We start from the raw sequence: 113509 nt of genomic DNA, 5'->3' as shown, positions 1-113509 counted from the left end.
CGGGAGTGTCGTCACTGAACTCTTCCCGATAGCGAAACGAAACCCCCACCCGCTGCGGCGTCAGCTCCGTGTCATCGGCTTCGTCCACAGCCGCCATCCCCGCCGTAGCCTCAGCCGACGCCCAGGGCGCGACCTCGTCGTCGCCCCCACCGCAGCCACCCACCAGCGCCACCGAAGCCATCAGCCCCACCAACGCAAGCCCCCGCGCTACTGAAGCTTCCAGCCCCGCCGACACAAGCATCGGCGCCCCATCTTCCAAATCCGGAAATTTCGGCATTTGCCGAACGTAAGCCCGGGCGGTCGTTGAGCCGGGCGGAACGCGGCGACATCCCCTTTCCGATACTTTTCGAGAGTGCAAACCCTCCAGGGCGCGCGGGTCCGCCTGCGGCCCGCCACTCAGGACGATGTCCCGGCGCTGTCCGAGATCCGCGCCACGCCCGAGGTCTACGAGCGCTGGGGTCCCGGCGACGTCCTCGACGACGACGCGCCGACCTTCGTCATCCTCCACGAGGATCGGATCGTCGGGGCCATCCAGTTCAGCGAGGAGGAGGACCCCGGCTACCGGCACGCCGGCATCGACATCTACCTCTCCCCCGCGGTTCACGGTCAAGGACTGGGGACCGATGCCGTACGGACCCTCGCCCGCCACCTCATCGACGACCGCGGACATCACCGCCTGGTGATCGACCCCGCCGCCGACAACCACGCCGCGATCCGCTGCTACACCAAGGCCGGCTTCCGCCCCGTCGGCGTCATGCGCCGCTACGAGCGCGCCCCCGACGGCACCTGGCACGACGGCCTGCTGATGGACCTGCTGGCCGGCGAGCTCACGTGACCCCGAAGGCCCGCACCACACCCGGAGCCGCCAGGTCCCGGCCGTCGAGCCAGCAACCGATCGCGTGGGCGACCGCCTGAGGGTGGCTGTAGTTCATCGCGTGCGCCGCCCCTTCGACGACCGCGACCGTCAGGTGCGGTGGCGCCAGGTGGATCAGTTCCCGCACGCGCCGATCCGGCGGCATCAACGGGTCGCGCTCACCGAGCAGCGCGAGCGTCGGCACCGGCGTGCGCAGCAGGCGTTCGAGCGAAGGGAACCGGGTCAGCTCGCCGAACAGGTGCACCGCGTTGACCGGCCCGAACCGCAGATAGTCGGGCAGCGCCACCCGGACCATCCGCGCCGACTCCCGCGGCACATCGCGCCCGAGTTGCACCAGCGCCCGGAGCAGCGGCTGGTTGTGCACGCCCCCGGCCGGCGAGGCCAGCACCACGCCGGCCACGCGTTCCGGCGCGCTGTGCGCCACCTCCAGCGACACCGGCCCGCCCATCGAGTTGCCGACCAGCACCACCTTGTCCAGTTCGAGCGCGTCCAGGATCTCCAGCAGGGCCCAGGCCAGCGACGAGATCCCCAGCGTCGGCCCCCAGGGCTTGCTGCGCCCGTATCCCGGCAGATCCGGCACGAACGCCGTCGCCCGGTGGGCCAGCGCCCGGGCCGTAGGCACCATGTAGCTGCCCGAGATCCCGAAGCCGTGCACGTGCACGATCGGCGGCGCCCCCGCGACCCGCGGTCCCCGGCGCACGAAGACACGCCGCCCCCGCACGACGACCCAGCTCATGCCACGGGTTCCGAAACGGAAGAGGCGAAGAGGGTCAGGCCCAGCCGTACGGACAGGAAGCGCGCCGCCAGCTGACCCCGCACACTGTTGCCGTACACATCGAGCGGCGGGGCGAACGTGGCCAGCGCCCCCTTGCCCGGCGAGACCACGACGATCCCACCGCCGATCCCGCTCTTCCCGGGCACCCCCACGTCGTACAGCCAATCGCCCGAGGTCTCGTAGAGACCGGCCGTCGCCATCACGGCCAGGGTGAAGTGGCAGATCGTCGCGTCCACGACGCGTTCGCGGGTGAGCGGGTTGACCCCGCCGTCGGCCAGTGTGGCGCCCATCGCGGCCAGCTCCGTGGTGGTCACCCGCAAGCAGCTCTGCCGGGTGTAGAGGTCGACCGCCTCCATCGGGTCACAGCCGAGCAGGCCGTACGTCTGCAGCAGGTCGGCCAGAGCGCGGTTGCGGTGGTTCGTGGCCGACGCCGAGGCGTACACCTCCTCGTCGATCTCCAGCGGATGGCCCGCGAAGCGGGACAGGCCGTCCTGGAGGAACCGCCACTTCTGCTCGAAGGTCTCCCCCGGCACGAGGCTGGCCGTGGCGATGGCCCCCGGATTGACCATGGGATTGGTGCGGCCGCCGGGCCCGCGCTCGACCGCCGAGAGCGAGTTGAACGGCAGCCCCGTCGCGTTGACCCCGAGCCGCCGCCGCATGACCTCCGGTCCGAGGCTCGCGCACACCAGCGCGAACACGAACGGCTTGGCCACGCTCATGATGGTGAACCCGTGTTCGGCGTCCCCGGCCGCGTGCCGGCCGCCGCGCGCACCGACCGCGCAGATGCCGAACAGGTCGACCGGCACCCGGGCCAGCGCCGGGTAGACGTGCGAGGGCTCCCCCTCGGTCTCGGTGCGGAATTTCCCGTACGCCTCGTCGATCGCCGCCCGCACCTCGTCCGGCGAGGGCAGGTGACCGGTGGACACATAGGCCGGCGTCGTGCTCACGATCCGCACGCTAACCGGGCCGCCCGGCCGCCGACTCACCCCCGGCGGATGGTCGGCCTTGTCAGCCCTTCACAGATTGCATACTGTACTCCACATAATGCATACACAATCGCAGGCGGAAGGGAGTCGCCCATGCGTGTCGCGGTGCTCGGAGCCGGCGCCATCGGCGCCTATGTCGGCGCCTCGCTGTGCCGGTCCGGAGTGGACGTCCATCTGATCGCCCGCGGGGCGCACCTGGCCGCGTTGCAGGCACACGGCGTACGGGTGCTCAGCCCCCGGGGCGACTTCGCGGCCCAGCCCCACGCCACCGACGATCCGGCCGAGATCGGACCGGTGGACTACGTCTTCCTCGGCCTCAAAGCACATTCGTACGCCACCGCCGGTCCCCTACTCGCTCCCCTGCTGGGCGACGGCACCGCCCTCGTGGCCGGGCAGAACGGCATCCCGTGGTGGTATTTCCACAAGCTCCCGGGACCGTACGAGGACCGCCGCATCGAGACGGTGGACCCGAACGGCGAGACCTCGGCCGTGATGGCGCCGTCGCGGGCCATCGGCTGCGTGGTCTACCCGGCCACCGTCATCGCCTCCCCCGGCGTGATCCAGCATCTGGAGGGCACCCGGTTCTCCATCGGCGAGCCGGACGGCACGGTGTCGCGGCGGTGTCTCGAGTTCAGCGAGGCGATGGTCGCCGGCGGTCTGAAGTGCCCGGTCGAGCCACGGCTGCGCGACGACATCTGGATCAAATTGATGGGCAACGTCTCGTTCAACCCGATCAGCGCGCTCACCCGGGCCACCATGGCCGAGATCTGCGAGAGCGCGGGCACCCGGCGGGTGGTCGAGCAGATGATGGAGGAGACGCTCGACATCGCCGCCCGGGTCGGAAGCACCCCGGAGATCTCCATCCAGAAGCGGCTCGACGGCGCCCAGCGGGTCGGGCACCACAAGACCTCGATGCTCCAGGACCTCGAGGCCGGCAAGGAGATGGAGCTCGACGCCGTCGTCGCGGCGGTGGTCGAGATGGCCGACATCACCGGCGCCCCCGCTCCCACGCTGCGCACCGTCCACGCCGCGACCGACCTGCTGGCCAAGAAGATGAGAGGTTGACCCATGGCCAAGATCCCCTGCATGGACGCGGTCGTCGCGGTGCTCGCGTCGGAGGGCGTGGACATCGCCTTCGGCTGTCCGGGCGCCGCCATCCTTCCGCTCTACGCGGCGCTGCGGCGCGGCGAGATCAGGCACCTGATCGTCCGGCACGAGGAGGGCGCCACCCACATGGCGGACGGCTGGGCCCGGACCAACGGCCGGGTCGGCGTGGCCATCGGCACGTCCGGTCCGGCCGGCACCAACATGATCACCGGGCTCTACACCGCGCACGCCGACTCCATCCCGATGGTCTGCGTCACCGGTCAGGCGCCCACCGGCAAGCTGCACCAGGAGGCTTTCCAGGCGGTGGACATCGTCGAGATCGCCAAGCCGGTCACGAAGTGGGCGGTGCAGGTGAAGGAGGCGGCCCAGGCGCCCTGGATCTTCCGGGAGGCGTTCCGGATCGCGCGCTCCGGGCGGCCGGGCCCGGTGCTGATCGACCTGCCGGTCGACGTGGCGCGGCAGGAGATCGAGTGGGACCCCTCGATCGACGCGCCGCTGCCGGTGCCGGTGGTCGAGCCGCACCCGCCCCGGGTCGAACGGGCCCTCGACATGCTGCTGGCCGCCGAGCGCCCGCTGATCCTGGCCGGCGGCGGGGTGATCATCGGCGAGGCCACCGGCCTGCTGCGGGAGGTCGCCGAGACCCTGGACGTCCCGGTCCAGGTGACCCTGATGGGCAAGGGCGCGATCCCGGAGGACCACGATCTGTTCGCCGGGATGACCGGCATCCAGACCACCCAGCGCTGGGGCAACGCGTCCTTCCTGGAGTCCGACCTGGTCCTCGCGATCGGCGCGCGCTTCGGTGATCGGCACACCGGCGACCTGGAGACGTACCGCGGCGACCGGAAGTTCGTCCACGTCGACATCGAGCCGACCCAGCTCGGCAAGGTGTTCGGCCCCGACCTCGGTGTGGTCTCCGGCGCCGGACCGTTCCTCGCGGCGCTGCTGGCCGCCGCGAGACAACGGGGTGTTCGGAAGGATCGCGGCCAATGGATCTCGCGCGTGAGAACGCTGCGCGCGACACTGCCCCGGCGGGACGACTTCGACACGGTCCCGATCAAGGCGCCCCGGGTGTTCAAGGAGATCAACGAGTTCTACGGCCCGGACACCTACTTCGTCACCGCCATCGGCCTCTACCAGATCTGGTCGGGGCAGTTCCAGAACGTCTTCAAGCCCCGGCACTACCAGGTCTGCGGCCAGGCCGGCCCGCTGGGCTGGGAGATCCCGGCCGCGATCGGGGTCAAGTCGGCCCGGCCCGGCGCCGAGGTGGTGGGCGTGGTCGGCGACTACTCGTTCCAGTTCCTGGTCGAGGAGCTCGCCGTCGCCGCGCAGTACGACATCCCGTTCGTGCTGATCATGTTGAACAACGAATATCTCGGCCTGATCCGCCAGGCCGAGATCGGCTACGACATGAACTATGAGGTGGACATCCACTACGACGAGCACGGGACGGACAACGTCAAGATCATGGAGGCGTACGGCTGTGCGGGGCGCCGCGTGCACGATCCCGGTGACATCGCCGACGCGCTGGCCTGGGCCAGTAAGGAGGCGCGGCGCACCAGCCGCCCGGTGCTGGTCGAGGTGATGATCGAGCGCGAGGCGAACACCGCGCACGGACTGTCCATCGCCGCGGTCAAGGAGTTCGAGCCGGCGCCGCAGATCTGAGGGGTCCGGGTGAGGGTGGGCGGCGCGGCCGCCCGCCCTCTTCATTGCATCTCGGCGACTGTATGCTATAGCCCACGATCGCTTCTCGCAGCCCGGAGGTATCCCATGACCGATCGGAGAGGTCCCCGGGCCGCGCGCCAGCCTCTGGAACGGCCCGCGCCCCTGCGCCAGGCGGTCTACGACGCCCTGGCCGAGATGATCATCAACCGTGAGCTCCAGCCCGGCGAGCACCTGGTCGAGAACGAGCTCGCCGCCCACCTCGGCGTGAGCCGTCAGCCCGTCCGCGAGGCCCTGCAGAGGCTGCACAACGAGGGCTGGGTCGACCTGCGTCCCGCCCTCGGCGCCTTCGTGCACGTGCCCACCGAGGAGGAGGCCGACCAGCTGCTGGCCACCCGGACCCTGCTCGAGACCGAGTCCGCGCGGCTGGCCGCCAAGCACGCCACGCCCGAGCAGATCGAGCGGCTCAAGGAACTCCAGGCGGCCGGCGAGGCCGCGCTCAGCGAGGACAGCCAGGTGGCCCTGGTCGAGGCGAACGCGGCCCTGCACGCCCACATCGTCGACATGTCCGGCAACAAGGTGCTGGCTCAGCTCATCGCCATGGTCGACCGCCGCGTGCGGTGGTACTACTCACCCATCGCGCGCACCCGCGGCCGCGAGGCGTGGGACGAGCACGCGGCCCTGATCGACATGATCGCCACCGGGAACAGCCGGCGTGCCGGCGAGCTGATGCGCCGGCACACCGAGCGCACGCGCGAGTCCTACCACCAGCGCCGCAAGGACGAGCTCTAAAGGCGGATGGACTTGCGGTTCATGAACTCCTCGATGCCGGCCGGGCCCAGCTCCCGGCCCAGGCCGGAGCGTTTGATCCCGCCGAACGGCAGGTCGGCCTGCGAGCCGCCGGCGCTGTTGAGATAGACCATGCCCGACTCGATCTGACCGGCGACGCGGCGCAACCGGTCCGGGTCGGTGCCCCAGACGCTGGCGCCGAGCCCGAACGGGGAGTCGTTCGCGATCGCGATCGCCTCCTGTTCGGTCTCCGCCCGGAAGACCAGCACGACCGGGCCGAAGACCTCTTCGTAATAGACGTCCATGTCCGGAGTCACGTCCGTGAGCACGGTGGCCTCCAGATAGGCGCCGGGCCGGTCGACACGGTGCCCACCGGTGCGCAGCGTCGCGCCCTGCCGGACCGCCTTCTCGACCTGGCCGGCCACCTCGTCGGCCGCCGCGACCGACGCCAGCGGCGGCAGCTTCGTCGCGGGATCGCCCGGATCGCCCGGCACGAACGTCTCGGCCACATAGGCGGTCAGCCGCTCGACGAACTCGTCGTAGACGCCGGCGAGCACGATCATCCGCTTCGGGGCGTTGCACGACTGGCCGCAGTTGCGCATGCGCGCGGTCGCGGTGGCCCTCACCGTCCGGTCCATGTCGTCGGTGTCCAGCACGATCAGCGGGTCGGATCCGCCGAGCTCCAGGACGGCCTTCTTGAGGTTCCGCCCGGCCTCGGCCGCGACCGAGATGCCCGCCCGTTCGCTGCCGGTCAGGGAGACCCCCTGGATGCGGGGGTCGGCCAGCATCTGCGGGATCTGGGCGCTGGAGGCGAAGATATTGATGTACGCGTCCTCGGGCACCCCGGCGTCGTGCAGGATCCGCTCGATGGCGACGGCCGAACGCGGGCAGATCGAGGCGTGCTTCAGCAGGATCGTGTTGCCGAGCACCAGGTTCGGCGCCACGAACCGGGCCACCTGATAGCAGGGGAAGTTCCACGGCATGATGCCGAGCAGCGGCCCGATGGGGTTCCTGGTGATGACGGCCCGGCCACCCTTGATCTCGAGCGGCTCGTCGGCCAGCAGCGCGGCCGCGTTGCCGGCGTAGTAGCGGAAGATGTCGACGACCACGCCGATCTCACCGCGGCCCTCGTTGATCCTCTTGCCCATCTCCTGGGTCATCGTCGCCGCCAGCTCGTCCGCGCGCTCGGCGAACAGATCGGCCGCGCGGGCCACGATCTCGGCCCGCTCGGCGAGCGGCCGGCGCCGCCACGACCGATATCCGCGGTCGACACGGTCGATGGCGTCCCGGATCTCCTCCTCGGTCGAGTTCTCGATCTTCTCGATCAGTTCACCCGTCGCGGGATCGGTGACTGTGTACATGGGATCTGAGCCTCCGTCTTCACCAACTGGGCGGCCCGCGTCCGCGGGCCGCCCATGCTCATGCCAGTCGTTCTCAGCGCTGGACCGTGATGCCCTTCGGGTTGAGGTGGGCGATGTTGCCGCTCTCGGTTCCGTCGGCCGGGTCGATGACGCAGTCGATGAGCGCCGGCCGGCCCAGGGCCAGGGCCTCGCGGAGGGCGTCGGCGACCTCCCGCGGCGTCGTGGCCCGATATCCCTTGCCACCGAAGGCGGCGATCATCAGGTCGTGCCGGGCCTGCAGGGCGGTCGGGGCCGGGTCACCGGACGAGGCGGACGCGGCGTCGCCTCGGTAGACGCCGCTGTTGTTCAGCACGACCGTGACGATGGGCAGGTCGTACCGGCAGATCGTCTCGAGCTCCATGCCGCTGAACCCGAACGCGCTGTCGCCCTCGATGGCGACGACCGGGTCGCCGCTCTCGACCGCGGCCGCGATCGCGAACCCGAGGCCGATGCCCATCACGCCCCAGGTGCCGCTGTCGAGCCGGTGCCGCGGCACCTGCATCCCGATCGTGTTGCGGGCCAGGTCGAGCGCGTTCGCGCCCTCGTTGACCACGTACGCCCGGGGGTTCTCCCGCAGCACGTCACGAATGACCTGCAAGGCGCCCAGGAACTTCATCGGATGCGCGTTCTCGGCCGCCTCGAGACGCTTGGCCATCTTGCCGACGTTCTGCGCGGACCGGGCCGACAGCTCGTCCCGCCAGGCGGCCGGTACCGCGATCTGGCCGGGCTTGGTCCGCTCGATGAGCGCCCGCATCACCGATCCGACGTCGCCGACCAGCGGCGCCGCGATGGGCTGGTTGCTGTCCAGCTCGGTGCTGGCGATGTCGACCTGGATGAACTTCGCGTCGGGGTTCCACTGCGGCGCGTCGCCGTGCCCGAGCAGCCAGTTGAGCCGGGCGCCGACGAGCATCACCACGTCGGCCCGGCGCAGGGCCAGTGACCTGGTGCTGGCCACCGACTGCGGATGGTCGTCGGGCAGCAGGCCCTTCGCCATCGACATGGGCAGGTAGGGCGCGCCGGTGAGCTCGACGAACTGCCGGATCTCGTCGTCCGCCTGCGCGTACGCGGCGCCCTTGCCGAGCACGACGAGCGGCCGCTCAGCGTTCGCGAGCAGCTCGATGGCGCGGTCCAGGGCCGCCGTCTCGGGCACCTGCCGCGGTGCCGGGTCGACCACCCGCCACAGCGACGCCTCACCCTCGGCCGCGTCGATGACCTCGCCCAGGACCGCGGCCGGGATGTCGAGGTAGACCCCGCCCGGCCGCCCGGACACGGCGGTGCGGATCGCGCGGGCCACCCCGCGGCCGATGTCCTCGGCCCGGTGCACCCGGTACGCCGCCTTGGCGAACTGCCGGGCCGCGGCCAGCTGGTCCATCTCCTCGTAGTCGCCCCGCTGGAGGTCGACGAGGTGCCGCTCGCTGGATCCGGAGATCTGCACCATCGGGAAGCAGTTCACCGTGGCGTTGGCCAGGGCCACCAGTCCGTTGAGGAAGCCCGGGGCCGACACCGTCAGGCAGATGCCCGGTTTCCGGGTCAGGAATCCGGCCGCCGCCGCCGCGTGTCCGGCCGCGCTCTCGTGCCGGAAGCCGACGTAGCGGATGCCGGACGCCTGGGCCAGGCGGGCCAGGTCGGTGATGGGGATGCCGACGACGCCGTAGATGGCGTCGACCTCGTTGAGCTTGAGCGCGTCGACGACCAGATGGATGCCGTCGGTGAGCTTCGCGCTGGTGGCGTCGTCAGCGTCTGATGCGCGGAGTGAAGCGATGGTCATGTCCGAGCCCTCCATGGTCGCGCGACCGCCCGCCGGTCGCAGATTGCATACCGTATGGGGTAGGCAATAATCGTGGACCATGCGACGGTCACGTGTCTAGGGGTGGCTTTGGTCACTGGATCGTCTTTTGTATACCGAAGCCTGTATCCTGGGAAAGGCGAACCGACGAGGTTTGCGACAGCACGGCAGCGGGTAGGCGCGGGCAATCCCCGCCGGCCGCCACGCGCCGCGGCGAGCTCCGGCGACTCGGGTGAGCCCGGGCCCACCAGGCCCACCCGAGTGTCCTGCCGGACCACCGTCCCGGACGGTCTCTTTTCGCCCGGTCCGGTGCGCACGGTCCCGGGAAGCGTCGTTTCCCGGGAAGACCGACAAGCAGGAGTGATGTTGTCATGACCACCTGGCGGAAGTTCTCCCGTTCCCTGACCCGCCTCACCGAACGGCTGGCCCTGCCGTCCGGCTCACCGGCCGACGGCCGCTCCCTCGGGCTCGGCCTGGCGGCCGCGCTGGAGAACCAGCGCCGGGCCGCCCGGCCGAGCGACGACGAGATCGCCCGCTTCTTTCGCGGATCCACACCGGACGACGACCTGATCAAGGCCTGACGCCCGGTCAGGCCCCGTCCTGGTCCGCCGTCACGCTCTCGCGGACACCTTCCGTGGCGGCGGGCTCGCGACGGGACTTCATCAGGCTGGCCACGGTGGTGATCGCCAGCGTGCCGACGATGACACCGAGCGAGACGGTGATCGGCACCGCCGGCGCCCAGGACACGCCGTCGTGGTGCAGCGCCTCCATCACGAGCTTGACGCCGATGAAGGCCAGGATGAAGGCCAGGCCCTTGCTGAGGTAGACCAGCCGGTCGAGCAGCCCGCCCAGCAGGAAGTAGAGCTGCCGCAGGCCCATCAGCGCGAAGGTGTTCGCGGTGAAGACCAGGTACGGCTCCTGGGTCAGCCCGAAGATGGCCGGGATCGAGTCGAGCGCGAAGAGCAGGTCGGTCGTGCCGATCGCGACCATCACGATCAGCATCGGCGTGACCATGCGCCGTCCGTTCACCCGCACCAGCACCGAGGCGCCCTGGTACGACTCCGTGGTCGGCAGGATCCGCTTCGCCGTACGGAGGGCGAAGTTCTCCGAGAACTCGTCCTCCTGCTGCGGGCCGACCAGCTTGACCGCGGTGTAGATCAGGAACGCGCCGAAGATGTAGAACAGCCAGTCGAACCGCGCGACCGCCGAGGCGCCGGCCGCGATGAAGATCCCCCGCATCAGCAGCGCCAGCACGATGCCGATCAGCAGCACCTTCTGCCGGTACTTCGGCGGCACCGCGAACCGGCTCATGATGATGATGAAGACGAACAGGTTGTCCACGCTGAGCGAGTATTCGGTGAGCCAGCCGGCGAAGAACTGGCCCCCGTAGGTCACCCCGGCCGTGCCCATCAGCAGGAACCCGAAGGCGACCGCGGCCAGCACGTAGAAGCTCACCCAGGCGACGCACTCCCGGAACGACGGCTCGTGCGGGTTCCGGGCGACCAGGTAGAAGTCGAAGGCGATCATCACGGCGAAGCCGATGATCGTCACGGCCCACACCCAGAGGGGCAGATTCATGAGGCTCCCTTCGCCGCCGCCCGGGCCCGCCGGCGGCTCTCTCGCGCCTTCCACTGGGCCTCGGCGTGCTGCAGATAGAACTGGTACAGGCGTTCGGCCCGCGGGTTGCCGTGCCGGATGCGGCGCAGCCAGCCCGGCGCCACCCGCTCGTAGAGCCAGCTGAAGCCGATCGCGAAACCGATGCTGACGATCGCCTGGTACGCCAGGAAGCCGAGCACATCCGGCGGCAGGGTGGGCCGGCCCGCCAGGAACAGGCCCACCAGCACCTCATGAACAAGACGGGCCAGCGGGAACCCGGCGAGCCAGAAGAGCGCCGTCGGGGCGAACACCCCAGGCGAGATCTTTCCGGCCGCCATCAGCAGCCCGAACCCGCCGCCGAGCAGCATCAGTGGCAGCCCGAGGGCCAACCCGGTTGCCAGCGCCCAGTCCAGCGGCTGGCCCGCGACCACGGCCAGGCCGAGGGCGGCCGGGCCGGCGAGCGCTCCGATGGCGGCGCCGGGTAACGCGAGCTGCACGAGGTTCCGTTTGGTCATAGCAGGCTCCTCATCAGATGACCACGCCGAACCGGGCCAGGCTGTAGATCAGCATGCCCAGGTAGAAGACGGCGCCGAACCCGATCACCACGTTCTGCACGATGCCGGGGCGGATCGGTTTGGGCAGCATCCGGTTGTTCACCAGCAGCAGGACGACGCAGTAGGCGCCCATGGCGAAGGTGGACAGGAAGGCCAGCACGTCGAGGATGGCGCCCGGTCCGTCGGCCGGCCCGAAGTTCAGGATCAGGATGCCGAACGTGATGACGCCCCAGAGGAAGCCGGCGTACAGCTTGGACATGCTGAACCGCTTGGCTCCGGGCCAGAAGTGGTACGTCATGTCGGACTGGCCGCGGGAGAACGAGTCGAACAGGCCGAGTGTGGCGTTGAGGCCGATCAGGGCGATGAACCCGAGGAACACGCCGTGCAGCACCGGAGCGCCGGCCGACGCGAAGGCGTCCGCCATGGCGGTCAGCGCGACCTCGCGGTCGCCTTCCCGGATCAGGTCACCGACGTTCGGGCTCTCCCGGACGGCGGTCTGGGCCAGCACGGTGAACGAGACCGTGACCAGCATGGTGATGCCCCAGAAGAGCAGGAGGGCGTCGAAGGTCACCCAGCGCCGCCAGCCCTTCCACTTCTTCATCTCCTCGGGGTTGTCGGTGTCGAACATGAAGCCCCGCGAGGGCATCTCCTCCTGCTCGTTCGCGTGCCGCAGTCCGCGGATCTTCGGGATGTGCGCGCCCATGCCGGCGCCGGAGTCCCGCAGGTGCAGCGTGTACCACATCTGCTGCATGCCGGACGGCCCGGCGAAGGCGATGGCGCCGACGATGACCGGGAACCAGGCGGCCGACATCGCCTCGTCGGGCAGATAGCCGAAGTGGAACATGCCGCCGAGGGTCGAGGTGACGTCGCTCCACCGGCCGACCAGCGAGGCGACGACCGAGGTGCCGACCACGAGCACGCCGATCAGGATGCCCAGCAGGCTCTCGAGCAGCGGGTAGATCACCTTGGCCAGGCTGAACACGATGCCGACCAGGATCAACCCGACGCAGGCCGTGACCGTCCAGGGTATGCCGGTCACCTCCTCGAAGGCGGCGGCGCCGGTGGAGAGGTGTCCCGGCCAGATGTAGACCAGGATCGCCACGCTGAAGAAGAACCACATCAAGGGTTTGAAGACCCGGGCGGCGCCGAAGAAGATGCTCTCGCCGGTCGCCATCGCGTACCGCGCCATCTCCAGCATGACGAAGGCCTGGAGGGTGACGCCGATCAGGAAGAGCCACCTGATCTCCGGCCCGAAGATCAGGACCAGGCGGGGCCACATGTACGACTCGCCCATGCCGACGCCGAGGGCGACGAGGAAGACGGTCGGGCCGAGCAGGTGGACCGAGGGCGGCGCCTTCGGCAGTTCCCGGATCGGCATGGGTTCGAGCCGGCCGGCCCGCCATACCCGGTCGTCGTGGGCGGGCGCGGTGGCGGTGGCGGTGGGTGGTGACGTGCTGCTCGTGGGTTCGTTGGGCGAGGGGTTGCTGGAAGCGTCCACGCTGGACCTCCTGGAGTCCGACGCCGTACGGGACGGTGGACGCCCCGTACGGTGTCTCTGTCCTCTGACCCTGGCCGCGGAGCGGTCGCTGTGTCGCTAGTGGCCCCTCCACCTGCCCGGTGTGGAACTGTTCGCCACTCAGCGGCCGTCCGGTTGGCCGTCGAGCAGACCGGCGGAGCGGGCCCACCGGTACTTCGCACCGAGCACGGCGACGGGCTTCTCCGTGGTGTACGGATAGGCGACGATGCCATGCCGGTACAGGTGTTCGCTGGCCTCCTCGACCTCGACGTCTCCGGCGAGCGAGGCGACCACGGGCTTGTCGATGCCCTTCGCCCGGAACTCCTCGACCACGTCCACCACCAGTTCGGCGAAGACCATCGGCGGGGTGACGATGGTGTGCCAGTAGCCGAGGATCAGCGAGTGGATGCGCGGGTCGGAGAGGCCGAGCGCGATCGTGTTGCGATAGGTCGACGGCGGTTCGCCGCCGGTGATGTCGATCGGGTTGCCGGCGGCCCCGAACGGCGGGATGAACTTGCGGAACGCCTCGTCGAGGTCGTCCGGAATCTCCATCAGCGTGAGCTGGTTGTCCACGCACGCGTCGGAGAGCAGCACCCCGGAGCCGCCGGCGCCGGTGATGATGACGACGTTCTCGCCCTTCGGAGCCGGCAGCAGCGGGATGCCGCGGGCGTACTCCAGAAGGTCGTTGAGGCCGGGGGCGCGGATCACGCCGCTCTGCCGCAGGATGTCGTCGTAGACCTTGTCGTTGCCGGCCAGCGCGCCGGTGTGCGAGCTGGCCGCCCTGGCCCCCTGGTCGGTGCGGCCGGCCTTGAGCACGAGCACCGGCTTGGTGGCCGACACCCGCTTGGCGGCCCGGGCGAACGACCGCCCGTCCTTGAGGTCCTCCAGGTGCATGGCGATGAGCTGGGTGTTCGGGTCGTGCTCGAAGAACGTCAGCAGGTCGTCCTCGTCGATGTCGGCCTTGTTGCCGACCCCGACGATCGCCGACACACCCATCCGGGCCGACCGGCTGAAGCCGAGGATGGCCATCCCGATGCCGCCGCTCTGCGAGGAGAGCGCCACTCCGCCCTTGACGTCGTACGGGGTGCAGAACGTCGCGGACATGCTCTCCGGGGTGTAGTAGTAGCCGTAGATGTTCGGCCCGAGGATGCGCACGCCGTGCCGGCGGGCGATCCCGAGCACCTCGGCCTGGAGCTCGTGGTTGCCGATCTCCCCGAAACCGGACGGGATCATGATGGCGCCGGCCACGCCCTTGGCGCCGGCCTCCTCCAGCGCGGCCGGCACGAACTTGGCCGGGATCGCGAAGATCGCGACGTCGACCGGGCCGGGCACGTCGGAGATGCTCTTGAACGCCTTACGGTCCAGAATCTCCGAGGCCTTGGGGTTGATCGGGTAGATCTCCCCCTGGTAGCCGCCGTTCACCAGGTTCTTCATCACCGAGTTGCCGATCTTGCCGGCTTCGGCCGACGCGCCGATCACAGCGATCGAGGCGGGCCGCATGATCCGGTTCATGCTGGCCAGGATCTCCTCGTCGGTGAACTGCTCGGGCCGCTCGGCCGCCTTGGGGTCGACCAGGATCCGTACGTCGACCGCCGTTGCCCCGCTCGAGGTGGCCAGCACCGGGTTGAGGTCGACCTCGGCCAGCTCCGGGAAGTCGGTGACCAGGTCCGAGAGCCGGACGATGAGGTCGGCCAAAATCTCCCGGTCGGCCGCTTCGGCGCCGCGCACGCCGCGCAGGATCTCGGCCGACGCGATGCCGTCGATCATCGACAGCGCCGTGGCGGTGTCGGTGGGCGCGAGCCGGAAGGTGACGTCCTTGAGCACCTCGACCAGGACCCCGCCGAGACCGAAGGCGACGATCTTGCCGAACGTCGGGTCGGTCACCGTGCCCACGATGACCTCGTGACCGGCGGTGAGCTGCTGCTGCACCTGGACCCCGACGATCTTCGCGTCGGCCTCGTACGCCCGCGCGTTCGCGATGATCGTGTCGTAGCCGGCCGCGACCTCGGCCGCCGTTCCCAGCCCGACCAGCACGCCGCCGGCCTCGGTCTTGTGCAGGATGTCCGGTGAGACGATCTTCAGGACCACCGGCAGGCCGATCTTCTCGGCCAGCGCCACCGCCTCGCCAGCGCTGCCGGCCAGGCCCTCGCCCGGAGTGCCTATTCCGTACGCCTCGACCACCAGCCGCCCCTCCGGAGCGGTCAGCGAACTGCGTCCCTCGGCGCCGGCCTGGTCGAGCACCCGGCGCACGGTTTCACGGTCGTAATTCGACATGTCGTCTCCTCAGCTCGTCAGACGGCGCCGGCGGCACGCAGCTCGCCGATGCCCTGCTCGGTGTAGCCGAGCTCGCCGAGCACCTGCTCGGTGTGCTCGCCGAGCAGCGGCGACCGCTCGATGGCGACCTGCGAGTCGGACAGCTTGATCGGGTTGCCGACCGTCTTGAACGGCCCCCGCTCGGGATGGTCGACCTCGACCACCGAGCCCAGCGCGGCCAGCGTCTCGTCCTCGATCAGCTCCCGGGTCGACAGCACCGGTCCGCACGGGACGTTGTGCGCGTTGAGCAGCCCCATGACCTCCCGCTTGGTGTGCCGCTCGGTCCACTCCTCGATCAGCGCGAACGCCTTGTCGAGCTTGGTCAGGCGAGCCTGCGGGGTGCTCCAGGCGGGATCGTCGGCCAGCTCCGGCCGGCCGATCAGCTCGCAGATCGGCTTCCAGCCGACCGGCTGGATGATCACGTAGATGTAGTCGTTCGGCCCGCCCGGCGCGCAGCGCACGGCCCAGCCGGGCTGGCCGCCGCCGGAGGCGTTGCCGGAGCGGGGCACCTCGTCGCCGAAGTTCTCGTTGGGGTACTCCCCCAACGGCCCATGGGCCAGCCGCTGCTGGTCGCGCAGCTTGACCCGGCACAGGTTGAGCACCGCGTCCTGCATGGCGACCTGGACCCGCTGGCCGCGGCCGGTGCTGGTGCGCTGATAGAGCGCGGCCAGGATGCCGGCGACCAGGTGGATGCCGGTGCCGGAGTCGCCGATCTGCGCCCCGGTCGCGGTCGGCGGCCCGTCCTCGAAACCGGTGGTGCTCATGGCCCCGCCCATCGCCTGCGCGATCACCTCGTACGCCTTGAACTCGGCGTAGCGGCCCGGCCCGAAGCCCTTGATGGAGGCGTAGACCAGGCCGGGGTTGATCTCCTGCAGCTTCTCCCAGGGGAAGCCGAAGCGCTCGACCACGCCGGGGCCGAAGTTCTCCACCAGGATGTCCACTCCGGACACCAGCTTGGTGAAGACCTCCTTGCCCTGCGGATGCTTCATGTTGAGGGTGATGCTGCGCTTGTTGGCGTTCAGCATCGTGAAGTAGAGGCTGTCCACGTCGGGGATGTCGCGGAGCTGCGAGCGGGTGATGTCACCGTGACCCGGCGCCTCCAGTTTGATGACGTCCGCGCCCAGCCACGCGAGCAGCTGCGTGGACGAGGGACCGGACTGAACATGTGTCATGTCGAGGACCCGAACGCCCTCCAGTGCCTTACCCATGAGCGAACCTCCCGTTTCCGCCGCTGGCTCTGAGCCCTCCGCCAGCTTCAGGGATTGCATACCGTATGGGGTAGGCAATATCGTGACCCATGTAACAGCGAGGTGTCCAGGGGTTCGCGGAACGTTTTCGCCCGGGCCCTCACCTAGATCGGCATCGATTCCCTCATGGACGGTCCGGGCCGCGCCATCGCGCCCACCGAAGGTCAACAGAAGGGAGGCCCGGTGGATCTTCTGGAGCACCAGGCACAGGAGCTCTTCGCCAAACACGGCTTACCGGTCAGCCGCAGCCGTGTCGCCGGAACCCCCGACGAGGCTCGGGCGGCCGCCGCCGAGATCGGCGGGCGCGTCGTGATCAAGGCCCAGGTCAAGACCGGCGGCCGCGGCAAGGCCGGCGGGGTCAGACTGGCCGAGGGCCCGGACGCGGCGCGCGAGGCCGCGGACGCCGTCCTGGGCATGGACATCAAGGGCCACACCGTGCACAGGGTGCTGGTCACCGAGGCGAGCGACATCGTCGAGGAGTACTACGTGGCGCTGCTGCTCGACCGGTCCAACCGGTCGTTCCTGGCGCTCGCCTCCCGCGAGGGCGGCGTCGAGATCGAGCAGGTGGCGGCCGAGAACCCGGCCGCGCTGGCCCGGCTCCAGGTCGATCCGGGGGCCGGGCTCGGCTGGGACGAGGCGCTGCGGCTGACCGCCGAGGCGGGCCTTCCGGCCGACGTGCGCGACCAGGTCGCCGGCGTCCTGGTCCGCCTCGGCAACGTGTTCCACGGCGAGGACGCGACCCTGGTCGAGATCAACCCGCTGGCCCGGACGGCCGACGGGTCCGTGCTCGCGCTCGACGGCAAGGTGACCCTGGACGACAACGCCCGGTTCCGCCAGCCCGGCCACCCTCAGTACGCCGACGTCAGCGCCACCGACCCGCTCGAGGTGCGGGCGGCCGCGCGGAACCTGAACTACGTCAAGCTCGACGGCTCCGTCGGCGTCATCGGCAACGGCGCCGGCCTCGTGATGAGCACCCTGGACGTGGTCGCCTACGCGGGCGAGCAGTACGGCGGGGTGCGGCCGGCGAACTTCCTCGACATCGGCGGCGGCGCCTCGGCCCAGGTGATGGCGAGCGGCCTGGAGATCGTCCTGGGCGATCCCGACGTCCGCTGCGTGCTCGTCAACGTCTTCGGCGGGATCACCGCGTGCGACGCGGTCGCCGACGGCATCGTCCACGCGATCGGCATGCTCACCGGCCTGGGCGGCGCGATCGGCAAACCGGTGGTCGTACGGCTCGACGGCAACAACGCCGAGCAGGGCCGGAAGATCCTCGCCGAGGCGGCGCTGCCCGGCGTGATCAGCTCGGACACGATGGACGGCGCGGCGCGGCTCGCGGCCGGGCTCGCCGCCGAACTCGCCGGCAAGGGGGCATGACCGCATGGCAATCTTCCTCACCGACAAGAGCCGCGTGATGGTCCAGGGCATCACCGGCACCGAGGGCACCCGGCACACGCGGCGGATGGTCGCCGCCGGAACGACCGTCGTGGCCGGGGTCACCCCCGGCAAGGGCGGCCAGGACGTCGACGGCATCCCGGTCTTCGACAGCGCGGCCGAGGCGGCCAAGGAAACCGGCGCCGACACGACGGTGGTCTTCGTGCCGCCCCGCTTCGCCAAGGACGCGGTCATCGAGGCCATCGACGCCGAGCTGGGCCTGGCCGTGGTGCTGACCGAGGGCATACCCGTGCACGACACCGCGGCTTTCTGGGCGCACGCCCAGAAAGCCGGCAACGCGACCCGGATCATCGGGCCGAACTGCCCCGGCCTGATCAGCCCCGGGCAGTCCAACGCCGGCATCATCCCGGCCGACATCACCGAGCGGGGCCGGATCGGACTGGTCAGCAAGAGCGGCACGCTGACCTACCAGATGATGTACGAACTGCGCGACCTCGGCTTCTCCACCTGTGTCGGCATCGGCGGCGACCCGATCATCGGCACCACACACATCGACTGCCTCCAGGCGTTCCAGGACGATCCCGAGACCGACGCGATCGTCATGATCGGCGAGATCGGCGGGGACGCGGAGGAACGCGCGGCCGACTACATCAGGGAGCACATCAGCAAGCCGGTGGTCGGCTACGTGGCCGGCTTCACCGCGCCCGAGGGCAAGACGATGGGGCACGCCGGCGCGATCGTCTCCGGATCGTCCGGCACCGCCGCGGCCAAGCAGAAGGCCCTCGAGGCGGCCGGGGTCCGGGTCGGCCGGACGCCTTCGGAGGCCGCCGCCCTGATGCGCGAGACATTACCGGCACGCTGACCGCAGGCGATCCCGGCCGGCCCACCCTCCGGCCGGCCGTGCCCCGCCGGCGGCAGCGTCGGTCCGGGCGGAGCGCCCGCCTCCGCCCGGACCTCGCGCTCAGCCGCGCGCGGCCTTCTCCCGCCGCACCACGCGATGGGCCCCGGCGTACACGTTCATCGACGTGCCGCGCAGAAATCCGATCAGGGTGAGCCCGGCGTCGGCGGCCAGATCGGCGGCCAGCGAGGACGGGGCCGAGACCGCCGCGAGCGCCGGGATGCCGGCCATCACCGCCTTCTGCACCAGCTCGAACGACGCCCGCCCGCTGACCATCAGGACGGTGTCGCGCAACGGCAGACGGCCATCGCGCAGGGCCCAGCCCACGGCCTTGTCGACGGCGTTGTGCCGGCCGACGTCCTCGCGCAGGCAGTGCAGCCGCCCGTCGCTGGAGAACAGCCCGGCCGCGTGCAGCCCGCCGGTGCGGTCGAAGACCCGCTGGGCGGCGCGCAGAGTGCCGGGCAGGGCGCTGACCACAGCGGGGTCGAGCCGGAGCTGATCGTCGCGCACCGACCAGGCCGCGACCGTGCGCACCGCGTCCAGGCTCGCCTTGCCGCAGAGCCCGCAGGACGAGGTGGTGTAGAAGTTGCGCTCCAGCGACGGGTCCGGTGGCGCCACCCCCGCGGCCAGGACCACGTCGACCACGTTGTAGGTGTTGCCCCCGTCGGCCGTCGCGCCCGCGCAGTACCGGATGCCGGCGATCTGCCGGGCCGCGCGCACCACGCCCTCGCTGACCAGGAAGCCGGCCGCCAGGTCGAAGTCGTCGCCCGGGGTACGCATCGTCACCACCAGGGACTTCCCGTTGACTCGGATCTCCAGCGGCTCCTCCGCGGCCAGGGTGTCGATCGGTTCGCTGTCCACTCCGTCGACCATCCGCACGACCCGGCGCCGACTCGTCACCCGTCCCATCCGCACTCCTTGTTCGTCAGAGCCGCTCGACCGGCAGGGTCGACGGCAGTCGCCAGGCCATCCCGGGCTGGTGCATCCAGCGGGTCAGCGCCGCGCCGATCAGGCCCAGGCAGCCGGCCACCACGAACGGCACGACGGAGTCCGGCGTCGTCACCACCAGCCCCGCGAGCACGACCCCGGCCACTCCCCCGACCGCCTTGCCGCTGTAGACGATCCCGTAGTTGGGCACCGTCGCGTCGTCACCGAACCAGTCGCGGACCAGGCTGACCAGCAGCGAGTAGCCCGCGCCGGTGCCGGCGCCGGCCAGCGCCGCGAAGCACACCAGCGCGACCGGATGGTTGTCGTTCTCGGCCGCCGCGAGCAGCCCGAACTGGGCCACCCCGCCGGCCAGCAGGGACAGGCCGAGCGTCCCCCGCCGGCCGATCCGGTCGGACAGCGAGCTGGTCACCGCCCGCCCGACGCCGTTCGAGGCGGCCAGCGCGGCCATGGCGGCGACCAGGGTCGAGACCGGCAGCCCGCGGGTGTACGCGGCGCCGGCCACGTACGCGATGTCGAACAGGGCCATGGCCGCGGTGAGCGCCACGACCACGAACATCAGCGGCAGCATGCCGCTGCGCATCGCGGCCATCGGCGGATAGGGCCGGGCGGCGGGCCGGTTGTGCGGGAAGCCGCGGTTGAGCCGCCGGTCGAGGGCCCAGCGCCGCGGGTCGATGTGCGCCGGCCACCAGTTCCGCGGCGGCTTGCGCATCATCATCCCGCAGACCGCCACCACGCCGAAGACGATCACGGCGGCGCCGGCCAGCATGGGCGTCCGGTTGGCCGGATCGAGCCCGTAGCCGGCGACGACGACGAACGGGATCGCGCCGTAGCCGAACGCCGCCCCCACCATGGCCACCCGGGACGCGAGCCGCTCGGGGAACCACTCGGCGACCGTGGCGACACAGGTCATGTAGACCAGGCCGGCGCCGAGGCCGCCCAGCACCGAATAGCCCAGCAGGACGGCGATCAGGTCACTGCTGTGGGCCAGGGTGGTCAGCGCGGCCAGGCAGCAGGCCGCTCCCGCGACCATCGGCACGGCGGGCCAGAGCCGCCGGTAGAGCCACCCGCCCAGCGGCGAGCCGGTCGCCTGGAAGACCACCCAGACGGCGAGCACGGCGAACGCCTGCCCCACGCTCCAGCCGTTCGCCTCGACGAGGGTGGGCAGGGCGGCGCCGTAGCCGTACTGGAAAAGGCTGATCGCCAGCATCGCGGCCATCGGCAGCCCGAGCATCCACGCTCGCGATCGTCCCAACAGGACCCGGTCGGTCTCACCGACCCGGTAGCGACGGCCGTAGAAGTCCCTGACCTCGCGCACTGTCGTGTGGTTGCGGGAATCCGTCATCTGGCACCTCCGAGTGACCGCAGGATCGTATACAGTATGGAGGATGCAGACCATGAACGCCACCGGCTGGCATCAGGCTCGGCAGCACGCCCGGGAGGCGGGCCACCCTCTCCTCCCGATCGAGGTGCCGCTCGGCCAGGCGGCCGGCTTCGCGCTCGCGAAACCGTTGGTGGCGCTCTCCCCGCTGCCGGCGTACGACGCAGCCGCCATGGACGGGTACGCCGTCGCGGGCACCGGGCCGTGGCGGATCGCCGGACGGGTTCTGGCCGGTGACCCCGGCCGGCCCGCGCCGCTGGCACCGGGCACCGCGATGGAGATCGGCACCGGAGCGCTGGTGCCATCCGGAGCCGACGCCGTGCTGCCGTACGAGCGGTCGACCCGAACGGGCCACACGATTTCCGGCGAGCTCTTCCCCGGGCGGCACATCCGCCGGCGGGGTGAGGACTGCCCGGCCGGTCAGGAGGTGCTGCCCGCCGGTGTGGTGGCCAACCCGGTCGTGCTCGGGCTGGCGGCCAGCCTCGGGCACGACGCGCTGGCCGTTCACCGCCGCCCCCGCGTCGGGATCGTGGTCACCGGGACCGAACTGCGCCGGTCCGGGATCCCGGGGGCGGGCCAGGTCCGCGACGCCATCGGGCCGATGCTGCCCGGCCTCATCCGGGCCGCCGGGGGCGAGCCGGCCTGGGAGGCGCGAGTCACCGACGACCCGGCCGCGCTGGCCGGAGCGCTGCTGCGCCCGGACGTCGATGTGCTGGCGGTCTGCGGAGCCACCTCGGCCGGAGCCGCCGACCATCTGCGCCGGACCCTCGACACGCTGGGCGCGCGGATACTGATCCACGGTGTCGCCTGCCGTCCCGGCCATCCGCAGCTGTTCGCGGAACTGCCGGACGGCCGCTTCGCCGTCGGCCTGCCCGGCAACCCGTTCGCGGCCCTGGTCGCCGCCCTGACCCTGCTCTCGCCGCTCCTCGGCCGCCTGGCCGGCCGCCCCGAACCGCCGATGCCGACCGCTACCCTGACCGGGCCCATGACACCGCGCGCCCGGGACACCCGGCCGATGCCGGTCACGCCGCACGCCCGGGACACCCGGCTGGTGCCGGTGACCCGGATCGGCGCGCTGGCCCGTCCCGTCGGGCACGACCGTCCCGGATCGCTCTGGGGCGCCGCCGGAGCCGACGCGCTCGCGGTCGTGCCGCCGGACTGGACCGGCGGCGAGACCGAGCTGATTCCGCTGCCCGAGGCCTCGCGGCCGGCCGCCGGGGTGTCACTGTGAAGGGACGGAAGGGCGGCCGGAAAGCTGCTCGACCAGCTTCAGCAGGGCACTGTGGTCGAGGCCGCCGTCGCCCTGCGCCTTCAGCGCGGCGATCAGCTGCGCCACCGCCGAGCCGAGCGGGATGACCACGCCGGCCTCCCGGGCGGCCGACGTGACGATGCCCATGTCCTTGTGGTGCAGGTCGATCCGGAAGCCGGGCTCGAAGCGCCGGGCCAGCATCCCGGCCGCCTTGCGGTCCAGGATCCGGTTGCCGGCCAGGCCGCCGGCCAGCACCCGGACCGCCGCCTCGGTGTCCACCCCGTACGCCTCGAGGAAGACGATCGCCTCGGCCACGAGCTCGATGGTCCCGGCCACGATGAGCTGGTTGGCCGCCTTCACCGTCTGGCCGGCGCCGTGCGGGCCGACGTGGACCACCGTCGCGCCGACCACCTCCAGGATCGGCCGGGCCGCCTCGAAGTCCGCCGCCTCGCCACCGGCCATGATGGACAGGCTGCCCTCGATCGCGCCGGGTTCGCCGCCGCTGACCGGGGCGTCCAGAACCCGTACACCCGAGGCCTTTGCCCTCTCGGCGACCTCGCGGGAGGTCGTCGGGGAAATGCTGCTCATGTCGATGTAGAGCACGCCGGCCCGGGCGTTGGCCAGGATGCCGCCCTCGCCGAGGGCGACCGCCTCGACGTCGGCCGAGTCGCGGACCATCGTGACGACCACGTCCGCCTTCTGCACCGCCTCGGCGATACCGGCCGCGGTACGGCCACCGGCCTCGACCAGGAGATCGTTGCGGGCCGGGGTGACGTCGTAGCCGATGACGTCGTAGCCGGCCTTGACCAGGTTGACGGCCATCGGGCCGCCCATGATGCCGAGTCCGATGAAACCGACGGTCGTCATGTCAGCCTTCCGTTTCGCAGGTCGCGGGGCAGCCAGTCGAAGCTCAGCGCGCTCGCCCCGGTCGGTACGTACTCCAGGCCGACCCAGCCCCGATATCCGGCCTGATCGAGCTGGCTCAGATGGCCGTCGATGTCGATGACGCCGGTGCCCGGCTCGTGCCGTCCCGGCGCGTCGGCGATCTGGACGTGCCCGATCCGCTCGGCGTGCTCCTTGAGGACCTTGGACACGTCGTCGCCGTTCACGCTCAGGTGGTAGAGGTCGGCGAGGAACGCCAGGTTGGCCGAACCGCGCTCGGCCCGCACCCGGTCCAGCACCGCGACCACGTCGGCCGCGGTGCGCAACGGATAGGGATGTGGGCCGCTCACCGCCTCGACCAGCACCGTGCCGTCGATGCGGGCCACCGCCGCCGCCGCGAAGGCCAGGTTGGCCACCGCCGTCTCCTCCTGGAGCTCACGGTCGAGATGGGGGATCCGGTTGCCGTACAGGGCGTTGAAGGACCGGCACCCGGTGGCGGCGCCGATCCCGGTGACCAGCTCGACGTTGTCGCGGAACTCGGCCGAGCGGGCCGGCCAGGACACCAGACCCCGGTCGCCGCCGGGCATGTCGCCGGCGAAGAAGTTGAGGCCGGCGAGCTGGACGCCGGCGTCGAGGATGGCGTCGAGGAATGCGTCCACCTCGGACGCCGTCGGGACCGCCTCGGCGAACGGCCACCAGAACTCGACCGCGTCGAATCCGGCCGCTTTCGCCGCCGCCGGCCGTTGCAGGAGAGGAAGCTCGGTGAACAGGATCGAGCAGTTGACGTCGAAGCGCACGGGCCCTCCTAAGCTTTCGTCAGTAGCCGGGCGGCGGCGAGGGCGAGCGGGTCCAGCGTCTGCGGCTCGGATTCGAGTCGCCGCGCCAGCTCGGTGCGCATCCGCGGGTCCCAGAAGGCCCGGATGTGTTCCGCGATGGCCACCGCGGCCGCCTCGGGCGCCTGGTGCCGGAACTGGACGGCGATGTCGTTGATCATGCGGACCTGAGGTGACATCAGCCTCGACCGACCTGGACCGCGGTCACCTTGTATTCCGGGCAGTTGGTGGCCCAGTCGGAGTTCTCCGTGGTGACGACGTTCGCGCCGGTCACCGGATGGTGGAACGTCGTGTAGACCACGCCGACCGGCATCCGGTCGGCCAGAACCGCGCGCAGGGTGGTGGCGCCGACCCGGCTGGTCAACGAGACCTCGTCACCGTCGTTGATGCCACGGACCTCCGCGTCGTGCGGATGGATCTCGAGGACATCCTCCGGATGCCAGGAGACATTTGCCGTACGCCGGGTCTGCGCACCGACGTTGTACTGGCTCAGGATCCGCCCGGTGGTCAGGATCAGCGGGTACTTCCGGGTGCTGCGCTCGCGCGTCGGCACGAACGGGGTCGCCACGAACCGGCCCTTGCCCCGGACGAAGCCGTCCCGGTGCATGATCGGGGTGCCCTCGGGGGCGTTCTCGTTGCACGGCCACTGCACGCTGCCCAGCTTGTCGAGCGTGGCGAAGGAGACCCCGGCGAACGTCGGCGTGAGGGCGGCGATCTCGTCCATGATTTCGCTCGGGTCGTCGTAGCGCATCGGGTAACCCATGGCCTCGGCGATCTCGGCGACGATCTGCCACTCGTGCTTGCCGGTCTTGGGCGCCATCACCGGGCGTACCCGGTTGATCCGCCGTTCGGCGTTGGTGAAGGTGCCGTCCTTCTCCAGGAAGGACGTGCCGGGCAGGAAGACGTGGGCGAACTTGGCCGTCTCGTTGAGGAACAGGTCCTGGACGACGACCAGTTCGAGCGCGGCGAGGGCCGCGTGCACGTGCTTGATGTTCGGGTCGGACTGCGCGATGTCCTCGCCCTGCACGTAGAGCGCCCGGAAACTGCCCTCGATGGCGGCGTCGAACATGTTGGGGATCCGCAGGCCGGGCTCGGCCTGCAGGGTGCTCCCCCACATGTTCTCGAACACCCCGCGCACGGCGTCGTCGGAGACGTGCCGATATCCGGGCAGCTCGTGCGGGAACGAACCCATGTCGCAGGAGCCCTGCACGTTGTTCTGCCCGCGCAGCGGGTTGACCCCGACGCCCTCGCGGCCGATGTTGCCGGTGGCCATGGCCAGGTTGGCCATGCCCATCACCATGGTCGAGCCCTGGCTGTGCTCGGTGACGCCGAGGCCGTAGTAGATGGCGCCGTTGCCGCCGGTGGCGAACAGCCGCGCCGCCCGCCGGACCTCCTCGGCCGGCACCCCGGTGAGCTCCTCGACCGCCTCCGGGCTGTTCTCGGGCCGGGCGATGAACGCGGCCCAGTCGTCGAAGTCCTCGCACCGCTCGTCGATGAACGACCGGTCGGCCAGCCCCTCGGTCAGCACGACGTGGGCCATCGCGTTCACCATGGCCACGTTGGTGCCGGGCGCGAGCTGAAGGTGGTGCTGGGCCTCGATGTGCGGCGACCGGACCAGGTCGATCCGGCGCGGGTCGACCACGATCAGCTTGGCCCCCTCGCGGAGCCGTCGCTTCATCCGGGACGCGAAGACGGGGTGCCCGTCGGTCGGGTTGGCGCCGATCACCATGATCACGTCGGACTGGGCGACCGACCGGAAGTCCTGGGTGCCGGCCGAGGTGCCGAAGGTCTGCTTGAGGCCGTATCCGGTCGGTGAGTGACAGACCCGGGCGCAGGTGTCCACATTGTTGTTGCCGAACGCGGCCCGGATCATCTTCTGCACCACGTACACCTCCTCGTTGGTGGTGCGCGAGGAGGTGATGCCGCCGATCGCCCCGACGCCGTGCCGTGACTGGATGTCACGCAGCCGGGCCGCCGTGAAATTGATGACGGTGTCCCAGTCGACCGGCTGCCACTCGTCGGTGATCCGCTCGCGAATCATCGGGGTGAGCACCCGGTCGGGGTGCGTGGCGTAGCCGAAGGCAAAGCGCCCTTTGACACACGAGTGTCCCTCGTTGGCGCCGCCGTCCTTGTAGGGCACCATCCGGACCAGCTCGGCCCCGCGCAGCTCGGCCTTGAACGAGCAGCCGACCCCGCAGTACGCGCAGGTGGTGATCACGCTGCGGCTCGGCATGCCGAGCTGGATCACCGACTTCTCCTGCAACGTCGCCGTCGGGCAGGCCTGCACGCAGGCGCCGCAGGAGACGCACTCGGAGCTCATGAAGTCGGTGCCACCGGCCGAGACCTTCGACTCGAAACCGCGCCCCTCGATGGTCAGCGCGAACGTGCCCTGCACCTCGCCGCAGGCCCGCACGCACCGGGAGCAGGAGATGCACTTGGAGGCGTCGAAGTCGAAGTACGGGTTGCTGGAGTCGGTCTTCTCGTCGAGATGGTTGGCGCCGTCGTACCCGTAACGGACCTGCCGCAGGCCGACCGCGCCGGACATGTCCTGCAATTCGCAGTCGCCGTTGGCCGAGCAGGTGAGGCAGTCGAGCGGGTGGTCGGAGATGTAGAGCTCCATCACGCCCTGCCGGAGCTTCTCGAGCTTCGGCGTCTGGGTGCTCACCCGCATGCCCTCGGCGACCGGCGTGGTGCAGGAGGCCGGGGTGCCGCGACGGCCGTCGATCTCCACGAGGCAGAGCCGGCACGAGCCGAACGCCTCGAGGCTGTCGGTGGCGCAGAGCTTCGGGACGTCGATCCCGGTCAGCGCGGCCGCCCGCATCACCGAGGTGCCCTCGGGCACGGTCACCGGCAGGCCGTCCACCTCGATCGAGACGGTGACCGGGCCGGGCCGGGCGGGAGTGCCGAGGTCGGGTTCCTTCAGCAGGCTCATGAATGTCCTCCTCGGGGGCCGAAGTCGTCGGCGAAGTGCAGCAGGGCGCTGCGTACGGGCATCGGGGTCAGGCCGCCCATGGCGCACAGCGACCCGTCGGTCATCAGTTCGCAGAGATCGCCGAGCAGGGCCAGGTTGTCGTCCGGGTCCTGCCCGGCGACGATCTTGTCGATCACTTCCACGCCCCGCACCGCGCCGACCCGGCAGGGCGTGCACTTGCCGCAGGACTCCTCGGCGCAGAACTCCATGGCGAACCGCGCCATCGACGCCATGTCCACGGTGTCGTCGAAGACCACGACGCCGCCGTGTCCCAGCATCGCGCCGGCCGCGGCGAACGCCTCGTACTCCATCGGCAGCTCCAGGCCGTCCGCCGGCAGGTACGCCCCGAGCGGGCCCCCGACCTGCACCGCGCGCACCGGCCGGCCGGTCCGTGTGCCGCCGCCGTAGGTGTGGACGAGCTCGTGCAGGGTCATGCCGAACGCGGTCTCGAACACGCCGCCGCGCGCGACGTTGCCGGCCAGCTGGAACACCTGGGTGCCGCGCGACCTCTCGGCCCCGAGCGCCTGGTACGCCGCCGCGCCGCCGGCCAGCACGGCCGGGACCGAGGCCAGCGTCAGCACGTTGTTCACCACTGTCGGCTTGCCGAACAGGCCGGTGATGGCCGGGATGGGCGGCTTCGCGCGGACCATGCCCCGCTTGCCTTCCAGGCTCTCCAGCATCGCGGTTTCCTCACCGCAGATGTACGCCCCCGCGCCGACCCGCACGAACAGCTCGAACCGCAGCCCTTGGCCGAGGATGTCCTCGCCGAGCCAGCCCTGCTCGCGGGCCACGGCGATGGCCGCCCGCATGGTGTTCACGGCGTCCGGATATTCGGAGCGGATGTAGATGTAGCCCTCGGTGGCGCCCACGGCGTACGCCGCAATCGTCATTCCCTCGATGAGGGTGAACGGATCACCCTCCATCAGCATCCGGTCGGCGAAGGTCCCGCTGTCACCCTCGTCGGCGTTGCAGCAGACGAACTTCAGCGGCCCGGGAGTGCCGGCCACGGTCTTCCACTTGATGCCGGCCGGGAAGCCGGCGCCGCCGCGGCCGCGCAGCCCCGAGTCGGTGACCTCGGCGACCACGTCGGCCGTGGGCATACCGAGCGCCCGCCGCAGACCGGTCAGCCCGCCATGGGCCACGTAGTCCTCGGGCGACAGCGGATCGGTCACGCCGACCCGGGCGAAACAGAGCCGGGTCTGGTCGCGCATCCACGGCAGCTCGGCCACCACGCCCTGGCACAGCTCGTGGTCGGCCCCGTCGAACAGGCCGGCGGCGACCAGATCACGGACCGCGCCCGGCTCGACCGGGCCGTAGCCGACCCGGCCGCGTTCGGTGACCACCTCCACCAGCGGCTCCAGCCAGAGCATGCCGTGCGAGCCGTTCCGGACGACCCGGATCGGGCGGTCGGCCGCCCTTTCCAGCTCGGCCGCGACCTCGTCGGCGCCGAGGGACAGCGCGGCCGAGTCGCGGGGCACGTAGACCGTCGTGGTCATCGGCTCACCGTTTCCGTGAGAAGGGCGTCCAGCCGGGCCGGGCTGAGCCGTCCCCGCACCTTTTCGTTCACCTGACCGGCCGGGCCGAGAGCGCAGTTGCCGAGGCAGAAGACCTGTTCCAAGGTGACCGAACCGTCCGGGGTGGTCTGACCGGCCTTGACGCCCAGGACCCGCTCGGCGTGCGCGATCAGCTGCTCCGCGCCCACCGACTGGCAGGCTTCGGCCCGGCACAGCTTGAGCACGGTCCGGCCCGCGGGTTCGGACCGGAAGTCGGAATAGAAGGTGATCACACCGTGCACGTCGGCGCGGGAGATGTTCAGCTCGGCCGCCAGCAGCGGCACGACGTCGGCGTCGACATAGCCGAACTCGGCCTGTATGCGGTGCAGGATCGGCATGAGCGCGCCGCGATCGCCTCGATGCGCCGCGACCAGCGCGCGCACCCGATCCGTGAGCGAAGTGCCAGGACTGACCACGACGATCCCGCCTCCCATCGACACCGATCGGTTCGCGGATCCACCATACTGCCATTTGAATACGGTATGCAATGTTGGAGCGCAGTCCGCCCCGCTCGCCCGCGGCGGACGGTCAGGCCAGGACGCCGGCCGTCGCCAGGGTCACCCGGCGCCGGGCCGCCGCCTCGTCGTCGCCGAAGCGGTCGACCGCCCACGACAGGGCCAGCAGCAGCTCGTACACCTCATCAGCAGTGACGTCCTTTGAGGTGCCGGCGGCCCGAAGGAAGGCCTCGGTGCGGCTCACCAGAGGATCGGTCGCCGGCTGCACCGGCGAGGCGCCGGCGGCGCGAGCGCTGGCCAGGCAGTACGGCAGGTCGTGCCAGATGCGCAACTGCCAGGTGAGCCGGACCAGCCACTCGGCCAGCGCCTCACGCGGCGCCAGCGCGCGGGCCAGCTCGCCGGCCTCGGTCAGGGCGGCGCCGATGGCCGACTCCATGACCGCGGCCAGCAGGTCGTCGCGGGTCGGGAAGTTCCGGTAGAGCGTGGCATTGCCGACGCCGGCCCGCAGCGCGATGCCGTCGAGCGAGGCCATCACTCCCTCGGCGTCGAAGACCTCCCGGGCCGCGGCCAGGATCGCGTCCCGGTTGCGCTGCGCGTCGGCGCGCAGCGGACGCCGGACTGTAGCCATGGACACTCCTTCTTGACTATCTGGGGAGCGTCCCCACATAGTCATTTCCGGGGGCACTCCCCACTTCCTGAAGGAGTCTAGATGAGCAAGTCACTCGACGGCCGCACGGTGCTCGTGACCGGCGCCAACGGCGGCCTCGGCGAGCAGTTCGTGCGGCAGGCCTTGGAGCGTGGCGCGGCCCGGGTCTACGCCGCCGCCCGCTCGGCCAAGCAGTGGGACGACGCGCGCGTCCGGCCGCTGACCCTCGACCTCACCAGCCCGGACGACGCCGCCATGGCCGCTGAGGCCGCCCCCGGCGTCGATCTGCTGGTCAACAACGCGGCCGTCGCGCCGTTCGAGGACTCGATCTCCGGGCCGGAGGAGCAGCTCCGCCAGATCTTCGAGACCAACTTCTTCGGTACGCTGCGGGTCGCGCGCGCCTTCACCCCGGTGCTCGCGGCCAACGGCGGCGGCACGCTGCTCAACATCCTGTCCTCGGCCGCGTGGGTCACGATGCCGACCGGGTACGCCGCCTCCAAGGCCGCGATGTGGTCGGCCACCAACGCCTTGCGCACCGAGCTCCGCCCCCAGCGGACCCAGGTCATCGGCCTCCTGGTCGGCATGATCGACACCCCGATGTCGGCCGGCTGGGACGTCCCGAAGGTCACCCCGGCCAGCGTCGTGACCCAGGCCTACGACGCCGTCGACGAGGGCACCCTGGAGGTCCTGGCCGACGAGCAGACGCGCTATCTGAAGTCCCGCCTCAACACGCCGGCCGAGCAGCTCTACCCCTGGATCGACGAGCAGATCGCCGCGATGGCGGGCTGACGCCGCCGTTACGCCGCGCCTTCGACGACCGCGACGGCCTGGCCGACGCCGCGTTCTTGAGGACGACCGCCAGGGCCTGACCGACGCCGCTACGCCGCGTTTTCGAGGACGACCGCAAGGGCCTGGCCGACGCCGATGCAGATGGCGGCCACGCCCCAGCGGTCGCCGGACTCGCGCAGGCGGGCGGCCAGCGTGCCCAGGATGCGGCCGCCGGAGGCGCCCAGCGGGTGGCCGATGGCGATGGCGCCACCCTTGGCGTTCACGATGGACGGGTCGATGCCCCAGGCGTCGACACAGGCCAGCGACTGGACCGCGAAGGCCTCGTTCAGCTCCACGGCCGCCACGTCGTTCCAGGTGATGCCCGCGCGGGCCAGCGCGCGATCGGCCGCCGCGACCGGGGCGTAGCCGAACATCGGCGGCTCCACGGCCGACACTCCCCGGCCGGCGACGCGGGCCAGGGGCGCACGGCCGATCCGCCCGGCCGCTTCTTCCGACCCCAGGAGCACGGCCGAGGCGCCGTCGTTCAGCGGGGACGCGTTGCCGGCCGTGATCGTGCCGTCCGGGCGGAACGACGGCTTCAGCCCGGCCAGTTTCGCCGCCGTCGACCCCGGCCGGATGCCCTCGTCGCGGGTCAGCCCGCCGACCGGCACGATCAGATCGTCGTAGAACCCGGCCGTCCACGCCGCGTCGGCCAGGTTGTGGGAGCTGGCGGCGAACTCGTCCTGCCGTTCGCGGGAGATGCCGAACTTCTCCCCCAGCATCTCGTTCGCCTCGCCCAGCGAGACGGTCCACTCCTTCGGCATGTTCTCGTTCACGAGCCGCCAGCCCAGCGTGGTCGACACCGCCGTCACATTGCCGGCCGGGAACGCCTTCGACGGCTTCGGCAAAACCCACGGCGCGCGGGTCATCGACTCGACGCCGCCGGTCACCACGACGTCGGCGTCGCCGGTCTCGATGGCCCGCGAGCCGATCATCGCCGCGTCAAGCGACGAGCCGCAGAGCCGGTTCACCGTGGTGGCCGGCACTTCCACAGGCAGCCCGGCCAGCAGCACGGCCATCCGCCCGACGTTCCGGTTGTCCTCGCCCGCCTGGTTCGCGCATCCCCACACGACATCGCCGATGGACCCAGGATCAAGGTCAGGAGCCTTCCCCAGTACGCCGGTGAGCGCGGCCGCCGCCAGATCATCCGGCCGTGACTCGGCCAGGGCACCACCGAAGCGGCCGAACGGGGTGCGGACAGCGGCGTACAGATAAGCCGAGCTCATCTCCCCAACCTAGGCCCGGGCGCGATGGGGCACCAATACTGAATCGAACTCGATTGAGAGCTTCACGATATGGATGCGAGAGCCTGCCAACTGCCGATGAGCGCGTGCCGGAAGCCGGCTGTCTGCGCCTCGGTGAGCCGCCCGGTCATCTCCTCCTCGAGCTCCCGCACCGGCTTCGCATACTGCGCGAGCAGCCCACGCCCCTGCTCGGTGAGGTGGATGAGCAGCTCACGCCGGTTGCCAGGGTTGCGCTCGCGGCGGATCAGCCCGCGGCTCTCCAGGGCCCGGACCATGTCGGCCATGGTCTGCGCGGTGACGAACGAGTCGCGCGCCAGCTGCGCCGCCGACAGCCCGTCGTGCCGCTCGAGCACGGTCAGCGCCGTGTATTGCAGGGCGGTGACGCCACCGGCCCGGACGATTTCGTCCAGCCGCGCCCGAACTGCCAGTTCCAGCTGCTTGACCAGGTAGAGCAGCGACGGGCCGGGAAGTTTCTCCATGGGCGCCACTCTACGCCATTGACAGGAAACCTGATCGTCGTCAACGATCAGGTTTCCTGTTGATGGAGGCGAACATGGATCTGAACGGCAAGGTCGCGCTGGTCACCGGCAGCGGCCGGGGCCTGGGCCTGGCATACGCGAGAGCTTTGGCCACCGCGGGCGCGTCGGTGGTGGTCAACGACATCGACCAGAAGGCCGTCGACGCCGCAGTGGCCGAACTCAGCGCCTTGATCGCCGGCTCGACCGAGGCAGGCTCCCAGGCCGCTGAGCAAGCGGGCGGGACCGGCGAGCAGGCGGGCGGGACCACCGCGACCGGCGACCACGCGGCCGGGGTGGGCGCGCGCGTCGTCGGGGTCGTTGGGGCGGTGGGTGATGCTGCCACGGCCGAGCGGCTGGTTGAGGCGGCGGTCCGGGAGTTCGGGCGGCTTGATGTGCTCGTCACCAATGCGGGGATTCTGCGCGATCGCGTGCTCTGGAAGATGAGCGACGAGGACTTCGACGCGGTCGTCAATGTGCATCTGCGCGGCACCTTCACCTGCGCGCGGGCCGCCGTGATCCAGATGCGGGCCCAGGGGACGGGCGGGCGCCTGATCCTCATCGGGTCGCCAGCCGGGCAGCGGGGCAACTTCGGCCAGACCAACTACGCGGCGGCCAAGGCCGGCATCGCCGCGATGGCGCGCACGTGGGCGCTCGAATGTGCACGTTCGAACATCACCGTGAACGCCGTCGTTCCGGTGGCCGCGACCGAGATGACCAAAACCATCCCGGCGTTCGCCCCCGTGCTGGAGAAGGGCGAGCCCTATCCCGCGTGGCTGCGCCGCGACGAGGGCCTGGGCTCGGTCGACGACGTCACCGGCCTGATCGTCTACCTCGCCTCGGACGCCTCCGGCCACCTCACCGGCCAGGCCATCGGCGTCGGCGGCGACCGCCTCGCCCTGTGGGCGCATCCGCAGGAGAAGACCGTCGCGTTCGCTGACGGCGGCTGGTCGGCCGACGCGATCGCCGGGCACGACTTCGGCGACCTCGAGACGTACGGCATCCCGGCTCCGGCGGCGCGTTCCGATGATTGACCTGGAGCGGATCGACGCCATCGACGTGCACACTCATGCCGAAGTGAGCAGGAACGGCCATCAATCGCTCAGTGGGGAGCTGCTGGCCGCGTCCGAGGCGTACTTCAAGGCACACGGTCATCGGCAGCCGACCATCGACGAGATGGCCGCGTACTACCGCGAGCGGCGCATGGCGGCCGTCGTCTTCACCGTCGACGCCGAGCATCTGACCGGCCATCCGCGGATCGCCAACGAAGAGGTCGCCGAATCGTGCTCGGCGCACTCCGACGTGCTGATCCCGTTCGCCTCGATCGACCCGCACCGCGGCCGCGCCGGCGTCCTCGAGGCCCGCCGCCTGGTCACCGACCACGGCGTGCGGGGCTTCAAGTTCCACCCGAGCCTCCAGGGCTTCGACCCGTCCGACCGGCTCGCCTATCCGCTCTACGAGGCGATCGAAGAACTCGGGGTCCCGGCTCTCTTCCACACCGGGCAGACCGGAATCGGCGCCGGGGTGCGCGGCGGAGGCGGCATCCGGCTGCGTTTCTCCAACCCCATGCTCATCGACGACGTCGCGGTCGATTTCCCGGATCTGCGCATCATCCTGGCCCACCCGTCCTTCCCCTGGCAGGACGAGGCCCTCGCCGTGGCCACACACAAGGAACACGTCCACATCGACCTGTCCGGCTGGTCCCCGAAGTACTTCCCGCCCCAGCTGATCCGCTACGCCAACTCCTTGCTGCAGGACAAGGTGCTCTTCGGATCCGACTATCCGGTCCTCACCCCGGACCGGTGGATGGCCGATTTCGCCGCCCTGGACATCAAAGAATCCGTACGCCCGAAAATCCTCAAGGACAACGCCGCCCGCCTGCTCGGGCTGACGAAGGAGCACGCATGATCACCGCCACCGGACTGGACGAGCTGAAGGCTCTCGCCGGCCAGGATCTCGGCCACAGCGACTGGCTGGAAATCACCCAGGACCGGGTGGACCGCTTCGCCGACGCCACCGGTGACCACCAATGGATCCACGTCGACGTCGAGCGCGCCCGCAGCGGGCCTTTCGGCGGCACCATCGCGCACGGCTATCTGACCCTGTCGCTGGTGATCCCGCTGTTCGGCCAATTGCTCGACATCCAGGGCGTGAAGATGAGCGTCAACTACGGACTGGACAGGGTGCGGTTCCCGGCGCCGGTGAAAGTCGGCGCCAAGATCCGGCTCGCCGCGGTGGTCGCCGAGGTGACGGAGGTGGCCGGGAACGGCGTGCAGATGCTGCTCGACTTCACCGTCGAGGTCGACGGCTCCGGCAAGCCCGCGCTCGTCGCCCGTCCCGTCTACCGCCACTACGCGTGAACGCCGGGCTCGGCTCGTGGCCGGCCCGGCGCGCGGCCATCTCGCCCGATCGGGTCGCGTTGGTCTTCGGGTCGCGCGTGACGACGTACCGCCAAATGCGGGACCGGACCACCAGGCTGGCCCACCGATTGCGCGCCGCGGGCGTCGGGCCGGGTGACCGGGTCGCCTATCTGGGCCCGAATCATCCGGCCTTCGTCGAGACGATGTTCGCCACCCATCTGCTGGGCGGGGTCTTCGTTCCGCTCAATTTCCGGCTCACCGCTCCCGAGGTCGCCTATCAGCTCGAGCATTCCGGCGCACGCTTTCTCATCCACGCGCCGGAATGCGCCGAGGCCACCGCGCCCACGGTCATGTCGCTGGCGTCGTACGAGGAATGGCTCGCGGGCGGGGAAAGCACGCCGATCGAGGTTCCGGTCGCGCTCGACGACCCCGCGTTCATCCTTTACACGTCGGGCACCACCGGACGGCCGAAAGGCGCCGTGCTCACCCACGGAAACGTGGTGTGGAACTGCTACAACCTGCTCGTCGGCGTCGATGTGGCGGGCGACGAGGTGACGCTGATCGGCGCGCCGCTGTTCCATGTGGCCGCGCTCAATCAATGTCTGCTGCCCACTTTCCTCAAGGGCGGCCGCTCGGTGATCATGCCGGCCTGGGACGTCGACGCCGCGTTCGATCTGATCGCGGCGCGGCGCGTCACGTGGATGTTCGGTGTGTCCGCCATGTACGCCGCGCTGGCCCGGTCGCCCCGCTGGGCCGGCGCGGACCTCACTTCGCTGCGCAGCCTGATGGCGGGAGGCGCCGCCGTACCCGAAGCCCTGATCCTCGCCTTTCAGGAACGCGGGCTGACGTTCTGCCAGGGCTACGGCATGACCGAGACCGCGCCCGGCGCCACGTTTCTGGAGGCCCGCGAGAGCACCTCGCATGTCGGCTCGGCCGGCGTCCCCGTCTTTTTCACCGAGGTGCGGGTCGACGGCGATCCCGGCGAGGTGCTGGTGCGCGGCCCGAACGTCACCCTCGGATATTGGAACGATCCAGCCGCCACCTCCGCCGCCTTCACCGACGGCTGGCTGCACACCGGCGACATCGCCTCGGTCGACGCCGGCGGCCATTTCCACATCCTCGACCGCCTCAAGGACATGTACATCTCGGGCGGCGAGAACGTCTATCCGGCCGAGGTCGAGGCCGCCCTCTTCGCCCATCCCGCCATCGCCGAGGCCGCCGTGATCGGCGTTCCCGACGCGCGCTGGGGCGAGACCGGCCAAGCCTTCCTGGTGCCCGCCCCAGGCCACCACATCGACCTCGACGACCTCCGCGATTTCCTCCGGGCCCGCCTGGCCAAATACAAAATCCCGAGCCACTTCGAGGTCGTACGGGATCTTCCCCGCACCGGTTCCGACAAGGTCCGCAAGTCCGCCCTCCGGAGAGGCGGCCCGCATAGGGCATCATGACCGGGTGAGCTCGATTATCAAGTTCTTCGTGGCCGCCGATGACGCGGTCGCCGCCGGTGTCGCGGAAGAGGGACCTGGGGCGAGGTTCGAGCCGATCACCTACGGCAACTTCGACGTGTGGTCGACGCTCGAAGAGCTCGAGAGCATCCTGACCGGCCGCGATCTCGAGGAGGTCCTCGACGAGGGCGGGCCGGAGATCATCAGCGGGGACGGCGGGCCCATGCTACTGCGCGTTCCGGCGGTGGTGGTCGAGGCGCTGGCCCGGGCCGGCAGCGAGACGCTGTCGGGTGCGGCCGAGCAGTGGATCTCGCTGCGGGCCGCGGACGGCGAAGCCCTCGACGAGCAGCTGGGCCACGAGATCGTCGGCGAGCTGGCCGCCACCGCGGCCAAGGCGCAGCGGGCCGGGGAGTCGCTCTACTGCTGGGTCTGCTGAGCCGCCGCCAGGGCCGCGGCGAGCTCGGCCGGGCCCGGGTGGAAGAAACCGGCGTCCATGGTGAGCACGGCCCGGCCGCCCCGGTAGCGGATCCGTGGCAGGTCCCGGCTGGGCTCGGCGACGCGGATGGCGTGCAGGTCGCGCGGCTCGACCTCGAGCACGGCCAGCGGGCCGGGGCGGCGCACGCGGGCCGCGGCGATGTCCTCCCACGGGATGAGGACGCCCGTGCCGTGGGCGGCCAGCTCGACGCCGGCGGCGGACACGCGGATCCAGGCCCGTCGGCGGCTCCAGTTCACGGCGGCGTTTCCCGCGAAGGCGCCGAGGGCCGCGCCGGAGACGGTCGTGGCGAAGCCTGACCACCCCACGTCCATGCCGAGCGCGGCGCCGGCCAGCCACAGCAGGGCGACACCGGCCGCGGCGCCGATCGGGGCCGCGAGGAGCAACCGTCCGGTGCGCACGCGGAACACCGTCGGATCGGCCAGGGGCGGCGATGTGGTCACGGCGGGACTCCTCAGCTGTGCAGGGCGGCGGCCAGTTCGCGGCGCGAGGTGATGCCGAGCTTGGTGAAGATCTTGCGGAGGTGCCATTCGACGGTGCGGGGACTCAGGAACAGGGAGGCGCCGATCTCCGGGTTGGTGCGGCCGGTGACGGCCAGCCGGGCGATCTGGGACTCCTGCGAGGTGAGTTGGTCGGCCGTGCCGGGTGTCTTGGCCCGGACGGTCTCGCCGGTGGCGGCCAGCTCGCGGGCGGCCCGGGTGGCGAAGGCCTCGGCGCCGATCGTGGTGAAGGCCTCGTGGGCCTGGTGCAGCTCGGCCCGGGCCTCGGAGCGGCGGTTCTCGCGGCGCAGCCATTCGCCGAACAGCAGATGGGCCCGGGCCACCTGCATGCCCATCCCGGCCGCGGTGAACGAGGCGATGCTGGCCCGGTAGCGGCTCTCGTCGGCGTGCACGAGGGCGTCGGCCAGCGCCTGCACGCCCCGCGCCCAGTCCGTGCCCGCGACCGAGGTCCGCTCGGCCAGCAGGGAACGGGCCGACTCGGCCGAGGCCGCGGAACCCACCCGCGTCGCCGCCTCGACCAGCTCGCCCAGGTTCCAGTGGTAGATCGCCAGATCGGGGTACGAAGCCGCTTCCCGGGCCGCGTCGAACGCGGCCTGATAGTCACCCAATCCGTTGCACAGCGCGGCTTTGAAGTAGCCGGCGATGCCGAGCGACCAGCCCTCGCCCCGCGCGGCGGCCTCGCGGAACATGGCGTCGACGAGCTGCGAGGCGTACGGCTCCCGCCCTCGGTAGGCCGCCAGCGGAACCGCACCGGACAGCTGGAGCGCGCTGCCGGTGGCGCGCATGAGGCCCTCGGCCTCGTCGATGAGGCTGGACGAGTCGTCGAGGCGGCCCAGGTAGTGCATGACGCCGGCGCGCAGGGCGAGCGCGTTCGGCAGGAGCGAGAGCGCTCCGGTGTCCCGGGCCACCTGCACGGCCCGCGACGTCACCTGGTCGAGGACGTCGAAGCGGAACATCTCGTACGCCATCGGCGCCGCCAGCCAGATCAGCCGCAGATCGGCGTCGCTCATGCCCGTCATGGCGTCGACGGCCTTGTTCATGGCGGGCGCCGCCGAGGCGTACCCCTCAAGAATCCAGGTTGTCAGCCCGGCCAGCATCAGGCCGGCCAGGTCGTCGCCGGGTGGGGCCGAACGGGCCGCCTCGGCCGTGGAGCGCAGGAATCCGGGGTCGGCGCGTCCGGTGTGGACGGCGGCGCCGACGGCCGTCAGATAGGTCTCGCGGGCCGCGGCCGGATCGAGGTCGCGCAGTTGCTCGGCCGCCGCGAGCAGCGGAGGACCGGCGGCCCGGCCCGGATTGAGCACGAAGGTGACGTGGGCCCGGATCTGCTCCACCCCGGCCCGCTGCAACGGCGACAGCACGCCCATCTCGGCCGCGCCGAGCAGCTCCGGCACCTGGCCGAACGAGCCGGCGTCGGAGTGGGCGCGGGCGGCGGCGAGCAGCAGGGACACGCGGCGGTCGGTGTGGAGGGTGAGCTCGGCGGCGCGTTCCAGGAAGGCGGCGGCGGCCGACCAGCCGCCGCGGGCGCGGGCCCGGTCGGCCGAACGCTCCAGCTCGTCGGCGACCTCCTCGTCCGGCCCGGCGACGGCGTGGGCGCGATGCCAGGCCCGGCGGTCGGGGTCGGTGACCGGGTCGGTGACCTCGGCCAGGACCCGGTGCACCTCGCGCAGCTCGGCCGCGCTGCCGGAGCGCCAGGCGGCGGACCGCACGAGCGGATGGGGGAAACGGGCCCGGCGGCTCAGGTCGATGAGCTGCGCGGTCTCGGCCGGCACCGCCGCCTCGGGCCCGATCCCCAGCGATTCCAAGGCCCGCCACAGCAGAGGTACGTCGCCGACGGGCTCGACGGCCGCCGCCAGCAGCACCTTGCGGGTCTCGGCGGGCAGGGCCGCGATGCGGCGCTGGAAGCTGTCCTCGACCCGCCCGGCCAGCGGGGCCGTGCTCAGCCCGCCGAAGCCGAACGCCATCTCGGCCGTGGACAGCCCGCGCGGCAGCTCCAGCAGCGCCAGCGGGTTGCCGCGGGTCTCGGCCACGATCCGGTCGCGGACCCGGGCGTCGACCGGCCCCGGAAGGGCGGAGTCGAGCAGGATCCGGGCATCGGCGTCGGACAGCCCTTCGACGGTCAGGTCGGGCAGACCGGGCAGGGAATCGGCCGGGCTCCGCACGCCGAAGACGAGGGCGACCGACTCGGCGTCCAGCCGGCGGGCCACGAAGGTCAGGATCAGCTCCGACATCCGGTCGAGCCACTGCACATCGTCGACGATGCAGACCAGCGGCCGCTGCGACGCGGCCTCGGCGAACAGCCCCAGCACGGCCAGCCCGACCAGCAGCGCCTCCGGCGGCTTCCCGGCGGCGAGCCCGACGGCGGTGGCGAGGGCGGCCCGTTGCGGCGCCGGCAGCCGGTCCAGATGTTCCAGCAGCGGCGCGCACAGCTGCTGCAGAGCCGAATAGGTGATCTCCGACTCGAGCTCGACCCCGGCCGCCCGCAGCACCCGAAGCCCCGACGCCTGCTCGGCGAGATGGTCGAGCAGCGCGGTCTTGCCGACACCGGCCTCGCCCCGCAGGACGAGGGCATGGCTCCGCCCACCCCGTACGTCGCGCAGCAGGCGGTCCAGCGCCTCACGTTCGCGCCGCCGCCCCCGCAGCCTCTCACCAGCCACGTCGATCACATCCCCCCGCGCCGCAGCGTACCTGGCGTGGGCTGGGGGAACCCTCATCGGCACAGTGCCGGAAGCCCCTGCCCGTTCGCCCGATTGACAGGCACGGAGATGGCGCACAGTGAGGGAATCGCGTCGGCCGGGTCGAGCTGCCACACGCCGACGGTCCAGTCGTTCAGGCCGGCCAGCAGACGCTTGCCGTCCGGGGTGAAGGCCAGCGGCCCCTTCTGGTTGCTGTTGCCGCGCAGCTCGCCGGTCCGATCACCGGTCGCGCTGTCCCAGAGGTAGATCAGCCCGTCGTTGGTGTCGGTGCCGGTGGCCAACGTCCGGCCGTCCGGCGACCAGGCGATCCGGGTCACCCGGACGGGCTGGGCGCCGACGCTGCCCCGCACGGCCAGCCCGTCGACCCGGATCAGGCGGACGCCGTCGTCGGTGGGCAGCGCCACAGTGGCCGAGTCGGGACTGACCGCGACCTCCCCGGCGTAGGTCCCGGGCAGATCGCGGAAATCGAGCAGGGCCAGATCCGGTACGCGGAAGCGCGACACCCGGCCGTCCCATCGGCCCGGGGCCGGGGTGCGATTCGACGTGACGAGCAGGTGCCGCCCGTCCGGAGTGAACGCGAGCCGGACGGGAACCTGATCGGGCAGCCTGAGCTCGGCCTGTTGCCGGCGGGTGCGCAGGTCCCAGACGACGACGTCCGGATCGTCGAGGTTCTGCACGTCGCTCTCGGTCACCCCGTCGCCGAGACGGCGTGGTGTCGTCGCCGCCAGCAGCGACCCGTCGGGCGAGAACGCCACCGCTTCCGGAGTGAGGCCCGGGCGGACGGTGAACGTCGGCCCCGGCTTGAGCGCCGGGTCGAAGAGCAGCACCCGGCCGCCCTTGTCGACCGAGGCGGCCAGGCTGCCGTCCGGCCCGAAGGCGAGCCCGGCCGGTTCGTCCCCGGCGATCGTCGAGCGCGGCGATCCGGTGCGCGGATCCCAGATCCGGATGGCGGCGTCGTGGGAACCGGTGGCCAGGCGCTCGCCCGTGCGGTCGACGGCCATGGAGTCGACGACCTGCGGATGGGGCAGGGCGCTCCGGTCGGGCCGCATCAGGGTGGGCGGATCGTTCCCCCCGGCCAGCGCGAGGAGCCGGCCGTCACCCGAGACGGCGATGGAGAAGGGCACAGCCTGCAGGCCGGTCACGTCCGTGCGCGGCCCGCCGAGGGTGAGCCGCAGGATCTCGCCGGCCTCACCGCTGGCGGTGACGATCGTGCCGTCCGGGGTGACCGCGAAGCGTCCCGGCGGCGCCGGCTCCGCCTCCCGGGTGGGGTCGGGCACGACCACCGGGCGCCAGTTCCCGGTGGCCGACCACATCCGCACCGGGCTGCCGTTCTCCTTGCCGATGGTGAGAAAGCTGTCGCCGGGCCCGGCCGCCACGTGGAACACGTCCGCGATGCGGGCCCGCGTGACGCCGCCGCGCCGTTCGACGATCGCGCCCTCCTCCGGTCCCACGACCGCCAGATTGCGGCCGCCGCCGTCGACCGCGAGCCCGATGGAGGCGTCGACCGGCAGCGCGGTCGACCCGGTCAGCCGGCCCCGCTCGGGATCCCACTCCCCGATCGTCCTCAGCGCGTCGGCGCGCGCGGCGAGCACCGCCGACGAGTCGGGCAACCAGGCCACCGCGCCGAAGGCCGGCAGCCGGTGCCGCATCTCACCCGAGCGCGCGTCCCAGATGACCACCCCGTCGTCACCGATCGATCCGGAGGCGAGGAACCGCCCGTCCGGCGAGAAGCTCAGGTGGAACAGGTTGCCGGTGGGATGGCGCAGAGCGGGCCGGGCCGGTTGCAGGGAGGCCGTGTCCCACAGGTCGATGTCGCCGTCCGCATAGCCGGCCGCCACCAGGCCACCGTCCGGGCTCACCGCGATCGCCGAGGCCCCGGTCCGCGTGCCGAGCCGCCCGGCCAGTTGGGTGTGCTGCCCGTACATGAGCGCGTTCCGGGCCTCCTGGGTCGGCTCGGCGTCCCAGGCGGCCAGCGCCCGGTCGACCGATCCGGTCGGGTCGCCATAGTGCTGCGTCTGCGACTCCAGGGCGTACTGCCGCGACAGCGCCGCCCGCCCGTTGGCCCGCGCCTCGCCGCGCTGGTCGAGGGCGACCAGGCCGCCGGCCACCGCCAGCAGCAGCGCCACGCTCAGGCCGGCGACGAGCCGCCGCAAACGCCGGGTGGTCCGCCGCGCCGCGACCTGCCGGGCCTCGGCCGACGCCGCCGACGCGACCAGGAACCGCGCCTGCGGTGGCGGCAGGTCGGACCGTCCCGCCGCCCACTCCCGGGCCTCGGTCAGCCGGCCACCCCGGTAGAGCAGATCGGGATCCTCGCCGCCCTCGTCCCATTCCCTGGCGGCCTGGGAAAGGCGCTGTCGCAGCACGATCTCGGCCCGGGCGTCCTCGACCCAGCCCGCCAGCCGGGGCCAGCCGGTCAGCAATGCCTCGTGGCTGATCTCGACCGTGTCCTCGCCGGCCGTGACGAGGCGTTCGGCCACCAGCGGCCCGAGCACCGTCATGTCCACCTCGGGCCGGGCCGCCCGCCGTCGTACGGCCAGACCCTCGACGACGGTGACCAACCCGAGCAGCTCGGAGCGGAGCGCTGCCCGGCCCGGCTCGTCCAGCCTGTCGTACACCCCCTCGGCCGTCTCCGCGACGGCCCGCCGCACCCCGCCGGTCCTCTGATAGCCGGCCAGCGTGAGCGTGTCGCCCTCGCGGCGCTCCCAGGTCGCCCGCAACGCGTGCGCCAGCAACGGCAGCGCGCCGGGCTCGTAGTCACGCAGCAGCACCTCGACGAGCCCGGCCTCGACGCTCAGGCCCGCGTCCCGCGCCGGCTCGGCGACGGCCCGCCGCAGTTCCTTCTCCCCCAGCGGCCCGAGCACCACCTGCCCGCGCGCGAGCACGTCCGCGAGGGCCCCGATCTCGGTGCACTGCGCATAGAAATCGGCTCGGACAGCAAGGATCAGGACCTTGTCGGGTACGTCGACAAGCGCCCGCACGAACGCGGCGCGCTCCTCCGCGTCACCGCATTGCGTGAAGAGCTCCTCGAACTGGTCCACCAGAACAACGCGGCGGCCCTCGGAGGCGGAGTCGCCGAGCACGGCCCGCAACGAGGCGACGGGCGTCGCGCCGGGGGTCAGGTCGATCCACTCCCAGGCGCCACTGCCCTCACCGGCGCCGTCCGCGGCCACCGCGGCTCGCAGCCCGGCCCGCAGCAACGACGACTTCCCCACACCGGACGCGCCGACCAGGATCAGCGGTGGCCCGCCCAGCGTCTGCTCGGCCAGCCGCCCGAGCAGCTCCCCGATCAGGCCCTCGCGGCCGTGGAAGAACGGCGCGTCCTCCACGCCGAAGCTGGCCAGCCCCGGATAGGGCGACACGCCGGCCGGCCCCGGCGGTTCGACCGGCGCCGCGTCACCGGGAACGCGCAGCGACCGGATCAGCGCCGTGGTCGCGGCCAGCGCGGTCAGCACCTGGCCCGTGTCGTGGCGCTGTCGCTCGGCCTGCTCGTTGAGCCCGTGCTGAATCTCGTCGAGCACCCGCAGCGTCTCGGCCCCGAGCACGTGCGCCGCGCCCAGAGCCACCGCGATCTGCCGCCGTGTCTCCTCGTCGGCCGCCAGCAGCGCGGTCTCGACGGCCCCGATCGATCGCAGCAGCTCGGCCAGGTCGTCCCGGAGCCGGGTGTCGCCCTCTTCGAGCCGCTCCAGCAGTTCAGCGGCAACCGCGTCCCGCCAGCGCTCATCCCCTTCATCCGTCGCGGGCGCCTGCGGCGACGCGGAGAGGCGCCGAGCGGCATCGGCCAGCGCATCACCCAGATAGTTGCTGCCCATGCCACCGGCCTGCCCCAGCGCCGCGGCGAACTCGCCCGAGGCGCCCAGCGCGGCCCCCGCGATCGGCGCCACCGCCGAGGCCGCCAGAAAGGCGAGAATCCCGTACGGGCTGGCCCGGCGCAGCCCGGACCCGGCGGACCGAACCCAGGAACGGATCCCGGCCCGTGCCCGCTCGGCGGCTCCCGACGCGCTCGTCATCGACGTCCATCATGCCAAGCCGGGTCCACTGTGCACATCCCGAAGCGCGGCGCTCGGGGCCATGCGGGGAGTGGGCCGCGATTTCTCGGCCAGCGATTCGGCCATCGCGTCCCAGCGACGGAGCGATTCTGGGAGGCTCGCCTACATGAGCGGAAGGAATGACCGACTTTGGGACGTCGATCGCTGCCGAAGGGCCGGTTCTCGCTCCGCCGGGGAATGCGCTTCGAACCTCTCGAGGCGGCCATCATCGCCGCCTCGTTCCTCGTTTTCGCCCTCGGCCTGCTGGTCAGCCTGAGCGAGATGAGGGCGATCGCCCATCTGACGGAGCACGGGCGCTGCGTCGACGCACAGGTGGAAGCGGCCGGTTCGGGCGACCCGGTCCTGGCCGTCGGCCTCGTCGCCTTCGTGCTGATGATCGGGAAGCATCAGTGGCGCTTCCCCGACGACACCCCCGCGAAGGGCGGGCCCTCCTGATCTGCGCTTCGCGCCGACGGAGGGCCGGCCGGGTTTCACTCGCGCAGGTCGCCCCAGGCGTGCCACGTGTCGATCTCGACCTGGACGGCGACGCGGGGGCGCTCGCGGTTCGCGTACGGCTCGCCGGTGTAGTGGACGGCCAGGCGGTCGATGGCCGCCAGGCCCTCGTCGTCGGCGATGGAGACGACCCGGCCCTGGACGCTCGCGTGGCTGTACCAGTCGTCGGTGGCCAGGACGGTCAGGGAGACCCTCGGGTCGCGGTGCAGGTGCTTGAGCCGCGCCCGCTTCGCGTCGAGGCCGAGCAGCACCCGGCCGTCGTCCTCCAGCAGGTACCAGGTGGCCACGGTGACCGGCCGCCCGTCCGCCGCGACCGTGGCCATGACCGCGGGGTGGGGCTGCCGGAGGAACTCGGTGAGCTTCGCGGGAAGCGGGATCTTGGACATGATCAGGAGCCTAGTGCGGCCGGTCAGCGGATCCACCAGCCTGTGACCCAGGCCGCCGCGCTCCCGTTCGCCAAGCTGACCCGACTGCCCGGTCAGCTTGGCGAACGTTCGAGGAGGGTGGGCGTACGGCCTGGGGAGATCCGGTGAAGGGCTGGGTCAGGACGCCGCGACGTCGAAGACGTGCATGATGCCCTTGTCGGTGGACTGCGGCAGGATCACCGCGTCGACCGTCTTCGTGCTGTCGAGGGCGGCCGGTGCGGTGGCGAAGACGCGGAACGTGCCGTCGCCGGCGGTGCCGTTGGCGTTGTTGCGGCCCGACAGGGTGATGAGGGTGGTCGGGTCGGCCGCGGCCCAGTCGGCGAACGTGACGGTCACCTGCTGGGTGGTCCTGTCGGTGTAGACGACCGTGGCCGTGCCCGTGGACGGGCCGTTGGTGGCCAGGCCGAGGAACGAGACCGCGGAGGACCGGCGGTTCGGCAGGTCGACGCGCTGGCCGTGCGGGATCCAGTTGTCGGGGGTGCCGGGCTCGGCGGTGGGCCAGGTGAAGGCGATGCCGGTCTGGCCCAGCGGCAGCGAGGCGCCGGGGGTGGCGCCGGCCGCGGCCAGGCTCTCGCGGGAGAAGGACCAGTCGCTCAGGTCCATCGAGCCCAGGTTGCCCTTGCCGTTCGGGGTGGTGCCGATGTTGTTCCGGGCGTCCGCGCCGTCCGTGTACGACGGCGGCACGTCCTTTGCCCCGGTGCCCCACGTGCCGGGCGTGGCCGACATCGTGAAGTCGAGGCGGCCGGCAGTGCGAGCATCCAGCCAGTTCGCGCTGCGCCGAGCGCCGTTCACCTTCAGGGACGACACATACTTCTTGCCATTCTGTACGCCCGGAGCGGTGATCCGGATGTCACGCCGGCCGTCGACCGGGTCGATGGTGACGCTCTTGAACATCGGAGCGCTGATCAGCAGGTCGCCGGTGCCGTAGACGGCCGGGTAGACGCCCAGGCCGGCGAAGACGTACCAGGCGCTCAGCGACCCCTGGTCGTCGTTGCCGGGCAGGCCCGACGGCGTCGTGTCGTACATCTCGGAAACCGCCCGGTAGAGCACGTCGGTGGCCTTGGCCGGGGCCTGGAGCCAGTTGTAGACCCACGGCGTGCCGAAGGCCGGCTGGTTCGACAGGTAGTTGCCGGTCTGGGTGTACGCGCCGGCGTCGAGCTGGGCCATGAGCGTGTCGAGCTGGGCGGTGGCCGCCGCGACCCCGCCGCGCTGGGCGATCAGCGTGGACATGTTCTGCGGGACGAGCCAGCCGTACTGGTAGCCCGTGGACTGGTTGAACTGGCCGCGGCCGGCGCCGTCCTCCCGTACACGCAGATCGAAGCTCCGGTCGAAGCCGGTGCGCTCGCGCGGGCGGATGTGCTGGGTGACCGGGTCGAAGACGTTCATCCAGTTCTGGGCGCGGCCCATGAAGAAGTCGTAGTTCGCCTTGTCGTGCTCCTTGAGAGCCAGCTGGGCGATGGCGAAGTCGTCGATCGAGTACTCGAGGACACGCGAGGTGGCGAAGTCGCCCTTACGGTTCTCGATCAGGCCGGTCGCGAAGTACTGGTACGCGTCGGAGCGGCTGCTGGCGACCGCGGGCAGTTTCTGGGTGGCGACCATCGAGGCCAGCGCGGCCTTGCGGTCGAAGGCGATACCCATGTCGTCGAGCGTGGCCAGGATGACCTGGTAGTTGTCGCCCTGCATGCGGGCCGCGCCGGGCGCCCACGAGCCCTTCTGCTTCACCATGTCGACGATCGACTGCGCCATGTCGGAGGCGACCTTGGGAAAGGTCAGCGCGATCAGCTGAGCCTGGCTGCGGTACATGTCCCAGCCCGAGCCGGCGAAGTTCAGGTTCTCGTAGAAATGCCGTCCCTTGGCGACCGCGTGGACCTGATTGTCGTAGCCGAGGTACTGGCCGTTGACGTCGTCACGCACATTCGGGTGCAGCAGCGAATGGTAGAGCGCGGTGTAGAAGGAGGTCCGCTGCGCGTCGGTGCCGCCACCGATGTCAATGGTGCCGAGCGCCTTCTTCCATTGGGAGGCGGCGTCCTTGCGTACGGAATCGAAACGCTCCTTGCCCACCTCCTTGTCCCGGTTCGCGGCCGCGTTGGCGACGCTCACATAGCTGAATCCGGTCTTGGCGGTGACCTTGGCGCCGTCGGCGAAGGTGATCCACGCGCCGGTGTCGTGGCGGTAGTCCACGCCGGTGTCGGTGGTGCTCTTGACGGCGTGGGCCGATCCGGCGGTCATCTCGCCGTCGTTCCAGGTGCCGTACGACGCGAAAGGCTTGTCGTACGTCGTCGAGAAGTACGCCTTGTAGAGGTTGCCGACGTCGCACACGTCGGTCCCGTACATCCAGCCGCTGACCGTGCGGGTGGCCGGGTCGACGGTGACCTCGCTGCCGAACGACCGGTTGTTCTGCCCGGACACGTCGAGGATCAGGGTCGCGTTGCCGGAGAAGGAGAAACGGCTTACGGCCGTACGGCTGCTGGCCGTCAATTCCGTGGTGATGCCGTTGTCCAGGGCCACTTTGTAGTAGCCCGGCTGGGAGACCTCGTTGGCGTGGCTGAAGCTCAGGTAATAGGGCTTCACGTCGGCCGACGGATTGGTGGGCAGGACGCCGTCGGTGAGCTCACCCGCGTACGGGATGGTGGGAAACTCGTAACCGCCGTAGCGCCCCGTGCAGCCCGTACCCGAATAGCGGGTCATGCCGAATCCGCGGATCAGACTGGCGGTGTATTCGTAGCCGCCCTTCTCCCCCACCAGCGCGTTGCCCGCCTTGTAGGTGGTCGGGCTGGGCTGCACCATGCCGAACGGCACGGCCGCTCCGGGGAACGTGTTGCCGTACGCGTCGTTGCTCTTGTTCTGCGTCGTGTCCATCTCGGTGCCGATGAACTGGTTCACCGCGTCGAACGGCGACAGTTCCCGGTGAGCGTCCGCGGGCGCCGCCAGCACCGCGGTCGAGAGGATCGGCGCCAGTGCCAGCGCCAGATACCGGATGCGCATTCGTGTTCCTTCTCGAGGGGTATCGATCAAGAGAGAGCATCGTGTCCCGAGAGGACACCTACATGGCCAGAAGTCGGACGAAAGATCAACAACAAGGACCGATGGGATTAGCCCGGTCGGCCGCCCACCTGCGGGCGACTGACCGCGGGCGCCCCGATCGGAAGGATCGGCCGCATGGTTTTGTGCCGATTCCACCGTGAAGCGCCCTGACGGCCATGGCGTGGGTGATGACAACCGCGGTCGTGGCGGCCCTCGGATGGGGCACGTCGGACTTCCTGGCCGGCGTGCTGACCCGCCACCGGCCGATCCTGACCATCCTGATCGGCTCCCAGATAGCCGCCATGATCCTGATCCTGCCCGCCGCGCTCGTCCGCGGCCTCCCACCGGCCTGGGACGCCCGCCTGTGGCTGGGCGCCGCCGCCGGCCTGGTCGGCCTGCCGGCCATGGGCCTGCTCTACCGCGCGATGCGCGAGGGCTCACCGGTCGTGGTGGCCCCGGTCGCCGCGGTCGCCGCCCTGGTCCCGGTCGGCTGGGGCCTCCTGCACGGCCAGCGCCTCGGCGCCGGCGTGGCCCTGGGCGTGACCGCCGGCCTGATCGGCGCCACCATGGCCAGCTGGCCCGTGCCGGGCGAGACGTCAAGCCGTACCCGCCGATGGGCCATTCCCTGCGCCCTCGGCGCCGCTCTCGGTTTCGGAGCCTTCTTCGTCCTCATCCACGAGGCGGCCGAGGCCGACGAGTTCTGGGCGCTGGCCACGGCCCGGACAAGCGCGGGCGTGGCCGCCATAGCCATGGCCCTCATCGTCGGCGGCTCCCGGTCCGCCCTGCTCCAGCCACGGATCTTCCTGGTCGGCGCCTCCGACGTGGCGGCCGACGCCGCCTTCATCGTGGCCGCCGCGTCCGCCCTGGCCCCCACGGCCGTCGTGGCGTCCCTCTATCCCGCGGTGACGCTGCTCCTCAACCGCCTGGTCCTCCGCGAGCGCTTGCACACCGTCCATCTGTACGGCGTGGTGGCCGCCGTATTCGCCGTCGCCTGCCTGGCCCGGTGACGACGATTGACAATGCTCATGAGATAATTGACTGGTCGCCGGGAATTATTAATCGCGTCTTACATCATCAGCATAGCCGGGCCCATGAGGCCGTTGCTAATCTTCGCGTCCCGATTGCACCCTGCCTTCACATTTCCCGGAAACACTGGATCGGGATTTCCCCGGACCGCACATTGGCCCTCGTCCAGCAGTTGCCGAAGGCGCCGGGGGAACATCAATTGGACCTGCACGCGATGTTTCGCATGCTCACCATCGTCAAGTTCGCCGCCGTACGGACGAGGTCGTCGCGGGCGATCGCACTGAGGGTCAGGCGTGAGGAGGAACGACGCCTGCTCCGGTGAACGGGCGCGGGGGGGGGGGGGGGGGGGGGGCTCGGGGCCGGGGGGGGGGGGGGGGTGGGGCCCCCGGGGGGGGGGGGGCCCCGGGGCCCCCCCGCGGCCCCCCCCCCCCCCCCCCCCCCCGGACCGGTCAGTGCTGGTGGATCAGATCGTGGGTGTGGCTGATCTCGGCCCACGACTTCGGGGCGGCGGCCGCCTTACGGGCCAGGGCGGAGGCCACGACCGGCCTGGAGGGGGTGTAGAGCCACGCCTGGAACAGGGCATCGAGGTCCTGGCCGGAGATCTTCTCGGCCAGGGCGGTGAACTGTCCGGTGGTGGCGTTGCCGTAGCGGTGCTCGGCGGCCCAGGTGCGCAGGATTTCGTAGAAGTCGTCGTCGCCGACGGCCAGCCGCAGCTGGTGCAGGGTCATGGCGCCGCGGTCGTAGACGGCGTCGCCGAACAGCCGGGCGACACCCGGATCGGCCGGGGCCGTGGTCCAGATCGAAGCGTTCGCGGGATAGGTGGCGTACAGATAATCGAAGATCTCCTGGGCCGTGCCCTCGCCGTTCTTCTCCGACCAGAGCCATTCGGCGTAGCTGGCAAAGCCCTCGTTGAGCCAGATGTGACGCCAGTCGGCCACCGACACCGAATCGCCGAACCATTGATGGGCGTTCTCGTGCACGACCACGGACGTGTTGGAGCCGCGGGTGAAGAAAGCCGTCGAATAGTTGGGCCGGGTCTGGTTCTCGAGCGCGCAGCACAGCGTGGCGGGCGGGGCGACGACGCCGCCGCGCGCCTCGAACGGCCACGGGCCGAACAGCGTGGTCTCCCAGTCGGTGATCTCGGCCGTGCGCTCGACGCTGACCTGCGCCGCCTCACGCAGCTCCTGGGTCATGAGCTGGGAGTACGCGTTGTAGACGGGCTGGCCGCTCGCGGTCGTGTCGGTCATGACGTCGTACTGGCCGACGGTCATGAAGGTCAGATAGGTGGCCTGCGGTTTGAGGGAACGCCAGCTCCACCGCGTGTAGCCGAGGGTCTCGCGGACCGGCGGGCGCGGCATGACGCCGTTGCTGATGGCCTCGACACCGTCGGGCACGCTCAGGGAGACGTCGAAGGTGGCCTTGTCGGTCGGGTGGTCGTTGCTCGGGTACCACCACCAGGCGATTTCCGGCTCACCGATGGCCATGGCGCCGTCGGGCGTACGGATCCAGGCGGTGAACCCGGCCGCGACCTTGCTCGACGGCACACCCGAATATTGGACCACGATGGTCATGGCGCCGCCGTCGGCGACCGGCCGGGCCGGCGTGACGACAAGCTCGTGGTCCCCCTGCCGGGCGAAGGTCGCCGGACGGTTGTTCACCAGCACCGACGACACGTCGAGGACGAAGTCGAGATTGAAGCGGCTGAGATCCTGTTCCGCCTTGGCCAGGATCGTGGTGGTGCCGGCCAGCCGATCGGTGGCCGGCGTGTACCGCAGGCGGATGTCGTAGTGGGAGACGTCGTACCCGCTGTTGCCGTAGTCCGGGAAGTAGCTGTCGCCCACCCCGGGCCCACCCGGCGCCGGCGCGGCCTGAGCAGCCACACCAGTCCCAGCAAGGGTGACCACGCCGGCGGCCAGTGCCACGAACAGTCGTCGCACAGCACTTTCCTTCCGTCGAAGGGAACGGTCCCGGCGAATCTATCCACATCGATACAAAGATCGCTGCCCCGTCCGCTCCGACGGGTCAGCCACGACGGCCGGCAATCGGCGGATAGCAGTCGAGGTCAGGCCGCTCATCGCGGGGTGACCTGTTGACCTTGTCCCTGGGGCAGATCCCAGCATCGGGGCTGTGAAGCTCTTCATCGATGGACGGCCGCTGCGGGTTGCTGCCTTTCGGCGGCTCTGGGTGGCGTCGGCGGTCACCGCGTTCTGTGGGTCCTTCAGCCTTGTCGCGGTGCCCACCCAGCTGTTCACGCTCACCGGGTCGTCGGCCGTCGTCGGGGTGGCGGCCGCGGTTTCGCTCGGGACGCTTGTCGTTTCGGCGCTGTGGGCGGGGGCCCTGGCCGACGCGATGGACCGGCGGCGGCTGCTGCTTGCCGGCAACGCCGGGCTGGGGCTGGTGTATCTCGGTCTGTGGCTGAACACCGTTCTCGGTCTCGAGTCCGTGCCGCTGGCGCTTGCTCTCGTCGCCGGGCAAGGTGTCAGCTTCGGTGTCACCCTGACCGTGACCGGCGCCGTGGTGCCCCGGGTGGTGCCCCCGGACCAGTTGGTCGCGGCCAACAGCCTCAGTTCGCTCACCCGGTACGGCGGCGCTGTCGCCGGGCCTCTGCTCGCCGGTGCGCTGGTTCCGGTCGTGGGGCTCGGAACGCTCTATCTGCTCGACGCGCTGGCGCTTGCTCTCGTGCTGTGGGCGGTGGCCCGGCTACCGGCGATGCCCCCGTCGGCGAGCCCGGCGCGGGGCACCTTGCGCCGGCTCGGTGACGGCTTCCGCTATCTGGCCGGGCGCCGGGTTCTCGTCGCGATTCTCGCCGTGGACCTGGCCGCGATGGTCTTCGCCATGCCGTCCGCGCTCTTCCCCGAGCTGGCCGAACGGACGTACGGCGGCCCGGCCGGTGGCGGCCCCGAGCTCGGCCTGATGTTCGGGGCCTATCCGGCCGGGGTGCTCCTGGCCGCCCTGTTCTCGGGGGCTCTCAGCCGGGCCCGGCGGCACGGCGCCCTGATGGCCTCGGCCGCGATGACCTGGGGTGGCTGCGTCATTCTGCTCGGCCTGGCCGCGAACCTGGCCGTCGCGCTGGTGGCGCTGGTTCTGGGCGGCGCCGTCAATTTCGCGCTGAGCACTTTCCGCAACGCCATCTCGCAGGCACACACCGACGACGCCCTTCGCGGCCGCATCCAGGGGTCGCTCACGGTCGTCCTGATGGGCGGTCCTCAGCTGGCCAACGTGGTGCACGGGCTCACCGGCGCCTCCCTCGGCGCCCGGCCTGCGATCGTGGCCGGTGGAGTCCTCACCGTGCTGACGGTCGCGCTTCTGGTTCGGGCGTTTCCTGAGCTGTGGCGCTACTTCGCAGCCCCGGCGACAGCAGCGGGACCGCCGATCCCATCAGCACCACCGGGAGCACGTACGCCGCCCCATGCGCCACCGCCATGAGCCCGGCCGCCGCGGCCGCGCCCGCCACCAGCGCCGCCAGTTGCAGCAGCGCCGGCCCCGCCTTGCGCAGATCTCCGGTCAGGGCGGTGGCCAGGGCCCCGGTCATGTACGTGGTCGAGGCGCGCAACCGCAGCCCGACCACGCTCTGACCGCCCATCGCGATCCCGGCCACCGCCAGCAGGACCCGCTTGCCGCCGACGCCCGGCTCGGTCAGCAGGCCGCCCGCCACCACGGCGAGCAGCGCGAGCTCGGCCAGCAGCGGCGCGGTCACGGCCGGGGGCAGAAGACGCCAGATCAAGACCCCGAGGCCGTACGCCGTCACGGCGATCGCCACGGGGATGACGCGGGCCGCGTCGGTGGTGCCGATGCCGTACCCGAGTGTCACCAGGTTTCCGGTGATGATGCTGGCGAAGGCGCCGCCCAGCACGGTCAGGGCCAGCAGATCCGTCGCTCCCGCGGCGGCCGCCAGCACCGCTGTCCCGGCCCGTTCCCTCATGGGACCAGTGGATACCCCGGCGGCCGCCGCCACAGGCGAAAACGTGAGCCAGGAGTCAGGGGCGGAGGGTGTCTTGACGTACGGTGCCGTGCGCGACGCCGGGTCGATGTAGTCGAGCTTCAGCTCGTCGGCCCAGTGGGCGTGCACGTCGCCGGTGAGCACGACCGGGTTGCGGACGCCGACGTCGAACCCAGCCTCGAGTGATCCGGTCGCGCGTGCCGCTGCCTGTAGTTGGCCGGCGTGACGGTCTCCGGGCCCTCGCGGTCACGGCGCCGGCGACACCCGCGGCGGCGGAGCTGAGCAGGAGGGTACGTCGGAAAAGTGCCATTTTCGCAGCTTGAGGGCTATAGATGTACATGGATGGAGGCTCCGGCGAACCCGGCCGGAACGGCCGAGCACCGCTGACCGAGTGACCGCTTCCGTACGGCGCGTAGTCGATCTATGTTGCTGGATATTTGCCGTCATCGAAGGGAGTTCATCGTGCGAAGACGCCTCATCGGCGCGGCCGCCGTCGCCGTACTGCTGGGAAGTTTCGCTCTTTCCGCCCCCGCTCAGGCCGGGGGCAGCAGCATAAAGGACCTGCCCCGGGCGGTCACCCTGGCCGGAGTGCTGCGTCATCTCGTGGCCTTCCAGGCGATCGCCGACCGCAACGACGACACGCGTGCCTCGGGCACGCCCGGATTCGACCGCAGCGCCGACTACGTCGCCGCGCTGCTCAAGCACGCCGGATACAAGGTCACCCGGCAGCCGTTCGACTTCAACTACTGCACCGACGGCGCGTCCGCCTTTACGCAGAACGCGCCCACCGCCACCACCTACGTCGACCAGGAGGACTACGACGTCCTGGACTGCTCGGGCGGCGGCACGGCGACCGGCACCGTGGTCGGCGTCGACCTGCAGCTGACCACCCCCAACACCAGCACCTCGGGCTGTGAGGCGGCCGACTTCGTGGGTGTCGGCGGCAACATCGCTCTCGTGCAGCGCGGCGGCTGCTCGTTCGGTCAGAAGGCGGCGAACGCCGCCGCGGCCGGAGCCACCGCCGTCATCGTGATGAACCAGGGTGATTCGACCGCACCGGACCGCCAGGACCTGTTCGCCGGCACGCTCGGCGCGCCGGTCGGCATCCCGGCCATCTCGATCTCGTACCCGCAGGGTGTGGCCTTCGCCGGCACGCCGGGCCTGAACGTCACCATCACGGTCGAGGCCGAGGCCGAGGTCCGGCCCACCAGCAACGTCATCGCCGAGTCCCGCTGGGGCGACCCGAACGAGGTCGTCATGTCCGGCGCCCACCTCGACTCGGTGCCCGAGGGCCCCGGCATCAATGACAACGGCACCGGCAGCGCCGCCATCCTCGAGACCGCGTTGCAGGCGTCGAAGCACAAGACGAAGAACAAGCTGCGGTTCGCGTTCTGGGGCGCCGAGGAGGCCAACCTGGTCGGCTCGACGTACTACGTGACCAACCTGCCGGCCGCCGAGCAGGCGAAGATCGCGCTCTACCTGAACTTCGACATGATCGGCTCGCCGAACTACACCTTCGGCGTCTACGACGGCGACGACTCGGCCGCCTCCGGCGCCGGCCCCGGCCCGGCCGGCTCGGCCCAGATCGAGGCCGTCTTCCAGAAGTTCTTCGCCAAGCGCGGCGAGGCCACGGCGGCGGCCGACTTCACGGGCCGTTCGGATTACGGCCCGTTCATCGCCACCGGCATCCCGGCCGGCGGCCTGTTCACCGGAGCCGAGGTCGAGAAGACCGAGGCCGACGTGGCCCTGTGGGGCGGCGTGGCCGGCGCGGCGTACGACCCCTGCTACCACCAGGCATGCGACAGCTTCACGCCGGAGAAGGACGGCGCCGACAAGGCCCTCTACAAGCAGCTCCGCAAGAAGTACCACTTGATCGGCAACATCAACGCCTACGCCCTGGACGTGAACGCCGACGGCGTGGCCACCGCGGTGGCCACGTTCGCCCAGGACACGTCCGCGATCCCGCCCCGCCCGGCCACCGCGGCCAAGGCGGCCGCGGCCCTTTCCGCTCACGGAACGCCCCTGAGCTGATCCACGATCTGCCGGTCAGGCCTACCCGAGGCCTGACCGGCAGGATGGAAAGATTGCCGGGTGCCGCGCCTCCATCACGTCTCGTCCGTACGCAACCGCGACTCCATCCGAGCCTTCGGCCTGGACTGGACCCGGATGGGGGCGGCACCGGGCATCGCCGGCAGCCGCGAGCCCGAACAGCAGGGCGTCTTCCTCTGCCGGGACGAGTCGGAGTCCAGCTGGTTCGTCCGCCTCAACAACACCGGCGGCCCGGTCGACGTCTGGGCCGTCGACGACGTCGACCCGTCCCAGCTGCTCACATCACCCGAGGGCTACGCCTACTTCCCGGGGAGGATCCCGCCGTCCCGGTTGGCTCTGGTCAGCCAGTGACCTTCCTGACGCGAATGTCGGACTGGCGCGACTCGGACAGTGCTGGATATGAGCTGGCGGTGGCGTTGGGCGCGCTGCCGCCGGACGAGTTCACCGAGCACAAGTGGGTGTTCTGGACGGCGAATCCGCTCGGCGACGGGCTCCATCAGGCCCTTCACGCCCTGGTGAGCGCGGGGCTGCTCGAACACGACGACGAGAAGGACCGTTTTCGGCACCGGCCCAACGGAAGCATCTGAGTTATCCGCGCAGTCGGTGCGGGGATCTCGGCTGAATCATTTAAGGACCAGGGATAGCGGGCGTTTGGTCACCCTTTGCGCCTGCGCCTGACTGCCTTGTCTCCCCAGCGGGCTGAGCCGTCTTTGTCGTCGTACCAGTCGTTGAGGTACTCGTCAGTGGTGCCACCGTCTGGAAGCACCCCGACAAAGTCTTCACCGGCCAGGTCTGCGACCGACCAGATGACGTTGGCGAGCTTCGCGTAATTCTCGTCCGAAATTCCGTCGTGCAGGAGGATGGTGATCTCTCGGTCGACCATGTTTCGCTCCCTACGAACAATCTTCCTGAACAAGACGAGGGTCGTGAATCATTGCGCGCCGAACGCTGACAGCCATCCCCTCCTTCATGCTTGAGGACGGCGGAAGTCGGTGACGTTCGGGAGCTTTTGGAAACCGGCTGAGACGTATGTGGCGACGCCGCCCGTGTTGGCGGCTGGTGTGCACACCGTGGCGGTGGACGCGCCCATCTCCCGGAGGGCCGCTGCCGCCGCCACCGTGATGGCTCGGCCGTGCCCCCGGCCGCGGTGGTCACGGTGGGCGCCCATCGGCTCGAGCAGGCCCGGGCTTCCCTTTCCGGCCGACCACACCGTCACCGCGGCGACCGCGTTGTCCTCGCTGTCGTAGCCGACCAGGCAGCGGGCCTGGCGGTACGGCGGGGCGGCCGCCATCGCGTGCCAACGGTCCACTGTGAACGTCGAATTGGTGAACGCCGCCCGCTGCACCGCCACCCGATCCTCGACCCTGTCCGCGCCGACCACCTCGACGCGCAGTCCGCAGTCTTCGACCGGCTCGGTCAGGTCGCGGGACAGCGGGGTCCACGGCTCGTCGGGTGTCCAGCCGCTGCGGCTGAGGAGATCTCGGAGGGCGGCGCCGAAGCGGACCTCGACGGCCTTGACCGATGTCAGGCCGGCCAGGATCCGGGCCGCGAACGCGTCGTCGCCGGCGGCGCTCGGCGCGATGGCCATGCGGATCAACTCGCCGTCGTCCTCCACCAGGCCGGCCGCCGCGATCTGGCCGTCGCGGGTCCACACCCGGACGGCCGCGGCCAGCTCGCGCTCGCCGAAGCGCCAATGCCACCCCAGGTCACCGGGATGGAGTTGGACCGGCCCGCCGGTGTGCTGCCAGCCCGCCACGGCTTCGACGATCTCGCCCAGTTCCATCTTTCGACCAAACCACACCGCGCAACAGGTTTTAGCGGTGCACGAGGGCGTCGTACACCTTGGCGAACTGCTCCCGGCGATCCGCGTAGTAATCACCGGGGCGGGGCTCGTATGTCGCGCCGACAGATCGGGGCGCGCGGGGAACGTCCGGCGCCAGCACGTCCAGGGCGAGCAGCGCCGTGCCGCGCTGGGTGGCCCGGCGCCGCGTCACGTGGGTGACCGGGCGGCCCAGCACGTCGGCCAGGATCTGCAACCATTCGGGCTGGTCGTTGCTGACCCGGCCGGCCGCCGCGACCTCCACGACGCCCGGGGCGGCCGGGCGCAGTTCGTCGGCGACACGGGCGTACGTCATCGCCACGCCCTCGATGACGCCGCGGAACATGGCGTCGGCGCCGGTGGCCGCGGACACACCGCCGAAGAGGGCGCGGGCGCCGCCGACCCAGCCGGGCGCCCGCTCGCCGGTCAGGTAGGGCAGCACCAACGGGGTGGCGTCGCTCGGTGGCGCGGTCAGCACGGCGCCGGTCTCCTCGCCGAGGCGCAGCGTGCTCTGCGCCCAGCTGACGGCCCGGCCGACGTCGTTGATCGCCCCGCCGAGCAGCGTGCGCCGCGCGTCGACGCGGTAGTTCCACAAGCCGAACGGCAGCGGGTCGGCCGGTCCTTCGAGCAGCACCCGCAGGGCGCCGCTGGTGGCCGTCGCCGCGGTCATGACCGTGGCGTCGAGGGCGCCGGACCCGATGTTGCTGGCGAAGCCGTCCGTGATCACCGGGAACCACACGGCCCGGTCGAGGGCGGCCCAGCGCGACGAAGCCGCCAGCGGCTCGTCACCCGGAGAAGAGAATTGCTGAGGTTGTACGCCCGCGGCCGTCAGCAGTTCGCCGTCGAGCTCGCCCGTGCGGCGGTCGAGCAGCCCGGTCCAGGCCATCGTGGATGTGCCGGCCAGTGGTTGCCCGATGAGCCGGGCCCACACGTACTCACCCAGCGACCACCAGCCCGCGGCCTCGGCAACGACCCGCGGCTGCGTCTCGGCCATCCAGCGCAGGCGTGGCGCGTGATAGCTGGTGTGCAACCGGGTGCCGGTGCGCTGCTGCACCGCGTGCTCGTCGAGCTCTTCCCGCAGGGCCGCGACAGCGGCGGCGCTGCGCGAGTCGGCGTACGTCAGGCAGGGCGTCAGCGCGCGCCCGGCCGCGTCCACCGCGATCAGCGAAGCCGCGAAAGTGTCCATGGCGACGCCGGCGATCCGGCTTCCCAGCCGCGGATCCGCGGTCACCGCGTCGAGGACCTGCTCGACCTCGGCCGTCACCTGGTCGGGGTCGATGACCGAGGTGCCGTCCGGCGCCACCGTGAAGGCGTGCGGCACCTTGTGCTGGAGCCCGCGCACCCGCCTTCCCGACGCGTCGTGCACCCCGCCCCGGGTGGCGGTCGACCCGATGTCCAGCGCGACCACCAGGGGTTCAGCCGCCGCCTCGAGCGCGACGTCGTCATCGTTGCCGGTCATAGGAGGTTGCTTTACCCCCGTACGCGGGAACCAAGCCGCTCATTCCCGAACCCTGATCGCCGCGTCGAGGAGGGCGCGGGCGGTCGCCCGGACCGTTTCGGCGGCCTGGGTGTGGTTGTAGCCGGCGATGTCGGTCAGCCAGACCAGGGTCTCGATGCCGGTGGCGGAGCGGATGGCCACGGCGAGCCGCTGAGTGTCGACGTGCGGATGGCTGTCACGCAGCGGGGCCAGGGCCTCGGCGATCCAGCCGATCGCGCGGCCCTGCCGTAGAGCCGTCCGGTCGGCGCTCGGCTCCAGGGACAGGCGCAGCGAGGTGCGCAGCTGAGTTTCCCAGGTGAAGTTGTACGCCGTGAAGGCGTCCACGACCGCGTCCAGGCGCTCCCGCGGGCCGGTGGGCGGGTCGGGCGGCAGCAGCGTCTCCGGCGAGATGCTCGGGTGTGCGGCCAGCAGCAGGCTGCGCTGGCTCGGGAAGTACCGGTAGGCGGTGGTCCGGGAGATGCCGGCGTGGGCCGCCGCGTCCTCCACCTTCGGGGTGAACCCGGCCGCGAGCAGAGCGCGGGTGGCGGTGACGAGGCTCTGTCGGGTCCGCGACTTCTGGCCGGTTCGGCCGGTCGACTCATAGGGCATCCCCACGCCGTCAGCGTACGGTGGCCTTACATGGGACTCCAGTCCCATATGACGGCGGGAGGCCGCGATGAGCCACCACGATCCGACCGTGACCGACCCGGGCCTGTACAAAGTGGTCTTCGAGAACGAGCGGGTCCGGGTTCTCGAATACAGGGACGAGCCCGGCGACCGCACCCACCCTCATGAGCATCCGGACAGCGTCATGGTGACGCTGAGCGCCTTTCAGCGGCGGGTCAGCGCCGGGGACCGTACGGCCGACGTCGACCTCACCGCCGGGCAGGCGCGATGGCTGGGCGCGCAGGAGCACGTCGGCGAGAACACCGGGGCGACCCCGACGCACTGCGTCTTCGTCGAGTTGAAGGAGCCCGCACCCGTGCCCGGGCCGGAGGCCCTCGGCCCACACTGATGGTCGAGATGCGCGGGAATCCGCACCGGCCGGCCGTCCGGCCGCCTTCAATCGGGGTATGAATCGTTTCGCAGTCCCCACCCTTGTTGTGATGGCGTCGCTCCTGCTGGGCGCGCCCGCGGCCGCCGCCGAGCGGGAGAGCGTGGTGGTCACCGGCGACGGCGCGGTCCACGGCGAGCCCGATCTGCTCACCGCCGAGTTCGGGGTGGAGAGCAGCGCCGCCACCGTCGACGCGGCCCTGGACACCGCCGGGACGGCGGCCGGGCGGATGCGGGACGCCCTCGTGCGCGCCGGTCTCGGCAAGGCCGATCTCCAGACGTCCAACGCCACCATCAGCTCCCGGTCCAACGACAAGCAGGAGATCACCGGCTACACCGTGAGTCAGGGGCTCACCGCGAAGATCCGGGACCTGCCGAAGGCGGGCGCTCTCCTGTCGGCCGCCGTCGCCGCGGGCGGCAACGCGTCCCGGCTGAACGGCGTGTCGTTCTCCATCGAGGACGACGCCGCGCTGATGGCCGAGGCCCGCCGCAAGGCGTTCGCCGACGCCCGCGGCAAGGCCGAGCTCTACGCCGGGGCCGCCGGCCGCAAGCTCGGCCGGGTCGTCCGGGTGAGCGAGTCGGCTCCGAGTTGGGGCGGCGGCCCCATGGCGCAGGACAGCATGGCCGCGTCCGGGGCGCGGTTCGTCGTCGAGCCGGGACGGCAGCGGCTGTCCGCGACCGTCACCGTGGAGTGGGCCTTCCAGAAGTAACCGAGGGATCGGCTCCGGGACCGGGACGGCGGCGCCCAGCACGTCGGCCGTGTCGCCGTGCCGGCGCGGATCAGCTCAGCTCTCCATGCGGCGCCGCCAGCCGCTCACCCGCACCTGGACGTGCGGCGCGGCCCGGCCCACCTCGTCGGCGAAGGCGACCAGCCCGTCGTCCGCGAGCACGCCCCAGACCCGGCCGTCGCGGCGGACGACCCGGTTCCTGTTGGTGTGCTCGGGCCCGCCGATCTCGGCCAGCTCACTCAGCGGGATCCGGTAGCGGGCCAGGGCCGCCCGCAGGATCAGCGCGTCGTCGGTCAGGTCCATCCGGTAGATGAGCCGGACCGCGACGTACCACCAGCCGGCCGGAATCGCGATGAGCAGGAAGAGCGCCTCAGCCCACCAGGCGCCGGCATCGATGAAGAGCGCGGCCACCGGCAGCGCGACCGTCGCCACCAGCATCAGCGGCAACACCAGCAGAAAGCCCCGGGATCGATAGGTCCTCATGCATGGCTGTTACCCAGCACGGCCACATCGGACTCGGTCAGGCTGCCGAGCACGACCAGCCCGTCCCGCTCGGCCACGGAGGTGACGAAGCCGTACGACCCGCCGGCCGTCCGCAGGTCGTGCACCAGCCGCCCGTCGAGCGTGAAGGCCATGACGGAGGCGATGGGAGCGGCTTTCGGTTGTACGGCTTGAGGGAGGTTCCACACGAGGAGCCGCAGGAACCCGGGCAGCGGCAGCAGCCGGTCGAGCAGCGCGTTGCGGGGCGCGACGATGGCCACCCAGACCAGCCCGTCACTTCCCAGCCACATGTTGTCGGGGAACCCGGGCAGGTTGTCGGCGAAGACCTCGGTCCGCCCCGAAGGCCAGTGCCGCTGAATCCGGTAGCCGGCCGTCTCGGCGACCAGCAGATGGGACTCGTCCGGAGCGAGCACGAGCCCGTTGGCGAACTTCAGCCCGTCCAGCACGGTGGTGACAGTGCCGTCGGGGGCGCGGCGCATGAGCCGCCCGGTGCAGGAATGCTCGAAAACGTCACCGAGATACTCGTCGAGCGTCCACCGGGTCGTCGACGTGGTGAACCAGATCGTGCCGTCGCTCGCCTCCACGACGTTGCTGGGAAAGGCGACATCGACCAGCCGCGTCACGCTACCGTCCACGCCGACTTCGAGCAGCCCTTTGTCGTGATCGCAGACGAGAACACCGCCATCGGCCCGAGGATGAAGCCCGAGCGGCCGCCCACCGGTCTCGGCCAGAACGGCACGCTCACCGCTGGCCGGATCGATCCGGACGACGCGACCACCGGCCAGCCCGGCGACCACCCGCCCCGCATGGTCGAAGACGACGTCCTCGGGCCCCACGCCCCCGGTCGGCAGCCGCCGGGAAACGCTGAGCTCCGCCGTCGCCCCGGAGTCGGCAAGGCGCGGCGGATCCCAGCGGCGAGGACGGATCAGCCGACGGGCCATCAGCGGTAGGTGAGCAGTCGAGGGTCGGTCTCGAGATGCGTGTGCTCGTTGTAGGTGGACATCCACAGTCCCGTGCGCCCACTGACCAGCTTGGTGACCCCGGTGTTGACGACCACCCGGTTCAGCGCCGTCCACATGGTGGCGAGAGTGACCGGGTCGACGTCGGCCCCCGCGGTGAGCAGCGCGGCAACAAGCGCGATCGGCCCACCCGAGGTGACCACGACAACCTCGCGATGCTCCCCCAGCACGCCATGCGCGCGCTCGATCGCCCCTCCGATCCGTCCCCGAAAGGCGGGGAAAGACTCGTCGTACTCCCCGTCGTACTTCCCCGAGCACCAGCGCCCGGTGGCCGCCTCGAAGAGCTCCTGAAAGGCCCGAGCCGACCCGAGATGCTCCCGAAAGTCCGGCTCGTGAAGCTCCACGACCCGCTGAAAGTCGAACTCGTCCCACCCGGCGTCCACGCTCACAGGCACCTCGCCACCGAGCCCGTCGAGCAGCCCCGCCACCGTCTGCTCATGGCGGCGCAGCGTCCCGCTCACCACCAGACCGGGCCGGATCGAGCGCTCGGCGAGGTTCTTTCCCAGCACCCGCGCCTGCTCACCACCAAGCTCGGACAGAGCGTCGTAGTCATCGGCCCCGAACGATGCCTGACCATGCCGGACCAGCAGGAGTCGCGCCATGCCGGGATCCTAACCCTTTTTGCAGTGGCAATGCAGATTAGGTTCCCGCCATCAGAGCTTGACCCCCCGGGTGCGCAGGCGGGCCACGACCGCGTCGATGCCGTCGCGGTCGATGACCTTCAAGCCCTTCGTGCTCACGTTCAGGCGGATGGTCCGGCCGTCGGCCAGGCGGAAGCGGCGGCGCTGGATGTTGGGGTTCCAGCGGCGGCGGGTTCGGCGGTGGGAGTGGGACACGGCATTGCCGAAGCTGGGCTTGGCGCCGGTCACGTCGCAGATGAAGGACATGGCGAGCACCATACAATGAAAACCGTTTTCAATAACAGTCGGCGCCATGTTACGGTCCCCACTCGAAAACGAGAGTCGTTTTCATCATGAGTGAAGGAGACGATGCGTGAAGAGATGGGTCGTGGGCGCGGTCGCGGCCGCCGTGGTCCTCAGCGGTACGCCGGCGCTGGCCGCCGAGAAGGTGGTGCTGTCCAAAGGGCACACCGATGCCGTGGACGTGCACTACGAGGACGGCGCTCTCAAACTGAAGGTCAAGGACGACACGGTCAGCCCGTCGGTGGTGCGCGACCCGGCCGACGTCACCTTCCGGGTGCTGCCGGCGGCCGAGACGACGGTGCCGGATCTGCCGTCGTTCTCGTTCCTGGGCGCGCCGGGCAGCAGGATCTGGATGCTGCCGCAGGTGCAGGATCCGGATCTGCTGTGGCCGGGCTGGAACACGACCGAGCTGAGCTCCGGCGTCTTCACCGGCGACAAGGTCGCCATCAGCCTGGTCGGCGCGGACGGCCCCGGCGACGTGACCCTGTTCGACACGACCTCGCTGGGCGTGCCGAACATCAAGTTCCGCAGCGCCGACGGCCTGCCCGACCGGCTCGACGTCCCCGTGCACACCCACGCGCATGCCGGATGGGTGTTCAGCCAGCCCGGGGCGTACACCCTCAAGTTCCAAGCCGACGCCACCCTGAGCAACGGCTCGGCCGTGAGCACCGGCCCCGTCGACTACCGGTTCCAGGTCGGCGAGGCATCGGGCGGCGCGCTGACCGTCAACGGCATGGCCGGCGAATACCAGCCCGGTGACACCGTCACCCTCCAAGCCGTACAGACCCCGCAGGGCCCGTCGAGCCAGTACCAGTGGTTCAGCAGGAAGCCCGGCGCCTCCGACTTCACCCCCATCGAAGGCGAAACCGGCGCCGCGTACAGCTTCACCGCCACCCGGGCCCTGAACGGCACCGACTACCGGGTCGCGCTCGAAGGCGGCCCCGCCAGCGAACCGGTCACCCTATGGGTGGCCTTCCCGCCGGAGGGCAGCAGCGCCGCCAAGTCGGTGACGGCGACGATCAGCGCCACCGAGGGTGCCCTCGTGATCAGCGTCGACCCCGAGGACCGGGCCGTCACCCTGCCGGCCGCCACCCTCTCCGCGGCCGGCGACCGGTGGGAGTCCACCGGCGCCCTGCGGCCGGTGACGGTCACCGACACGCGCCAGGCCAAGCCCGGCTGGAGCGCGTCGGGTCAGGTCGCCGACGGCTTCCGCGGCGCCGACGGCAAGACCTTCGCCGGCGGCTACCTGGGCTGGACGCCCACCGTCACGCGACAGGGCGGCCAGCAGGGCGTGATCGCCGGGCCGGTCGCCACGCCGTACGTCTCCGGTCAGCCCAGCACCGGCCTGGGTGACAGCGCCGTCCTGGCCTCGGCCGCCGCCGGCAAGGGCCTCGGCACCGCCGAGCTCGACGCCGCGCTGAAGCTGAGCGTTCCCACCGACACCGCGGCCGGCACCTACACCGGCACGCTCACCCTGACCGCCATCTGACGACGTCGCGGGGGGGGCGGGGGGGCGCCCCCCCCGCGGCCCCCCCCCCCCCCCCCCCGCGCGCCGGGGGCGGGGGGGGGGGGGCGGCCGCCCCCCCCCCCCCCGCCGCCCCCCCCCCCCCCCCCCCCCCCCCCCCGCCCCCGCGCGGGGGGGGGGGGGGGGGGGGGGGCCCCCCCCCCCCGCCGGAGAACCCCTCATGCGTATCGCCGCGGTCCTGATCCTGACGGCCGTCCTGGCCCCTCCCACGCCCGCCCATGCCGACTCCCTCACCTGGTCCGTCGCGCCGTCCGGCCCGAAGGGCCCCAACGGCCGCACGGCCCTCGACTACAAACTGGACCCGGGCGCCACCCTCACCGACCACATCGCGGTCACCAACCATTCCCGGAAGCCTTTGACCCTTCGGCTGTACGCGAGTGACGCCTTCACCACCGCAGGCGGCGGCTTCGACCTCCTGACGGCCGGCGCTACCCCGAAGGACACCGGCAGCTGGATCAAACTGGGCCGCACGACGGTCACCCTGCCCAAGTCCTCCCGGGTCGTAGTCCCGCTGACCCTGACCGTCCCCACCAACGCCACTCCGGGCGACCACGCGGGCGGCGTGGTCGCCTCGATGACCGAAGGCGCCGACGGCCAGTTCACTGTGGACCATCGCGTGGGCACGCGTGTCTACCTCCGGGTCACCGGCCCGTTGCGCCCTTCACAGACCATCACCGACGTACGCCTCGACGCCCGGCCCAGCTGGAACCCGTTCACTCTCCCCGATGTAACGGCGACCTTCACCATCAAGAACACCGGCAACGTACGTCTCGGAGCACACCCGGCCGCGAAGGCGAGCGGCCCCTTCGGCCTGGGCTCGACGAGCGCGACCGCCCCACCGATACCCGAGATCCTGCCCGGCGGCGCGATAAGAACCTCGATCCGCCTCGACGCGGTGCCACCACTGTTCCGCGACCAGATCCTCCTGTCGACCGCGGATGCCCGTTCCCGCCACACGCTCTGGCTGATCCCGTGGCCGCAACTGGCGCTGCTGGCCCTGGCCGGCACCCTGCTGTCCGGGTGGCTGTTCACCCGCCGGCGCCGCCGCGCTCGAATCGCCGCCGCCATCGCCGCCGCCGAGCAGCGAGGCCGAGACCAGATCTCAACGAAAGGACTCTCATGAAGCGCCTGCGCACCACCGCCGTCACGGTAGCGGCCTCCATCGCGGCGCTGACACCGTCACCGGCGTTCGCCGCCGCTCCGTCCCCGAACGTGGACGGCGCCGACCTGGTGGCCCTGACATTGAGATCCGGCACCTTGCACCTGAGCTTCCGCAACGCCCTCACCGCAACCACGGCCGATCCGGCGGGCCTCCACTTCACCGCCGAGAGAGGCCCGGTCGGCGCGGTGCCGGCCGACCCGGCGTTCGCTTTCCTGGGCCGCCAAGGCGCCCCGGTGTGGGCGCTGCGTGACGACGGTTCCCGGCTTCCCGCTTTCACCACGACCGAGGTCGATCCGAGCGCGGTGACCGGCAGCGCGGTAACCCTGACCCTGGCCGAGGTGGAGGGCCCCGGCTCCTTTGCCGCGTACAGGCTGACACCGTGGGGCCGCCCAACCCTCCTACTGGACAGCGACGGCCCAACCAGCACCCAGCTCAAGGCAGGCCACCGCGCGGGCGGCGTGGTGTGGGCGTTCAGCGCTCCCGGCGACTACCGGGTCACCTTGCGAGCCAGGGCCCAGACCTCGTCAGGCCCGGCCCAGGACGAAAAGACCTACGCCGTAACGGTTCCTGGTTCACCCACCGGCCCCGGCCCGTCAGCCCTCACCCCTTCCGCGCCCGTTCCTCCCTCACCCAGCCTTGGCGCGCCGATCCCTTCCACCTCCGCCCCTCCCACACCTGCCGGGCGCATACCCGATATTTCCGACACGCGCAGCGTGTCGGAACCGGAGGGGGCTGATCCGCAGCGCGGCGCGGCCACGGCTTCCGGAACGATCCAGGCGGGGGCCACCGGGAAGAGCGCCACCCGGAAGGTCATCTCCGATGGGCACGTCGACATGGGTCCGCAGCTCAGCGGGGGCGCGCTGACGATCCGGCTCAAGGACGACTCGACCACTCCCCCTACATGGCGGGAGCTGGCTGACGTTGTTCTCAGGGTTACCGACAAGGCTCGGATCGCCGTTCCGGCCGGTGCCGGCTACGCGTTTCTCGGGAAGGCCGGTGAACAGGTCTACCTTCTGCCGCAGTCGCAGCAGTCCGGGATCGTCTGGCCGGGCTGGAACACCCAGCACGAGTCCGTGGTCAACGGCACCCGCGGCAACGTCACCTGGAAGCTTCGCTCCGTGGACGGGCCCGGGGACTTCAAGCTCTTCCTCACCGGCTCCTTCGGCACGCCCGAAGTCCTCTTCGACTCCGCCGAACGCCTGCCCCAGCAGCTCGGCATCGCCCCCAACACCCATGCTCACGGGAACTGGGCCTTCACGAAGGCGGGGCTCTACCGCCTGACGGTCGACATGACCGCCACCACGACCGCCGGGAAGACCGTCTCCGACACCAGAACGCTGACCATCGCGGTCGGCGACACCACAGACACCGACGACGGCTCGAAACCCGGCAACGGAGCCGGCGAGGGAACCGGAGACGGAGACGGCAGCGGCAGCGGCAGCGGCAGCGGCAGCGGAACGGGTAACGGAAGCGGCGCCGAAGAAAGCACAACCGGCGGCAATCTCGCCAAGACCGGCGCGAACATCGTCAGCATCGCGGGTGGCGGCGCCCTGCTCCTGGCGGCCGGAGCGACGGCCTTCGTCCTGGCGCGGCGTCGCCGGCCTTCGCGCCCGAGCTGACGTACGGCGAACAAGCCGAAGTCCACACCCGACCTTCCTAATGAAAATGAAAACCATTAAGGTTTGTATCGATCCGGTCGATGGCGGCCGGACCTCACCCCAAGGAGACTCCCTTGCGTAGATCGCTTCGCCTGCTCGTCGGTGGTGGCGCCCTTGCCACCGCCCTGCTGGGCACTGCCGTGCCGGCGCAGGCCTTCGCCACCCCGGTTGTCATCAGCGCCGGGCACGTCGATGTCGTCGATGTCGCCTACGAGGACGGCGCGCTCGAGCTCGGCCTCCACGACGAGAGCGTCGAACCCGATGTCGAGCGCGACCCCGACGACGTCGTGCTGTTCGTGAAGCGGGCCGCCAGGACCACCGTGCCCGACAATCCCTCGTTCTCCTTCCTGGGTGGCGCGGGATCCAAGGTCTGGGTGCTTCCCGAGATTCAGGACGAGGAGCTGCTCTGGCCCGGCCTCTCGGCCGAGGAGATCGAGGCCGGCGTCTTCACCGGTGACGCGGTCACGGCCAAGGTCGAACGGGTGACCGGGCCGGGCCGCCTGGCCATCTGGACCGAGGACGCGGTCGGCACGCCGCATGTTCTCGTCAACAGCGGTGACGGCCTGCCCGACTCGGTGGCCCTGGCCGCCGGGGCGCACCAGCACGCCAGCTGGGCGTTCCAGAAGGCCGGCGTCTACCTCATCAAGGTGCGGGCGACCGCCACCCTGGCCGCGACCGGCGCCACCATCACGTCGGATCCGGCCGTCTACAAGGTCGTGGTGCAGCCGTGACCGGGATCGCGGCGCTGTTCGCCGCCGTGGGGCTGGCGTTGACTCCGGCCGCCGCCGCGCCGGTCACGCTCACCGCCGGCCACGTCGACGTCCTCGATGTCGACTACGCCTCCGGGTCCCTCACCCTCAACGTCAGCGACGGGACCGGCGGCACCGACGTCGAGCGCGACCCGGCCGGCGTGGTGCTCCAGGTTCCGGCGGCTGCCAAGGTCACCGTCCCGGCCGGCGCCTCCTGGTCGTTCCTCGGCGGCGCCGGTGACACCGCCTGGGTGCTGCCGCAGGCGAACACGGCCGGGCTGCTGTGGGCCGGCTGGAACACCCTCGAGATCCCGAGCGGGGTGCTGCAGGGCAATTCCGTGACGTTCAAGCTCACCAGCGTCACCGGGCCGGGCTCGGTCAGCGTCTACACCGTCTCGGCCGGGACACCGACCAAGCTGTACGACTCGGGTGACGGCCTGCCCGACTCGAGGACCGTGGCGCGCAACGTGCACGCCCACGCCAACTGGGGCTTCACCCAGGCCGGCACCTACACGGTCACCTTCGAGGTGACCGGCCGCCTGGCCACCACGGGCGCCACCGTCTCCACCGGCGCGAAGGCCTTCACCTTCACCGTCCAGCCGTAACAAGCGTGGGTCCGCTCCACCGCAACTGGAGCGGGCCCACCACTTCACCGTACGGGAATGCCTGATGAGACGCCCCATCGCCGCCCTCGCCCTGCTGGCCGCCGCCCTCGGCGGCTGCACGCCACCCGCCGCCCTCAGCGACGCCGACGGCCGGGTCCAGGTCGTCACCACCACCGGCATCCTGGCCGACCTCGTCCGCAACGTGGGCGGCGACCGCGTGCTGGTCGACTCGATCGTGCCGGACAACGCCGACGCCCACGCGTACGAGCCGACCCTGCGCGACGTGCGCAACGTCGTCTACGCCGATCTGGCGTTCAGCAACTACCTGCTGCTGGAGGCGCAGAACGTCATCAAGACCCTCGACGCCAACCTGCCCGGCGGCGTCGAGCAGATCTCGCTGGCCGAGGGCGCCACCAAGTACGCCGCCGAGATCATCCCGCTCGTCGAGGACGTCTCGCTCGACACCGTCTGGCTCGGGCTGCGCGTCTCCGGCGACGGTGCCCGGTTCGGGGCCGACCGCACCTCGGACGTCCGGTTCTCCGCGACCGGAGTGCGGGGGCCGGGCCGGCTCGCCGCCTATCTGACCGAGTCGTTCGGCCGCCCGGACATTTTCATAGAGCCCGGTAAGGGAGGCGGAAACGTGGTCCTCCCACCGGACGCGCACATGCACATGAGCTGGGCCTTCACCGAGCCCGGCGTCTACCACCTCTCGGTTCGGGCCCAGCTCGAACTCGGAAAGCCGATGGGCGAGCAGACCGTCACCTTCGCCGTCGGCGTCGACCCGCACACCGTGCCCGGTATGACCGGCGCGACCATCCTGCGCGACGGCCACACCGACATCACCACCGACCTCGACAGCGGCGAGATCTACCTGCTGAGCGACGACGAGCGGCTCGACCCGGCCCGTACGGTCATCGAGGTCCCGGCCAAAGCCCTGAAGGAGGTCCCGGCCGGGCCGGGCATGCGTTTCCTCGGACGCCCGGGGAGCCGGATCTATCAGCTCCCGCAGGCCGTTCTCGGGCGGCATGTGCACGGCGAGATCGATCCTCACCTGTGGCAGGACGTCGGCAACGCCCAGGCGTACGCCGAACTGATCCGCGACAGTCTCATCAAGGCCGATCCCGCGGGCACGGCCGAATATCGGGCCAACACCGACCGGTATCTGCGCGAGCTGACCGCGCTCGACGACTATGTGCGCGACCGGATCGCCTCGATCCCCGAGCCGAGCCGCTACCTGGTCACGACCCACGATGCGTTCGGGTACCTCGCGAAGGCGTACAAAATCGTGGTCGCGGGTTTTGTGACCCCGAACCCGGCCGTGGAAGCGAGCCTGGCCGACCGCCGCCGTCTCACCGAGACCTTGCGGAATCTGCGCGTGCGGGCCGTCTTCCTGGAACCGAACCTGCGGGCGCGGTCGTCGACGCTGGTCGAGGTGGCCCGGCAGGAACACGTGCGCGTCTGCGACATCTACGGCGACGCCTTCGACGACCGCGTGTCCAGCTACGTGGCGATGATGCGCTTCAACGCCGACTCCCTTCACCGCTGTCTGACCTGAGGATCCGCCTTGCTGCAATCGTTGCTCTGCCTCACCGCCGCCGCCGTCCTGGGCGTCACGCCGAGCGTTCCGCCGCCCGCCGCCGACCAGGCGCAGGCTCACGGTGACGCGGTGTTGGACAGCGGCCATGTCGACATAGGACCTGTTCGCCGGGACAGCCGGTGGACGGTTCAGATTCACGACGACCACACGGTGCCGTCGGTGTGGCGCGAGCCGGCCGAGGCCGTTCTCCGGGTCCGCGACACCGCGCGGCAGGCGGTGCCGGACGACGAGGCGTACGCCTTCCTCGGCGAGAAGCCCGGGGCTCAGGTGTACGTCGTTCCGCAGACCGAGAAGGCGGGGGTGGTCTGGATCGGCTGGAACACTCAGGATCCGGGAGTCCTCAAGGCGATCGACCGCGGTGTCACCATGAGCCTGCGCGGCGTTCAGGGGCCGGGGAACGTCACCGTGTTCCTGCAATCCGGCAATCTCGGTGCGCCGCAGGTGTTGTGGAGCTCGGCCAAGCCGTACCCGCAACCGATCTGGGTCGAGACGAACACGCACACCCACGCCAACTGGGTCTTCGGCAGACCGGGCGTCTATCTGCTCGCCCTCGACATCTCGGCCGAACTCACCGACGGCTCGGCCGCCTCCTCCTCCACGGTCCTGCGCTTCGCCGTGGGCGACACGACCGATCCCGCCGGGGCCCGCACGGCCGCTTTCACCCAACCTCTGCCGTCCGGCTCCGCTTCCGCCGCTTCCGCCGCGGACGAGGCCAGTACGAACTTGACGCCCTACCTCGCGGGTGCGGGCGCCCTCGCCGTTCTCGTCATCGCGGTCGTCGCCGTCCGGCAGTCGGGCGTGCGCCGCCGGGCCGAGAAAGAGCGGTCGGCCGAATGAGCGCGGCGCTGGAGATGACCGAGGTGGACGCCGATCTCGGTGGCCGCCCGGTGCTGCGGGACGTCAATCTCCGGGTCGGCGCGGGCGAGCTCGTCGCCCTGCTCGGCCCCAACGGCGCGGGCAAGACCACGCTGATCCGGGCCGCGCTGGGCCTGGTCCCGCTGCGGCGGGGCCGGGTCGCGATCGCCGGTTCCGCCCCCGGGTACGTGCCGCAGCGGCACGAGTTCACCTGGGACTTCCCGGCCTCGGTCGAGGACACCGTGCTCAGCGGGCTGGTCGGGCGGATCGGCCTGTTCCGCCGGCCGCGCGCCGGGCACTGGCAGGCGGTCTGGGACGCGCTCGACCGCGTACAACTGCATGAATTGCGCAAGCGCCCGGTCGGCGAACTCTCCGGCGGGCAACGCCAACGGGTCCTGGTCGCCCGTGCCCTGGTGCTGTCGCCGCCCGTGCTCCTGCTGGACGAGCCGTTCACCGGCCTCGACATGCCGTCGCAGGAGACCCTGACCGCGCTCTTCGCCGGCCTGGCCCGGGACCGGGCCGTGGTCATGGCCACCCACGACCTGGCCGCCGCGGCGTACACCTGCGACCGGCTGATCCTGCTCAACCGCACCGTCATCGCCGACGGCCCGGCCGAGGAACTGCGCGACCCCGAGACCTGGATGCGGACGTTCGACGTCGGCCCCGGCAGCCATCTGCTCAAACTCGTCGGAGCATGACGTGTCACCACTGCAGTTCCTGGCCGACCTGGCCAACCCCGACCTGGCGTTCCTGCCCAAGGCGCTGACCATCGCCACCCTCGCCGCCGTCATGTGCGGGGTCGTCGGCTGCTACGTGGTGCTGCGCGGCATGGCCTTCATCGGCGACGCCGTGGCCCACGCGGTCTTCCCGGGCCTGGCCATCGCCTTCCTGTTCTCGGGCAGCCTCGTCGTCGGCGGCACGGTGGCCGGCGTGGTGACGGCGTTGCTGGTCACCGTTTTCGCGCAGAACCGGCGGCTGAAGGAGGACTCGGTCATCGGCATCTTCTTCGTGGCCGCGTTCGCCCTCGGCATCGTCATCATCTCCCGGGCTCCCGGCTACGCCGGTTCGCTCCAGCAGTTCCTTTTCGGTTCCATCACCGGCATTCCCGATCGGGATCTGTACGTCGTCACGGGCACCACCATCGCCGTACTGCTCACGGTCTTCCTGCTCCACAAGGAATTCGTGGCCGTGACCCTGGACCGCGAGATGGCCCGGGCGCTGGGCCTGCGGGTCTTCTGGCTCGACCTGGTCCTCTACGTGCTGGTCACCCTGGCCGTGGTGATGGCCGTGCAGACGATCGGCAACATCCTGGTCCTGGCCTTGCTGGTGACCCCGGCCGCCACGGCCCGCCTGCTCACCGACCGCCTCCCCGTGATGATGGTCCTGGCCCCGGCGATCGGCGCCGGCGGAGCCGCGATCGGCTTGTACGTCTCGTGGTCATGGGACTTCCCGGTCGGCGGCACGATCGTGCTGACTCTGACCGCGGCCTTCCTCGTCGCCCAGCTGGCCGCCCCGCGCCACGGCGTGGTGGCCCGCCTGAGAGCCTGACCCGTAATCTATAATGACAATCGTTTTCAAATAGCGGAGGAACTCCATGGCTGTCCCCAAGCGGCGCACGTCGCGCTCCAACACCCGGCATCGGCGCGCTCAGTGGAAAGCGGCCGTGCCCGCGCTCGCCGACTGCCCGTGTCCTCGCCGCGAGAAAGTCGTGCCGCACCGGGCCTGTGCTCACTGCGGGCTCTACCGCGGCCGTCAGGTGGTCGAGCCCCGATGAGCGCGGGCAAGCTGCCGGTCACTGTGCTCTCCGGGTTTCTCGGGGCCGGCAAGACGACGTTGCTCAACCACGTGCTGGCCAACCAGGACGGGATGCGGGTGGCCGTCGTCGTCAACGACATGAGCGAGGTGAACATCGACGCGGCGCTGGTGCGGACCGAGGAGCGGCTGGTCGAGATGACCAACGGGTGCATCTGCTGCACGCTTCGCGACGATCTGCTCGGTGAGGTCGCGGCCCTGGCCCGGCAGGGGCGTTTCGACTATCTGCTCATCGAGTCGAGCGGTATCTCCGAGCCCATGCCGGTCGCGGCCACCTTCGCCTTCGGGATCGGTGACGACGACCAGGTGCTGGCCGATGTGGCCAGCCTCGACACCATGGTCACCGTCGTCGACGCTCCGCACCTGATCGCCCGCGTCAACGGCGGCGAGACCCTCGAGGACCGGGGCCTTTCGGCGTACGAGGATGACGAGCGCACCATCGCCGACCTGCTGGTCGACCAGCTGGAGTTCGCCGATGTGGTCGTCATCAACAAGACCGACCTGGTCAGCATGGCCGAGCTCCAGCGGGTCGAGGCATTGGTGACCCGCCTCAACCCGTCGGCCCGGCAGATCCGCTCGGTCATGGGCCGGGTCGCGCCGAAGGAGCTGCTGCACACCGGCCGGTTCGACATGGCCGCGGCCGAGACCGCGCCCGGCTGGGTGGCCGAGCTCAACGGACGGCACATTCCCGAGACCATCGAGTACGGCATCGGCAGCCTCGTGTTCCGGGCCGCCGAGCCGTTCCATCCGCAGCGGCTCTGGGACCTTCTGGAGACGGCGATCGAGTCGTACGGCGTCTTGCGCTCCAAAGGTTTTCTCTGGCTCGCCACACGGCCGGACACGGTGGCACTGTGGTCGCAGGCCGGCCCGAACGGCCGCCTCGATCCGATGGGCGCGCCCGGCGACGAGCTCGAACGGCGGCAGGAGCTGGTGTTCATCGGCGTCGACCTGCCGATCGGCGAGCTCGGCGACCGTCTGCGCCAATGCCTGCTGACCCCCGGCGAGCTGGCGGCCGGGCCCGACGCCTGGCGGCTGCTGCCCGACCCGTTCCCGTCCTGGGACCTCGACCTGGTTCACCAGCACTGATGGCCGTCACGATGCTCGGCGGCTTCTGGCCGCACGTCACCGCCGAAGCCGCACACACCCTGCTCACGGCGGAGCCGAGCCGGAGGCTGCTCTGCTGCGCCTCGCTCGACGAGGCTCTCGCCGCGCCCGACGGCACCGTCGTGGTTCTTCCGGAGGACTGTGAGCCGGACGAGGTCCGTACGGCCTGGGAACCGCGAGCGAACGCACCCAGCGTGACCACCGTGGTTCCGGCCGATCTCGTGCTGGACGGCCTCACCAGCGAATCCGCGATCGGTGACCTGGTGGCCCGGCAGATCGAGCAGGCCGATTCGGTGCTGCTCACCGGCCGGCGCGAGGGTGACGACGAATGGGAGACCGAGCAGATCCGTGTGCTGCTGCGGCGGATCGCTCCCTGGGCGGGCCACGGCGTGCCGATCACGGCGGGCCGCGCCGAACCGCTGTCGCCGGTCACCCGCGGGCTGCGCGGCCACGCGGTCGGCGTCCACGAGCCCGTGCCCGACCACGGCGTCGTGTCGTGCGTCTTCCACGCCCGGCGGCCGTTCCATCCGGGGCGGCTGCACGACGCCCTCGACGACGTCACCGAGAACGTGCTCCGCTCGCGGGGCCACTTCTGGCTGGCCACCCGTCCCGACCTGGCCATGACGTGGGAGTCGGCCGGCGAGCTCAGCCTCGGCCCGGTCAGCGGCTGGCTCGACGCTCTGCCGCTCGATCAGTGGTCGGACGTCGACACCGAACGCCGGCTGGCCGCCGAGATCGACTGGGACCCGTACTACGGCGACCGCCACCACCATCTGGCGTTCATCGGCATCGACCTCGACCCGGTCCACATCCACCGTGTCCTGAGCCGCTGCCTGCTCACCGACTACGAACTGGCCGACGGCGAGGAGGCCTGGCGCCGCCTGCCCGACCCCTTCCAGCGCCCGCCGACCCGGAAAGGGTAGACCTTTCGGTTACCGGGTGACCTGTCCCGAATAGCCCGAAAGGACGAATCCTCCGTTCCAGATCTTGTGTCAACGTCCTTGCCATGAACGCAGTTGTCGCCGCCGGGGGTGGCGCGCTCGACACGCTGGCCGACATCGCCGGCTATTTCCTCGGCGTATTCACCGCGGCGGGACTGCTGTTCTGGTACATCGACAACGCCCGCTCGGGGAGGACGTTCGGCCTTCCCGAGTACGGCTACATCATGGTCCTGCTGGCCGGCTTCGCCGTCGGGCTCTTCCTGATCTTCATGCATGGGGACAAGTGATGGACCCTCTGGTCTCAAGGCTCGAGGAGGCCGTACGGCGCGCCGAGTACCTGGTCGCCCGCCTCGAAGCGCTGGCACCACCCCCTCGGTCGGCGGCCGCCCACAAGGTGCCGATCATCGCCGGTTTCGCGGCCGCACTCCTCGCCATCGTCATCGTTTTCGCACTCTTCCTCGGACGGCAACAGTGAGACCTGGATTGGCCTGGGCCATTCTTCCCGTGGGCTTCGTCCTGAGCGTCACCGACGCGTGGCTGTCCATCCAGTCGATCGCCGGCTCGATAAAAGCGAACGACGCCGTGGGCTATGTGGTCGCCTCGGTGGTGGGGCTGGCCCTGACCGGTTTCGCGGTCTTCCTGCCGGTCCTGAAACAGGCGTTCCGCTCGATACCGTGGGGCCTGCTCTGGTTCGTGCTGACCGCCGGCGACATCGGAACGAGCGTGCTGGGCGGCATCTGGTACGGCGCCATGCACCGCGCTTTCAGCGACCCCATCGTCCTGTCGGACATCCACTACCAGCCCTCGAACTGGCAGGCCACGCTCGTCTACACGGTCTTCGTCCTGGTGGTCCAGTCGGTCTGCGTGGCGTTCGGCTACGCGATCCTGAGCTTGAGCGGCACCCCGCGAACTACCCGCCCGTCCTGGTGACACACGGCCCTTCGATGGTCGTGGTCTGCTGTGCCTCACCCGACCGGGCGTCGATCACGACCGCCGACACGGAGATCTCCGCCGACGGCAAGCGGTTCAGATAGTCGCAGATCGCTTCGTCGAGGAAACCCGTACCCCGGTTGACTTCCCCGGAGAGCCCGAAGAGGACGAGAAGCCCCGCAACCGCCACGCCCAGCGCCCGCGGCTTCCGCCGGACGGCCCGCTCGGCGCCGGCCGAAGCCGGTGAATCAAGATCGATGACAGGCACCCTCGCCATTCTAGGCGCTAGCTGTGGTGACCACGAGGGTTGTCGACACGGCGTGGCGGCTTGATCAATGAGAAAACCTCCGGCGAGGTGGAAGTTGCGACGCTTCACCTAGACCGGAGGTCTTCACGGCCCACCGTAATGCCCGGCTGACCCTGCACGGCCGACGCCTGCTCATCCAGCGTGTCACCACCGACCGGCGCCCAGTCGCGCACGTGGTCAAAGACCCCGGCGTATCCCGGGCAACAGGCCACAAATGGCAGGCCCGCTGACGCGCCGAAGGCGACGCCGGACTGATCGACCGGCCCACCGGCCAGCTCATCCGACGCTACGAACGCGACCGGCCCGACGAACTGATCCACGTCGACGTCAAGAAGATCGGCCGGCTGCGCGACGGTGGCGGCTGGCGCATGCACGGCCGCGACAGCCTCGAACGCCGCCGCGCTCGCGCCGGCACCCGGATCGGCTACGAATACGTGCACCCCGCCATCGACGACCACACCCGGCCGGCCTACGCCGAAATCCACCCCGACGAGTAAACCGGCACCTGCGCCGGTTTCCTGCGCCGCGCCGCCGAACACTTCGCCGGCTTGGGCATCCCGGCGATCGAACGCGTGATGACCGACAACACGCTGGCCCACCGCCGCGGCCGCGCCCGGCACCAAGCCCTGACCGACCTCGGCGCCCAAACCCGCTTCACCCGCCGCTACCGCCCCCAGACCAACGGCAAAGCCGAACACTTCAACCGCACCATGGCCGACGAACAGATCTACTCAAGGCCCTTCACCAACGGCCAAGACCGCGCCGACGCCCTACCCAGCTGGCTGCACACCTACAACTACCACCGAGCCCACACCACGCTCGGAGGCCAGCCACCCATCAACCACGTCAACAACAGTCCTGGTCGCTACAGCTAGCGCTCGGATGCACTGGCCCCCGCGTGAGAGGGGACGGCGCGGCAGGTGAGGTGGACGGCGCGGGGGGGTGAAGTGGACGGGCGGTGAGGGACGCTGGACGGGGCGGCGGGTGCGGCTGGGCGTTGCTAAGGTTCGGCGATGCGAGTGCTGGTCGAGGGGGTCGCCGGCCGCACGGTTGTGCTGTTCGGCTCCGATGCGGACCCCGATCCGGAGCTGACCTGGGCCCGCGGCGTCACGCTGCTTGCCGGGGACGGCGCCGACAGCGCGCCGGCGCCCACGGGGCCGGTCGCCGTGGTGGGGTGGTCCGCTGGTGGTGGGGACGCCCTGGCGTTCGCGGCGGCAAACGCCGGGCTGGTCGACCGCGTCGTCCTCGTCTCGACGCCGAAGCCCGCGGGCGACGATCTGCCGTTCGACGTGGGTGGCATCACCGCGAAGACGCTGTTGCTCTTCGGTGCCCGAGACCCGCTCACCGGTTCCCGCCACGGCACCTGGTGGCAGCGACGGCTTCCGCAGGCACGGCTCGAGATGTGGCCGGACGGCACCCACGACCTGCTCGTGCCCGCCTGGAACAGGGCGCTGTCGCACCTCGCCCCACGCTGCCGTCGCTGAGGTCAGCCTCGGCTGATCAGGTCGGTGGCCACCTGGCGGGCCCGGTCGATGGGGACGGCGAAGCCGATCCCTATGTTGCCGCCGCCCTCGAGGGTGGCTATGGCGGTGTTGACGCCGATGACCTCGCCCCTGGCGTTGATCAAAGGGCCGCCTGAATTGCCGGGGTTGATGGAGGCGTCGGTCTGGATGGCGGTTCGGCCGGTTTCGCCGCCGAGGCGGACCGGGCGGTTCACGGCGCTGACGATGCCCGCGGTCACCGTGCCGGACAGGCCCAGTGGGGAGCCCACGGCCAGGACGGGCTCGCCTACGCGCGGGGCCGGAGCGGCCAGGGACAGCGGGGGCAGGTCGGCTGACGGGTCCACCTGGAGAACGGCGATGTCGTTGCCGGGGTCGGTGCCGATCACCGTGGCGGACAGGCGGCGGCCGGCCGCGTTGACGACGCTGACCGGGCCGCCGGCGGCTACCACGTGGTTGTTCGTGACTATGTGGCCCTGGTCGTCGAAGGCGAAGCCGGAGCCCGAACCGTTCCCCACCTGGACCGAGACCACGCCGGGCAGGGCCCTGGCCGCGGCCGCCACGAGGTCGGCCGGAACGGCTCCGGTCGCGGGGGCCGCCGCCGTTGGTGCCGTCGTGTCGTCCCGCCCGGCCACGTAGCCGGCGGCGCCGCCCGCACCCGCGGCCAAGGCCAGAACCGCGAGGCCACCGGCGACCGCCAAAGGCCAGCGCCGGGCCACGCCAGGCCCGGAGGGCGAGACAGCGGCCGGCGGAAGGATCGCGGCCGGTCCGGCGGGCACTGAAGGGGAGTTGAAGTGGGGGCCGCGAGGTGTGGGGCCCAGGCCTTCGGGGGTCATGGTGCGGCTCCGATCGTCGGGCGGCTGGAGCGGGCGGGCGTCCGGGGTTGGGGGTGTCACCGAGCGCCCGCCCTTGCCCCCTATTTCAGCGAACGGGACCGAAAGCGGAGCGAAGGAAACTTCAGGAGATGGGGTACGCCTGTCCGCCGCCGGCCACCGCGGCGGTGAAGTCCGTTTCGCGGCCGTCTATCAGGTAGCGGTAGCGGGACAGTTGCCGGATGGCGGGGCGCGCCGACAGGTAGTCGCGCAGGGTGGACAGCTCGTCGGTGGTCAGCCAGCTCGGCGGGTCGGAGACGGCCCGGAAACCGCAGATGTCGGCCAGGTCGCGCAGCCACTGGGTCTGCTGCGGCGTGAGCAGGTTGAGCTTGCCGCGGAAGTAGACGACGTCCGGGTCGACCTCGACCAGCGGGGACCACCACAACCGGTGGATGCTGTTGACCACCGCGTTGCGGGCGGTGGCGTCGGACGGGTCGGCCGAGGCGTAGTTGTCCCACATGGGTGCCACGTCGGGGCCGCTTCGCAGGCCGTCCAGCAGGCCCAGCGACGGCAGGAACAGGGCGCCCGAGCCGAGCAGGTAGACGTCGTCGCCCGCCACCGAGCGGATCAGTTCCAGGGCCTCCCGATAGACGTGCTCGCGGCCGGGGCCGCCGGCGGCGGCCGCGTTTATGAAGTCGATCTTCAGGTAGCGGAAGCCCCACTCGTGGACGACCGTGTTGATCAGTGCGGCCACGTGATCTCGAGCGTCGGAGCGGGCCATGTCGAGCGCGTAGTAGGGGCCGCCCCAGTTGTAACCGGCGATGACCGGTCGTCCGTCGGGCCCCCGCAGGAGGAACGGGGAGTCGGGCGGGGAGATGAACGGCGCCAGCCACAGACCGGGGGTGAAGCCGGCGTCCGTGATCCGGTCGGCCAGGGCCTTCATGCCGCTCGGGAACTTGGCGTTGGGGCGCCAGTCGCCCACGGCCACCTCCCAGCCGTCGTCGATCTGCACGACGTCGTACGGGAGGCCGGCCAGGTCGGCCAGGTCCTTGGTCAGCCGGGTCTCGGTGATGTTCTCGTAGTACGCGTACCAGCTGCACCAGACGTTGCCGGCCCGGCGCCGGGCGCCACCGTAGCGAGCCGCCAGCTGATCGGTGTATGCCGTGAAGACGGTGGCCTCGTCGCCGTACGCCAGGAACCAATCGTCGCCGGACCCGGCGTACCACCCGGCCAGAGTGTCCTGGTCGGCCGTCAACCGCGGGGTCTCCAGGCCGAGCGCGCCCAGAAGCAGCGTCCGGCCGTCGGAACCTTGCAACGCGGCGACCGCGGATCCGTGGTGACGGGCCGGATCGTCGAAGGCCGGATCGTCGGCGGTCACCATCCGCGTGGCCGAGGGGATCCGCAGCGGCGGCGAGCTGAGCGGCCGCCAGCCGGTGGGGCTCCACGAGTTCTGGCCGTGGCGGTAGAACGACGCGTCGCCGAGCCCGTGCAGGATCGCGACGCGACCCGGGGGCAGCAGGACCCCGCCGGGAACGGACCTCGGTGTCTCGTCACTCGAACCGGCGAGGGCGAAGGTACGTCCGCCGAGCTGCACGAGCTGAGCCATGTTTCTCCCTAGAAGAGGTTGTTGACCTGGTCGTTGGCCTTCTTCAGGGCCTCCGAGGACGACGGCGCCTGTCCCAGGACGATCGACTGGATGGCGTCCTGCACGATCTGGCTGATCTCGTTGCCGTGGTCGGTGATCGGCAGGAAGAACGTGCCGCCGGGCGCGGCCGCCTCCTCGGTGAAGACGCTGACGTCGCGACCGGCCGCCTTGTGCGCGGCCAGTGCCTTCTCCGTACCCGACTTGACGGCCGGGAACACGGCGCCGCTCTCCCCCACGATGTTCTGGCACTCGGCCGAGCCCAGGAACTTGACCCACTGCCAGGCCTGGTCGGGGTGCTTGGTGCCGGCATAGATGGCGTCGGACAGGCCGTTGATGGCGGTCTTGCGGCCGGCCGGCCCGGCCGGGAGCGGCGCGAAGGCGTACTTCTGCTTGGCGCTGCCGGCGAGGTAGGTGCCGGCCATCCAGGAGCCGGCCACGGTGAAGGCGCCCGTGCCCGACTCCATGATCGCGTCACGGCTCAGCTTGGACTGCTTGTCGAAGCCGGGCGCGTATCCGGCGTCGATGAGGTGCTTGAACCAGTCGATCGTCTCGGCCAGCTTGGGGTCGTCGTAGTTGTAGTGCGTGCCCCACGGGTTCTTGTCGAGGAACGTGAAGCCGTTGGCCACGGCCAGGTCGCCCCAGCCGTTCTGGCCCTGGCCGCCGTCGGCCCACTCGGGCAGAAAGCCGTACACCTTGACCTTGGTCTTGTCGAAGCCCGGGTCGGTGCCGCGCTTTCCGGCCGAGTCCACCGTGGCCGCCGCGATGGCCTTCTCGAAGGTGCCGCCGTCGGTGGGGTTCCAGGTGAGCTGGTCGAGGCCGGCCGTGTCCTTCACGAGCGCCTTGTTGTAGACCAGGGCCATCGTGTCCCAGTCCTTCGGCAGGCCGTAGCGCTTGCCGTCCTTGACGAACAGATCGGCCAGCCCGGCCTGGTACTGCGACAGGTCGACCTTGTCCTTGTCGACGTACGGCTGGATGTCGAGGATCTGGTTGCTGGTGACGAACTGCGGATAGTACGAGGCGTGGTCGGTCCAGACGTCGGGGGCGCTGCCGCTCGCGAGCTGGGTGGTGAGGTTCTGCCAGTACTGGTCCCACGCGGTCTGCGTGAAGGTCACGGTGATGTTCGGGTTGGCCTGGGTGAAGGCGTCGGCGCACTTCTGATAGGCGGGCTGCTGCTTGTCGTCCCACAGCCAGTAACTGAGGTTGACCTTGTCGCTGGAGGACGAGGAGCCGGAGGAGCAGCCGGTCAGGGACAGGGTTATGGCCGCGACGGCGGCGAAAAGGCGTTTCATCGGAGCACCTTTCACTTGATACCGGTGAAGTTGAGCGACTGGACGAGTCGCTTGCCCAGGAAGACGAGCAGGGCGAGGACGGGCAGCACGGACAACGTGGAGGCGGCCATGAGCCCGGTCCAGTCCGGCTGGGTGTTCGGTGACTGCTGGAGGAAGACGCCGAGCGCCACGGTCAGCACCCGGGTCTCCTCCCCGCGGCCGACCAGCAGCGGCCACAGGTAGTCCTTCCACGCCCACACCGAGGTGGTGAGCGCGATCGTGATGAGCGGCCCGCGGCTCATCGGCATGACCACGCGCCAGAAGACGCCCCAGCGGCCGGCGCCGTCGATGGTCGCCGCCTCCTCGACCTCGCGCGGCACGGAGAGGAAGAACTGCCGGAGGAAGAACACGGCGAACGGGGTCATGAGCAGCGACGGCGCGACCATCCCGGCGAAGGTGTCGATGATGCCGAGGTTCTTCACGAGCGTGAAGTTGGGCAGCAGGGTGAAGATCGGCGGCACCATGAGGGCCGCGATGAGGATGCCGAAAACAAGGTCGCGGCCGGGGAAGCGGAGGCGGGCGAAGGCGTACCCGGCCATCGCGCAGCAGAAGGTCTGCACGGTGGCGATGAGCGCCGTGTAGATGCCGGAGTTGAGGGTGTAGCGCAGGAAGTCGATCCGGGCGCCGGTGCCGCCGGCCTCGCGGGCGGTCCGCTCGTCGACGAGGCCGAGGATCCGCCAGAAATTGATCATCGTGGGGTGGTCGGGCAGCAGCGACGCGTTGTCGGTGTAGAGGTCGGCCGCGGGCGTGATGGCCGTGCGGACCATCCAGTAGAACGGCAGGATCGTCAGGGCGACGAAGACGATCAGGACGAGCCAGGCGAGTTTTCGCGACATCTCACATCAGGTCCGATCGGGAGGCGCGGAGAAGCCGCAGCTGTACGGCGGTGAGCAGGCCCAGGATCACGACGAGCACCATCGCCGCGGCCGAGGCGTATCCCATGTGGAAGTACTTGAACGCCTGCTGGTAGATGAACAGGTAGATGACGCGGGTGGCCCCGGCCGGATCGCCGTCGGTGGTCACCGCGACGGTGTCGAAGATCTGGAAAGAGCCGATCAAAGACACGACCAGGACCAGCGCCAGTACGGGCCGGAGCAGCGGCAGGGTGATCCGGCGGAACATCCGGAGCTCGCCGGCGCCGTCGAGAGCCGCACTCTCGTACAGGTGCTGGGGGATCTGCAGCATCCCGGCGTAGAGCAGGAGCGCCGTGTAGCCGGTGTAGGCCCAGGTGTTGATCAGCGAGATGGACGGCAGCGCCTGCGTGGGTGAGGCCAGGAAGCCCTGGCTGTCCAGGCCGACCGCGGTGAGCAGGTGGTTGACGAAGCCGAGATTGGCGTCGAGCAGCCACATCCAGAGCAGGCCGACGGTCACGTTCGGCACCAGCCAGGGCAGCAGCAGCGTGGCCCGCAGGACGGTCGAGCGGGTGAGCCGGTGCATGAGCGCGGCCAGCAGCAGGGCGAGCACGGTCTGGGAGCCGATGTTGAGCACGACGTAGTACGCCGTGACCTTCAGCGAGTCCCAGAACGCCCGGTCGGACGCGAGCTGGGTGTAGTTGCCGGCGCCGACGAACGACGGACGGCCGAGCAGGCTGTAGTCGGTGAGCGAATACCAGACGCCGCGCACCGTCGGATAAAGGTAGAACAGGGCGAAGCCCACGAGGACCGGCAGCAGGAAGAGCCAGGCGGCCCGGCGGTCGTCCCTCCTCTTCCTCGTGGCCGGCACGGCGGCCGTGACGGGCACGGCAACGGTGTGAACGGTCATCGAGAATCTCCGATGTTTGCTTCTTGCGCGGCGAGGCGCTCGGCCGCTAATAATGATGAAGCTCATGGAAACTTTGTCAATACCTCCTCGTAATACGGAGACCCCATGCGCCTACTCGCCCTCGCCGCCGCCACCGTCTGCGCGGTCCTGATCGCCCCTACGGCAGCCGTCGCCGCCCCGCCCGGCCGGCCCGCTCCCCCGTCCGCGCCGGCTCCCGGCCTGACCGGCCATCCCCTGACCGCCGCCCCGAGCCCGATCGACAACCCGCTCAAGGGATTCGCCCGCTTCTACACGCCGGGCGAGAACCAGAACACCGGCTATCCCCGCTCGCTGACGTGGAGCTACTTCGGCCTGTCCGAGGTCATGAGAAGCTCCGCCTGCGGCACGTACGACTGGTCCATCGTGGACACCGCGCTGAACGAGATCGCCTCGTACGGCAACCAGGCCGCGATCCGCTTCTACATGGAGTACCCGGGCGGCACCGGCAGCCACCCCGCCAACGCCATCCCGAGCTGCTTCGACGGGCACGTCGCCTACCGGTCGAACGCCTTCTGGGGCACCGTTTCGCCCGACTACGACAGCCCGTACCTGCTGAACGCGGTCGCGAACTTCATCGCCGCGCTCGGCGCCCGCTACGACGGTGACCCGCGCATCGGCTTCGTCAACCTGGGGCTCGTCGGGCTCTGGGGCGAATGGCACACCTGGCCGTACGACACCGACACGGCCGACGGCTATCCGAACTACATGCCCACCGACGCACACGGCGCCCAGATCGTGGCCGCCTTCGACAACGCGTTCAGCAGGACGAAGCTGGAGATCCGCTATCCGGACTCGGCCGGCGGCGCCGCCAGCACCCGCGACATCGGCTATCACGACGACTCGTTCTGCTACCGCGAGGGATCACCCCTGGCCGGGGTCACGCTGCCGCAATCATTGGGCGGCGCCTCGTACTCGCAGCTTCAGCGCGCGCTGAACATGGGCGTGGAGAACAAGTGGATCACGTCGTCGATGGGCGGCGAGGTCCGCCCGGAGATCCAGGGCACCGCGTTCGCCAACTGGCCGGGCGGCTCCGGGCAGGTCGACGACATGAAGGCCTGCATCGAGCTCGAACACACGACCTGGAAGATCAATCAGGGCAGCCAGAACTACAGCCCGTCGGACCCGAACGTCGCGGCGGCGGTCCGGCTCATGGGGTACGACCTGACGGCCACCCACGCCTACTATCCGAACACGGTCTCGGGCACCGCCACGGTCGGGGTCACGCTGGTCAACAACGGGGTGGCGCCGTTCTACTACCCGTGGACGGTCACGCTCGGGCTCAAGAACTCCAGCGGTGGCGTGGTCAAGACGTGGGACACCCCGTGGGATCTGCGCAAGGTCATGCCGCTGAAGATCCGCAACTTCCCCGACTGGAACGCGGGCACCGGATATCGGGACTTCGGTTATCCGCAGTACTTCCAAGCCGACGTGCCGCTCGGCGGGGTCGCCAACGGGTCGTACCAGCTGGTGATGAAGGTGAAGAACCCCCTGGAAGCGGTCAGCCCGGCCGCCAGGAAGCTCCGCTTCGGCAACGCCACCCAGAACCCGGACGGCTGGCTGGGTCTCGGCGGTATCAACGTCGGCGGCTCGACTCCGGCCCCGGGCCTGACGGTGGACGACTTCAGCTCGTGGAACGGCGTCAACGACCTCGGGAAGTGGACCGGCGCGAACTCGTTCGTGAACGGCGGGGGCGTGTCGTCGGGCGGTGCGCTCGCGTTGCAGTACAACAACAACGGATGGTTCGGAAGCGACGTGTTCACGGACCTCACCCCGTACACCAATCTGGTTGTGCGGGTCAAAGGCCTGCACGGCGGAGAGCAGAACGACATCCAGCTCACGCTGGGCGGCGTGACCAGGAAGCTCGGCGAGTTCAGCAGCCATCCGGTGATCACCACCGGCTATCAGGACATCGTGATCCCCCTCGTGGCCAACGGGATCAACCGGACGAGTCCCGGGCAGTTGTCGATGAGCTTCTGGCACGGCGGGAACAGCACCATCACCATCGATAGCATCGGGTTCCAGTAGACTGCTGGATTTGTAAATTCCGTAGCGATATCTAGCGAGGGCAGACCGTGACAGACCAGGTCATCAGCGGAGCCGACCTGTCGCGGCTGCGGGAGCTCAACTCGCTGACGGTGGTCCGGGCCATGCGCGATCAACCCCCGGCCACCGTCACCGAGCTGGCCGGCCTCACCGGCCTGTCGCGCCCGGCCGTCGACGTCATCGCCCAGGGCCTGGTCTCCACCGGGTGGGCGACCGTCGTCGAGCCGGGCGCCAGCAGCACGGTCGGGCGCCCGGCCCGGCGCTACCGGTTCAACGCCACCGCCGGCTATGTGCTCGGCGTCGACGTCGGCGGCCACAAGATCCTGGCCCTGCTGGCCGACCTCGACGGCACGGTCGTGCACACGGCCCGGGTCTCGGTCGACGCCTCGGCCGATCCCGCGACGCGCCTCAAGACCCTCGACAAGCTCATCGCCTCCTGCCTGCGCGAGTCCGGCAAGACTCCCGGGGACATCTGGGCCGTCACGATCGGCGTCACCGGCCCGGTCGACGCCACCGGCCGCACGACGCTGTTCACCCCGCTGCCCGGCTGGCAGACCGTCGACCTGCACGCCCACCTCAGCGACCGGTTCACCTGCCCGGTCGTCGTCGAGAACGACTGCAAGCTGGCCGCGGTGGCCGAGCGCTGGCAGGGCGCCGCCTCGGACGCCAACGACATCGTCTTCCTCCAGGGCGGCATGCGCACCGGCGCCGGCCTCATCATCGACGGCGTGCTGCGGCGCGGCTTCGGCGGCGCCGCGGGTGAGATCGGGGCGCTCAAGGCCGTACGCTGGCTCGCCGCCCCGGCCCACCTGCAGAACTGCCCCGGCGTCCCGTCCAGCGTCAGCCCCGACGACGCCGCGGCCTGGGTCTTCACCGCGGCCCGCGAGGGCAACCGCGACGCGCGCACGGCCGTGAACAGATACGTCAAGGACCTCGCGGTCGGCACCGCGGCCCTGGTCCTGGCCCTCGACCCCCAGGTGGTCGTCTTCGGCGGCGGCTTCTCCCGCTCGGCCGACCTCGTCGTCGAGCCGCTGTCGCGCGAGCTGGCCAAGCTCTGCCTGCGCGTCCCCGAGGTCCGCGCCTCCACGCTGGGCGCCGACGGCGTCGCCCTGGGCGCGCTGCGGCTGGCCCTGAACGAGGTCGACCAGCGCCTGTTCACCCTCGGCCTGGGCGAGCCGGTGGCCCCCCGCCGCTGACCGATCCGCCGTACAGTGACCCGCGTGAACGGGACCCTCGAAGTCGCCTGGAATCACGGTGCGACCGGCGAACCACCCCTGCAGGTCCACGCGTACGGCGACGACACGGTCATCCTGCGGCAGAGCAAGACGGTCACGTACGAGGCGCCGTTCCTCTACCTGCTCTTCGGCGCCGAGCGGGCCCTGCTGCTCGACACCGGGGCCACCGCCGACTCGCCGCTGCGCGAGACCGTCGACCGGCTGATCGCCGAGCGCCACCCGGAGCCGGGATACGGCCTCGTGGTGGCCCATTCCCACCCGCACGGCGACCACGTCGCGGGCGACGCGCAGTTCAGCGACCGCCCTTCTACGGTCGTCGTCGGCCACGATGCCGAGACCGTCCGCGACTTCTTCGGGACCGGCGACTTCGACCTCGGCGGCCGCCCGCTCACCATCCTCCACTCCCCCGGCCACCACGCGGCCGCCATCACGGTCTTCGACCCGCACACCGGCTTCCTGCTCACCGGCGACACGGTGCTGCCCGGCCGGCTGTACGTCTTCGACCACGCGGCCTTCGTCTCCACACTGGACCTTCTGGTCGAGTTCGCCGAGAGCCACCCGGTCACCCACGTGCTGGGCTGCCACGTCGAGATGCGCCGCCGCCCCCGCCGCGACTACGCCATCGGCGCCACCTATCAGCCCGACGAGCGAGACCCCCAGATGACGGTCGCCCAGCTGCGCGCCGCCCGCGACGCCGCCCACAGCGTCCAGGGCCGTCGCGGCTTCCACCGCTTCGACGACTTCGTCATCCTCAACGAGCCCCGCCCGTGGGACGTCCGGCGCCTGCTGCTCCGGGGCCGCCTCGCCAAGACGCTGCGCCGGTTGCCGTGGGGGCGTTAGGCTCGCCGGCCATGGGACTTCTCACCTTCAGCCTCAATGTCACCCTGGATGGTTGCGTCGACCACCAGGAGGGGATCGCCGACGATGAGACGCATGCCCTCTTCACCCGTCTCATGGACGAGAGCGGCGCCATGCTGTGGGGCCGCGTCACCTACGAGATGATGGAGGGCCACTGGCCGGCCGTCGCTCGCGGTGACGTCGAGGCGGTGCCGGCCGAGCGCGCGTGGGCGGCCAAGCTGGAGGCCAAGCCCAAATACGTCGTGTCGTCGACGCGCACCGACTTCCCGTGGGCCAACAGTCACCACATCGCCGGCGATCTGAGCGAGGGCGTGCGCAAGCTCAAGGACGCGACCCCGGCCGGGGTGCTCCTCGGCAGCGGCACGCTCGCGACCGAGCTCGACCGGCTGGACCTGATCGACGAGTACCGGCTGCTCGTCCATCCCCGGATCGCCGGCCACGGCCCGACGCTGTACCAGGCCGGGCTGCCCGCCACGCGCCGGCTCGAGCTGATCTCAGCGGACCCGCTCGGGAACGGCGCGGTGGCCATGCACTACCGCCGCGCGCGCTGAATCACAGTTCCGGCGCCGGGTTGTCGCAGGTCAGCTGTGGCAGGCTCGGACGATGGGAAACAGTGAGTGGCCGCGGCTGAGGGTGACCGACTGGGTGGACACCCGCGACACGTTGCAGATGTGGGCGCAGATCGTGGGAAAGGTCCGCATGGCGCACGCGCCGGCGGTCAACCACTGGTGGCACGTGACGCTCTATCCGAGCGCGCGCGGGCTGACCACCTCCGCCGTGCCGTACGGGGACGGGTCGTTCGAGATCGAGTTCGACTTCCTCGGGCAGGTGCTGCGGGTGAGCATGAGCGACGGCCGGTCGCGCACGGTGACGCTCGAACCCAAGACGGTCGCCCAGTTCTACCGCGAGACGATGCTCGCCCTGGCCGAGCTGGGCGTCGAGACGGTCATCCACCCCGTGCCGAACGAGGTCGACCCGGCCATCCCGTTCGCCGAGGACGAGACCCACAGGTCGTACGACGGTGACGCCGCCCGGCTCTTCTGGCGGCAGCTTCTGCAGGTCGAGCGGGTGTTCAGCCGCTTCCGGTGGGAGTTCCTGGGCAAGACGAGCCCGGTGCACTTCTTCTGGGGGTCGATGGACCTGGCGTACACCCGGTTCTCGGGCCGTCTCGCCCCGCGGCATCCGGGCGGCGCGCCGAACTGCCCGCCGTCGGTCATGCACGAGGCCTACTCCCACGAGCTCGCCAGCTTCGGCTTCTGGCCGGGCGGCGGCGAGGAGGGAGCTTTCTACGCGTACGCCTACCCGGAACCTCAGGGCTACAACGATTTCCCGGTACGCCCGGAGGCCGCTCACTACGACACCACGATCCGGGAGTTCCTGCTGCCGTACGAGGCCGTCGCCTCGGCCCCCGATCCCGACGCGGCCCTGACCGACTTCCTGCGCTCGGCCTACGAGGCGGCGGCCGAGCTGGCCAAGTGGGACCGCGCGACCCTGGAGCGTTCCTAAGCGGCGGCGTCGCGCCGGCGGGGACGGCCGGCCAGGCGCCGCAGCCACGCCAGCAGGGAGGCGGCGACGGCGTCCTCGTACTCGGCGAGGGCGCTGCCCGCCTCCAGCACGGCATGCCGGCGGGCGCGGGAGCGCTGGGACTTGAGCGCGGTCAGGCACGACTCGATCACGGCGTCGAAGGTTTCCCGGTCGGCCGCCGCCGTGGCCAGCAGAACACGGGTCATCACGTCCTCGCCGGTGACGTCGGCCGGCACGCCGAGCATCCAGGCCCGCTGGCGCGCGTAGCCGGCGTCGGTCAGATAGCAGACCACCGGGCGCCGCGGCTGGGGCGGGGCCTCGGTGCCGACGCTGCCGAGCCGTTCCTGCCGGCGCAGCGCGGCCAGCACCCGGGCGATGTCGACCGAGCGTTCCCGCCCGAAGGTCTGCGCGTGGCGTTGTTGCAGCTCGTGCGCGGTTCCCGGCCGGTCGGCCAGAAACACCAGGAGGATGTTTCCCAGCGTCGCCGTCATCGGTGACCGCCTCTCTTCTACACGCTGTAGAAGTTAGCAGGCACAGACGATCTCGGTATGCTGCGCAACGTGCACGCCGACGATGAAGAGGCGCCCGGGCGCCGCCAGGCCGGCGCGCTGGAATCGGAGATCCTCCGGGTCCTGGTCAACGCGACCCAGTCGCTGACGCCGCGCGACGTTCTCGGCCGGCTGACCGACCGCCTCTCGTACAGCACCGTCGTCACCGTGCTGACCCGGATGTACGAGAAAGGCCTGCTCGCGCGCTACAAGGACGGCCGGTCGTTCCGCTACGCGCCGCTCACCGACGAGGCCTCGGTGACCGCCCGCAAGATGGGCTCGCTGCTCGACGCCGGCGCCGACCGCGCCACCGTCCTGCGCCGCTTCGTCGGGGAACTGAAGCCCGGCGACGAGGATCTGCTGCGGCAGTTGCTCGACGGCGCCGACGAGGACTGATCACCCGGACCGCCCCTGGACACTAAGGCCAGCCTTCCCTAATCTACAGTCTGTAGTAGCTAGGTTAGGCACGCCTTAGTGAGGGGACCCCGTACATGCTCGCCACCTACCTCATCGGCCTGCGCGAGGGGCTCGAGGCCACATTGGTGGTCAGCATCGTCATCGCGTTCCTGGTCAAGGCCGACCGCAAGGACCGGCTGCCGCAGGTCTGGGCCGGTGTCGGCCTGGCCGTCGTGCTCTCCGTCGGATTCGGATGGCTGCTCAGCTACACCTCGACCACGCTCCTGCAGAAATACGAGCACCGCGAGCTGTTCGAGGCGATCACCTCGATCCTGGCCGTCGCCTTCGTCACCTGGATGATCTTCTGGATGCGCCGGGCCGCCCGGTCCATCGCCGGCGAGCTGCGCGGCAAGCTGAGCGACGCCCTCGCCGTCGGCTCGTTCGCGGTGGCCGTGATGGCGTTCCTGGCCGTGGTCCGTGAGGGCCTCGAGACCTCGCTCATCTTCTACTCGGCGGTGCAGGGCGCCAGCATCAACGGCGGCCCGCTCTACGCGCTCCTCGGCGGCATCGCCACGGCGGTCCTGCTCGGCTACGTCATGTACGCCACGGCGGTGCGGATCAACCTGACGGTCTTCTTCACCGTCACCGGAACCCTGCTGATCCTGGTCGCGGCCGGAATCCTGAAATACGGCATCCACGATCTTCAGGAGGCCGGCGTCGTTCCGGGACTCACCAATCTGGCGTACGACATCAGCGGCGCCCTCGACCCCAACGCGTGGTACACCGCGCTGCTCACCGGCATGTTCAACGTGACGCCGACCGCGACCGTGCTCGAGGTCGTGGCCTGGGCCGTCTACGCCGTACCCGTTCTCTTCCTCTTCCTGCGGCCGAAAACGGCCGCCGTTCCCGCCCCGGCGCAGTCCTAGGAGATATCGTGCGCAAAACCCCCCTTCTGCTGGCCGTCGCGACGGTCTGCACCGTGGCCGCCTGCGGCTCCGGTGACTCCGGCGCGGACGAGGCGGCCGGCGGGCCCATCGCGGTCAAGGCCAGCGACACCGGGTGCGAGGTTGCCAGGACCACGGTGGACGCCGGCACCAGCGTCTTCGCCATCACCAACGGCGGCAACAAGGTCACCGAGTTCTACGTCTACGCGCCCGGCGACCGGGTGATGGCCGAGGTCGAGAACATCGCGCCCGGACTGTCGCGCAACCTGCACGTGGAGCTGCCCGCGGGGACGTACGAGACCGCTTGTAAGCCTGGAATGATCGGCAAAGGCATCCGGGGAGCCCTGACCGTGTCGGGTTCGGCCCCCGCCCTCACCGAGGACGCCAAGCTGGCCGAGGCCACCGCCAGCTACTCGCGGTACGTCAAGAGCCAGACCGCCGCCCTGGAGACCAAGACGACCGAGTTCGTGACCGCGGTCAAGGCGGGCAAGGTCGACGAGGCCAAGGCGCTGTTCCCGATCGCCCGCACCTACTGGGAGCGGATCGAGCCGGTGGCCGAGATCTTCGGCGACCTCGACCCGCGCATCGACGGTCGCGAGGAGGTCACCGAGGAGGGCATGAAGTTCGGCGGCTTCCACCGCATCGAGAAGGACCTGTGGGCGGCGAAGCCGGACATCAGCAAGGACGGCCCGATCGCCGACCAGCTGCTGACCGACGTCAAGGAGATCGTGCAGAAGGCCAACGCCGAGAAGCTGTCCCCGCTCCAGCTCGCCAACGGCGCCAAGGGCCTGCTCGACGAGGTCGCCTCCGGCAAGATCACCGGCGAGGAGGACCGCTACTCGCACACCGACCTGTGGGACTTCAACGCCAACGTCGAAGGATCCAAGGCGGCCATCGCCTCGCTGCGCCCGGTGCTCGAGGAGCGCGACCCGGCCCTGGTCAAGACGCTCGACTCCGAGTTCGCCAACGTCGACGCCGCGCTGTCGAAGTACCGCGACGGCGACGGCTGGAAGCTGCACGACCAGCTCACCCAGGCCGACCTGAAGACCCTGTCGGACGCGATCAACGCGCTGGCCGAGCCGATCAGCAAGGTGGCCGCGGTCGTCGCGAAGAAGGCGTGATCATGCCGTGGAAGATGTCGCGCCGGCGAGCCATCGCGCTCGCCGGCGCCGGCGTGGGTCTGGGCGCGGCCGGTGTCGCCGGCGGCGCCGCCCTCAACCGCGACTCCTCCGCGGCGCCGGTCTCGGATGTCGTGCCCTTCGCGGGCGAGCACCAGGCCGGCATCGTGACGGCCGCCCAGGACCGGCTGCATTTCGTGGCGTTCGACGTCATCACCTCGGACCGGGACAAATTGGTCCGGATGCTGCGCGATTGGACAGCCGCCGCGGCCCGCATGACCGCGGGCCGCGACGCCGGTGAGATCGGCGCGGTCGACGGTGAGCCCGAGGCGCCGCCGGATGACACCGGCGAAGCGCTGGGCCTGCCGCCGTCGTCGCTGACCATCACCATCGGTTTCGGGCCGTCGCTGTTCCAGCGGTTCGGCCTGGCCGCCCGGCGACCGGTTCCCCTCGAGCCCCTCCCCCGCTTCACCGGCGACACGATCGACGCGGCCATCTCGGGCGGCGACATCGCGATCCAGGCCTGCGCCAACGATCCGCAGGTGGCCGTGCATGCCGTGCGCAACCTGGCCCGCATCGGCATGGGAACGGTCAGCGTGCGCTGGTCCCAGCTGGGCTTCGGCCGTACGTCATCGACCGCCACCGGGCAGGCGACACCGCGCAACCTGTTCGGCTTCAAGGACGGCACCCGCAACCTGAAGGCCGAACAGCCCGGCCTGCTGCGCGAGCACCTGTGGGTCCAGCCGGGCGACGGCCCGGAATGGATGACCGGCGGCTCCTACCTGGTCACCCGCAAGATCCGCATGCTGATCGAGACGTGGGACCGCTCCTCCCTGACCGAACAGGAAGGCATCATCGGCCGCTACAAGGGAAGCGGCGCCCCGCTGGGAGCGGACGCCGAGTTCGACGAGCCCGACTTCACCGCGGTCGGCGCCGACGGTCAGCCCCTGCTGGCCACGACCTCCCACGTACGCCTGGCCCACCCCGACACCAACCGCGGCGCCCGGATGCTGCGCCGGGGTTACAACTTCGTCGACGGCTCGGACGGCCTGGGCCGCCTGAACGCCGGCCTGTTCTTCATCGCCTACCAGCGGGACCCGGCCAAAGCCTTCATCCCCGTCCAGCGCAGCTTGGCCGCCAACGACGAGATGAACGAATACGTCCGCCACGTCTCCAGCGGCGTCTTCGCCTGCCCGCCGGGCCTGTCCGGCCCGGACGACTTCTGGGGCCGCGCCCTGTTCGCCTGAACCCGTGTCAAACGAATGTCAAACCTGGTCACCCATGATGGCGTCCTGACCGGACGCCATTGACCGATGCGTGCGGCCCTGGCCCAAGGAGTGCACGCATGTTCGGTTCCGCGCGGCGCGTTGCGGGTGCCGCCCTCGTGGTGGTGGTGGTGGCCTCCGGACTGTCCGCGCCGGGCGGTCCGGCCGGCGCGGCGGCGGCCGCGTGTCCCGCCGGCGTAGCGGACGCGGCCGCGGCGACGGCGCGGGCCGAGGCGTGCGGGTCGCGGGTCGAGGTGCTCGGCCGGCGGTCGGAGCGGGACCAGGTGTTCGCCAACCCGAACGGTTCCTACACGCTGGAGACGTCCGCCGTGCCGCGCCGGGTGCGCGGTTCCGGCGGGTCGTGGGCCGCCGTCGACACGACGCTGCGGTCCAACGGGGGCAGGGTTCGGCCGCTGGCGACGGCGGCCGGCCTGGATTTCTCAGCCGCCGGCGCCGGTGCCATGGCGCGGATCGCCACCGCCGGGGGCTCGCTGGCGCTGACGGCTCCGTGGACCCTGCCGGCGCCCGTGCTGTCCGGTTCGCGGGCGACCTACGCCGACGTGCTGCCCGGCGTCGACCTGGTGCTGTCGGCCCGGCCCGAGGGGTTCGCCGAGACGCTGGTGGTGCGCACCCGCGAGTCGCTGCCCGCGCTGCGCACGGTGACCTTCGGCGTGGACACCGATCTGACGCTGACCCCGCGTGGCGGCGGCTTCGTGGCCGGCGACGCCCGCGGCCGGACCGTGTTCACCAGTCCGGCCCCGAAGATGTGGGACTCGTCGGGCGGCGCCGGCGGGGTCGGCGCGCCGCGGTCGCCGGACGGGCCGGCCGAGGGCGACCGGGTGGCCGGCATCGCGCTGACGATCGGCGAGCCGGGCCTGACCCTGGCACCGGACCGCAAGCTGCTCGACGATCCGGCGGCCGTCCTGCCGCTCTACATCGACCCGCAGGTGGACGCCGGCCGCCAGGACTGGGCCATGATCTCCAGCGGCTTCCCGGACGAGGAGTACTACAACTTCGACGGCAAGAGCGACGAGGGCGCCGGCTACTGCGACGTCCGGGTCGAGAGCACCTGCAACCGGAACCAGGTCAAGCGACTGATCTGGGAGTTCGCCATGCCGGCGGCGGTGCACGGCACCCACGTCCTCGGCGCCACGTTCCGGGCCTGGGAGACGCACGCGTGGGACTGCACCGCCGACTGGGTCGAGGCGTGGCAGGTCGGCGACGTCTCGACCGCGACGAACTGGAACAACCATGCGGGGACCTGGAGCCGTGGACTGTCCGCGGTGAACATCGCCCGCAAGAGTGGATGCGCGAACGGGCCGGGCTGGCTGGACTTCGGTGTCAACGCGGCCGTCACCGACGCCGCCGCCGGCCGGTGGGCCACCGTGGCGATCGGGCTGAAGGCGGCCAACGAGGCCACCATGCCGGGTGGCTGGAAGAGGTTCCGCAACGACGCTCAGCTGCTCATCACCTACAACACGGTGCCGCCGGTGCCGGACGGGCCGGCCACGATCGGCACGTCGCAGCGGGTCGGCTGCGACACCGTGGGCCGGGTCAACGCGACGGGCGGCGTCAGTTTCGCCGCCACCGCGCGTGACGTCGACGCCGGCGCCACCGTCCTGGCCCGGTTCGAATGGCAGAACCTGACCGCCGGCACACCGGTCGCGGCCCTCCCGGACACCCCGTCGGTCACGCCGCCCCACGAGTTCCAGGCGAGCCTGCCCGCCTCGTCGCTGCCCGACGGGCAGACGATCCAGTGGCGCGTACGAGCCTTCGACGGCACCGATCACAGCGACTACACCCCGTGGTGCAAGTTCGTCGTGGACAACAGGACACCGGGCCAGCCGAGCGTCACCAGCACGCAGCTGCCCCCGTTCCCGGCCACCCCGCCGGCGACGACGCGGGTCGGCTCGACGGCGACGGTGACCTTCGGCCCGGCCGACGGCGACACGGACATCACCGGGTACTACTACGGGACCGGATCGGTGGAGACGGCGCCCACGATCTGGGTACCGGCCGGCTTCGACGGGCGGGCGTCGGCGCCGCTCGTGCCGGTCACTTCCGGTCTGGGCAAGAACTTCCTCACGGTCGTCGCGGTCGACTCGGCCGGCAACCGCTCACCGGTGCCGCCGACCGCGCCCGACGCAGCCGGAACGCGGCAGTTCCGGGCCAACCCGGCCGCGGCGGCGGCGACGATGCCGGGTGACGCCACCGGCGACGGGCGGGCCGACGTGACCCTGCCCGTCGATGTCGGCGGCGGCCAGGCCACCCTGTGGCGCTGGAACGCCGACGGCGACGGGCTCGCCGGCCCGGCCGCCGTGCAGGACGTCGAGGTCCGATATCCCCTCGCCGGCACGCGGACGGTTCAGGGCGACTTCGACGGCGATCGGCTGAGCGACGTCGCGGTCCTCACATCCGACGGCGCGAACGTTCGCCTGTCCGTCCAGCGCTCGACCGGCAACGCCGTGCTCGGCGCGCCCTCCCAGATCCTGACCGGCTGGAACATCGCCAACGTCAAGCTGGTGGCGGGCAACTTCGACGCCGACCCGGCCGGCCGGACCGACATCGCCGTGGTCCACAACGACGGCAACACGACGTACTCGATCCGGGTGCTCCTGGCCGACGGCTCGCCGGGCGTGCCGTCGTTCGCCGCCCCCGCGACCTGGTACACCCACCCGGCCGGGTGGGCCGACTGGGCCAACCTGAAGACCTTCGCCGGTGACTTCGACGGCGACGGCCGCGTCGACGTCGGATACCTCTACCAGTACCCGAACTGCCAGACCAAGATGTGGATCCACTACGGCACCCCCGGCGGCTTCGAACCGGCCGGGTTGAAGTGGGACTCCGGCGCCGGCGCGTTCTGCTGGTCGGCGACCGACCTGGTGCCGGGCGACTTCGACGCCGACGGCCGGGGTGACGTGGTCCTCCTGCACGATCGGGGCGGCTGCACCACGACCCTGGTTCCGTTCTACGGCAACGCCGATCGCACCGTCGGATCGCCCGGACGGGTCTGGACGAGCGCCGCCGGCGCGTGGTGCGGCGGGCGGACCGCCCTGTCGACCGTCGGCGCCACCGGCATCGCCGCGTTCTACCGCTGCTGCGGCGGCTACCAGCTCCGGGGTTACACCTTCGCCGCGGCCGGGCGCTCGTTCGCCCCGCCCGTGCTCGCCTATCGGGGCGGCGCCGGGCCGCGGGGCACCGTGGCCGACGCCAATCTCGCCGCCGGGGCGGCCGGTACGGCGTCCAGCAGCGCGCCGAGCGACTGGGGCTGGTCGTTGCCGGCGGCGACCGACGGCGTCACGGGCGGCCTCGGGTGGAGCTCCTGGTCCGACGTGGAGACGTACCACACCGAATGGATCGAGCTCGCCCTTCCCGAGCCGGGTCAGGCCGGCCGGGTCGTCCTGTACCCGCGCGGCGACCTGTCGGCCGTCGGGTTCAACTTCCCGCACAACTTCACCATCGAGGTCTTCGACGGCACGACATGGTCGCCCGTCCTCAGCCGGGCCGGCTACCCGTCCCCGGTCACCGCCGACGGGCACCACTTCACGTTCCCGCCTCGCTCCGCCACCCGGATCCGGGTCACCGGCACGGGCCTGCAACTCATGCAGTTCGCCGAGATCGAGGCGTACCCGGGTTAACCGCATTTCATTACGGGGGGAGACAAAATGAGGTTGAGACGCTCGCCGACCATGATCTTCGCGGCGACTCTGCTGGTGTCGGCGGTCGGTGTGGTGCCGCCGGCGGTGGCGGAGGCCGCCGCGCCCCGCCCGGCCCGGCCGGCCGATCTGGCGTCGGTGCCCGGGAACAACTTCACGGCGCTCCCGGCTCCGCCGGACCGGACACCGGCCGTGACGTCGGTGCCATCGGTGCGATGGCCGGCGACCACTTCGGCGAAGCTGCCGGCGAACGGCCGCGCCCCGGTGTTCGGCGGCGCCATGCCGGTCGCGGTGTCGGCGGGCGGCGGAGCGGCGGCGCCCGGCTCGGTCGACGCGCAACTGGTCGACCGCGCGGTCTCCCGCCGGTCGGGATACGACCTGGCGGTGCGCCTGGCCCGGGCCGACGGCGTGGCACAGACCGGCCGGTCCCGGGTGGCGGTGCGCTACACGGAGTTCGCCGAGGCGTACGGCGGCGACTGGGCCCGCCGCCTGCGACTGGTGCGGCTGCCCGAGTGCGGCCTGACCACACCCGATGCCGCCACCTGCCGGGCGACGCCGCTCGCGGCCACGAACGACGTGGCCGGCGGCGTGATGACGGCCGAGCTGGACCTGTCGCCGGCCGGGACGCTGGTCGCGCTCGCGGCCGGGCCGTCGTCGGACGGTGGCGACTACAAGGCGACCGACCTCAAGGCGTCCGGTTCGTGGTCGGCCGGTGGCAGCGCCGGGGACTTCACCTGGTCCTATCCCCTGCGGACACCGCCGGCGCCGGGCGGGCCGGAGCCGAACCTGGGGCTGGGATATTCGGCCCAGGCGGTCGACGGGTTCAGCGCGGCCACCAACTCCCAGCCCTCGGAGATGGGTGAGGGCTTCGGGTGGAATCCCGGGTTCATCGACCGGGGCTACCGGGCCTGCGCCGACGACGGGCAGTCCAACGTCGGCGACCTGTGCTGGGCCGGTGAGAACGCGATGCTCAGCCTGGGTGGCCGGTCGAGCCGGCTGGTCTACGACACCACCGCCAAGGTGTGGCGGCCGGCGAACGACGACGGATCCACTGTCGAGCGCCTGACCGGGCCGGACAACGGTGACGAGGACGGGGAGTACTGGAAGGTCACCACCACCGACGGAACCCAGTACTTCTTCGGCCTCAACCGGCTGCCGGGCTGGCGATCGGGCACGTCCGATCCGGTCACGAACTCCGTCTCCTACGCGCCGGTCTTCGGCAACCAGGCGCTCGAGCCGTGCAACAAGTCGACGTTCGCCGCGTCGAGCTGCCGTCAGGGCTACCGGTGGGGCCTGGACTACGTGATCGACCCGCTGGGCAACACGATGTCGTACTTCTACGACCGCGAGATGAACCACTACGCCCGCAACGTGACCGCGACCGACACCCCGGCCTACGTACGGGCGAGCCGGGTCCGTGAGATCGCCTACGGCACCCGGCAGGAGGCCGGGGCCGACACCGTGTTCGCCGGCACGGCGCCGGCCCGTGTGGTGTTCGGATACGCCTATCGGTGCGTCACGGCCGGAGCGACGTGCGTGGAGTCCAACCCGGCCAACTTCCCCGACGTCCCGCTCGACCAGAGCTGCGGCGGCGGCGACTGCCGGGGCAAGTACTCACCGACGTTCTGGAGCACGCAGAAGCTGACCGAGATCAGGACGCAGGTGGCCAACGGCGCCAAGACCTGGCGCGATGTGGACCGGTGGCGGCTGACCCACGAGTTCAAGAACCCGGGCGACGGCAACGCCAAGATCCTGTGGCTCAAGCAGCTCCAGCACTGCGGGCTGGTCGGCGGCGAGCTGTGCCTTCCACCCGTCCAGTTCACGCCCGTGCAGGGATCGAACCGGGTGGACCCGGCCGGCGCGGCGAGCTCCATCATCCGCTACCGCATGTCGTCCATCACCTCGGAGAGCGGCGCCCTCATCACGGTGACGTACTACCCGGCGGAGTGCGTGGCCGGCACCACCATGCCGGCCTCGGCGGACGCGAACGCCAAGCGATGCTTCCCCGTGTACTGGCTGCCCGCCGGCGCGAGCACGCCGAAGCTCGAGTACTTCCACAAACATGTCGTCAAGGAGGTGTCGACGGTGGATCTCACCGGCGCCGCCCCGGAACAGGTTACCTACTACAACTACGACGCCCCGGCCTGGCACTCCGACGACAATCCGATGGTCCTGCCCACGCGCCGCACCTGGGGTCAGTGGCGCGGCTACCAGACGGTCACCGAGACCCACGGGCGCAACGGCTCCGACCAGTCCCGGACGGAGTTCCGGTACTTCCGGGGCATGCACGGCGACCGGCTCGCCACCGGCACCCGGTCGGCCGCCGTCACCGATTCCGACGGCGGCTCGTGGACCGACCACGAGTGGCTGGCCGGGCAGTTGCGCGAGCAGATCACCTATCTGGGCACCACGGGCGAGGTGGTCGGCAAGACGCTGAAGGACCCCTACCAGTTCGGCCCCACCGCGACGCAGTCACTGCACCAGATCACCACCGAGGCACGGGTCGTCAGCACCGGCGTCACCACGGTCAGGACCGCGCTCGACGCGGGTCGCGGCTGGCGCACCACCCGGACCTCCAGCACCTTCCTGGCCGATCGCAGCGGGCGGGTCGACCGGGTCGACAACGCCGGTGACCTCGCGACCACCAGCGACGATCAGTGCACCCGCTACACGTACGCGACGAACGCCGCCGGCACGATGCTCAACAGCCTGGCCCGGGTCGAGACGGTGGCCGTCGACTGCGCGACGACACCCGACCGCGCCAAGGACGTCATCTCCGACGTGCGTACCTGGTACGACGGCGCCGACAGCTGGGGCACCACGCTGACACGGGGACTCGCCACCCGTACCGAGCGGCTGGCCGGCTGGAGCGGCGGCAGCCCGGCCTACGTCACCCAGAACACGACCGCCTACGACGATCACGGCCGGCCCAGCGAGACGGCCGACGCTCTCGGCCGGACGACCGAAACCACGTACACGCCGGAGGCCGGCGGCCCGCTGGCCCGGACCGAGGTCGTCAACCCCCTGAAGTGGTCGGCGGTGACCGAGGCGGAACCGGCGTGGGGACTGGCCACCCGGATGACCGACGCCAACGACCGGATCACGCGGCTGGCCTACGATCCGCTGGGCCGGTTGACCGGCGTCTGGCTTCCCGGCCGGCAGAGTCCGGCCCTGCCCGACATCGGCTACGAGTACACGGTCCGCAACGACGCCCCGACCGTGGTCACGACCCTGAAACTGAACACGGCGGGCACGGCCCACATCCGCTCGTACACGCTGTACGACGGCCTGCTGCGGACCCGGCAGTCACAGATGCCGGCCAACGGCGGGGGCCGGGTCATCACCGAGACCCTGTACGACAGCCGCGGCCTGGAGGCCAAGCGACGGCCACCCTATTTCAACGCCGCGTCGCCGGGTCCCGCCCTGTTCGTGCCGGCCGGGGACACCGCGGTCCCGGCGCAGACCGTGCTCACCTACGACGGCGCCGAGCGGCTCGACGCCGAGACGTTCCAGGTCGACGCGGTCGCGAAGTGGCGCACCAGAACGAGCTACGGCGGCGATCACACCCGTACCGAGGCCCCGCCCGGCGCCACCGCGACGGCCGAGTGGACCGATGCCCGCGGCCAGGTCGTCAGGTCCCGGCAGTACCGCGGCAACGTGCCGGCCGGCGCCTACGACGAGACCGTGCGGACCTACACCAAGGCCGGCGATCTGGCCTCGATCCGCGACGGGTCGGGGACGACCTGGCGGTACGCCTACGACCAGCGGCGCCGGCAGATCCGGGACGAGGATCCCGGCAAGGGCGTGGTCACCTACACGTACGACGACGCCGATCAGATGGAGACCATGACCGACGCCCGCGGCGTGACGGTGGCCTTCGGCTACGACCCGCTGGGCCGCAAGACGGCCACCCGGCTCGGTTCCGCCGACGGCCGGCTGCTCACGTCGTGGACGTTCGACACCCTGGCCAAGGGCCAGCTCACCTCGTCCACGCGCCTGGACGAGGCCGGCCGGCAGTACGTCAGCGAGATCACCCAGTACACCCCGCGGTACCAGCCGCTGGGCACGAGGACGACCATCCCGGCCGTCGAGGGGGCGCTGGCCGGCGAGTACACGACGTCGCAGACGTACAACGTGAACGGAAGCGTGGCGACGCGGACCCTGCCCGCGAAGACGGGCGCCGCGAACTTCGGCGGCCTGGCCGCGGAGACGATCACCTTCGGCTACACCCCGCTCGGCCTGCCCGACACGGTGACCGGGCTGAGCACCTACGTGACCCGGACCGAGTACCGGCACGACGGAAAGGTGGCCGCCGTGCACTCCAGCGGTGGTACGGGCAAGGAGGTCGTGCAGTACATGGCCTACGAGCACGGCACCGGACGGCTGGCCGAGCACCAGGTCCTGGCCGACTTCGCTCCCGTCGTCGCGGCCGACACGTTCTACAAGTACGACCCCGCCGGCAACATCACGTCCATCGCGGACAAGCTCGCCGCGTTCGGCGCCGGTGAGGACGACACCCAGTGCTTCCGGTACGACGGCGTGCGCCGGCTGACCGCGGCCTGGACCCCGGCCGACGGGGACTGCGCCGCCGACCCGGCGGCGGCCAGGACCGGCGGGCCCGCACCCTACCTTCGCACCTACACCTACGCGCCCAACGGGAACCGTCTCACCGAGACGGAGCACCGGACCGGAGGCGCCACGACGAAGACCCTCACCTATCCGGCGGCGGACGCGGACCAGCCCCACGCCGTCACAACCCTGTCGAAGGCCGGGCCCGGTGGGACCACGACCGAGAGCTACTCGTACGACCAGACGGGGAACACCGTGCGGCGGCCGGGAGCCGCCGGCGAGCAGACGCTGTCGTGGAACGCCGAGGGCAAGCTGGCCGGCGTCACCGAGAAGGGCGAGAGCACGACGTTCCTGTACGACCCCGAGGGCGGCCGCCTGCTCCAGCGGGACCCGGAGGGCCGGACCCTTTATGTCGGCGGTGTGCAGTTCCGCGCCACGACCGGCGGGGCCGTCACCGGAACCCGGCTCTACCAGCACGACCTGGCCGGCACGGTGGCCAGCCGGGACACTGCCGGCGGGCTGTCCTGGCAGGCCACCGACCACCAGGGCAGCAGCGAGTACGCCTTCCGGGCGGCCGACATGACCCTGACCCAGCGGCGCTTCGCCCCGTTCGGCGTCGCCCGCGGCACGTCGCCCGCCTGGTCCAACCCGTTCGGCTACGTCGGCGGCGAGCAGGACACCGCGGGCACGGTCCACCTCGGCGCCCGCGAGTACGACCCGGAGCTGGGCCGGTTCCTCGCGGTGGACCCGCTCATGGACGTGGGCGATCCGCAGAGCTGGCAGGGGTACGCGTACGCCAACAACACCCCGGTCACCGGTAACGACGCGTCCGGAATGCGGGTCTGTCTGGACGAATGCGGCGGCGCGGCCGACAAGTTCGTCCAGAACGTGCAGCGGGAGAAGAAGAAGTGGCGGCAGCAGCAGATGAAGCTGTGCCCGCGCAATGTCCCGCGCGCGGACTGCCTGGGCGACTACAAGCCCGCCCCGCGCGGCATCAAGGACAGCCGGAACTACAAGAACGGCACCAAGCTCGTCATCTACCACGACGGCACGGTGACGATCGACGGCTACATGCTGCCGATGGACCACCCCGACCCGTACGCCCTGGCCGAGTCGACCGACGCCATGGCGCCGGGGGTCACGCACGACAATCGCTACGGGGCGATGGAGCACGCCGTGCGCGGAGTCGCGGCCGGCTGCGAATCCATGGGCCGCGGCTGCTCGGCCAACTTCCACCGGGCCCTGACACAGGACGCGATGACCATTCAGGGTGATCCCGAGCCCATGGGCACGGTCGGCATCTGTCTCGCGGGCGGCGGGGCACTGGTCTTCAACCTCAGCGGGTCGGTGTGCCTGCAGACCGACGACAACGGCGCGTTCGTCACGGCGACCGGCGCGACACCACCCGGCAACACCGAACCGCTCGACGGCAGCACGGGCAGCTACGGCATGGGAGGTGGTGTCAGCATCGGCGTCCAGGTGTCCGACGCCAGGACGAAGGACAGCCTGGCCGACGAGTTCAAGTTCGGCGGCGGCGGCGCCGGGCCGGTGGACGTCGAATACGCCTGGGGCAAAGGCAAGGACGGCGAGGACGTCCACGCGACATACGCGGGGTACTCGGTCGGCATCCCGGGCGGGAGCGGAGGCAAGTCGAACACCTGGGTGAGTGGCTACGCTCCCCCGTGGGCCTCGGCCGCCCTGTGCCCGGTGTGCCAGCTCTTCTGATCGCGTCCGGAGGCTCCTGGCGGGCCCCCGCCGGGAGCCGCCGGACGCTAAGGTATACAGCACCATGGATTTCCTGGTGCTGGGGCCGATGGCCGCCCTGCGGGCGGGAGACCGCGTCGACCTGGGCAGTCGTCGCCGTGAGCGATGCCTCCTCGGGTTGCTGCTGCTCGAACCGAACCGGGCGATCACCATCGATCGGCTGGTCGATCTACTCTGGGAGGGCGAGCCGCCGCCCAACGCGCGGGGGACGCTGAGCAGCCATGTGTCGAGGTTGCGCGGCCTGCTCGACCCCCACCGCGACGGCGGTGACGGCTTCCAGCTGCGCACCCGGGGTGACGGCTACGTCGCCGACGTGCCGCCGGACAGTGTGGACGCCGGCCGGTTCCGGGCTCTGACCGAGTCGGCGGCCCGCCTGCCCGATCCGGCCGGCCGCTCCCGGGTTCTGGGCGAGGCCCTCGCGCTGTGGCGTGGCCCGCTGCTGGCCGACGTGGCCACCGACTGGTTGCGCGACCGCGTCGGCGCCGACCTCGTGGAGCTGCGGCTGGCCACGGTCGAGGCCAAGCTCGAGGCCGATCTCGCCTGCGGGCGCCACGCCGCGGCGGCGGCCGAGACGGCCGCCCTCGTGGCCGGCCACCCGTTCCGCGAGCGGCTGGTGTCGTTGTTCATGCTGGCCCTCTACCGTGGCGGCCGGCAGACCGACGCGCTCGCCGTCTATCGCACCGTCCGGGACAGGCTGGCCGACGAACTGGGCATCGATCCGGGACCGGGCCTGCGATCGATGCACGAGGCGATCCTGCGCGGCGATCCCCACCTCGAACCGGCGAGCGGCGGGCCGGTGACGGCCTCGGCCGGCCGCGCCCAGTTGCCGGCCCCACCCCGTCATTTCACGGGACGGTCCACCGAGCTGGCCGGATTGAAGGTCGTCCTCGACGACCACTCCCCGATCGTCGCCACGATCGTCGGCCCGGCCGGCGTGGGCAAGACCGCGCTGGCCCTGCACTGGGCCACCGCCGTACGCGACCGGTTCCCGGACGGCCAGCTCTACGTGAACCTGCGCGGCTTCGCGGTGGACGCGCCGACCACGCCGATCGAGGCGCTGGGCCAGCTCCTGCGCGCTCTCGGGGTGCCGGCCGAGCGGATCCCGGCCGGCGTCGACGAGGCAGCCGCCGCCTACCGCGGCCAGCTGTCCGACCGGCGCATGCTCGTCCTGCTCGACAACGCCTCCGGTGTCGATCAGGTGCGGCCGTTGCTGCCCGGCGGGCCCACCTCGGCCGTCGTCGTGACCAGCCGCAACCGGCTGGGCGGGCTGACGGCGCTGGAGGGCGCGCACCGCGTCGCGCTGGCGCCACTGGCGATCGAGGAGGCGGGCGATCTGCTGCGGGCGGTGCTGGGGCCGGCCCGGGTCGACGCCGAGCCCGGCGCGGCGGCCGAGCTGGCCGAGGCGTGCGGACGGCTGCCGCTGGCCCTGCGCGTGGCCGCGGCCAACCTCGACGACGACCCGGCGGCGGCCATCCGCGACCATGTGAGCGAGCTTCGTGACGGGCGATTGAACGCGCTGGCCGTCGAGGACGACGCGCAGGCGGCCGTGCGGGTGGCGCTCGACCTGTCGTACCTGCGCCTGGCCACCGAGGCGCGGCGCCTGTTCCGGCGGATGAGCCTGGCCCCGGGGGCCAATGTCGGCGTGTACGGCGCCGGCGCTCTGCTCGGGGTCGCACCGGAGCAGGCTCACCGCATCGTCGGCTCGCTGGCCGAGGCACACCTGGTGGACGAGTCACCGCTGGAGCGCTACACGATGCACGACCTGGTCGGGCTCTACGCGGCCGAGCGGCTGGAGTCCGACGAACCGGCCGCCGACCGGGCCGCGGCGGCGGACCGGGTGCTGGACTGGCTCATGGCGGTGGCCGAGGTCGTGTCCCGGCTCGGTATGCCCCGCCGCCGCCGTCCACCGTTGACGCCACGGACTCCGGTGGACGAGGCGCTCGTGCCGGAACGGCTGGAGTCCGCGCTGGCGCTGCTCGACGGCGAGCGTCCCGGGCTCGCCGCCATGACGAGATCCGCCCTCGACCGGGGCGAGTACAGGCCGGCCTGGAACTTCGCGTATCTGCTGGGTGTCTACTACCAGATTCGGGGCGACGGCCTGGACGGGCTCGCCGTGTACCAGCACGGGCTCGAGGCCGCCGAGCGGATCGGGGACGAGTTCGGCCGCGCGGCCATGCACAACAGCCTCGGCATCACCCACGGCACCCTGCGCCGGTGGGCCGAGGCGACGGACCACCTGCGGCAGGCGGAACGCTACTACCGGGAGACGGGCGACGCCGACGGTGAATCCCGCGTCCTGATCAACCTCGGCCGTGTCCTGGCCGGGCGACGGCGATTCGACGAGGCCGAGGACGCCTATCATCGTGCGCTGCGGTTGAGTGCCGCCGTGGGCGACCCTCGCCGCGTCGCCCACGCGTGGAACAACCTCGCGATGGTCCACCTGGACGGCGGCAAGCCCGACCAGGCGGTGGAGGCGGCCGCGCGGTCCCTCCAGCAGTTCCGCGACCAGGGCGACCGCTACGGCGAAGGGCTCGCGTCGGACACTCTGGGCCGCATACACACGTCGCTGGGCGGGTTCGGCACCGCGTTGACCCATTTCCAGCGGGCCCTGCTCGCGTTCCGGGACGCGGGCAACCGGGAGGCCGAGGGCGAGACGCTGGCCAACATCGGCGCCACGCATCTTCGGCGGGGTGACACCCTGGCCGCGGTCGAGCATCTGGGATCGGCCGCGCGGTGCCACCACAGCGTCGGCGATCCCCACGAGGAGGCGGTCGCCCGGCGCCTGCTCGCCGAGGCCCATCTGGCCCGGGGCGACCGGGCGGCGGCGCTGTCCGAGCTGGACGCCGCCCGTGAGCTGCGAAAGCTGGCCCCCGACGCTACCGAGGAGGGGGCCCTGCGCCGGGCTGCAGCCGCCGCCGGGCCCCCGTCCGTCAGTCCTTGACAGTCCGGGTCAGGGCTTCCTGGCTGCCGGCGTCCGGGAGAGCCTTCACCTCGCGGTTGATCGGCGAAAGCTTGTCGCCGGCGGACCGCAGGATGATGCCCTGGTCGCCACCGACGACGACGCGGGCGCCGTTGACCTCGCGGCTCAGAAAGAGCACGGCCCGCATCCCGCCGGAGACCGGCGAGTCGTCACTGGCGACTTTTCCGGCGTCGTATCGAACGACGAGGACTTCGCCCTTCTCGGCGCCTTTCAGAGTTTTGTCGACCTTGAATTTCCACACCTGCACGGGCGGCTGGGCGGCGTCGTCCGGTTGGGCGAGACCGTACTCGCCGCCCATGCCGCTCCTGGCCACACCGATGAATTCACCGGACACGACCTGCTCCGACAGATCCGCGAGCTCGGACGCCGACGCGACTTCGTAGCGATCGGTGTGAATGACGACCTTTTCCGGCGCCGGCTCAGCGGATCCGCGGGAGGGGCTTCCGGCGAAGACAATTCCCGCGACGGCCGCCACTCCCAGCCCGAGCGCGGCGATTCCGACAAACTTTCCACGCATGTTGTCAGCCCCGATCAGTAGAGGTAGTGAACACCGGCGATGTCGTCGGCCCACGGTTCCAGACCCCAGCCGCAGGTCCATTTCTTCGGCCCCTGAACCATTACCGACTTCGTTCCGGTGCACGACGGGTTCGTGTGATCCAGCCCCAGCGCGTGACCGAATTCGTGGGTGCCGACCAGGCGACCCTGCGCGTACGTCAGCTCGTCGTAAAGACCGATGGACCAGCGGATGTTGACGGTGTGCCCGGACCACACGCCGCCGCTGCACCGGCCGGACGTCTCGGCGTAGACGGTCGGGTCGGCGAAGGCGAACGAGCTGATGACGACGTTTCCGGGCCGATCAGTGGTGACACCGAAGCTGGTCGGCGTATTTGTCGAGTTCCACCGCGCGAACGCCTCCTTCGACCGGTCCCAGTACCAGCCGTAAGTATTGGCGGCCCGCTCGACATAAAGCGGCGCCCCTTGGGCGAACTTACATGTCCAAAGGACGTACGCCTGAGCGGAAGAGACCGGAGCCACCACCGCGACAATTCCGGCCACCAGGCCGGTGACGAATATCGCCAGAGCACGTCGCACCCCGGACTTCTGAATACTGCCACCTGCTCGCGATAAAGCCTTGGACATATCGCCCCCTTGCCCCCGTTGCTTATGCCCGCATTTACAAGCGAGCGAAAGCTTAATCGACAGAGTCCGATGAAGATGACCCGCCTGCCGTGACAAGGTTCACAAGGGGAGGAATTAATTCTATTACCGTTTCCCTTTCTTATCCGCTCCGTTCATATTGAATTCAGAGAGGACGCCGCCAGTTGTCGAGGACCTTGTCGATGGTGGGGCGGATGCGGGTGCGGGCCTCGTCGCGGGGGACGCCGGACATCAGCAGGTCGTCGTACGGGGTGTCCTTGTGGCGGATCGAGGCGATCACCGCCCTCGTCACCGCGTCGGGGTCCAGGGAACGGCCGGCGGCGCTGCGGCCCACCCGACCCGAGCCCCGGAGGCTCGTGTGTTCGCTGACCTCGGCGGCTCGCGCCTGTGGGCAGGACGGGAACAGGCGCAGGATCTCGCCCGTCAGGTTCTGCTGGAAGACCTCGTCGGCGGCCTCCCGCCGTTCGCGGTCCCGTTCCCGGCGGCGGGCCCGGGCGTCCTCATCGGACAGGCACTGCTGCTCGGCCTCTTCGATCGCCGCGCGCTCAACCAGCAGGCCCTGACGCTCGTTGCGTTTGCGGGATCGGTTGAACCGGACCACCACCGCCGAGAGCCGGCTCGCCGCCTTGGCCCGGCGGGTCAGGGCGGCATCGCCGGCCGGCAGGAACTCCAGGTGGTCGAGGTCGGCGCAGGTCAGGCAGATCGGGCCGCCGTCCTCCATCATCAGCATGTCGGCGCCCGTGTGGCCGCAGCCCGTGCAGGTGAACTCGCGGGACGGCAGCACCACCACCAGGTCCGGCGCCTTGCTCTGCCGGGTGGTCATCCGTTCCCGCTGTTTCTCCGTGAGCTCGGCCGCCATCCAATGCGTCCGGTACGCCGTCTCGTCACCCGACTCGGTGAAGCGCAGCGGCCGGCGGTCGCGGGTCGCCGAGACGTACTCCACCTCGCTCGGCTGCAAGCCGCGGCCTCGCACCCAGCGGTGGAACACCTCGAGCGCGTCGGTGATCCGGGCCGGGGAGACCGCCGCCACCGCCTCCAGGACCGGCGCCCGGCCCTGGCGCCACTCCGTCACCCGGCCCGGATCCAGCCAGCCCAGGCCGGTCAGCACGTCCAGCGGGCTCACGTACCGCTGCTGGGCCAGGGCTTTCTCGGCGGCGGTCACCACGCGGCGTTCCAGCTTCGAGGTGGGCTGCATGGACGGCCACGTTACCCGGCCGGATCCCAGACTCCCGTGGGCGCGTGGCGGTCCGCGTACGCGCCGAAGTCGCGGGCCGGGCGGCCCAGCGCCCGCCTCACCCCGTCGGCCGTGCGCACGTTGCGGCCGTCGAGGACGTGCCGGAACATGTCGCCCAGTTCGGCCGGCAGCCCGGCGTCGCGCAGCACGACGCCGTACTCCTCATGGGTGATGGGTGTGTATTTGATCGTGCGGCCGGTGGCGCGGCTCAGCTCGGCCGCCACGTCGGCGAAGGTCAGCGCCCGCGGCCCGGTCAGCTCGTAGCGGTGCCCCCGGTGGCCTGGATCGACGAGCGCCGCCGCCACCACGTCGGCGATGTCCTCGGCGTCCACGAACGGCTCGGGCACGTCACCGGCCGGCAGCATGATGTCGCCGCCGCGGACGGCCTCGACGAGGAAGTCCTCGCTGAAGTTCTGCATGAACCAGGAGCACGTCACGATCGTCCAGCCCGTCCCGGCCGCCTGCACCTTCCGTTCGGCCTGCTGGGCGAGCTCCTCCCCGCGTCCGGAGAGCAACACCAACTGCTCGACCCCGGCGCCCGCCGCCTTCTCGGCGAAGGCGCCCACGATCTCCGCCGCACCAGGCAGACCGAGATCGGGATAGAAGGTGATGTACGCCGCCCGCACGCCCACGAGCGCGGGCGCCCACGTCGACTCGTCGTGCCAGTCGAATCGCGTGCTGCTGCGGCGCGACCCGAGGCGTACGTCAATCCCCTGCTCCACAAGCCTTTGCGCCACCCTGCGCCCGGTTTTTCCTGTCCCGCCGATGAGAAGAATCATGCCTTCCAGTAGACGGGCCACCTCGTAGACGCGGAATGCCCTGGACCCTCACCTCCATAAGCGAAACGCTCAGAGCGCGATGACCCCGCGGATGTTGCGGCCCTTGACCAGGTCACGATAGCCGTCGTTGACTTCTCCGAGGGTGTACGTCCTGGTCAGGAGCCCGTCGGTCCGCAGGTCGCCGGTGCGGTGGAGTTGCAGGAGCCGCGGGATGTCGTACTGCGGGTTGAGTGATCCGTAGATCGCGCCCCGCACGGTCTTCTGCTGCACCAACATGATGTCGCTGGGCGAGCGCACCGCGAACCGTTCCTTGGCCAGGCCGGTGATGACCACGGTGCCGCTCTTGCCCACCGCGTCGAAGGCGGCGGTGGCGACGTCGCTGTCGACCTGCCCCACGGTGACCAGCGCCTTGTCAGCCATGGCGCCGCCGGTGAGCTCGCTGATCCGGTCGAGGGCGGCGGCGGCCGTGGCGTAGGTGTAAGTGGCCCCGAAATGCCGCGCGGTGTCCCGCTTGAGCTTCACCGGGTCGACCACCACGACTTCGCTGGCGCCGCTGTACCGCGCGCCCTGCACCGCGTTCATGCCGATGCCGCCGGCGCCGAAGACGACCACCACGTCACCGGGCTCCACATCGGCGGCCTTCGTGGCCGTACCCCAGCCGGTCGGAATTCCGCAACTGAACAGGGCCGCCGTCACGAGATCGTGGCGCGGGTCGATGCGTACGACCGAATATTGCGAAAGCACGGACCGCTCGGAGAAGGCACCGATCATGCAGAAGCCGCCCACGTCCGTGCCACCGTGGTGCAGCCGGAACCCACCCTGCGGCAGCTCACCGGTGGCGAGGGTCGCCCCGAGCACGCACAGCGACTGCCGCCCGGTCGAGCAGTACTGGCAGGTCCCGTCACTGGGCACGAAGGTCGTCACGACGTGATCGCCCGGCTTGACCCGCGTGACGCGCGACCCGACGGCCTCGACCACACCGGACGCCTCATGCCCACCCACGAAGGGCACGCGGGCCGCGATGTCGCCACTCGTGTAATGCAGCTCCGAATGACAGAGCCCAGCCGCCACAAACCGTACGAGAATCTCCTCCTCGCGAGGCTCATCCAGCTCAAGCTCGACAATCTCGAACGGCTTCCCCGTCTCGAACAGAACCGCGGCCTTGGTTTTCATGCCTTTGAAGACGCATTCGGCCGTACGGGGTTCGGCCCTCCGTCCGTCACCATGATCACAGATGCCGTAGCACCATCATCACCGCCGGCACGCCCACTCCTGAGGCTTCCATGTGAAGATCGCCGATGTGACAGGTGACTTCGTTGTTCCGTCCCATCTTGTGGTACGTGGCAGCCAGACCGACATGGGGTTCGCGCTGGCCCGGGCCGCGGCCGGCGTGTACGGCTCGGCGCCGCGGCCCGTGGCGGCTGTGGTCGGGCGTGCGCGGCGGCGATGGTTCGAGGTGAACTGGCCCGAGCATCGCGAACGGTCGCGGGGCATGGCGGCGGCGTTCGGTGTGGATGACGACGATCCGGCGCTGTGCGTGGACGAGCTCAACGGACCGCCCCTGCCGGGTGGGTGTTCGGCGGTGTGGTGCCCGCCCAGGGTCGTGCGGAACTTCGACATTCACGAGTCGGTCATCGAGACCACGCCGCCCGCCCACGGGCAGCGGCTTCCCGCCTTGGCCCGGCCCCACGTGGTGGAGATGCACCCGGATCAGGGCCTGGCGTCCGTGGCCGTCACCGGCAACAACTTGAGCGGCTGCCTGGAGGGGATCAACGAGGCGGGGCTGTGCATCGTCGAGCTCGCGGACGGGCAAGGCGAGACGATCAGGCCCTCGGGCTCACCGCAGGCCGGTCTGGACGAGTCTCAGCTGCCGAGGTTTCTGCTGGACCGGTGCCGTACGGCCGAGGAGGCTCGCGAAGCGCTGCTCGGCGCCAAGCACTACACCCGGTACAGCTCGTGCCATTTCCTGGTCGCCGACGCCCGGGGCGACGCCTTCGTCTGGGAGCGGGAGGGCGACAACATCGAGCACATCGTCGACTCCCCGTCGGCCGTCACCAACCACCTGCTGTGCTCGCTGACCGCGGACAGCGAAAGCCACGGTCGGCTCCGCCGGCTCGCCCGTCGACTGGAGCACCTTGACGCGCACGGCGCCCTCGACACGGTCCGAGCCGAAGAAACGACTGCGGCGGCCGTCACGCTGTGGCGCAGCGACTATCACATGGCGAACGCGTCGATGACCGTTCGCTTCCTGCTCGGCATCGAGGCGACCCAGCGCTACAGCCCGCCTCTGTCGGTCGCGCTCCGATGATCCTGGCCGCCTTCGCGGTGGGACAACGCTGGTCACCTCCGGCCGCGCGCTGGGCCGAGGGCCTGCCGCCCGAAGTCGTCACGGTCAGCGACTGCCTGGCCGACCTGCTGCCCTTCGGCGACGATCCGCTGATCGCGCCGTGGCATCTCACCCTGGCCGATGCCCTCAGCACCGCTCGGAGCTCGCCGGCCGCCCACGTGCTCGCCGTGAGCGTGCAGCCATCGGACGCCGATGACCTCGCCAGGATGGTCGAGGACTGGATCGGTGACTATCCCCATCCGATCCTGCTGAACCTCGCCCGGCGGACTCCCCCGCCGCCCGGCCCGGCGTTCGGCTTCGAAGTGCTCGGGTTCGAGGCGGGCCGTCCACAGTTGGCTCTGCTACGGCCTACGGGAGCGGACGGCTTCCGTCCGGATCAACGAGCACGGTTTGCTGACCTCGGCGGCCGATGCGCGGCAGGTCGCCGATGTGGCCAATCGCGCGCGTGGCACCGTCGACGGCACACCCGAGGACGTCACGTGGTTCCCCGCGCGGATCACTCACCGCACTGTCTTGAAGGGATGACATGGACCCTCAACGATGCCATGGACCGGGTCGAGGGGGTGGAGGCACGGGGACCTGCTCGACGATGAGAAGCTTCGATCTTCTACTGAAACTTCCTCCACTCGCCCTCGGAGATCACCTCGACCGCGCCGTCGACGACCTGGATCGCCGTCTGCTCGTCGATCGCGTAGGCCGGGGCGCCCAGCTCGGCGGCCCAGCGTTCGGCGTCGGCCATCGCGTTCCCGGGGAAGGCGTTCAGGTGCGGGAAGATCGAGAAGTCGACCACGCCCAGCGTGCGGTCGTCGGGAGCGGCCGCCCACTCGACGAACAGCTTCCCGATGCGGGGTGTCATCACCATGCTGCCGGCGCTCACCCCCACCCACACCTTGCCGGACAGCGCCGGCAGCAGCTCGGCCAGGCCGGACTCGCGCATCCAGTGACTCAGATAGGTGGCGTCGCCCCCGTCGACCAGCAGTACGTCGGCCTCGCGAACCCACGGCATCCAGCGCTCAGCGCCGATGGTGGGCAGGGCGGTCAGCTCGAGGACACCCAGCGACGCCCAGCCCAGCCCGGTCAGGTGTTCATAACCGTTCACCAGCCCCCGCACCGATTGCGGACCGCACGCGGGGTGCCCCCACTGGGCGGTCGGAACGCACAGGGCGTGACTTTCGGCGATCGGCTTGCCGAGGAGACGTACGAGCGCCGCATTGATGCTCTTGTTCGTGACGCCGCCTGAGGTGAGCAGGAGCTTCAACGTGCCTCCGAAGGTCGGGCCCGGCGGTGGACGGCGGCCGCGACCTCGGGCGGCAGGTCGTCCAGCTCGTCCATGGTTCGGCCGGGGCGCAAAAAGTCGAACAACAGGACTGTACGGGTGGTCGTGGAGTAGTTCCACGCCTCGTGATCGGTGGTGTCGTCGAAGACGAACACTTCACCTTCGCGCCAAGGGCGGGTCTCCGCGCCGACTCGCAGAGCACAGTCGCCATCCGGGACGATCAAGGCCAGGTGGGCCCGGTAGACGGTGGTGACCCAGCCCTGGTGCGGCTTGATGTGGGTTCCGGGAACCATGCGGGAGAAGCCCGCCGTCGTCAGGCCAGGGATCCGGCTCAGCGCGGCCGCCGTGTGCGGGCAGGCCGCCAGCGCTTGTTCGATGCGGGTGCCGAACGCCACGAGCCCGTAGACGCTCCACCCGGTGCCGTACATCTCGCGCTGCACCCAGGGCTCGAACGACTCCTCGCGCAGGGCCGCACACTCCGCCCGGATCTCTCCGGAGGACCGGCGAAGGTCGGCCAGGAAGGGGAACCGGTCATCGTCCACGAACATGCCGCTGACGGTACGGCTCCTGGTGAGCCGTCGTCTATGTCGGGTTCGGCAAGCTGTGCCGAAGGCTGCAAACGTATGTACGCAAACGTATGCGGTGGGCGTACGGTCGCCGGTAACCCGGCATCCGGGCCGGGGGTGCTCGGCAGGAGGCGCGTCTAATGAGGAACCGGAAGCGGCTGTCCCTCTTGACGGTCGCGGCCATGATCGGGGTCGCCGGCTGCTCCCAAGGGGCTGAGGAGTCCACGTCCGAGCAGGTCGTGGAGGCTACGACCAGTTGCGCCACGAAGGGCGAGCTCACCATGTGGGAGCGCTCGGGCGGCAACAAGGACATGGTCGACATGCTGGTCGCGGCGTGGAACGCCAAGAATCCGGACTGCAAGGTCGCTCTCACCTACATTCCGCATACGGAGATGGTCGGCAAGATCGCTCAGGGGATCGCGTCGGGGCAGGTGCCCGATCTGATGGGGATGGATCTCATCTACGCGCCCCAGTTCGAGAAGGCGGGGCAGCTCGTCGACCTGACCGCTCGGA

102 protein-coding genes and 2 pseudogenes (2 of these 104 running past the window's edge) are annotated in these 113509 nt (G+C 70.8%); 54 read left to right on the top strand and 50 right to left on the bottom strand.

The window, feature by feature from the left end; translation table 11 throughout:
* Positions 1–277, bottom strand: the start of a protein-coding gene (locus ACFY36_RS05680; RefSeq protein WP_499744709.1) for a hypothetical protein. 446 nt of this gene lie to the left of the window's left edge; 277 of the gene's 723 nt are visible here — the first part of the coding sequence; its start codon is at positions 275–277; its stop codon lies beyond the left edge, outside the window.
* A gap of 75 nt (positions 278–352) precedes the next feature.
* Here ACFY36_RS05680 and ACFY36_RS05675 point away from each other — a divergent pair, with 75 nt between their 5' ends.
* Positions 353–835: a GNAT family N-acetyltransferase gene (locus ACFY36_RS05675; protein ID WP_499744708.1), complete on the top strand. Its 483-nt coding sequence runs from the start codon at positions 353–355 to the stop codon at positions 833–835.
* Here the strand turns inward: ACFY36_RS05675 and ACFY36_RS05670 are convergent.
* Entirely contained in the window at positions 828–1610 is a 783-nt protein-coding gene (locus ACFY36_RS05670) for an alpha/beta fold hydrolase (RefSeq protein WP_499744707.1), read from the bottom strand. The two genes, ACFY36_RS05675 and ACFY36_RS05670, sit on opposite strands and share 8 nt — an antisense overlap.
* Positions 1607–2596 carry a glutaminase A gene (glsA, locus tag ACFY36_RS05665; RefSeq protein WP_499744706.1) on the bottom strand — a complete coding sequence of 330 codons (990 nt, stop codon included), beginning with the start codon at positions 2594–2596 and terminating at the stop codon, positions 1607–1609. The genes ACFY36_RS05670 and glsA overlap by 4 nt, the downstream gene beginning before the upstream one ends.
* Before the next feature lie 132 nt (positions 2597–2728).
* Here glsA and ACFY36_RS05660 point away from each other — a divergent pair, with 132 nt between their 5' ends.
* From ACFY36_RS05660 to ACFY36_RS05650, 3 genes are all read left to right on the top strand, one after another.
* Complete coding sequence (locus tag ACFY36_RS05660) at positions 2729–3700, top strand: 2-dehydropantoate 2-reductase (protein ID WP_499744705.1); 972 nt, start codon at positions 2729–2731, stop codon at positions 3698–3700.
* Between the two features lie 3 nt (positions 3701–3703).
* Positions 3704–5404, top strand: a complete 1701-nt coding sequence (gcl, locus tag ACFY36_RS05655) for a glyoxylate carboligase (protein WP_499744704.1) — start codon at positions 3704–3706, stop codon at positions 5402–5404.
* 105 nt (positions 5405–5509) lie between these two features.
* Positions 5510–6193, top strand: a complete 684-nt coding sequence (locus ACFY36_RS05650) for a GntR family transcriptional regulator (RefSeq protein WP_499744703.1) — start codon at positions 5510–5512, stop codon at positions 6191–6193.
* Here the strand turns inward: ACFY36_RS05650 and ACFY36_RS05645 are convergent.
* A complete protein-coding gene (locus ACFY36_RS05645) occupies positions 6190–7551 on the bottom strand; it encodes an NAD-dependent succinate-semialdehyde dehydrogenase (protein WP_499744702.1) in 1362 nt (453 codons plus the stop codon). The genes ACFY36_RS05650 and ACFY36_RS05645 overlap by 4 nt on opposite strands.
* A 73-nt stretch (positions 7552–7624) precedes the next feature.
* A complete protein-coding gene (gene oxc, locus ACFY36_RS05640; RefSeq protein ID WP_499744701.1) occupies positions 7625–9358 on the bottom strand; it encodes an oxalyl-CoA decarboxylase in 1734 nt (577 codons plus the stop codon).
* Positions 9359–9747: 389 nt separating this feature from the next.
* On the opposite strand from oxc, the gene ACFY36_RS05635 reads away from it, so the two are divergent.
* Positions 9748–9957, top strand: a complete 210-nt coding sequence (locus tag ACFY36_RS05635) for a hypothetical protein (protein ID WP_499744700.1) — start codon at positions 9748–9750, stop codon at positions 9955–9957.
* Positions 9958–9964: 7 nt separating this feature from the next.
* Here the strand turns inward: ACFY36_RS05635 and ACFY36_RS05630 are convergent, their stop codons facing one another.
* From ACFY36_RS05630 to frc, 5 genes are all read right to left on the bottom strand, one after another.
* Positions 9965–10954: a TerC family protein gene (locus ACFY36_RS05630; protein WP_499744699.1), complete on the bottom strand. Its 990-nt coding sequence runs from the start codon at positions 10952–10954 to the stop codon at positions 9965–9967.
* Entirely contained in the window at positions 10951–11487 is a 537-nt protein-coding gene (locus ACFY36_RS05625; protein ID WP_499744698.1) for a hypothetical protein, read from the bottom strand. The genes ACFY36_RS05630 and ACFY36_RS05625 overlap by 4 nt, the downstream gene beginning before the upstream one ends.
* 13 nt (positions 11488–11500) lie before the next feature.
* Positions 11501–13024, bottom strand: a complete 1524-nt coding sequence (locus ACFY36_RS05620) for an Nramp family divalent metal transporter (protein ID WP_499744697.1) — start codon at positions 13022–13024, stop codon at positions 11501–11503.
* Between the two features lie 138 nt (positions 13025–13162).
* Positions 13163–15316 carry an acetate--CoA ligase family protein gene (locus tag ACFY36_RS05615; RefSeq protein ID WP_499744696.1) on the bottom strand — a complete coding sequence of 718 codons (2154 nt, stop codon included), beginning with the start codon at positions 15314–15316 and terminating at the stop codon, positions 13163–13165.
* Between the two features lie 17 nt (positions 15317–15333).
* Positions 15334–16563, bottom strand: coding sequence for a formyl-CoA transferase (gene frc, locus ACFY36_RS05610; RefSeq protein ID WP_499744695.1), 1230 nt, complete (start codon positions 16561–16563; stop codon positions 15334–15336).
* Between the two features lie 222 nt (positions 16564–16785).
* On the opposite strand from frc, the gene sucC reads away from it, so the two are divergent.
* Positions 16786–17976, top strand: a complete 1191-nt coding sequence (gene sucC / locus ACFY36_RS05605; protein WP_499744694.1) for an ADP-forming succinate--CoA ligase subunit beta — start codon at positions 16786–16788, stop codon at positions 17974–17976.
* Between the two features lie 4 nt (positions 17977–17980).
* Positions 17981–18856 (top strand): succinate--CoA ligase subunit alpha, encoded by an 876-nt coding sequence (gene sucD / locus ACFY36_RS05600; RefSeq protein ID WP_499744693.1) that lies wholly within the window; start codon positions 17981–17983, stop codon positions 18854–18856.
* Positions 18857–18955: 99 nt separating this feature from the next.
* On the opposite strand, the gene fdhD is transcribed toward sucD, so the two are convergent.
* Complete coding sequence (gene fdhD / locus ACFY36_RS05595; protein WP_499744692.1) at positions 18956–19801, bottom strand: formate dehydrogenase accessory sulfurtransferase FdhD; 846 nt, start codon at positions 19799–19801, stop codon at positions 18956–18958.
* Positions 19802–19817: 16 nt separating this feature from the next.
* Positions 19818–21182, bottom strand: coding sequence for an MFS transporter (locus ACFY36_RS05590; RefSeq protein ID WP_499744691.1), 1365 nt, complete (start codon positions 21180–21182; stop codon positions 19818–19820).
* 43 nt (positions 21183–21225) lie between these two features.
* On the opposite strand from ACFY36_RS05590, the gene ACFY36_RS05585 reads away from it, so the two are divergent.
* On the top strand, positions 21226–22449 hold the full coding sequence (locus ACFY36_RS05585; protein ID WP_499744690.1) for a molybdopterin molybdotransferase MoeA: 1224 nt from the start codon (positions 21226–21228) through the stop codon (positions 22447–22449).
* On the opposite strand, the gene ACFY36_RS05580 is transcribed toward ACFY36_RS05585, so the two are convergent.
* The 7 genes from ACFY36_RS05580 to ACFY36_RS05550 form a co-directional block, all read right to left on the bottom strand.
* Positions 22441–23334, bottom strand: a complete 894-nt coding sequence (locus tag ACFY36_RS05580; protein WP_499744689.1) for a 2-hydroxy-3-oxopropionate reductase — start codon at positions 23332–23334, stop codon at positions 22441–22443. The genes ACFY36_RS05585 and ACFY36_RS05580 overlap by 9 nt on opposite strands.
* Complete coding sequence (locus ACFY36_RS05575; protein WP_499744688.1) at positions 23331–24146, bottom strand: hydroxypyruvate isomerase family protein; 816 nt, start codon at positions 24144–24146, stop codon at positions 23331–23333. Before ACFY36_RS05575 ends, ACFY36_RS05580 begins: the two co-directional genes overlap by 4 nt.
* Positions 24147–24154: 8 nt before the next feature.
* Positions 24155–24361, bottom strand: a complete 207-nt coding sequence (locus ACFY36_RS05570; protein WP_499744687.1) for a formate dehydrogenase subunit delta — start codon at positions 24359–24361, stop codon at positions 24155–24157.
* Positions 24361–27114, bottom strand: coding sequence for a formate dehydrogenase subunit alpha (gene fdhF, locus ACFY36_RS05565; RefSeq protein WP_499744686.1), 2754 nt, complete (start codon positions 27112–27114; stop codon positions 24361–24363). The genes ACFY36_RS05570 and fdhF overlap by 1 nt, the downstream gene beginning before the upstream one ends.
* Positions 27111–28649, bottom strand: coding sequence for a formate dehydrogenase beta subunit (locus ACFY36_RS05560; RefSeq protein WP_499744685.1), 1539 nt, complete (start codon positions 28647–28649; stop codon positions 27111–27113). Before ACFY36_RS05560 ends, fdhF begins: the two co-directional genes overlap by 4 nt.
* Complete coding sequence (locus ACFY36_RS05555) at positions 28646–29140, bottom strand: formate dehydrogenase subunit gamma (RefSeq protein ID WP_499744684.1); 495 nt, start codon at positions 29138–29140, stop codon at positions 28646–28648. The genes ACFY36_RS05560 and ACFY36_RS05555 overlap by 4 nt, the downstream gene beginning before the upstream one ends.
* Before the next feature lie 94 nt (positions 29141–29234).
* The gene (locus ACFY36_RS05550) at positions 29235–29789 is read right to left on the bottom strand and encodes a TetR/AcrR family transcriptional regulator (protein ID WP_499744683.1); all 555 of its coding nucleotides are present in this window, start codon (positions 29787–29789) and stop codon (positions 29235–29237) included.
* 81 nt (positions 29790–29870) lie between these two features.
* Between ACFY36_RS05550 and ACFY36_RS05545 the strand changes: the two genes are divergently transcribed.
* A complete protein-coding gene (locus ACFY36_RS05545) occupies positions 29871–30596 on the top strand; it encodes an SDR family oxidoreductase (RefSeq protein WP_499744682.1) in 726 nt (241 codons plus the stop codon).
* 89 nt (positions 30597–30685) lie between these two features.
* Here ACFY36_RS05545 and ACFY36_RS05540 read toward each other — a convergent pair whose 3' ends face one another.
* Both ACFY36_RS05540 and ACFY36_RS05535 read right to left on the bottom strand, forming a co-directional pair.
* A complete protein-coding gene (locus ACFY36_RS05540; RefSeq protein ID WP_499744681.1) occupies positions 30686–31861 on the bottom strand; it encodes a thiolase family protein in 1176 nt (391 codons plus the stop codon).
* 62 nt (positions 31862–31923) lie between these two features.
* On the bottom strand, positions 31924–32358 hold the full coding sequence (locus ACFY36_RS05535; RefSeq protein ID WP_499744680.1) for a MarR family winged helix-turn-helix transcriptional regulator: 435 nt from the start codon (positions 32356–32358) through the stop codon (positions 31924–31926).
* 74 nt (positions 32359–32432) lie between these two features.
* On the opposite strand from ACFY36_RS05535, the gene ACFY36_RS05530 reads away from it, so the two are divergent.
* The 5 genes from ACFY36_RS05530 to ACFY36_RS05510 are packed head-to-tail and all read left to right on the top strand — an operon-like array spanning position 32433 to position 36635.
* Positions 32433–33428, top strand: a complete 996-nt coding sequence (locus ACFY36_RS05530) for an SDR family NAD(P)-dependent oxidoreductase (protein WP_499744679.1) — start codon at positions 32433–32435, stop codon at positions 33426–33428.
* Positions 33421–34302 carry an amidohydrolase family protein gene (locus ACFY36_RS05525; RefSeq protein ID WP_499744678.1) on the top strand — a complete coding sequence of 294 codons (882 nt, stop codon included), beginning with the start codon at positions 33421–33423 and terminating at the stop codon, positions 34300–34302. Before ACFY36_RS05530 ends, ACFY36_RS05525 begins: the two co-directional genes overlap by 8 nt.
* The gene (locus ACFY36_RS05520; protein ID WP_499744677.1) at positions 34299–34754 is read left to right on the top strand and encodes a MaoC family dehydratase; all 456 of its coding nucleotides are present in this window, start codon (positions 34299–34301) and stop codon (positions 34752–34754) included. The genes ACFY36_RS05525 and ACFY36_RS05520 overlap by 4 nt, the downstream gene beginning before the upstream one ends.
* The gene (locus ACFY36_RS05515; protein WP_499744676.1) at positions 34751–36202 is read left to right on the top strand and encodes an acyl-CoA synthetase; all 1452 of its coding nucleotides are present in this window, start codon (positions 34751–34753) and stop codon (positions 36200–36202) included. Before ACFY36_RS05520 ends, ACFY36_RS05515 begins: the two co-directional genes overlap by 4 nt.
* Positions 36203–36206: 4 nt before the next feature.
* Entirely contained in the window at positions 36207–36635 is a 429-nt protein-coding gene (locus ACFY36_RS05510; protein ID WP_499744675.1) for a hypothetical protein, read from the top strand.
* On the opposite strand, the gene ACFY36_RS05505 is transcribed toward ACFY36_RS05510, so the two are convergent.
* The 3 genes from ACFY36_RS05505 to ACFY36_RS05495 are packed head-to-tail and all read right to left on the bottom strand — an operon-like array spanning position 36617 to position 43892.
* Positions 36617–37135 carry a hypothetical protein gene (locus ACFY36_RS05505; RefSeq protein WP_499744674.1) on the bottom strand — a complete coding sequence of 173 codons (519 nt, stop codon included), beginning with the start codon at positions 37133–37135 and terminating at the stop codon, positions 36617–36619. The genes ACFY36_RS05510 and ACFY36_RS05505 overlap by 19 nt on opposite strands.
* A gap of 11 nt (positions 37136–37146) precedes the next feature.
* Positions 37147–39846, bottom strand: coding sequence for a helix-turn-helix transcriptional regulator (locus tag ACFY36_RS05500; RefSeq protein ID WP_499744673.1), 2700 nt, complete (start codon positions 39844–39846; stop codon positions 37147–37149).
* A 53-nt stretch (positions 39847–39899) separates the two neighbouring features.
* Entirely contained in the window at positions 39900–43892 is a 3993-nt protein-coding gene (locus ACFY36_RS05495) for an nSTAND1 domain-containing NTPase (RefSeq protein ID WP_499744672.1), read from the bottom strand.
* A gap of 168 nt (positions 43893–44060) precedes the next feature.
* Between ACFY36_RS05495 and ACFY36_RS05490 the strand changes: the two genes are divergently transcribed.
* Complete coding sequence (locus tag ACFY36_RS05490) at positions 44061–44366, top strand: hypothetical protein (protein ID WP_499744671.1); 306 nt, start codon at positions 44061–44063, stop codon at positions 44364–44366.
* A gap of 35 nt (positions 44367–44401) precedes the next feature.
* On the opposite strand, the gene ACFY36_RS05485 is transcribed toward ACFY36_RS05490, so the two are convergent.
* Positions 44402–44809 carry a PPOX class F420-dependent oxidoreductase gene (locus ACFY36_RS05485; RefSeq protein ID WP_499744670.1) on the bottom strand — a complete coding sequence of 136 codons (408 nt, stop codon included), beginning with the start codon at positions 44807–44809 and terminating at the stop codon, positions 44402–44404.
* 156 nt (positions 44810–44965) lie between these two features.
* On the bottom strand, positions 44966–47833 hold the full coding sequence (locus ACFY36_RS05480) for a GH92 family glycosyl hydrolase (protein WP_499744669.1): 2868 nt from the start codon (positions 47831–47833) through the stop codon (positions 44966–44968).
* Positions 47834–48060: 227 nt separating this feature from the next.
* Here ACFY36_RS05480 and ACFY36_RS05475 point away from each other — a divergent pair, with 227 nt between their 5' ends.
* Complete coding sequence (locus ACFY36_RS05475; RefSeq protein WP_499744668.1) at positions 48061–48879, top strand: EamA family transporter; 819 nt, start codon at positions 48061–48063, stop codon at positions 48877–48879.
* 468 nt (positions 48880–49347) lie between these two features.
* Here ACFY36_RS05475 and ACFY36_RS05470 read toward each other — a convergent pair whose 3' ends face one another.
* Entirely contained in the window at positions 49348–50835 is a 1488-nt protein-coding gene (locus ACFY36_RS05470) for a M1 family metallopeptidase (protein ID WP_499744667.1), read from the bottom strand.
* Positions 50836–51025: 190 nt separating this feature from the next.
* Here ACFY36_RS05470 and ACFY36_RS05465 point away from each other — a divergent pair, with 190 nt between their 5' ends.
* Positions 51026–52324: an MFS transporter gene (locus tag ACFY36_RS05465; RefSeq protein WP_499744666.1), complete on the top strand. Its 1299-nt coding sequence runs from the start codon at positions 51026–51028 to the stop codon at positions 52322–52324.
* A 10-nt stretch (positions 52325–52334) separates the two neighbouring features.
* Here the strand turns inward: ACFY36_RS05465 and ACFY36_RS05460 are convergent.
* A pseudogene (locus ACFY36_RS05460) lies at positions 52335–52820 on the bottom strand (DUF1275 family protein); the annotation flags it as partial.
* Between the two features lie 480 nt (positions 52821–53300).
* Here ACFY36_RS05460 and ACFY36_RS05455 point away from each other — a divergent pair.
* From ACFY36_RS05455 to ACFY36_RS05445, 3 genes are read left to right on the top strand one after another with little or no spacing between them, the layout of a single operon-like run.
* A complete protein-coding gene (locus ACFY36_RS05455) occupies positions 53301–54869 on the top strand; it encodes a M28 family metallopeptidase (RefSeq protein WP_499744665.1) in 1569 nt (522 codons plus the stop codon).
* Positions 54870–54929: 60 nt separating this feature from the next.
* A complete protein-coding gene (locus ACFY36_RS05450) occupies positions 54930–55238 on the top strand; it encodes a hypothetical protein (RefSeq protein ID WP_499744664.1) in 309 nt (102 codons plus the stop codon).
* Between the two features lie 14 nt (positions 55239–55252).
* Positions 55253–55474, top strand: a complete 222-nt coding sequence (locus ACFY36_RS05445; protein WP_499744663.1) for a hypothetical protein — start codon at positions 55253–55255, stop codon at positions 55472–55474.
* Positions 55475–55542: 68 nt separating this feature from the next.
* Here the strand turns inward: ACFY36_RS05445 and ACFY36_RS05440 are convergent, their stop codons facing one another.
* The 4 genes from ACFY36_RS05440 to ACFY36_RS05425 form a co-directional block, all read right to left on the bottom strand.
* Positions 55543–55770, bottom strand: a complete 228-nt coding sequence (locus tag ACFY36_RS05440; RefSeq protein WP_499744662.1) for a hypothetical protein — start codon at positions 55768–55770, stop codon at positions 55543–55545.
* Positions 55771–55854: 84 nt separating this feature from the next.
* Positions 55855–56670 carry a GNAT family N-acetyltransferase gene (locus ACFY36_RS05435; protein ID WP_499744661.1) on the bottom strand — a complete coding sequence of 272 codons (816 nt, stop codon included), beginning with the start codon at positions 56668–56670 and terminating at the stop codon, positions 55855–55857.
* Positions 56671–56701: 31 nt separating this feature from the next.
* On the bottom strand, positions 56702–58165 hold the full coding sequence (locus ACFY36_RS05430; protein ID WP_499744660.1) for a gluconokinase: 1464 nt from the start codon (positions 58163–58165) through the stop codon (positions 56702–56704).
* Positions 58166–58204: 39 nt separating this feature from the next.
* Positions 58205–58792: a TetR/AcrR family transcriptional regulator gene (locus tag ACFY36_RS05425; protein ID WP_499744860.1), complete on the bottom strand. Its 588-nt coding sequence runs from the start codon at positions 58790–58792 to the stop codon at positions 58205–58207.
* Positions 58793–58859: 67 nt separating this feature from the next.
* Here ACFY36_RS05425 and ACFY36_RS05420 point away from each other — a divergent pair, with 67 nt between their 5' ends.
* Together ACFY36_RS05420 and ACFY36_RS05415 are read left to right on the top strand one after the other, a co-directional pair.
* The gene (locus ACFY36_RS05420) at positions 58860–59198 is read left to right on the top strand and encodes a cupin domain-containing protein (protein ID WP_499744659.1); all 339 of its coding nucleotides are present in this window, start codon (positions 58860–58862) and stop codon (positions 59196–59198) included.
* A 91-nt stretch (positions 59199–59289) separates the two neighbouring features.
* The gene (locus tag ACFY36_RS05415; protein WP_499744658.1) at positions 59290–59946 is read left to right on the top strand and encodes an SIMPL domain-containing protein; all 657 of its coding nucleotides are present in this window, start codon (positions 59290–59292) and stop codon (positions 59944–59946) included.
* Between the two features lie 75 nt (positions 59947–60021).
* Here the strand turns inward: ACFY36_RS05415 and ACFY36_RS05410 are convergent, their stop codons facing one another.
* From ACFY36_RS05410 to rpmB, 4 genes are read right to left on the bottom strand one after another with little or no spacing between them, the layout of a single operon-like run.
* Positions 60022–60447, bottom strand: a complete 426-nt coding sequence (locus ACFY36_RS05410) for a hypothetical protein (protein ID WP_499744657.1) — start codon at positions 60445–60447, stop codon at positions 60022–60024.
* Entirely contained in the window at positions 60444–61406 is a 963-nt protein-coding gene (locus ACFY36_RS05405; RefSeq protein WP_499744656.1) for an SMP-30/gluconolactonase/LRE family protein, read from the bottom strand. Before ACFY36_RS05405 ends, ACFY36_RS05410 begins: the two co-directional genes overlap by 4 nt.
* Positions 61406–62086, bottom strand: a complete 681-nt coding sequence (locus ACFY36_RS05400; protein ID WP_499744655.1) for a histidine phosphatase family protein — start codon at positions 62084–62086, stop codon at positions 61406–61408. Before ACFY36_RS05400 ends, ACFY36_RS05405 begins: the two co-directional genes overlap by 1 nt.
* 51 nt (positions 62087–62137) lie before the next feature.
* On the bottom strand, positions 62138–62371 hold the full coding sequence (rpmB, locus tag ACFY36_RS05395; protein ID WP_499744654.1) for a 50S ribosomal protein L28: 234 nt from the start codon (positions 62369–62371) through the stop codon (positions 62138–62140).
* 106 nt (positions 62372–62477) lie between these two features.
* Between rpmB and ACFY36_RS05390 the strand changes: the two genes are divergently transcribed.
* The 15 genes from ACFY36_RS05390 (at position 62478) to ACFY36_RS05320 (ending at position 75345) form a co-directional block, all read left to right on the top strand.
* Complete coding sequence (locus tag ACFY36_RS05390; RefSeq protein WP_499744653.1) at positions 62478–63896, top strand: choice-of-anchor M domain-containing protein; 1419 nt, start codon at positions 62478–62480, stop codon at positions 63894–63896.
* A gap of 196 nt (positions 63897–64092) precedes the next feature.
* The gene (locus tag ACFY36_RS05385; protein WP_499744652.1) at positions 64093–65055 is read left to right on the top strand and encodes a WxL protein peptidoglycan domain-containing protein; all 963 of its coding nucleotides are present in this window, start codon (positions 64093–64095) and stop codon (positions 65053–65055) included.
* Positions 65052–66713, top strand: a complete 1662-nt coding sequence (locus tag ACFY36_RS05380; protein WP_499744651.1) for a TIGR03773 family transporter-associated surface protein — start codon at positions 65052–65054, stop codon at positions 66711–66713. The genes ACFY36_RS05385 and ACFY36_RS05380 overlap by 4 nt, the downstream gene beginning before the upstream one ends.
* Before the next feature lie 113 nt (positions 66714–66826).
* On the top strand, positions 66827–67483 hold the full coding sequence (locus ACFY36_RS05375) for a choice-of-anchor M domain-containing protein (RefSeq protein WP_499744650.1): 657 nt from the start codon (positions 66827–66829) through the stop codon (positions 67481–67483).
* Positions 67480–68106: a choice-of-anchor M domain-containing protein gene (locus ACFY36_RS05370; RefSeq protein WP_499744649.1), complete on the top strand. Its 627-nt coding sequence runs from the start codon at positions 67480–67482 to the stop codon at positions 68104–68106. The genes ACFY36_RS05375 and ACFY36_RS05370 overlap by 4 nt, the downstream gene beginning before the upstream one ends.
* Positions 68107–68170: 64 nt before the next feature.
* Positions 68171–69661, top strand: coding sequence for an anchored repeat ABC transporter, substrate-binding protein (locus ACFY36_RS05365; RefSeq protein WP_499744648.1), 1491 nt, complete (start codon positions 68171–68173; stop codon positions 69659–69661).
* A gap of 9 nt (positions 69662–69670) precedes the next feature.
* Complete coding sequence (locus ACFY36_RS05360; RefSeq protein ID WP_499744647.1) at positions 69671–70540, top strand: choice-of-anchor M domain-containing protein; 870 nt, start codon at positions 69671–69673, stop codon at positions 70538–70540.
* Positions 70537–71256 carry an anchored repeat-type ABC transporter ATP-binding subunit gene (locus ACFY36_RS05355; RefSeq protein ID WP_499744646.1) on the top strand — a complete coding sequence of 240 codons (720 nt, stop codon included), beginning with the start codon at positions 70537–70539 and terminating at the stop codon, positions 71254–71256. The genes ACFY36_RS05360 and ACFY36_RS05355 overlap by 4 nt, the downstream gene beginning before the upstream one ends.
* A 1-nt stretch (position 71257) precedes the next feature.
* Positions 71258–72106: an anchored repeat-type ABC transporter permease subunit gene (locus ACFY36_RS05350; RefSeq protein ID WP_499744645.1), complete on the top strand. Its 849-nt coding sequence runs from the start codon at positions 71258–71260 to the stop codon at positions 72104–72106.
* 46 nt (positions 72107–72152) lie between these two features.
* On the top strand, positions 72153–72332 hold the full coding sequence (gene rpmF / locus ACFY36_RS05345; RefSeq protein WP_499744644.1) for a 50S ribosomal protein L32: 180 nt from the start codon (positions 72153–72155) through the stop codon (positions 72330–72332).
* A complete protein-coding gene (locus ACFY36_RS05340) occupies positions 72329–73456 on the top strand; it encodes a GTP-binding protein (protein ID WP_499744643.1) in 1128 nt (375 codons plus the stop codon). Before rpmF ends, ACFY36_RS05340 begins: the two co-directional genes overlap by 4 nt.
* Positions 73456–74397, top strand: coding sequence for a GTP-binding protein (locus ACFY36_RS05335; protein WP_499744642.1), 942 nt, complete (start codon positions 73456–73458; stop codon positions 74395–74397). The genes ACFY36_RS05340 and ACFY36_RS05335 overlap by 1 nt, the downstream gene beginning before the upstream one ends.
* An 83-nt stretch (positions 74398–74480) precedes the next feature.
* On the top strand, positions 74481–74702 hold the full coding sequence (locus ACFY36_RS05330; protein WP_499744641.1) for a hypothetical protein: 222 nt from the start codon (positions 74481–74483) through the stop codon (positions 74700–74702).
* A complete protein-coding gene (locus tag ACFY36_RS05325; protein ID WP_499744640.1) occupies positions 74702–74890 on the top strand; it encodes a hypothetical protein in 189 nt (62 codons plus the stop codon). Before ACFY36_RS05330 ends, ACFY36_RS05325 begins: the two co-directional genes overlap by 1 nt.
* 29 nt (positions 74891–74919) lie before the next feature.
* On the top strand, positions 74920–75345 hold the full coding sequence (locus ACFY36_RS05320) for a hypothetical protein (RefSeq protein WP_499744639.1): 426 nt from the start codon (positions 74920–74922) through the stop codon (positions 75343–75345).
* Here ACFY36_RS05320 and ACFY36_RS05315 read toward each other — a convergent pair.
* Positions 75326–75613 carry a hypothetical protein gene (locus tag ACFY36_RS05315; protein ID WP_499744638.1) on the bottom strand — a complete coding sequence of 96 codons (288 nt, stop codon included), beginning with the start codon at positions 75611–75613 and terminating at the stop codon, positions 75326–75328. The genes ACFY36_RS05320 and ACFY36_RS05315 overlap by 20 nt on opposite strands.
* A gap of 146 nt (positions 75614–75759) precedes the next feature.
* On the opposite strand from ACFY36_RS05315, the pseudogene ACFY36_RS05310 reads away from it, so the two are divergent.
* A pseudogene (locus ACFY36_RS05310) lies at positions 75760–76527 on the top strand (integrase core domain-containing protein).
* Positions 76528–76665: 138 nt separating this feature from the next.
* Positions 76666–77136: an alpha/beta fold hydrolase gene (locus tag ACFY36_RS05305; RefSeq protein ID WP_499744637.1), complete on the top strand. Its 471-nt coding sequence runs from the start codon at positions 76666–76668 to the stop codon at positions 77134–77136.
* A 2-nt stretch (positions 77137–77138) separates the two neighbouring features.
* Here the strand turns inward: ACFY36_RS05305 and ACFY36_RS05300 are convergent, their stop codons facing one another.
* The 5 genes from ACFY36_RS05300 to ACFY36_RS05280 all read right to left on the bottom strand — a co-directional run bounded on the left by ACFY36_RS05300 (position 77139) and on the right by ACFY36_RS05280 (position 82697).
* Positions 77139–77987 carry a S1C family serine protease gene (locus ACFY36_RS05300; RefSeq protein ID WP_499744636.1) on the bottom strand — a complete coding sequence of 283 codons (849 nt, stop codon included), beginning with the start codon at positions 77985–77987 and terminating at the stop codon, positions 77139–77141.
* Between the two features lie 121 nt (positions 77988–78108).
* Complete coding sequence (locus ACFY36_RS05295; protein WP_499744635.1) at positions 78109–79569, bottom strand: glycoside hydrolase family 36 protein; 1461 nt, start codon at positions 79567–79569, stop codon at positions 78109–78111.
* A gap of 8 nt (positions 79570–79577) precedes the next feature.
* A complete protein-coding gene (locus ACFY36_RS05290) occupies positions 79578–80897 on the bottom strand; it encodes an ABC transporter substrate-binding protein (RefSeq protein ID WP_499744634.1) in 1320 nt (439 codons plus the stop codon).
* 11 nt (positions 80898–80908) lie between these two features.
* Positions 80909–81772 carry a carbohydrate ABC transporter permease gene (locus ACFY36_RS05285; protein WP_499744633.1) on the bottom strand — a complete coding sequence of 288 codons (864 nt, stop codon included), beginning with the start codon at positions 81770–81772 and terminating at the stop codon, positions 80909–80911.
* A 1-nt stretch (position 81773) separates the two neighbouring features.
* Positions 81774–82697, bottom strand: coding sequence for a carbohydrate ABC transporter permease (locus ACFY36_RS05280; RefSeq protein ID WP_499744632.1), 924 nt, complete (start codon positions 82695–82697; stop codon positions 81774–81776).
* Between the two features lie 105 nt (positions 82698–82802).
* Between ACFY36_RS05280 and ACFY36_RS05275 the strand changes: the two genes are divergently transcribed.
* The 5 genes from ACFY36_RS05275 to ACFY36_RS05255 are packed head-to-tail and all read left to right on the top strand — an operon-like array spanning position 82803 to position 88378.
* The gene (locus ACFY36_RS05275) at positions 82803–84761 is read left to right on the top strand and encodes a DUF4832 domain-containing protein (RefSeq protein WP_499744631.1); all 1959 of its coding nucleotides are present in this window, start codon (positions 82803–82805) and stop codon (positions 84759–84761) included.
* Between the two features lie 47 nt (positions 84762–84808).
* The gene (locus ACFY36_RS05270) at positions 84809–85975 is read left to right on the top strand and encodes an ROK family protein (protein ID WP_499744630.1); all 1167 of its coding nucleotides are present in this window, start codon (positions 84809–84811) and stop codon (positions 85973–85975) included.
* 24 nt (positions 85976–85999) lie between these two features.
* A complete protein-coding gene (locus ACFY36_RS05265; protein ID WP_499744629.1) occupies positions 86000–86854 on the top strand; it encodes an MBL fold metallo-hydrolase in 855 nt (284 codons plus the stop codon).
* Between the two features lie 11 nt (positions 86855–86865).
* A complete protein-coding gene (locus ACFY36_RS05260) occupies positions 86866–87423 on the top strand; it encodes a dihydrofolate reductase family protein (RefSeq protein ID WP_499744628.1) in 558 nt (185 codons plus the stop codon).
* Between the two features lie 52 nt (positions 87424–87475).
* A complete protein-coding gene (locus tag ACFY36_RS05255; RefSeq protein ID WP_499744627.1) occupies positions 87476–88378 on the top strand; it encodes a DUF5996 family protein in 903 nt (300 codons plus the stop codon).
* Here ACFY36_RS05255 and ACFY36_RS05250 read toward each other — a convergent pair.
* On the bottom strand, positions 88375–88887 hold the full coding sequence (locus ACFY36_RS05250) for a hypothetical protein (protein ID WP_499744626.1): 513 nt from the start codon (positions 88885–88887) through the stop codon (positions 88375–88377). The two genes, ACFY36_RS05255 and ACFY36_RS05250, sit on opposite strands and share 4 nt — an antisense overlap.
* 57 nt (positions 88888–88944) lie before the next feature.
* On the opposite strand from ACFY36_RS05250, the gene ACFY36_RS05245 reads away from it, so the two are divergent.
* The 7 genes from ACFY36_RS05245 to ACFY36_RS05215 all read left to right on the top strand — a co-directional run bounded on the left by ACFY36_RS05245 (position 88945) and on the right by ACFY36_RS05215 (position 105597).
* The gene (locus ACFY36_RS05245; protein ID WP_499744625.1) at positions 88945–89340 is read left to right on the top strand and encodes a BlaI/MecI/CopY family transcriptional regulator; all 396 of its coding nucleotides are present in this window, start codon (positions 88945–88947) and stop codon (positions 89338–89340) included.
* 95 nt (positions 89341–89435) lie between these two features.
* A complete protein-coding gene (efeU, locus tag ACFY36_RS05240) occupies positions 89436–90266 on the top strand; it encodes an iron uptake transporter permease EfeU (protein WP_499744624.1) in 831 nt (276 codons plus the stop codon).
* A gap of 8 nt (positions 90267–90274) precedes the next feature.
* A complete protein-coding gene (gene efeO / locus ACFY36_RS05235) occupies positions 90275–91405 on the top strand; it encodes an iron uptake system protein EfeO (RefSeq protein WP_499744623.1) in 1131 nt (376 codons plus the stop codon).
* A gap of 2 nt (positions 91406–91407) precedes the next feature.
* A complete protein-coding gene (gene efeB, locus ACFY36_RS05230) occupies positions 91408–92649 on the top strand; it encodes an iron uptake transporter deferrochelatase/peroxidase subunit (RefSeq protein ID WP_499744622.1) in 1242 nt (413 codons plus the stop codon).
* 98 nt (positions 92650–92747) lie between these two features.
* Positions 92748–96305, top strand: a complete 3558-nt coding sequence (locus ACFY36_RS05225; protein WP_499744621.1) for a discoidin domain-containing protein — start codon at positions 92748–92750, stop codon at positions 96303–96305.
* Positions 96306–96332: 27 nt separating this feature from the next.
* Positions 96333–102617, top strand: a complete 6285-nt coding sequence (locus ACFY36_RS05220; RefSeq protein ID WP_499744620.1) for an RHS repeat domain-containing protein — start codon at positions 96333–96335, stop codon at positions 102615–102617.
* A 64-nt stretch (positions 102618–102681) separates the two neighbouring features.
* Positions 102682–105597, top strand: coding sequence for an AfsR/SARP family transcriptional regulator (locus ACFY36_RS05215; protein ID WP_499744619.1), 2916 nt, complete (start codon positions 102682–102684; stop codon positions 105595–105597).
* On the opposite strand, the gene ACFY36_RS05210 is transcribed toward ACFY36_RS05215, so the two are convergent.
* The 5 genes from ACFY36_RS05210 to ACFY36_RS05190 all read right to left on the bottom strand — a co-directional run bounded on the left by ACFY36_RS05210 (position 105587) and on the right by ACFY36_RS05190 (position 109980).
* Positions 105587–106234, bottom strand: coding sequence for a hypothetical protein (locus tag ACFY36_RS05210; protein ID WP_499744618.1), 648 nt, complete (start codon positions 106232–106234; stop codon positions 105587–105589). The two genes, ACFY36_RS05215 and ACFY36_RS05210, sit on opposite strands and share 11 nt — an antisense overlap.
* Positions 106168–106728: a matrixin family metalloprotease gene (locus ACFY36_RS05205; protein ID WP_499744617.1), complete on the bottom strand. Its 561-nt coding sequence runs from the start codon at positions 106726–106728 to the stop codon at positions 106168–106170. The genes ACFY36_RS05210 and ACFY36_RS05205 overlap by 67 nt, the downstream gene beginning before the upstream one ends.
* A gap of 211 nt (positions 106729–106939) precedes the next feature.
* Positions 106940–107989 (bottom strand): DUF2293 domain-containing protein, encoded by a 1050-nt coding sequence (locus ACFY36_RS05200; protein ID WP_499744616.1) that lies wholly within the window; start codon positions 107987–107989, stop codon positions 106940–106942.
* Between the two features lie 11 nt (positions 107990–108000).
* Positions 108001–108807 carry an NmrA family NAD(P)-binding protein gene (locus ACFY36_RS05195; protein WP_499744615.1) on the bottom strand — a complete coding sequence of 269 codons (807 nt, stop codon included), beginning with the start codon at positions 108805–108807 and terminating at the stop codon, positions 108001–108003.
* A gap of 69 nt (positions 108808–108876) precedes the next feature.
* On the bottom strand, positions 108877–109980 hold the full coding sequence (locus tag ACFY36_RS05190) for an NDMA-dependent alcohol dehydrogenase (RefSeq protein ID WP_499744614.1): 1104 nt from the start codon (positions 109978–109980) through the stop codon (positions 108877–108879).
* Between the two features lie 184 nt (positions 109981–110164).
* On the opposite strand from ACFY36_RS05190, the gene ACFY36_RS05185 reads away from it, so the two are divergent.
* Positions 110165–111115 (top strand): carcinine hydrolase/isopenicillin-N N-acyltransferase family protein, encoded by a 951-nt coding sequence (locus tag ACFY36_RS05185; RefSeq protein WP_499744613.1) that lies wholly within the window; start codon positions 110165–110167, stop codon positions 111113–111115.
* Positions 111112–111747, top strand: coding sequence for a hypothetical protein (locus ACFY36_RS05180; protein WP_499744612.1), 636 nt, complete (start codon positions 111112–111114; stop codon positions 111745–111747). The genes ACFY36_RS05185 and ACFY36_RS05180 overlap by 4 nt, the downstream gene beginning before the upstream one ends.
* Before the next feature lie 14 nt (positions 111748–111761).
* Here the strand turns inward: ACFY36_RS05180 and ACFY36_RS05175 are convergent, their stop codons facing one another.
* Positions 111762–112412: a Type 1 glutamine amidotransferase-like domain-containing protein gene (locus ACFY36_RS05175; RefSeq protein WP_499744611.1), complete on the bottom strand. Its 651-nt coding sequence runs from the start codon at positions 112410–112412 to the stop codon at positions 111762–111764.
* Positions 112409–112978: an aspartyl/asparaginyl beta-hydroxylase domain-containing protein gene (locus tag ACFY36_RS05170; protein WP_499744610.1), complete on the bottom strand. Its 570-nt coding sequence runs from the start codon at positions 112976–112978 to the stop codon at positions 112409–112411. The genes ACFY36_RS05175 and ACFY36_RS05170 overlap by 4 nt, the downstream gene beginning before the upstream one ends.
* 158 nt (positions 112979–113136) lie before the next feature.
* Between ACFY36_RS05170 and ACFY36_RS05165 the strand changes: the two genes are divergently transcribed.
* Positions 113137–113509: the beginning of an ABC transporter substrate-binding protein gene (locus tag ACFY36_RS05165; RefSeq protein ID WP_499744609.1), read on the top strand. It continues 938 nt past the right edge of the window; only the first 373 of its 1311 coding nucleotides appear in the window; the start codon lies at positions 113137–113139; its stop codon lies beyond the right edge, outside the window.

The organism is Actinoplanes sp. NPDC000266 (assembly GCF_042899005.1).
GTDB lineage: Bacteria > Actinomycetota > Actinomycetes > Mycobacteriales > Micromonosporaceae > Actinoplanes.
This window is presented reverse-complemented; position numbering and strand designations above follow the sequence as displayed.

Bases quoted from the DNA above. Each gene is read 5' to 3' on its own strand.
- sucD (WP_499744693.1), top strand. From the start codon at position 17,981: ATGGCAATCTTCCTCACCGACAAGAGCCGCGTGATGGTCCAGGGCATC.
- ACFY36_RS05170 (WP_499744610.1), bottom strand. From the start codon at position 112,978: ATGTTCGTGGACGATGACCGGTTCCCCTTCCTGGCCGACCTTCGCCGG.
- ACFY36_RS05555 (WP_499744684.1), bottom strand. From the start codon at position 29,140: ATGGGAGGCGGGATCGTCGTGGTCAGTCCTGGCACTTCGCTCACGGAT.
- ACFY36_RS05335 (WP_499744642.1), top strand. From the start codon at position 73,456: ATGGCCGTCACGATGCTCGGCGGCTTCTGGCCGCACGTCACCGCCGAA.
- ACFY36_RS05545 (WP_499744682.1), top strand. From the start codon at position 29,871: ATGAGCAAGTCACTCGACGGCCGCACGGTGCTCGTGACCGGCGCCAAC.
- ACFY36_RS05185 (WP_499744613.1), top strand. From the start codon at position 110,165: ATGGGGTTCGCGCTGGCCCGGGCCGCGGCCGGCGTGTACGGCTCGGCG.
- ACFY36_RS05220 (WP_499744620.1), top strand. From the start codon at position 96,333: ATGAGGTTGAGACGCTCGCCGACCATGATCTTCGCGGCGACTCTGCTG.
- ACFY36_RS05445 (WP_499744663.1), top strand. From the start codon at position 55,253: ATGTCGGACTGGCGCGACTCGGACAGTGCTGGATATGAGCTGGCGGTG.
- ACFY36_RS05290 (WP_499744634.1), bottom strand. From the start codon at position 80,897: ATGAAACGCCTTTTCGCCGCCGTCGCGGCCATAACCCTGTCCCTGACC.
- ACFY36_RS05285 (WP_499744633.1), bottom strand. From the start codon at position 81,772: ATGTCGCGAAAACTCGCCTGGCTCGTCCTGATCGTCTTCGTCGCCCTG.
- ACFY36_RS05630 (WP_499744699.1), bottom strand. From the start codon at position 10,954: ATGAATCTGCCCCTCTGGGTGTGGGCCGTGACGATCATCGGCTTCGCC.
- ACFY36_RS05530 (WP_499744679.1), top strand. From the start codon at position 32,433: ATGGATCTGAACGGCAAGGTCGCGCTGGTCACCGGCAGCGGCCGGGGC.
- ACFY36_RS05420 (WP_499744659.1), top strand. From the start codon at position 58,860: ATGAGCCACCACGATCCGACCGTGACCGACCCGGGCCTGTACAAAGTG.
- ACFY36_RS05385 (WP_499744652.1), top strand. From the start codon at position 64,093: ATGCGTATCGCCGCGGTCCTGATCCTGACGGCCGTCCTGGCCCCTCCC.
- efeB (WP_499744622.1), top strand. From the start codon at position 91,408: ATGCCGTGGAAGATGTCGCGCCGGCGAGCCATCGCGCTCGCCGGCGCC.
- ACFY36_RS05495 (WP_499744672.1), bottom strand. From the start codon at position 43,892: ATGACGAGCGCGTCGGGAGCCGCCGAGCGGGCACGGGCCGGGATCCGT.
- ACFY36_RS05570 (WP_499744687.1), bottom strand. From the start codon at position 24,361: ATGTCACCTCAGGTCCGCATGATCAACGACATCGCCGTCCAGTTCCGG.
- ACFY36_RS05380 (WP_499744651.1), top strand. From the start codon at position 65,052: ATGAAGCGCCTGCGCACCACCGCCGTCACGGTAGCGGCCTCCATCGCG.
- ACFY36_RS05200 (WP_499744616.1), bottom strand. From the start codon at position 107,989: ATGCAGCCCACCTCGAAGCTGGAACGCCGCGTGGTGACCGCCGCCGAG.
- ACFY36_RS05650 (WP_499744703.1), top strand. From the start codon at position 5,510: ATGACCGATCGGAGAGGTCCCCGGGCCGCGCGCCAGCCTCTGGAACGG.
- ACFY36_RS05255 (WP_499744627.1), top strand. From the start codon at position 87,476: ATGGGAAACAGTGAGTGGCCGCGGCTGAGGGTGACCGACTGGGTGGAC.
- ACFY36_RS05415 (WP_499744658.1), top strand. From the start codon at position 59,290: ATGGCGTCGCTCCTGCTGGGCGCGCCCGCGGCCGCCGCCGAGCGGGAG.
- ACFY36_RS05250 (WP_499744626.1), bottom strand. From the start codon at position 88,887: ATGACGGCGACGCTGGGAAACATCCTCCTGGTGTTTCTGGCCGACCGG.
- ACFY36_RS05300 (WP_499744636.1), bottom strand. From the start codon at position 77,987: ATGACCCCCGAAGGCCTGGGCCCCACACCTCGCGGCCCCCACTTCAAC.
- ACFY36_RS05180 (WP_499744612.1), top strand. From the start codon at position 111,112: ATGATCCTGGCCGCCTTCGCGGTGGGACAACGCTGGTCACCTCCGGCC.
- ACFY36_RS05195 (WP_499744615.1), bottom strand. From the start codon at position 108,807: ATGATTCTTCTCATCGGCGGGACAGGAAAAACCGGGCGCAGGGTGGCG.
- oxc (WP_499744701.1), bottom strand. From the start codon at position 9,358: ATGACCATCGCTTCACTCCGCGCATCAGACGCTGACGACGCCACCAGC.
- ACFY36_RS05275 (WP_499744631.1), top strand. From the start codon at position 82,803: ATGCGCCTACTCGCCCTCGCCGCCGCCACCGTCTGCGCGGTCCTGATC.
- ACFY36_RS05635 (WP_499744700.1), top strand. From the start codon at position 9,748: ATGACCACCTGGCGGAAGTTCTCCCGTTCCCTGACCCGCCTCACCGAA.
- ACFY36_RS05520 (WP_499744677.1), top strand. From the start codon at position 34,299: ATGATCACCGCCACCGGACTGGACGAGCTGAAGGCTCTCGCCGGCCAG.
- ACFY36_RS05210 (WP_499744618.1), bottom strand. From the start codon at position 106,234: ATGGACCTGCGGCTGGGGTCTGGAACCGTGGGCCGACGACATCGCCGG.
- ACFY36_RS05590 (WP_499744691.1), bottom strand. From the start codon at position 21,182: ATGACGGATTCCCGCAACCACACGACAGTGCGCGAGGTCAGGGACTTC.
- ACFY36_RS05560 (WP_499744685.1), bottom strand. From the start codon at position 28,649: ATGACCACGACGGTCTACGTGCCCCGCGACTCGGCCGCGCTGTCCCTC.
- ACFY36_RS05670 (WP_499744707.1), bottom strand. From the start codon at position 1,610: ATGAGCTGGGTCGTCGTGCGGGGGCGGCGTGTCTTCGTGCGCCGGGGA.
- ACFY36_RS05615 (WP_499744696.1), bottom strand. From the start codon at position 15,316: ATGTCGAATTACGACCGTGAAACCGTGCGCCGGGTGCTCGACCAGGCC.
- ACFY36_RS05580 (WP_499744689.1), bottom strand. From the start codon at position 23,334: ATGACGACCGTCGGTTTCATCGGACTCGGCATCATGGGCGGCCCGATG.
- ACFY36_RS05540 (WP_499744681.1), bottom strand. From the start codon at position 31,861: ATGAGCTCGGCTTATCTGTACGCCGCTGTCCGCACCCCGTTCGGCCGC.
- ACFY36_RS05660 (WP_499744705.1), top strand. From the start codon at position 2,729: ATGCGTGTCGCGGTGCTCGGAGCCGGCGCCATCGGCGCCTATGTCGGC.
- ACFY36_RS05215 (WP_499744619.1), top strand. From the start codon at position 102,682: ATGGATTTCCTGGTGCTGGGGCCGATGGCCGCCCTGCGGGCGGGAGAC.
- ACFY36_RS05260 (WP_499744628.1), top strand. From the start codon at position 86,866: ATGGGACTTCTCACCTTCAGCCTCAATGTCACCCTGGATGGTTGCGTC.
- ACFY36_RS05325 (WP_499744640.1), top strand. From the start codon at position 74,702: ATGGACCCTCTGGTCTCAAGGCTCGAGGAGGCCGTACGGCGCGCCGAG.
- rpmF (WP_499744644.1), top strand. From the start codon at position 72,153: ATGGCTGTCCCCAAGCGGCGCACGTCGCGCTCCAACACCCGGCATCGG.
- frc (WP_499744695.1), bottom strand. From the start codon at position 16,563: ATGGGTAAGGCACTGGAGGGCGTTCGGGTCCTCGACATGACACATGTT.
- ACFY36_RS05405 (WP_499744656.1), bottom strand. From the start codon at position 61,406: ATGGCCCGTCGGCTGATCCGTCCTCGCCGCTGGGATCCGCCGCGCCTT.
- ACFY36_RS05525 (WP_499744678.1), top strand. From the start codon at position 33,421: ATGATTGACCTGGAGCGGATCGACGCCATCGACGTGCACACTCATGCC.
- ACFY36_RS05340 (WP_499744643.1), top strand. From the start codon at position 72,329: ATGAGCGCGGGCAAGCTGCCGGTCACTGTGCTCTCCGGGTTTCTCGGG.
- ACFY36_RS05280 (WP_499744632.1), bottom strand. From the start codon at position 82,697: ATGACCGTTCACACCGTTGCCGTGCCCGTCACGGCCGCCGTGCCGGCC.
- fdhF (WP_499744686.1), bottom strand. From the start codon at position 27,114: ATGAGCCTGCTGAAGGAACCCGACCTCGGCACTCCCGCCCGGCCCGGC.
- ACFY36_RS05400 (WP_499744655.1), bottom strand. From the start codon at position 62,086: ATGGCGCGACTCCTGCTGGTCCGGCATGGTCAGGCATCGTTCGGGGCC.
- gcl (WP_499744704.1), top strand. From the start codon at position 3,704: ATGGCCAAGATCCCCTGCATGGACGCGGTCGTCGCGGTGCTCGCGTCG.
- ACFY36_RS05305 (WP_499744637.1), top strand. From the start codon at position 76,666: ATGCGAGTGCTGGTCGAGGGGGTCGCCGGCCGCACGGTTGTGCTGTTC.
- ACFY36_RS05625 (WP_499744698.1), bottom strand. From the start codon at position 11,487: ATGACCAAACGGAACCTCGTGCAGCTCGCGTTACCCGGCGCCGCCATC.
- ACFY36_RS05425 (WP_499744860.1), bottom strand. From the start codon at position 58,792: ATGCCCTATGAGTCGACCGGCCGAACCGGCCAGAAGTCGCGGACCCGA.
- efeU (WP_499744624.1), top strand. From the start codon at position 89,436: ATGCTCGCCACCTACCTCATCGGCCTGCGCGAGGGGCTCGAGGCCACA.
- ACFY36_RS05410 (WP_499744657.1), bottom strand. From the start codon at position 60,447: ATGAGGACCTATCGATCCCGGGGCTTTCTGCTGGTGTTGCCGCTGATG.
- ACFY36_RS05535 (WP_499744680.1), bottom strand. From the start codon at position 32,358: ATGGAGAAACTTCCCGGCCCGTCGCTGCTCTACCTGGTCAAGCAGCTG.
- ACFY36_RS05365 (WP_499744648.1), top strand. From the start codon at position 68,171: ATGAGACGCCCCATCGCCGCCCTCGCCCTGCTGGCCGCCGCCCTCGGC.
- ACFY36_RS05435 (WP_499744661.1), bottom strand. From the start codon at position 56,670: ATGGAACTGGGCGAGATCGTCGAAGCCGTGGCGGGCTGGCAGCACACC.
- ACFY36_RS05585 (WP_499744690.1), top strand. From the start codon at position 21,226: ATGCAGACCATGAACGCCACCGGCTGGCATCAGGCTCGGCAGCACGCC.
- ACFY36_RS05480 (WP_499744669.1), bottom strand. From the start codon at position 47,833: ATGCGCATCCGGTATCTGGCGCTGGCACTGGCGCCGATCCTCTCGACC.
- ACFY36_RS05225 (WP_499744621.1), top strand. From the start codon at position 92,748: ATGTTCGGTTCCGCGCGGCGCGTTGCGGGTGCCGCCCTCGTGGTGGTG.
- ACFY36_RS05190 (WP_499744614.1), bottom strand. From the start codon at position 109,980: ATGAAAACCAAGGCCGCGGTTCTGTTCGAGACGGGGAAGCCGTTCGAG.
- ACFY36_RS05245 (WP_499744625.1), top strand. From the start codon at position 88,945: ATGCTGCGCAACGTGCACGCCGACGATGAAGAGGCGCCCGGGCGCCGC.
- ACFY36_RS05355 (WP_499744646.1), top strand. From the start codon at position 70,537: ATGAGCGCGGCGCTGGAGATGACCGAGGTGGACGCCGATCTCGGTGGC.
- ACFY36_RS05430 (WP_499744660.1), bottom strand. From the start codon at position 58,165: ATGACCGGCAACGATGACGACGTCGCGCTCGAGGCGGCGGCTGAACCC.
- ACFY36_RS05475 (WP_499744668.1), top strand. From the start codon at position 48,061: ATGACAACCGCGGTCGTGGCGGCCCTCGGATGGGGCACGTCGGACTTC.
- rpmB (WP_499744654.1), bottom strand. From the start codon at position 62,371: ATGTCCTTCATCTGCGACGTGACCGGCGCCAAGCCCAGCTTCGGCAAT.
- ACFY36_RS05440 (WP_499744662.1), bottom strand. From the start codon at position 55,770: ATGGTCGACCGAGAGATCACCATCCTCCTGCACGACGGAATTTCGGAC.
- ACFY36_RS05295 (WP_499744635.1), bottom strand. From the start codon at position 79,569: ATGGCTCAGCTCGTGCAGCTCGGCGGACGTACCTTCGCCCTCGCCGGT.
- ACFY36_RS05485 (WP_499744670.1), bottom strand. From the start codon at position 44,809: ATGTCCAAGATCCCGCTTCCCGCGAAGCTCACCGAGTTCCTCCGGCAG.
- ACFY36_RS05330 (WP_499744641.1), top strand. From the start codon at position 74,481: ATGAACGCAGTTGTCGCCGCCGGGGGTGGCGCGCTCGACACGCTGGCC.
- ACFY36_RS05645 (WP_499744702.1), bottom strand. From the start codon at position 7,551: ATGTACACAGTCACCGATCCCGCGACGGGTGAACTGATCGAGAAGATC.
- fdhD (WP_499744692.1), bottom strand. From the start codon at position 19,801: ATGGGACGGGTGACGAGTCGGCGCCGGGTCGTGCGGATGGTCGACGGA.
- ACFY36_RS05550 (WP_499744683.1), bottom strand. From the start codon at position 29,789: ATGGCTACAGTCCGGCGTCCGCTGCGCGCCGACGCGCAGCGCAACCGG.